General features: G+C 31.8%; 99 protein-coding genes (2 of these 99 only partly in view). 78 read left to right on the top strand and 21 right to left on the bottom strand.

Annotation, left to right across the window (positions count from 1 at the left end):
• The 16 genes from CLU82_RS01025 to CLU82_RS01100 all read right to left on the bottom strand — a co-directional run.
• Positions 1-120 carry the 5' end (the start) of a LacI family DNA-binding transcriptional regulator gene (locus CLU82_RS01025; RefSeq protein WP_100841334.1) on the bottom strand. Its footprint begins 912 nt before the window's first position, so the window shows 120 of its 1032 coding nt (coding positions 1-120); its start codon is at positions 118-120; its stop codon lies beyond the left edge, outside the window.
• A 159-nt stretch (positions 121-279) separates the two neighbouring features.
• Entirely contained in the window at positions 280-789 is a 510-nt protein-coding gene (locus CLU82_RS01030) for a phosphoheptose isomerase (RefSeq protein WP_100841335.1), read from the bottom strand.
• Positions 790-811: 22 nt separating this feature from the next.
• A complete protein-coding gene (locus CLU82_RS01035; RefSeq protein WP_100841336.1) occupies positions 812-1738 on the bottom strand; it encodes an ROK family protein in 927 nt (308 codons plus the stop codon).
• A 201-nt stretch (positions 1739-1939) separates the two neighbouring features.
• Positions 1940-4123 (bottom strand): GH92 family glycosyl hydrolase, encoded by a 2184-nt coding sequence (locus CLU82_RS01040; protein ID WP_100841337.1) that lies wholly within the window; start codon positions 4121-4123, stop codon positions 1940-1942.
• 27 nt (positions 4124-4150) lie between these two features.
• A complete protein-coding gene (locus CLU82_RS01045; protein ID WP_100841338.1) occupies positions 4151-5581 on the bottom strand; it encodes a glycoside hydrolase family 125 protein in 1431 nt (476 codons plus the stop codon).
• A 39-nt stretch (positions 5582-5620) separates the two neighbouring features.
• Positions 5621-7918 carry a GH92 family glycosyl hydrolase gene (locus CLU82_RS01050; RefSeq protein ID WP_100841339.1) on the bottom strand — a complete coding sequence of 766 codons (2298 nt, stop codon included), beginning with the start codon at positions 7916-7918 and terminating at the stop codon, positions 5621-5623.
• Between the two features lie 3 nt (positions 7919-7921).
• Positions 7922-9730, bottom strand: coding sequence for a glycoside hydrolase family 2 protein (locus CLU82_RS01055; protein ID WP_100844890.1), 1809 nt, complete (start codon positions 9728-9730; stop codon positions 7922-7924).
• Positions 9731-9739: 9 nt separating this feature from the next.
• Complete coding sequence (locus CLU82_RS01060; protein WP_100841340.1) at positions 9740-10426, bottom strand: SGNH/GDSL hydrolase family protein; 687 nt, start codon at positions 10424-10426, stop codon at positions 9740-9742.
• Between the two features lie 94 nt (positions 10427-10520).
• Positions 10521-11699, bottom strand: a complete 1179-nt coding sequence (locus CLU82_RS01065; protein WP_100841341.1) for a glycoside hydrolase family 76 protein — start codon at positions 11697-11699, stop codon at positions 10521-10523.
• Between the two features lie 62 nt (positions 11700-11761).
• Positions 11762-12877, bottom strand: a complete 1116-nt coding sequence (locus CLU82_RS01070) for a SusE domain-containing protein (RefSeq protein WP_100841342.1) — start codon at positions 12875-12877, stop codon at positions 11762-11764.
• Between the two features lie 36 nt (positions 12878-12913).
• Positions 12914-14536 carry a RagB/SusD family nutrient uptake outer membrane protein gene (locus tag CLU82_RS01075; RefSeq protein WP_100841343.1) on the bottom strand — a complete coding sequence of 541 codons (1623 nt, stop codon included), beginning with the start codon at positions 14534-14536 and terminating at the stop codon, positions 12914-12916.
• Between the two features lie 11 nt (positions 14537-14547).
• Positions 14548-17676, bottom strand: a complete 3129-nt coding sequence (locus CLU82_RS01080) for a TonB-dependent receptor (RefSeq protein ID WP_100841344.1) — start codon at positions 17674-17676, stop codon at positions 14548-14550.
• A 956-nt stretch (positions 17677-18632) separates the two neighbouring features.
• Positions 18633-20798 carry a TIM-barrel domain-containing protein gene (locus CLU82_RS01085; RefSeq protein ID WP_100841345.1) on the bottom strand — a complete coding sequence of 722 codons (2166 nt, stop codon included), beginning with the start codon at positions 20796-20798 and terminating at the stop codon, positions 18633-18635.
• 150 nt (positions 20799-20948) lie between these two features.
• Positions 20949-22127 (bottom strand): aldose epimerase family protein, encoded by a 1179-nt coding sequence (locus CLU82_RS01090; RefSeq protein ID WP_100841346.1) that lies wholly within the window; start codon positions 22125-22127, stop codon positions 20949-20951.
• Between the two features lie 25 nt (positions 22128-22152).
• Positions 22153-23202, bottom strand: coding sequence for a family 43 glycosylhydrolase (locus CLU82_RS01095; RefSeq protein WP_100841347.1), 1050 nt, complete (start codon positions 23200-23202; stop codon positions 22153-22155).
• Positions 23203-23448: 246 nt separating this feature from the next.
• The gene (locus tag CLU82_RS01100) at positions 23449-24621 is read right to left on the bottom strand and encodes a cellulase family glycosylhydrolase (RefSeq protein WP_100841348.1); all 1173 of its coding nucleotides are present in this window, start codon (positions 24619-24621) and stop codon (positions 23449-23451) included.
• A gap of 551 nt (positions 24622-25172) precedes the next feature.
• Here CLU82_RS01100 and CLU82_RS01105 point away from each other — a divergent pair.
• Entirely contained in the window at positions 25173-29123 is a 3951-nt protein-coding gene (locus tag CLU82_RS01105) for a hybrid sensor histidine kinase/response regulator transcription factor (protein ID WP_100844891.1), read from the top strand.
• 105 nt (positions 29124-29228) lie between these two features.
• Here CLU82_RS01105 and CLU82_RS01110 read toward each other — a convergent pair whose 3' ends face one another.
• Entirely contained in the window at positions 29229-30119 is an 891-nt protein-coding gene (locus CLU82_RS01110; RefSeq protein WP_100841349.1) for a type IX secretion system membrane protein PorP/SprF, read from the bottom strand.
• Between the two features lie 19 nt (positions 30120-30138).
• Positions 30139-35289, bottom strand: a complete 5151-nt coding sequence (locus tag CLU82_RS01115) for a putative Ig domain-containing protein (RefSeq protein ID WP_100841350.1) — start codon at positions 35287-35289, stop codon at positions 30139-30141.
• A gap of 1189 nt (positions 35290-36478) precedes the next feature.
• Here CLU82_RS01115 and CLU82_RS01120 point away from each other — a divergent pair.
• Complete coding sequence (locus tag CLU82_RS01120) at positions 36479-38014, top strand: S10 family peptidase (protein WP_100841351.1); 1536 nt, start codon at positions 36479-36481, stop codon at positions 38012-38014.
• Between the two features lie 170 nt (positions 38015-38184).
• Here the strand turns inward: CLU82_RS01120 and CLU82_RS01125 are convergent, their stop codons facing one another.
• Both CLU82_RS01125 and CLU82_RS01130 read right to left on the bottom strand, forming a co-directional pair.
• Entirely contained in the window at positions 38185-40275 is a 2091-nt protein-coding gene (locus CLU82_RS01125; RefSeq protein ID WP_100841352.1) for a M56 family metallopeptidase, read from the bottom strand.
• Positions 40272-40634 carry a BlaI/MecI/CopY family transcriptional regulator gene (locus tag CLU82_RS01130; protein ID WP_100841353.1) on the bottom strand — a complete coding sequence of 121 codons (363 nt, stop codon included), beginning with the start codon at positions 40632-40634 and terminating at the stop codon, positions 40272-40274. The genes CLU82_RS01125 and CLU82_RS01130 overlap by 4 nt, the downstream gene beginning before the upstream one ends.
• Before the next feature lie 403 nt (positions 40635-41037).
• On the opposite strand from CLU82_RS01130, the gene CLU82_RS20655 reads away from it, so the two are divergent.
• The 5 genes from CLU82_RS20655 to CLU82_RS01150 all read left to right on the top strand — a co-directional run bounded on the left by CLU82_RS20655 (position 41038) and on the right by CLU82_RS01150 (position 44534).
• Positions 41038-41214 carry a hypothetical protein gene (locus CLU82_RS20655; protein ID WP_157813292.1) on the top strand — a complete coding sequence of 59 codons (177 nt, stop codon included), beginning with the start codon at positions 41038-41040 and terminating at the stop codon, positions 41212-41214.
• A gap of 310 nt (positions 41215-41524) precedes the next feature.
• Positions 41525-42364 (top strand): AraC family transcriptional regulator, encoded by an 840-nt coding sequence (locus CLU82_RS01135; protein WP_100841354.1) that lies wholly within the window; start codon positions 41525-41527, stop codon positions 42362-42364.
• Positions 42365-42465: 101 nt separating this feature from the next.
• Entirely contained in the window at positions 42466-43011 is a 546-nt protein-coding gene (locus CLU82_RS01140) for a YbhB/YbcL family Raf kinase inhibitor-like protein (RefSeq protein WP_100841355.1), read from the top strand.
• 281 nt (positions 43012-43292) lie between these two features.
• Positions 43293-43751, top strand: coding sequence for a protease complex subunit PrcB family protein (locus CLU82_RS01145; protein WP_100841356.1), 459 nt, complete (start codon positions 43293-43295; stop codon positions 43749-43751).
• 192 nt (positions 43752-43943) lie between these two features.
• A complete protein-coding gene (locus CLU82_RS01150) occupies positions 43944-44534 on the top strand; it encodes an HD family hydrolase (protein ID WP_100841357.1) in 591 nt (196 codons plus the stop codon).
• Positions 44535-44737: 203 nt separating this feature from the next.
• Here the strand turns inward: CLU82_RS01150 and CLU82_RS01155 are convergent, their stop codons facing one another.
• On the bottom strand, positions 44738-45514 hold the full coding sequence (locus CLU82_RS01155; RefSeq protein ID WP_100841358.1) for a hypothetical protein: 777 nt from the start codon (positions 45512-45514) through the stop codon (positions 44738-44740).
• Positions 45515-45968: 454 nt separating this feature from the next.
• Between CLU82_RS01155 and CLU82_RS01160 the strand changes: the two genes are divergently transcribed.
• From CLU82_RS01160 to CLU82_RS01545, 71 genes are all read left to right on the top strand, one after another.
• On the top strand, positions 45969-46532 hold the full coding sequence (locus CLU82_RS01160; RefSeq protein WP_100841359.1) for a Crp/Fnr family transcriptional regulator: 564 nt from the start codon (positions 45969-45971) through the stop codon (positions 46530-46532).
• Positions 46533-46603: 71 nt separating this feature from the next.
• Positions 46604-46930, top strand: coding sequence for a multidrug efflux SMR transporter (locus CLU82_RS01165; RefSeq protein WP_100841360.1), 327 nt, complete (start codon positions 46604-46606; stop codon positions 46928-46930).
• A gap of 64 nt (positions 46931-46994) precedes the next feature.
• Positions 46995-47519, top strand: a complete 525-nt coding sequence (locus CLU82_RS01170) for a GNAT family N-acetyltransferase (RefSeq protein WP_100841361.1) — start codon at positions 46995-46997, stop codon at positions 47517-47519.
• A 323-nt stretch (positions 47520-47842) separates the two neighbouring features.
• A complete protein-coding gene (locus tag CLU82_RS01175; protein WP_100841362.1) occupies positions 47843-48421 on the top strand; it encodes a TetR/AcrR family transcriptional regulator in 579 nt (192 codons plus the stop codon).
• Between the two features lie 148 nt (positions 48422-48569).
• Complete coding sequence (locus CLU82_RS01180; RefSeq protein ID WP_100841363.1) at positions 48570-49781, top strand: efflux RND transporter periplasmic adaptor subunit; 1212 nt, start codon at positions 48570-48572, stop codon at positions 49779-49781.
• 11 nt (positions 49782-49792) lie between these two features.
• Positions 49793-53023 (top strand): efflux RND transporter permease subunit, encoded by a 3231-nt coding sequence (locus CLU82_RS01185; RefSeq protein ID WP_100841364.1) that lies wholly within the window; start codon positions 49793-49795, stop codon positions 53021-53023.
• 65 nt (positions 53024-53088) lie between these two features.
• Positions 53089-54507 carry a TolC family protein gene (locus CLU82_RS01190; RefSeq protein ID WP_100841365.1) on the top strand — a complete coding sequence of 473 codons (1419 nt, stop codon included), beginning with the start codon at positions 53089-53091 and terminating at the stop codon, positions 54505-54507.
• Between the two features lie 66 nt (positions 54508-54573).
• Positions 54574-55680, top strand: coding sequence for an NADH:flavin oxidoreductase (locus tag CLU82_RS01195; protein WP_100841366.1), 1107 nt, complete (start codon positions 54574-54576; stop codon positions 55678-55680).
• Between the two features lie 434 nt (positions 55681-56114).
• A complete protein-coding gene (locus CLU82_RS01200) occupies positions 56115-56672 on the top strand; it encodes a phosphoglycerate mutase family protein (RefSeq protein WP_157813293.1) in 558 nt (185 codons plus the stop codon).
• Positions 56673-56725: 53 nt separating this feature from the next.
• On the top strand, positions 56726-57241 hold the full coding sequence (locus tag CLU82_RS01205; RefSeq protein WP_100841368.1) for a DinB family protein: 516 nt from the start codon (positions 56726-56728) through the stop codon (positions 57239-57241).
• Positions 57242-57282: 41 nt separating this feature from the next.
• Complete coding sequence (locus CLU82_RS01210; RefSeq protein WP_100841369.1) at positions 57283-57750, top strand: DUF1440 domain-containing protein; 468 nt, start codon at positions 57283-57285, stop codon at positions 57748-57750.
• 131 nt (positions 57751-57881) lie between these two features.
• Positions 57882-58448, top strand: coding sequence for a hypothetical protein (locus tag CLU82_RS01215; protein WP_157813294.1), 567 nt, complete (start codon positions 57882-57884; stop codon positions 58446-58448).
• Positions 58449-58638: 190 nt separating this feature from the next.
• A complete protein-coding gene (locus CLU82_RS01220; RefSeq protein ID WP_100841371.1) occupies positions 58639-59124 on the top strand; it encodes a hypothetical protein in 486 nt (161 codons plus the stop codon).
• Positions 59125-59599: 475 nt separating this feature from the next.
• Positions 59600-59944: a helix-turn-helix domain-containing protein gene (locus CLU82_RS01225; RefSeq protein ID WP_100841372.1), complete on the top strand. Its 345-nt coding sequence runs from the start codon at positions 59600-59602 to the stop codon at positions 59942-59944.
• Positions 59945-60046: 102 nt separating this feature from the next.
• The gene (locus CLU82_RS01230; RefSeq protein WP_100841373.1) at positions 60047-61090 is read left to right on the top strand and encodes a site-specific integrase; all 1044 of its coding nucleotides are present in this window, start codon (positions 60047-60049) and stop codon (positions 61088-61090) included.
• 155 nt (positions 61091-61245) lie between these two features.
• Entirely contained in the window at positions 61246-61635 is a 390-nt protein-coding gene (locus tag CLU82_RS01235; protein ID WP_100841374.1) for a hypothetical protein, read from the top strand.
• Between the two features lie 53 nt (positions 61636-61688).
• A complete protein-coding gene (gene dcm / locus CLU82_RS01240) occupies positions 61689-62909 on the top strand; it encodes a DNA (cytosine-5-)-methyltransferase (RefSeq protein WP_198520170.1) in 1221 nt (406 codons plus the stop codon).
• Positions 62906-64045: a restriction endonuclease gene (locus CLU82_RS01245; protein ID WP_100841375.1), complete on the top strand. Its 1140-nt coding sequence runs from the start codon at positions 62906-62908 to the stop codon at positions 64043-64045. Before dcm ends, CLU82_RS01245 begins: the two co-directional genes overlap by 4 nt.
• A 178-nt stretch (positions 64046-64223) precedes the next feature.
• Positions 64224-64763, top strand: a complete 540-nt coding sequence (locus tag CLU82_RS01250; protein ID WP_100841376.1) for a hypothetical protein — start codon at positions 64224-64226, stop codon at positions 64761-64763.
• 179 nt (positions 64764-64942) lie between these two features.
• Positions 64943-65398 carry a hypothetical protein gene (locus tag CLU82_RS01255; protein WP_100841377.1) on the top strand — a complete coding sequence of 152 codons (456 nt, stop codon included), beginning with the start codon at positions 64943-64945 and terminating at the stop codon, positions 65396-65398.
• A gap of 242 nt (positions 65399-65640) precedes the next feature.
• Positions 65641-66252 carry a hypothetical protein gene (locus CLU82_RS01260; protein WP_100841378.1) on the top strand — a complete coding sequence of 204 codons (612 nt, stop codon included), beginning with the start codon at positions 65641-65643 and terminating at the stop codon, positions 66250-66252.
• Positions 66253-66518: 266 nt separating this feature from the next.
• Complete coding sequence (locus CLU82_RS01265; RefSeq protein ID WP_157813295.1) at positions 66519-67202, top strand: hypothetical protein; 684 nt, start codon at positions 66519-66521, stop codon at positions 67200-67202.
• 715 nt (positions 67203-67917) lie between these two features.
• Positions 67918-68499: a hypothetical protein gene (locus tag CLU82_RS01270; RefSeq protein ID WP_100841380.1), complete on the top strand. Its 582-nt coding sequence runs from the start codon at positions 67918-67920 to the stop codon at positions 68497-68499.
• 1294 nt (positions 68500-69793) lie between these two features.
• Positions 69794-70117 carry a hypothetical protein gene (locus CLU82_RS01285; RefSeq protein ID WP_157813296.1) on the top strand — a complete coding sequence of 108 codons (324 nt, stop codon included), beginning with the start codon at positions 69794-69796 and terminating at the stop codon, positions 70115-70117.
• A gap of 86 nt (positions 70118-70203) precedes the next feature.
• Entirely contained in the window at positions 70204-70377 is a 174-nt protein-coding gene (locus CLU82_RS20810) for a hypothetical protein (RefSeq protein ID WP_198520171.1), read from the top strand.
• 1127 nt (positions 70378-71504) lie between these two features.
• On the top strand, positions 71505-71753 hold the full coding sequence (locus CLU82_RS01290) for a UPF0175 family protein (RefSeq protein ID WP_100841382.1): 249 nt from the start codon (positions 71505-71507) through the stop codon (positions 71751-71753).
• Positions 71746-72228, top strand: a complete 483-nt coding sequence (locus CLU82_RS01295; protein WP_157813297.1) for a DUF3368 domain-containing protein — start codon at positions 71746-71748, stop codon at positions 72226-72228. The genes CLU82_RS01290 and CLU82_RS01295 overlap by 8 nt, the downstream gene beginning before the upstream one ends.
• A gap of 177 nt (positions 72229-72405) precedes the next feature.
• The gene (locus CLU82_RS01300) at positions 72406-73116 is read left to right on the top strand and encodes a hypothetical protein (RefSeq protein WP_100841384.1); all 711 of its coding nucleotides are present in this window, start codon (positions 72406-72408) and stop codon (positions 73114-73116) included.
• Between the two features lie 236 nt (positions 73117-73352).
• Complete coding sequence (locus tag CLU82_RS01305) at positions 73353-73961, top strand: hypothetical protein (protein WP_157813298.1); 609 nt, start codon at positions 73353-73355, stop codon at positions 73959-73961.
• Between the two features lie 2264 nt (positions 73962-76225).
• Entirely contained in the window at positions 76226-76903 is a 678-nt protein-coding gene (locus CLU82_RS01315) for a hypothetical protein (protein ID WP_100841387.1), read from the top strand.
• A 164-nt stretch (positions 76904-77067) separates the two neighbouring features.
• Positions 77068-78156, top strand: coding sequence for a type I restriction enzyme HsdR N-terminal domain-containing protein (locus CLU82_RS01320; protein WP_100841388.1), 1089 nt, complete (start codon positions 77068-77070; stop codon positions 78154-78156).
• A 188-nt stretch (positions 78157-78344) separates the two neighbouring features.
• Positions 78345-78953: a hypothetical protein gene (locus CLU82_RS01325; protein ID WP_100841389.1), complete on the top strand. Its 609-nt coding sequence runs from the start codon at positions 78345-78347 to the stop codon at positions 78951-78953.
• A 232-nt stretch (positions 78954-79185) separates the two neighbouring features.
• On the top strand, positions 79186-80145 hold the full coding sequence (locus CLU82_RS01330; protein ID WP_100841390.1) for a bifunctional helix-turn-helix transcriptional regulator/GNAT family N-acetyltransferase: 960 nt from the start codon (positions 79186-79188) through the stop codon (positions 80143-80145).
• Positions 80146-80149: 4 nt separating this feature from the next.
• Positions 80150-81181 carry a low specificity L-threonine aldolase gene (locus CLU82_RS01335; RefSeq protein ID WP_100841391.1) on the top strand — a complete coding sequence of 344 codons (1032 nt, stop codon included), beginning with the start codon at positions 80150-80152 and terminating at the stop codon, positions 81179-81181.
• A 3-nt stretch (positions 81182-81184) separates the two neighbouring features.
• Entirely contained in the window at positions 81185-81652 is a 468-nt protein-coding gene (locus tag CLU82_RS01340) for a GNAT family N-acetyltransferase (RefSeq protein WP_100841392.1), read from the top strand.
• 1256 nt (positions 81653-82908) lie between these two features.
• Positions 82909-83523, top strand: a complete 615-nt coding sequence (locus CLU82_RS01350; RefSeq protein ID WP_100841393.1) for a hypothetical protein — start codon at positions 82909-82911, stop codon at positions 83521-83523.
• Positions 83524-83869: 346 nt separating this feature from the next.
• Complete coding sequence (locus tag CLU82_RS01355; protein WP_100841394.1) at positions 83870-84226, top strand: hypothetical protein; 357 nt, start codon at positions 83870-83872, stop codon at positions 84224-84226.
• A 732-nt stretch (positions 84227-84958) separates the two neighbouring features.
• The gene (locus tag CLU82_RS01360) at positions 84959-85672 is read left to right on the top strand and encodes an SDR family NAD(P)-dependent oxidoreductase (RefSeq protein WP_100841395.1); all 714 of its coding nucleotides are present in this window, start codon (positions 84959-84961) and stop codon (positions 85670-85672) included.
• Between the two features lie 1241 nt (positions 85673-86913).
• A complete protein-coding gene (locus CLU82_RS01365; protein ID WP_100841396.1) occupies positions 86914-87678 on the top strand; it encodes a hypothetical protein in 765 nt (254 codons plus the stop codon).
• 184 nt (positions 87679-87862) lie between these two features.
• Positions 87863-88648, top strand: a complete 786-nt coding sequence (locus CLU82_RS01370; protein WP_100841397.1) for a DUF4272 domain-containing protein — start codon at positions 87863-87865, stop codon at positions 88646-88648.
• Between the two features lie 174 nt (positions 88649-88822).
• The gene (locus tag CLU82_RS20815) at positions 88823-89515 is read left to right on the top strand and encodes an HNH endonuclease (protein WP_198520172.1); all 693 of its coding nucleotides are present in this window, start codon (positions 88823-88825) and stop codon (positions 89513-89515) included.
• Positions 89516-90212: 697 nt separating this feature from the next.
• Positions 90213-90998 (top strand): DUF4272 domain-containing protein, encoded by a 786-nt coding sequence (locus tag CLU82_RS01380; protein ID WP_100841397.1) that lies wholly within the window; start codon positions 90213-90215, stop codon positions 90996-90998.
• A 692-nt stretch (positions 90999-91690) separates the two neighbouring features.
• Entirely contained in the window at positions 91691-92365 is a 675-nt protein-coding gene (locus tag CLU82_RS01385; RefSeq protein ID WP_100841398.1) for a hypothetical protein, read from the top strand.
• 776 nt (positions 92366-93141) lie between these two features.
• A complete protein-coding gene (fic, locus tag CLU82_RS01390) occupies positions 93142-93699 on the top strand; it encodes a protein adenylyltransferase Fic (protein WP_100841399.1) in 558 nt (185 codons plus the stop codon).
• 192 nt (positions 93700-93891) lie between these two features.
• Positions 93892-94602 (top strand): hypothetical protein, encoded by a 711-nt coding sequence (locus tag CLU82_RS01395; protein ID WP_100841384.1) that lies wholly within the window; start codon positions 93892-93894, stop codon positions 94600-94602.
• A gap of 148 nt (positions 94603-94750) precedes the next feature.
• A complete protein-coding gene (locus CLU82_RS01400; RefSeq protein WP_100841400.1) occupies positions 94751-95455 on the top strand; it encodes a hypothetical protein in 705 nt (234 codons plus the stop codon).
• Positions 95456-95684: 229 nt separating this feature from the next.
• Positions 95685-96293, top strand: a complete 609-nt coding sequence (locus CLU82_RS01405; protein WP_157813298.1) for a hypothetical protein — start codon at positions 95685-95687, stop codon at positions 96291-96293.
• 199 nt (positions 96294-96492) lie between these two features.
• Positions 96493-96936 carry a hypothetical protein gene (locus CLU82_RS01410; protein ID WP_100841401.1) on the top strand — a complete coding sequence of 148 codons (444 nt, stop codon included), beginning with the start codon at positions 96493-96495 and terminating at the stop codon, positions 96934-96936.
• Between the two features lie 174 nt (positions 96937-97110).
• Complete coding sequence (locus tag CLU82_RS01415) at positions 97111-97599, top strand: hypothetical protein (protein WP_100841402.1); 489 nt, start codon at positions 97111-97113, stop codon at positions 97597-97599.
• Positions 97596-97931 (top strand): TIR domain-containing protein, encoded by a 336-nt coding sequence (locus tag CLU82_RS01420; RefSeq protein ID WP_100841403.1) that lies wholly within the window; start codon positions 97596-97598, stop codon positions 97929-97931. Before CLU82_RS01415 ends, CLU82_RS01420 begins: the two co-directional genes overlap by 4 nt.
• A gap of 802 nt (positions 97932-98733) precedes the next feature.
• Entirely contained in the window at positions 98734-98973 is a 240-nt protein-coding gene (locus CLU82_RS01430; RefSeq protein ID WP_100841404.1) for a DUF6364 family protein, read from the top strand.
• Positions 98973-99380, top strand: coding sequence for a PIN domain-containing protein (locus tag CLU82_RS01435; RefSeq protein ID WP_100841405.1), 408 nt, complete (start codon positions 98973-98975; stop codon positions 99378-99380). The genes CLU82_RS01430 and CLU82_RS01435 overlap by 1 nt, the downstream gene beginning before the upstream one ends.
• Before the next feature lie 426 nt (positions 99381-99806).
• The gene (locus CLU82_RS20660; RefSeq protein WP_157813299.1) at positions 99807-100067 is read left to right on the top strand and encodes a hypothetical protein; all 261 of its coding nucleotides are present in this window, start codon (positions 99807-99809) and stop codon (positions 100065-100067) included.
• A gap of 267 nt (positions 100068-100334) precedes the next feature.
• Entirely contained in the window at positions 100335-100673 is a 339-nt protein-coding gene (locus CLU82_RS01445) for a type II toxin-antitoxin system RelE/ParE family toxin (RefSeq protein WP_100841407.1), read from the top strand.
• A gap of 4 nt (positions 100674-100677) precedes the next feature.
• Positions 100678-100989 carry a helix-turn-helix domain-containing protein gene (locus CLU82_RS01450; protein WP_100841408.1) on the top strand — a complete coding sequence of 104 codons (312 nt, stop codon included), beginning with the start codon at positions 100678-100680 and terminating at the stop codon, positions 100987-100989.
• 293 nt (positions 100990-101282) lie between these two features.
• Positions 101283-101450: a hypothetical protein gene (locus CLU82_RS01455; protein WP_157813300.1), complete on the top strand. Its 168-nt coding sequence runs from the start codon at positions 101283-101285 to the stop codon at positions 101448-101450.
• 301 nt (positions 101451-101751) lie between these two features.
• Positions 101752-102246, top strand: coding sequence for a hypothetical protein (locus CLU82_RS01465; RefSeq protein ID WP_157813301.1), 495 nt, complete (start codon positions 101752-101754; stop codon positions 102244-102246).
• Between the two features lie 223 nt (positions 102247-102469).
• Positions 102470-102823: a type II toxin-antitoxin system RelE/ParE family toxin gene (locus CLU82_RS01470; protein ID WP_100841412.1), complete on the top strand. Its 354-nt coding sequence runs from the start codon at positions 102470-102472 to the stop codon at positions 102821-102823.
• Between the two features lie 5 nt (positions 102824-102828).
• Positions 102829-103134: a helix-turn-helix domain-containing protein gene (locus tag CLU82_RS01475; protein WP_100841413.1), complete on the top strand. Its 306-nt coding sequence runs from the start codon at positions 102829-102831 to the stop codon at positions 103132-103134.
• Positions 103135-103499: 365 nt separating this feature from the next.
• On the top strand, positions 103500-103907 hold the full coding sequence (locus CLU82_RS01480) for a hypothetical protein (protein ID WP_100841414.1): 408 nt from the start codon (positions 103500-103502) through the stop codon (positions 103905-103907).
• A gap of 391 nt (positions 103908-104298) precedes the next feature.
• Positions 104299-104901, top strand: a complete 603-nt coding sequence (locus tag CLU82_RS01490; RefSeq protein ID WP_100841416.1) for a hypothetical protein — start codon at positions 104299-104301, stop codon at positions 104899-104901.
• A gap of 1967 nt (positions 104902-106868) precedes the next feature.
• Positions 106869-107399 (top strand): hypothetical protein, encoded by a 531-nt coding sequence (locus CLU82_RS01500; protein WP_100841418.1) that lies wholly within the window; start codon positions 106869-106871, stop codon positions 107397-107399.
• A gap of 2 nt (positions 107400-107401) precedes the next feature.
• On the top strand, positions 107402-107548 hold the full coding sequence (locus CLU82_RS20665; RefSeq protein WP_157813302.1) for a hypothetical protein: 147 nt from the start codon (positions 107402-107404) through the stop codon (positions 107546-107548).
• 184 nt (positions 107549-107732) lie between these two features.
• On the top strand, positions 107733-108602 hold the full coding sequence (locus tag CLU82_RS01505) for a hypothetical protein (RefSeq protein ID WP_100841419.1): 870 nt from the start codon (positions 107733-107735) through the stop codon (positions 108600-108602).
• 165 nt (positions 108603-108767) lie between these two features.
• Positions 108768-109340, top strand: a complete 573-nt coding sequence (locus CLU82_RS01510) for a hypothetical protein (RefSeq protein WP_100841420.1) — start codon at positions 108768-108770, stop codon at positions 109338-109340.
• Positions 109341-109507: 167 nt separating this feature from the next.
• The gene (locus tag CLU82_RS01515; RefSeq protein WP_100841421.1) at positions 109508-110101 is read left to right on the top strand and encodes a hypothetical protein; all 594 of its coding nucleotides are present in this window, start codon (positions 109508-109510) and stop codon (positions 110099-110101) included.
• Positions 110102-110855: 754 nt separating this feature from the next.
• Positions 110856-111257 carry a hypothetical protein gene (locus CLU82_RS01525; protein ID WP_100841423.1) on the top strand — a complete coding sequence of 134 codons (402 nt, stop codon included), beginning with the start codon at positions 110856-110858 and terminating at the stop codon, positions 111255-111257.
• 163 nt (positions 111258-111420) lie between these two features.
• The gene (locus CLU82_RS01530) at positions 111421-111897 is read left to right on the top strand and encodes a hypothetical protein (RefSeq protein ID WP_100841424.1); all 477 of its coding nucleotides are present in this window, start codon (positions 111421-111423) and stop codon (positions 111895-111897) included.
• Between the two features lie 1189 nt (positions 111898-113086).
• Positions 113087-114013 (top strand): hypothetical protein, encoded by a 927-nt coding sequence (locus tag CLU82_RS01535; RefSeq protein ID WP_198520173.1) that lies wholly within the window; start codon positions 113087-113089, stop codon positions 114011-114013.
• Positions 114014-114175: 162 nt separating this feature from the next.
• Entirely contained in the window at positions 114176-114757 is a 582-nt protein-coding gene (locus CLU82_RS01540; protein ID WP_100841425.1) for a DUF3137 domain-containing protein, read from the top strand.
• Positions 114758-114908: 151 nt separating this feature from the next.
• On the top strand, positions 114909-115343 hold the 5' portion of the coding sequence (locus CLU82_RS01545) for a hypothetical protein (RefSeq protein ID WP_100841426.1). Its footprint extends 528 nt past the window's final position; the window shows 435 of its 963 coding nt (coding positions 1-435); it begins with the start codon at positions 114909-114911; the stop codon falls past the right edge of the window.

Below are 115343 nucleotides of genomic sequence, written 5' to 3' on the forward strand. Positions count from 1 at the left end.
AGTAAGAATTTTGGAAATATGTTTCTCTTTTGCTTTACCATTTAAAACAAAAGAAACAGTAGTTACTGAAATATTTAAATGTTCAGCAATATTTTTTATTGAAACAGTTTTCTTTTTCATTAGTTTAGATATAATTTAAAATGTTGTAATAATTTCTTTTATAATTACGACAACAAAAGTACCAAATATAGACAAAGTTATTTGTTGATTCATACCAAAAACTAATCTGTATCAAAATAGTTTGGTACTATTATGTCATAAAATATTTTAAAAAATTATTTATCTTCCAAAATCATCTTGAAGTCGAACTATATCCTCTTCATCTGATGGATTATTAGGATCCGTATGTTGCCATATCTCGGCAACAATTCCCCAAGAATCCAATCCTATCAAACGATGACGTTCTCCTTTATTCATTTGTATAAAACTATCTTTTGGCAGTTCTCTTATTTCACCTTCCACATCAGTATCACTGATTTTTACTCCCACTGGACCTTGAAGCACTTTCCAGATTTCTGCTCTTCTAAAATGATATTGCCATGATAATCTTTTTTCAGGGGCAACAATCAAAATTTTAGGACTTAGTTTATTTGTAATTTGTATATCTGACATTTTAAGATGAGGAAAAAACTGTTCTGCAAATCTACTCGCTTGTGATTCGTCTATAACAAAAAATCCTCCCCAAGGCCTGCTAATGTCTTGTTGAGTCACACTATAATTCTGAGTTTGCAACCATTCTGCTATTTCTTTAAAAATAGTTTCTTTTTCTAAGTAATTTTTATTCTCCATTTAGTTTACAACTTTTCTTTATTTAAAAACTAGGCAAAGTTTCTTTTATTTTTACCCAAAATGAATCGTTAAACATATAACTTGCTCCAATTATACTAGATTCTTCTGTATTCTCTAAAATTATTATTTCAATTTCAATTTCATTACTTCTCAAAATCTTTTGTATCTCAGGCAAAAACAGAGTAAAACATTTCGCAATATTTCCACCTAAAACTAATGTATTTGCTCCAAAATCATTCAAAAAAGGATGCATAAAACAGCTTAAATTGATTGCAAATTCTTTAAAAACTCTTTTTGAAAATTCATCATTTTTATTTGATATTTCTTTAACCCCATCTGTTATCTCGGTCCCACTATACTCTTCATATTTTTTTATAAACCATCTTGTTGAAAAATATTCATCTGCTATTCCATCTAGGAAAATTTTATCCCATAGGCAGCCATTTATGGGAACATTTTTTCCTTTTGTTAATGGTATTATGTTTTCTAAAAAAGAGGCGCCAAAACCAGTTCCTAAAGTTATCGCGACAACTTTTCCCTCATTTTTATCCAATCCATTCATCAGTATGCTTCCTATACCAAATGAAGAAGCATCATTTAAAAAACGAAAACTTATATTTTCTGATGTGATATATTTTGAAAATTCATCTGGAATTAAAACATTATATAATGCTTCAAACTTATCGTTCCCTTCAAACATTGCTCTACCAGTTTCATACTGAAATGGGCCTGGCATAGAAAAAGCAATTTCTATGGTATCATTATACTCACATTCTTCAATTGTTTTATTAATAATCTCTGCCCATTTCGAAAAAATAATTTCTTTAGAAGCTTTATTATCTACAAATCCGCTAAAATAAGTATTAGGAATTATTTTAAAACTTTCATTATCTACTGCAGCGCTACTAACGTGACTACCTCCTACATCAACACCTATTATTAATGCCATTCTTATTGCTTTTATTTTTATTTATTAATTTTTCAAATTTTTATATTTTCCTGCACCTGCTGGAAAAATTCCTAAAGCCTCCAAACAAAACATGAAGACATTGCAGCATCATCTATAGTTAGCAAAAAGACTTTAGGTGGATTTTAATGATTTGTTTTGACCTTGGATTTCACTACCCTATTAAAAACAACCTTAATTATATTACTTTTTAGTTTGAACTTCTATCTTTCCACCATTCTTGAAAAGGTCATGTGGAATAAAGTAGCCATTACTTTTATTACCATTTACTAAAATTTCTTTCAAATTTCTTTCACCATTCGGGTTAGTTATTGTCAACTTTTTACCAGATGGCATCGTCCAATTTACTTCACTAAAAATAGGAACTGTTACTATATATTCAGGGTCTGCAGGTGATAACGGGTAAAGTCCCAGAGCACCAAACACGTACCAAGAAGACATTTCGCCAGCATCATCCATACCTGACATAGCCAATTTTTCTGGGCCAATACCATACATAGTATCAAGAATCTCGTCAATCCTTTTTTGAGATTTTTCAGGTTTATTTACAAAATAATAAGAGAACGGAGCTTCATGGTCCGGCTGGTTACCATGACAATATTGTCCAATAAATCCTGAAATGTTCCAAGCTATATAATCAGGATTCCATGGTTTAGTAAACAGCTCATCCAGTTTTGCTTCAAATGGTTTTGCACCTCCATATAATTCCACAAGCCCAGGCATATCATGAGGTACAAAAAACGATAGTTGCCATGCATTTGCTTCACGGTACATATATTCGTAGTATGGAAACTCTGGGTTAAAAGGTGTTACCCATTTCCCATCTTCAAGCCTTCCCCTCATAAAGGTTGAAGACTTATCAAATACATTAGCATAATTTTTTGCTCTTTTTGACAAATCATTATAATGCTCAGTATCACCCATTTCTTTCGCTAATAATGCCAATGCGTGATCATCATAGGCATATTCAAGGGTTTTGGTAACTCCAGCATTTGCCTTAGTTTCAACCTTTGGATCTTTAATATCTTGTTCTGGCACATAACCTTTAGTTATATATTCGGAGATATGAGGTCTTGTACCTCCTTCTTTATATGCATTATTTAATAATAGTTCATAAGCTTTCTTAACATCAAAATTTCTTATTCCTCTCATATAAGAACCCGCTATAAATGAAGCGGCATGATCACCATGGAAAAATGTTGGAATAAAACCTTTGATTTCTCCTTCGTTGATGATAGAACTGATGATATCGCTTGTAACTTCAGGAGAAAATATGCTTAATAAAACAAGTTTATTTCTATAGTCATCCCATAATGATGGTAGCGTATAGTAACGGTAATTTTCTTTCCTCACTTTACCAGCTTCATCTGTGAACTGTCCGTTTACATCACTTCTAAGCGCAGGCCACAAGAATGATCTGTACAACATGCTGTAAAACATAACATCTTGCTGTTTATTGCCTCCTTTAACCTTAATTTTAGAGAGCAAATTTTCCCAAGTCATACTTCCTTCTTCAAAGACTTTAGCAAAGCTTTTATCCGCTACTTCAGCTTCTAAATTTTCTTTAGCATTATCAATACTCACAAATGATAAAGCTATCTTAACGGTAACAGCTTTAGTATCTCCATCTTTAATATTTACCAATGCATAACCATTGCTCTTCGTCATTTCCTTCACCTCTAACTTATCTATTGGGCTGCTAAGTGTTGCATAAAAATATATTTTTTCGCCACCTGTTCTTTGAAAACCACTAACAACATTAGAACCTTCCTGTTTAATTTGCCAATCATCTACTCGATTGTTAGCATGACCTAAATCAAATAGTACTTTTCTTCCTTTGTTGTTTTTAAAGGTGTATTCGTGAACTCCACAACGCAATGTTGAAGTCAGCTTAACCTGAACAGCATATTCTTTTAAATATACTTCATAGTAAGCTGGACTGCCTTTTTCCTGATCGTGACTAAATGATGATTTGTATGGAAATGAAGCCCCTTCTGGAACTGGCAATAAAGGAATATTACAAAGATTCCAATGTCCTTTATTAGTATGAGTAAAACCTAAAATGCTGGTATCTTCATACTCATATCCTGCTCCGGATCTGTATTTTGTCATTGGACTTAACTGCACCATTGCATTAGGCACCGACGAACCTGGGAAAACCAAACCTGCCCAAACTCGCATATCTGCTGGTGGTGTGTATCCAATTATTTTTGTATCTAATAATGGTGCTGTACCAATAAAAGGATTGACTAAAGCTGTATATTTTCCTTTTGCAAGTCCTCCGCCACTTTCCTGTGCATTAGCGTTAAAGCCAAAAAGTGACACAGAAAGAGCTGCCAGTGCAATATTCTTTCTAAATTTTATCATGGTATAAATAAATTAGTTGCCTGTTTATTATAGTTCAAGGAGCTTTGGATTTTTTTGGTAGGTATCCCATAATAACTCACCAAAAAGGGTATTTGTCCAAGCAAACCAATCTCTTGTATAGTTTTTAGCATCATCTTTATGGAAAGACTCATGCATAAAACCTTTGCCTCCGTGAGAAGCTTTTAGCATTTTGATACATTCTTTAATTTCGTTAGAATCAGATGTTGTGTATGCTCTCATAACAAGAGACATTGGCCATATCATATCCATTCCACAATGCGGTCCACCAATTCCTTCGGCAACTTTACCTTTAAAAAAGAATGGGTTATCCTCAGAAAGAATAAATTTTCTAGTGTTTTGATACACAGAATCCTTAACATCAATTGCATCTAAGTAAGGTAATGCTAGTAAACTTGGTACATTAGAATCGTCCATTAAAAGATGACCACCAAAACCATCAACTTCAAAAGCATAAATATCACCGTATTTAGGATGTTTAACTATTGCGTGCTCTTTAATTGCTCTTTCAACTTCTGCTGCTAAAGCTCTAAGTTCATTTGCTGTAACAGAATCCTTTTTAATTGTTTCCAACATTTCAGCAGCCTGCTTCATACTTACTACTAAAAAGAAGTTAGACGGAATAAGGAATGAGAAAACTGTAGCATCATCACTTGGTCTAAATGCTGAACAAACCAATCCTACAGGTTTAACAGGATAACCGGCACCTCTAAGTGGACGTGTATCGGTTGCGAACTGAGTATTTCTCTGGAAAGTATATGGATTATGTCCTTCTTTTTGTTGCTGATCTCTGAATGTTTTTAGCGTTGCTTGAATTGCTTTTACCCAATTGTCATCAAATGGGGCTGTATCTCCTGTGTTTTTCCAATAGTTATAAGCTAGCCTTATTGGATAACAAAGAGAATCTATTTCATATTTTCTTTCGTGAACACCAGGTTTCATGTCGGTATGATCACTTGTCCATTCTCCTTTTTTATTAGGATCATTGTAAAAAGCATTGGCATACGGATCTTTTAGTACATAATCTGTTTGTCTGTTGATAACACCTGCAATAAGTTTTTTTAGTTTTGCATCCTTACCAACAAAAGCCATATATGGCCAAACCTGAGCAGAACTATCTCTTAACCACATAGCATCAATATCACCAGTAATTACATAAGTATCTGGTCTTCCATTCTTTTGGCCGTGGGTTACTGTAGTATCTAGTGTATTCGGAAAACAGTTATTAAATAACCATCCCAATTCTTTATCCTTTACATTCTTCTGAAATTCAGCAATTGCTTTTTCAATAAGGTCACTTTCAAAATTTCTTTTGCCCTTAGCAACCCTAACTACAGGAAAATCTGCTGTCATTTTGGTTCCTGCGATTATTTCCATAGGATCAATAAAAGCTAAACTACTAAACAATGCAGTGTTTTGGATAAATTTTCTTCTTTGCATAACTTGTATATTTTAAATTTAAGTGGCTAAATTTTTTAATTATTCGTTTGTCAATGAGTAAGGAAGGTCTTCTTTTTTTGTTCCTCTCTCTTTATTAGGTGTATCGCTCATGTCAACATCTATAACAGCACCTTTCATAAGTTCTGTAAAACTCAGGTAGTTCTTCCTATAGTCTTTGCCATTAAACTGCATCGCTTTTATGTATCTGTTACTGTCACTATTTTTAGGTGAATTGATAATAACCTGCTTTCCGTTTTCAAGATTTAGAGTCACCTTTTTAAATAATGGCGCACCTATTACATACTGGTCTGATGCTGGAGTTACTGGATAAAAGCCCATCGCAGAAAACACATACCAAGCAGATGTCTGTCCATTATCCTCATCACCACAATAACCATCCGGATTTGGGTTGTATAATTTATTCATAGTTTCTCTAACCCAATATTGTGCTTTCCATGGCTGTGATCCGTGATTATACAAATAGATCATATGCTGAATTGGCTGGTTTCCGTGAGCATATTGTCCCATATTTGCAACCTGCATTTCTCTCATTTCATGAATGAAACCACCATTAAAACTATTGTTGAAAACTGGAGGCATTGCAAATACACTGTCAAGTTGTTTGGTAAAAATTGCTGCACCTCCCATCAAATCAATAAGACCTTGTACATCATGAAAGACTGACCAACTGTAGTGCCAACTATTCCCTTCGGTAAAACCTTCCCCCCAACGGATTGGGTCAAAAGGTTCCATAAATTTACCATTAGTCATTTTACCTCGCATTAAATTATGCGTTGGATCAAACAGGTTTTTATAGTTCAAGCTGCGTTTTTTATACAAATCAATTTCGCTTTTAGGACGTTTTAAAGCTTTCGCCAATTGATAAATTGTAAAATCATCGTAAGCATATTCTAGTGTACGGGCAGCACTTTCATTAACAACATCATAAGGCACATATCCTAATTTAATGTATTGATCAACACCTGCACGACCTACAGCTTTCATTGGCCCTGCATTGTTAGCACCATGCAAAACAGCCTCATATAGATTTTTGATATCATAATTACTTTGAGTTCCTATTTTTAAATAAGCATCTGCAACTATTGAAGCCGAATTATTACCAACCATAATGTCTCTTAAACCTGGACTTGCCCATTCTGGTAACCATCCGCTTTCTTTATAAGCATTGCTAAGTCCTTCCTGTATTTCTGCATTTGTTTTAGGATACACTAAGTTAAGAAATGGAAAAAGTGAACGGAATGTATCCCAAAAACCAGTATCTGTATACATATATCCAGGCACTATTTCACCATTGTAAGGACTGTAATGAACTGCTTTTCCAGAAGCATCATATTCGTAAAATTTTCTAGGAAAAAGTAGTGAACGGTATAAACAGGAATAGAATGTAGTTGTTTGTGCAGCCGTACCACCTTCAGTTTTTATTTTGCTTAAATTGTCATTCCAAACCGTCTTGCCTTTTGCTTTTAATTGGTCAAAATCATTATTACCAATTTCTTTAAGGTTAATTTCAGCCTGTTCAAAACTAATAAATGAAGAAGCAACCTTTACGTTTACCTTTTCGTTGTCCTTAGTTTTAAAACCAATTACTGCACCTGAATGATCAGCTCTCATCTCAAGAGCAGTACCAAGTACATCACCATTAAAAGTATTAGCAATAGTGAACTCCTTATCAAAAATAATTACAAAATAATTTTTAAAGTTCTTAGGCACACCTCCACTGTTTTTAGTAGTATATCCTATAATCTTTTTTTCCTGCGGGATAATTTTTATGTATGAGCCTTTATCGAAAGCATCTACAACTATATAAGAATCAGCTTTAGGAAATGTAAACCTAAATCTCGCCGCTCTTTCAGTTGGAGTGATTTCAGTAGTCACATCGTGTTCTGCAAGGTAAACACTATAATAATAAGGCGTTACAATTTCTGTTTTGTGCGAAAACCAGCTTTGTCTGTCTTTTTCTTTAAATTTAAGATTACCTGTTACTGGCATGATAGAAAACTGTCCGTAATCATTCATCCATGGTGAAGGTTGATGTGTTTGTTTAAAACCTTTTATTTGAGTAGCTCCGTAAGTATATGCCCATCCATCACCCATGCTACCTGTTTGTGGTGTCCAGAAATTCATTCCCCACGGCATTGCAATTGCAGGGTATGTATTTCCGTTAGAGACATCATAATTAGAATCAGTACCCATCAGTGGGTTAACCCATTCAACAGGAGTTTTACTATCGCTAACGGGAACAGTCTGACCATTACTCGAAATAAAAGCTAATAGAACTACTACTCTAAATCCAAATTTTAATGTATTAATTTTCATAATTTACTTATTAATAGAGTTTATTACCTCTTTGTTGATTTTATTAACTTCAGAAAAATTCATCTTATCCACTTTTCGATCATACGTCATAAAACCATTTACCTCACCTTCAACATCAGTTGTCTGTGTATAGACAGCTGCAGAGAATCCAACTTTAGCAAGCTTTATAAGTTCATCAGCATATTCTTTATATTTTGCAGTAGTTTCATTACTATTTTTAAATTGAGTATACCCCCAATTTTTATCTGTCTGCCATAAATGACCTTCCACTGGAAATCCAATACCTCCATATTCTCCAAGAACAGTTACTCTTCTAGCATCATATAATTTTAAATTGGGTCCTGGATAGTGATGAATATCAAGAATATCTCCTGTCTGGAAATGATTACCTCCACTTGAAGAGTTAACCAATCTACTTGGATCATAATTTTTAGTCCACTCTGTAATCTCAACTGTTTTAAACTGTCCCCATGCTTCATTAAATGGTACCCAAACTACAATACTTGGATAAGAATATAATTCATCCATTATTTCTTTCCATTCTTTTTTATAAGTAGCTTCAGATTGTGCAGTTCTTTTTAGCTCATTGCCATCAAAGTATTTGTGCATCTGCCATATTGGACCTTCATCGCCACTTGGCATATCCTGCCAAACCAAAAAACCCATTTTATCACAATAAGTATACCAGCGAGCAGGCTCAATCTTAACGTGTTTACGAATCATGTTAAAACCTAATTCTTTAGTTTTTACAAGGTCGTATTTCAACGCCTCATCTGTTGGTGCTGTATATAAACCGTCAGGCCACCATCCTTGATCAAGTGGACCAAATTGGAAAAGATCTTTATTATTCAACTGCATTCTTACGATACCATCTGCATCTCTTTTTGAAGATATCTTTCGCATAGCAAAATAACTTTTTACTTCATCAACTACTTTACCATTACTGATAACTTTAATCTTTGTATCATACAAGAAAGGTGAATCTGGTGACCATAACTTAGGATTAGGAATCACGATATCGAGAGCCTGACCTGCAACGGCTTTACAAGACGCAACATTTTTGGATCCATCAAATACAGAAACCTCAACAATATCTCCTGCCGAATTACCCTCTATATCACTTAAGATATTGATTGTATTATGATCAATATCTGGAGTATTTCTGATATTGTTGATGTGTTTTTTACTTACTGGTTCCAACCATACCGTTTGCCAAATACCTGTTACTGGTGTATACCAAATTGACTCTGGGTTTTTAATCTGCTTTCCACGTGGCTGAGTTCCATCGCTCGATGGATCCCAAACTTTTACAACAAGTTTTTGAGATTTTCCGTTTAAGAACGGAGTTATATTAAAACTGAAAGGCGTATATCCTCCAGTGTGAATTCCAATTTTTATATCATTGAGCCATACTTCTGTTTTCCAGTCTACTGCTCCAAAGTGCAATAAAATATCTTTACTCTTCCAATCATTATCTAAGGTAAAAGTGGTTTCGTACCATAACTCTTTTTCTGAGCCAACTGTTTTCATTACCCCCGAAAGGCTTGATTCTACAGCAAATGGCACTAATATCTTACCATCGTAATTTGTTGGTGCTGACTGTCCTGTTGGTTGTATGGAATAATTCCATAAACCATTAAGGTTTTTCCAATTATCACGTTCCATTATTGGTCTCGGATATTCGGGAAGGGTATGATTAGGATCTACCTGCTCAGCCCACTTTGTTTTTATTTTATCACCTTGTGGTTTCCATTGTGCAAAACTTGTAAGCCCTGCAAACAGGAGAAACATAACCATGAATTTATTCTTCATTACCATATTTTATTTTTTGAGAATTTTAGATATTGCTTTCTCAACGATAGGTTCCATAATCATATAACCTTTTTCGTTAGGATGAACTCCGTCGTCACCCAATTCTTTTTTTAAACCAAGTGATTCATTTACCATTGATGAATAATAATCTACAAATGGAATGTTATGTTCTTTAGCATATTTATTTAGTATTGCATTAAGAGTAACAACCTTAGGTCCCGGATCCATTCCTGGTCTCCATGGAAAATCTGATGCTGGAAGTACTGAACAAATAATAACACTTATGCCGTTGGCTCTTGCCAGCTCAGCCATAGAAAAAATATTTCCGGCTGTTTCTTCAACTGTCATTGGTCCAGTATTTTGAGCGATGTCATTTATACCTGCTAGTATAACTACCACAGCTGCTTTAACATTTATAACATCTTGTCTAAAACGCAATAACATTTGTGGTGTGGTCTGTCCACTGATACCTCTGTCTACATAAGGTTTTCCATCAAAAAATGAAGGATGTACTCTCAACCAACCTTCTGTTATAGAATTGCCAATAAAAACAACTCTTTTTTCAGAAGCTTTTGGAATTACTAATGCAGCATTCTCCTTTTCATATCGTTTTAAATTAGCCCAATCTTGTGCATTAGAATAATGCATCGCAAAAAATGTTATAAACAGACTAAAAGTTAATGCTTTATTTCTCATTCTAATTTTATCAAAATTATGACAACATTCAATTTTACAGTATAAAAACCTGCAGACATTTCTGCCTGCAGGAACCAGATTAACTAACCACTAATTAATCTAACAAATTTGCTTTATCAAGTTTAGCAGCAGCTTCAATAAGCATTACACCGCTTAACTGTGTAGTAAGATCAGTAGATCCTGTAGGAGCTTTACTCCAGTTAGATCCACAAAACATGGCAGGTCTTACAATACCATCATTATATAACGTTTGTGCATTAAACTCAAGAAATTTCACGAAGCTTTCGTGATCTGGAGAATTTACAGTAGACAGTTCTATAAGTTCTGTAAAATAACGTACATAGATACCTTTAAACAATCCACCGTCACCTTGACCTTCATCTTTCAATAAACCTTCTGATGTCAATTTAGGACTTGTCATTGAAGACTTAGCTGATTTTAAAGCATCATTTAAATACGATTGATCACCAGTAGCTTTATAAAGCCTTAACCCTGCTCCAATCCATGTTCCAACGTTATAGGTAAAGATCCAGTCTTTGTTTGTAGTCACCACTCCATTGGTTTCAGAAATATTATCCCAAACTAATCCTGTAACAGGATCAACAAGATTCCCTTTTTGCCATGCGTAGATTTTTTTTGCCCATACTAAATCATCAGCATTATGACTGATTTCATATAATCTCAAGGCTACAATAGCTGCTGGAGCATTTGATACCGCATTTTTTTGTTTAGGTGTGTCCTGTTTCCAAGTAATCCCTCCTCCAAAAACGTCATCACTCCAACTTAATTTTATTCTTCCCCAAAGGTAATCAGCAACATCTTTATATTCCTGATCATTAGTAGCTACAAACGCTCTAAGGCTTGAATTAGCTAACCATATCATATCATCATTAAAAACATTATTATAGGTATTTCCATTTTTAACTTTAATACCTTGAAGTAATGCTTTCATTTTTGGCAAATAATTCTCATTATTCGTTCTTAAATAACCGTCTACAAGCACATCAAGCATATGGGCATTTGGCCAGTAATTAAAATTACTATTACCTCCATTATCCTGCACAAATGTTCCATTAGAACCTAAATAAGAATTATAGGTAGCTGTTTGTAATGAATCTGCTGTTGCAGCCCAAGTGTAATCAAATTCAGTACCTCCACTTGTAGATGGGTCTCTTAAAGGAACTGGATCATCTTCGCATGAAGTAACCGTTAACCCCAATCCAAGTATCACAGCTAAAATTAGACTATGACGTATTAAAAGATTTTTTTTCATTTTTATGTGTTTTTAAAACTTCTCTTTAGTTATTATCCACTAAAGAGAAGTTGTTTTTTTATCTATAGAACAGTAAAACTATGAGTGTAAGGCGTAGCAGATGCACTGAAATCAATTACAGCATTTACATTCTTGTTGTCAACTGCTCCATCAAATTTAAAGCTGAAATTCCAACGGTCGCTGTCTGCAAGAACCATATACCAATATGAAGCAGGACTATCAGCATTTGGTCTATTGTTATCTTTATTCACACTTCCAAACCACTCTTCACCACCATCAACAGTAAATTTGAATTTGTAGCGTTCATCTCTACCCCAAGATTCCTGTTTGAATACAATTGGTTTATTATCAGCTTTCCAAATACCTTTTCCTGCATATGTATACTCAAAAAGATATTCAGCAGTGGGTGCAAACCATATTTCAACTTTTTTGATTTCAGTGATAGTAGTAGAGCCAACACTAAAATCAATTTTTATTCTATATATCTTATCAGCACCAGAATAAGTAGTAACTCCGTCTTCTTTTAACTTACCGTCTTCAATAAAATAAGTCTCTGGAGTACCACTTTTTCTTGTAATAAATTTGTACTGACCAGCCTTAAGCTTTGTGTAAATCTCATAAGTAGAAGCGCCTGTTTTTTTGCAAGGTACGGCATCAGCTATAGCGTCTCCTCCTTCAGAACCCGAACCTGTAATAAACAACTGATCTGGCATTGGGAAACCTGCTGGTCTTTTCACTTCAATAATTCCCGAAACAGCTGACTTTTGAATATTAAGACCTTTAGAAGAATATACTGTCCATTTTAGCTTACCAATAGCTTCTCTTTCGATCCCAGCCATTTCAGCAATCTTATTAAGTTGGGTATAAGATAAATTTAAAGTTGGCTGAAAACCTTTTCCATCAGATGGCATTACATATAATGGTTTTGAGAAGTCTCCATTCTCACGATCAAAAATTACATCGTAAAGTACAACTCCGTTATCTTCAGCTTTAGCGCCTTCCCATTCAAAAACAGCAGAGCCACCAGTAGCACCTAGATCAAAAAATTTATTATTTTCAGGAGCATATAATGTCGCTACCGCACTTACGTTTGTGTGGCTTAATGTATCATCATCTTGGCAACCAACTGCCAATACAGATAAAATAATCAGTAATAATTTTGAATATATATTTTTCATCTTAATGAGTTTTTTATTTTATGTTTAATAATAATATTACCAGTTTGGATTTTGAGAAAGATTTGGATTAATCAAACGCTCATCTCTAGGTACTGGCCATAAGTAATGTTTACCAGGATCAAAAGTTCTTAGATTTACTCTTAGGTAACCATTATCTATAGAACTTACTCCGAATTTTGCACCATGCGCCCATCCATTCAATACAGTTTCAGCTATTTTCCATCTTCTGATGTCAAATATTCTTAAGCCTTCCATACCTAATTCTGAACGACGCTCATTCCTGATTACCTCACGAAGTCCGGCCTGATTCAATGAACTGTCAAAACTTAAGGCAGCTCCATCTGTAAATCCTGCACGCTTTCTCAATGCTTTTATTGTTGTTTCCCAAGAAGTTGCATCGAATTGATTTAATTCATTTTTAGCTTCAGCATTCATTAAAAGTATATCAGCGTAACGGAAAAGAATTAAATTTAGACCTGATTGTAATGATGTTGAATGCTGAGGATCAAAATATTTACGGGTATAGTAACCTGTAGAAGTTGCTGAAGATCCAGGTACATACTCATCTGTTTTTGCAGAAGGTGAAGATCCAGGTTTAATGTAAATGGTACGAGTAGTTCCATCTGCGTCTTTCCAATCATATAAGTCGTATACAACAGTACCAGTAAGTCTTGGATCTCTGTTTACATAAGGATCATTTTCATTATATCCTGAACCAGCTTCGTTAATTTTTTTTCCATTAAGCATTAAATAACTATCAACTAATTCCTGTGTTGGAGCCAAAGCATTTAGCCTAGCACCTGCAGATAATGGAGCCATATCAAAGAATTCTCCCCATATTTTAAATTCAGGCACATATTGTAGGCTTAAAATATCTTCGCTATTATATTCATTTTGAGGAAGAAAAACACCTTCATAAGATGGAAAAAGACTGTAAGATCCATAAGTACCCGCTATAATTTCATCTGTAGTTGAAACCACTTCAGCCCAGCGATCTTCATACAAAAGTACTCTTGCCTTTAATGCCATAGCTGCACCAGATGTAATTTTACCTCTTTCTGAAGCATTGTAAGTTTTAGGTAAATCCGTTACTATAGCATTAAGCTCGTCTAAAATAAATTTCACTACTTCTGCATGCGAAGTACGGCTTACACTTAAAGCTTCTTCCAATGAAGGATCTTTCGAAATAAGAGGTATAGCCCCAAACCATGTTGTAAGCTGAAAATGCTGAAAGGCTCTTAGAAAACGTGCTTCAGCTTTCATTCTAGCTATGATTTTAGGATCAGCATCAGGTATACGGTCAATATTTTCAAGTAATAAATTACATGTTTTTATACCAGCATATCTATTTTTCCATTCATCTTTTAACCTAGGTAAAGAAGGATCATATATACCTGCAGCTAATGAGGCAGCGCCTGCATTATCTCCTCTGCCATTATATGCATTATCAGACAAACCTTCATTATAAAAGAAATAACTGCTGTTTTGCATCTGCGAATAAGCCGTATTAAGGAGAGTTTGTACCTTATCTACGCTTGTCCAGTAATTAGAATCGGTAAACTGGTTTTCCGGAGCCAAGTCAAGGTTTTCACAACTTACTGCAAAAAGCAAGAGTAAAAACGGTATCAGCTTCAATTTTTGTACAAATATATTTTTCATGTTCAATTTTATTAAAAGGTGACATCTAATCCTAGTCCATAATAAACCTGCGTAGGATATGCCCTACCACTATTTCCGCCTGAGGGTCTCATACTATTGTCAAATTCCGATAATTCAGGATCTACAAATTTAACTTTAGATAAAGTAAGTAGGTTTTGACCTGTTACATACATTCTGATACTTTTCAGACCAATATCTTTAATTGCAACTTCAGGAAGTGAGTATCCTATCTGTATATTTTTAAGCCTTGCATAAGCACCATCATATAAATACATGTCAGATCCTCTTCTAAAATTATTAGTATTAGACTGTGTACCATTATTAGCTAAACGTGGATACATAGCATCTGGATTTTGAGGAGTCCAGTAATCCAATTGGTGTTCGTACATTGTCATACCATAATTGTAGTGAAAAGGTTCAACAAGCTCACCACGAATCATCATTGTTCTCTTACCTACTCCTTGCAAAAATATGTTAAGATCAAAACCTTTATATGCAATATCATATGTAACTCCAAAAGTATATCTTGGGAAAGGGTTACCAAAAACAAATTTATCATTGTCGTCAATTTTCCCATCTTTATTAAGATCAACGTAACGGTTATCGCCTGGCTGAACAGTTAGTCCAACAGGAACAGCTGCACCTTTTATTTCTTCATAACTTTGGAAATGTCCATCTGTTTTTAAACCAACATAAGAGTTAAAAGGTAATCCTTCGCGAAGCAATACTTGTAACTCTTCTACACCTGTTAGTTTTTCACCACCCTGATAGTCAAGAACCTTATTTTTAGAATCTCCAAAATTAACAGTCAAATTGTGATTAAATAATTTTCCTGCATGTTTATAGGTAGCAGTAATTTCCCACCCTCTATTTCCTACTTTAGCAGCATTAAAATCTGGAAGTGATGTACCATAAACACCAGGTACCTGCGGCGGTACTAGAATATCTGAGGTTACTTTATCAAAATAGTCAAAAGAGAATCCTAAAGCACCTTTAAAAAAATCTGCTTCAAGACCTACGTTAAGGGTAGCAGCATTCTCCCATCGAATATCTGGATTTGCAAAATTATATCTCGTTCCGCTAACTGCTGCATTATCATATCCATAAGCATTCGGAAATGCAAAATAAGTAGTCTTGTACTGGAAGTTAGTTACGTTCTGATTCCCTACAATACCATAAGAAGTCTTAAATTTAAGATTCCCTACAGAATCTCTATAGCCTTCCATAAAATCTTCTTTTGTAAGAGCATAACCTACTGTTGCAGAAGGAAAGAATCCCCAACGATTATCTTCGCTAAATTTAGATGAACCATCATATCTAAAGCTGAATTCAGCAAAGTATTTATTATCATAATCATAACTTGCCCTACCAATTACTGAATTAAGACTATTTTTAGTAGCCTTCTCATTAGAATTATACGATTTTGGATCTATTACCGTTTCACTGTTTGGAGTTCCAAGATCTGGATCTGTATATTTTTTATAAATACCTACTCCTCTTTCTGAATAGTTTTCACCTGTGACACCAAAAAGAGCTCCTACAGTGTGCTTACCGAACGATTTATTAAATTCTATTAAGAATTGTGAATTCAGTTCAAGAATTTTTTTACTTTCATCATTTGTATTCCTATCAGCACCATAAACACCTTGAGGCAAAAAGTTAACCTCTTTCACTCTAGTAAACATACTACTAGACCATAAATGACCACCAAAAATAGCTTTTGCTTTTAAATAGCTAGTCAGTTTTAGTTCTCCTGTTAATGCCCCAAAAACATCATCGTTATCATATTTTCTAAACCCACCCTGCTCTAAAATACCTAAAGAGTTAAACTGCTGAAGAATATCATTAGTAAGATAATTACCGTTTTCGTCTTTCTGTTCGTAGTATAATGGTACTCTAAAAGCATCTACCATTAATGTACCTGTACTTGACGAATGATCTGTAATTTTTTGTTTCGAATACGCTAATATAGAAGTCAGTTTAAATTTACCATACTCATTCGTAAGGTTAATTCTGTAATTGAATCGCTCCATACCTTTCTCTGGCCCAACAAAATTGCTCTTATGATCTAAATATCCTAAAGACACCAAATAAGTAGAATTTTCGTTTCCTCCAGAAACTGATAAATTATAATTTTCTTGAAGAGCAGGTTTTACAATTTCGTCTGCAAACCATTTAGTATCTCCTTTTTCTTTCATCGCAGCAATTTGCGCAGAAGAAAATACAGCACTGGATTCACCCGAATTATAAGCAGCTTCGTTTCTTAACATCGCATTCTCATAACCATGTACTGGCTTTGTAAAATATTTTGGAATATTAAAACCTACCAGACTACTAAACTGTAATTTCATCGGAGACGATTTATTTCCTTTTTTAGTAGTTATAAGTATAACACCATTATTAGCTCTTGATCCATAGATAGCTGCACTACCAGCGTCTTTTAATACCGAAACACTTTCTATATCCGCTGGATTAATTGCGTTAATATCTCCTCCAACTATACCATCAATAACAACCAAGGGACTACTATTATTCAAGGTACTTACCCCCCTAATATTAATATTAACACCAGCACCAGGTTCAGAATTGGTTTGTTGTATAGTTAAACTTGGAGCCTTTCCTTGTAATGCTAAGGTTGTAGTAACACTAGGTCTATCTTTAAAAGCTGCACTATTAATCTGGTCTACCGCACTAATAAGCTTTGCTTTTTTCTGTGTACCATAACCAATAACAACAATTTCTTCTAGATTAGTCGCAGAATCTGTCATTACAATAGTAACGTTTGAACCATCAGTTACTTTTTTCTCTATGGTATTCATTCCAATAAAAGAAAAAACAATTACAGGTTGTGAAGTGGAAACTGGTATTGAAAATTTTCCATCAAAATCTGTTTGAACAGCATTAATAGTTCCCTTCTCAGAAACAGTAACTCCGGGAACAGAAAGCCCCGTTTTATCAATTACTTTTCCTTTAATAATAGCCTTTTGACTAGTGGTAGTATTGTTTTGTGCAATACCATTACTAACGCTAAAAAATAGTAACAATAAAATACCAAGCCCAACATTATTAATGTTTAGCCCTAACCTCTTTATTGTACCTTTCTTTGGCGGCAAAATTTTTAAGTTAATTTTTGTTTTCATTTTTGGTTTGTTTTCATTTTGGGTTGTTATTATTTAAGATAATATTAAGTCGACAGTACAAACATACTAAAACGTTTTAGTAAAAAAAAATAAAATTATACATCTTAAAAATTTTTACATAAATTAATGCATAAAAACTTTTTTAACATTAATTTTATAATAAATCGACAATAAAAAAGCAAAATCAAACTAATTCTTCAATTATTAATAGCTTTCAAAAATATCTAAATATGATTCAGTTAGAATAAAAATTACTTTTATTAAGAAATAGATGTATTACTATATTCTAAATTACAAGCCTATTGCATGTTGCAATTTTTTCAAGTAATTATTTTGCTTTTAATACTATTATGAAAACTTTCTTATCTAGCTTTTTAACTAATAAAATTTATTCCTTTATTGAAGTCAATCATTTATTTTCATAATGATTTAATATACTTATTACTTCTTTAATATCTATAAAAGGCAAATTGTAGAAAGTCTTGGGAAGAAATCAAAAAATAGAAACTTTAGGACCTACAAAAAAATAGATTAGCTCTCAAGTATATTAAGATGATAAAGAAATACAAAACAGATATATATAAAAGATAACGTATTGCTATTCCAAAACAGACAACAATCCAGAAATCAAAAAGCCAGTTCGACTTAATTTTCTATTATATAGTTATTAAACAACGAGGTCTTATATATACAAATACTCTTTAACAACTAATATAAAAACCAAAAAAGCAGTATAAATTGATATATTAATAACTGCAAAAAGACTAAAGATTTTTTTATCATCTTTAGTCTTTCTCGTAAGTTCCATTCTAATTACTTAATGGCTAGCGATATTCTTACCAAAATACAGAATAATAGCCACCAGTATTATATTTGTCCTTTAAATTGAATCTATACCTCCTTCATTTGGATTATCAAAATATTATGTAATCTTAAAAATTACTTTTAAAGTATTATTATTTTAAAGCAATCATAATTCCATCTTTAAGTGTACCAGAACCTACATAAGTTTTACCTCCAAGAAATAAACTTGCATTTATTTTTTTAATTTCATCATTAATATTTCTTTTACCCTCTACATTGGAAATTCTAACAATAACAGTATCATTCTTTTTTTCTGCATTAAAAGTTAAAAGAGAGTAATCCCCTTTCTCAAATCCAAATCCATCTCCTGAATCTATATATAACTTTCCTGTAGCAATACCTTTTGCATCAAGACAAACAAAAAGACTTAATGGATCAAAGGAATTCTCACCTGCCTTCTGGATAATCTTACCAGCAGGAATAATACTTCCTCCCTTAATACTCAATTTTGCCTGATACTTATCCGTTTTCTCACCTTCAACAAGACTTAATTCCTCCCATATACCAGATGGAAGTGCAGGTTCTTTAGCGAATGCAGGCACTACCAAAAGATTTTCTCCTAATAAAAAAACCTGATCTTCAGCTCTTAAAAGAGGATCTTTAGTATCAGCAAAAAATACTGGCGCCATTACTGGAATACCATTTTTCGAAGACTCATAAAATAAGGTGTACAAATACGGTAACAAGCGATAGCGACGTTCTAAAGCAATACGCGATGTTTTTTCTATTGCTTCACCATAAGCCCATGGTTCTTTATTATTTGTTCCAGCACATGCATGTCCACGCGCAAAAGGCATAAAAGCTCCAAAACCAAGCCAATTAGCCCATAATTCTCCACTTGTATCTCCAAGAAAACCTCCTATGTCTGGTCCATTAAAAGGCTGGCCAGATAATCCTAATGTAAGTGACATTGGCACTGATAATTTTAAATGATCCCAGCTTGCAAAGTTATCTCCTGTCCATGTCGCTGCATAACGCTGCCCTCCTAATAAATTTGATCGAGTAAGAAGGAAAGGACGTTTAGTTGGGTTTGTTTTCAAAATCCCGTTATAGGAGGCCTCTACCATTAATCGGCCGTAGGCGTTGTGATATAGTAAGTGAGAACCTTGTGGCAAATTTTCTCCTCCTTTATGAGGTGTATCATATGGCATTGTACCAAGGCGTTTATCTTCTGGAAAATCATTATCATTTACAGCAGGTTCATTCATGTCATTCCAAACACCATCTATACCAGTGTTTAAAAAACCCTTATAGAGTCCTCCCCACCAATTTCTTGTCTTAGGATCCGTAAAATCAGGAAAAACACAGTCGCCAGGCCAAACCTTACCATGATATTCATCTCCATTATTTTTCTTTACCCAAACATCACTTTTTGTACCTGATTTATAAACACTATAATCCTTATCTACTTTTACTCCTGGATCTATCATATAGACAGCCTTAAATCCTTTTTTATGTAAGTTGTCGTTTAAAACTTTAGGATTTGGAAATCTGATGCTGTCAAATGTAAATACTCTGTATCCCTGCATATAATCAATATCCATCCAGATAACGTCGCACGGAATTTTCTTTTCTCTAAAAGTATCAGCGATTTCCATTACACGCTTTTCAGAATCATATGAGAACCTACATTGATGATATCCTAATGCCCAGCGAGGAGGTAATTTGATTGTGCCTGTTAATTCCGAAAGTCCTTTCATTACTTCTTGGGGCGATTTTCTATCAATAATAAAAACTTTAAACAAAGCACCTTCAGAATTATAGATTATTTGATTCGAGTTTGTAATTAGCTCTGCTTTCCATGTACTATCAAAGATAATTCCAAAAGCAGAACCATCTTTACGCACTCCCATTACCCACGGATGTGTTTGATACAATCTTTTTCCCCCTTCTACGCTATATGCACCAGTATCTGTATTCCATAATTTAATAGACTGACCGTTACGTAAAAGCGGACCTGTAACTTCTCCTCCTCCATATAAACTTATATCTCCCTTTAGATTTAAAACAGCACTTGCTTTATTATTTTTGAATATAAATTCAGGAACTAAAGACCAGTCATATGGCACTTTACCCTTAGATTTTGGTTCTGATACTAGTATTAATGACGGGGTTTTATTTTTATCAAACCCTTTAGGTACAAATTCAACAATTCTATTCCCTACTAATGATGTTTTGAGCAATGGAATTTCCTGAGCAATAGATTCAGTAAAGCATACTGAAATTAAAAAGATTGAAAATACGGCTTTCAAATTCATATTAAAAACTTAAATATTATTAAACTATTAAAATTTACTAAAACGATTTAGTAAATAAAACAAATCAATTTGATTTTACAAAATATTATATAAAAAACAAAGTCACTTAAAAAAACATAGGTGTGCTCAGAGAACTAAACACACCCATAATTATTTTGAAAATTTATAAACAGAAACAGTATGATAGACTGCTTTTGGTTCTAAATTAATTGATGGAAAATTAGGTTGATTTGGAGCATCAGGAAAATGCTGCGTTTCTAATGCAAAGGCTGTTCTATAATCATCTTTTGAGCCAGATTTGAATGTGTTTTTTCCTTGCATAAAATTGCCGCTATAAAATTGAAAACCTGGCTCTTCTGTAAAAACATTCATTACAACACCAGATATGTCTCCTGTAACTGATCCAACATGAATCAAACCATTAACTTTTTCATTTTTTAAAACAAAATTATGGTCGTATCCACCACCATTTTCTAATTGAATATTATTCGTTTTGATGCGTTCTCCAATAGTGTGAGGCGTAGTAAAATCAAATGGTGTACCAATAACTGTTTCAATCTTACCTGTCGGAATTAAACCTTTATCAACAGGTGTGTATTCTTTAGCATTGAATTGTACAATATGATTTAAGATAGTGCCACTTCCTTCTCCATTTAAATTAAAAAAAGCATGATTGGTTAAGTTTACTATTGTTGTTTTATCTGTTGTTGCTTCATATTCCATTCTTACTTGGTTATCAGTAGTCACACTATATGTAACTTTTACTTTTAAATTTCCGGGAAACCCCATTTCCATATCAGGAGAAACATAAGTAAAAACTAAAGTTTTATCATTTATTTTTTCTGCATTCCAAACAACATCTTGGTATCCTTTTGTTCCTCCATGCAAAGCATTTTCACCGTTATTAACTGGAATACTATAATTTTTTCCATTCAAATTAAATTTTCCTTTAGCAATTCGATTACCTACACGTCCAATAGTAGCTCCAAAATAAGGCTCAGTTGAGTTTTGATAGTCTTTAATACTCTTAAAACCGACTACTACGTCAACAAATTCGTTGTTTTTATTTTTAACCAATAAACTAATCAATCGACCTCCATAATTGGTAAAAGCGGCTTGAATATTTTCATTTTTTATCCAATATAGCTCCACTTTTTTTCCTTCGATTTCTCCTATAAAATTATTTGAATCAAGAACTGTTGGTTGCATGTTTATATTTTCGCTTAGAGGTTTATTAGATACTTTGACATTATCTTTTTCTTTCTTTTCACAAGAAGTCTGAAGCAACAATCCTAAAAAAAGAATGGTCATTAATTGTGCATTTTTCATTTTTGAATATTTAGATTACAATTTATTACATAGAAGGAATAGTCAAAGGAACTCCTGAAGCAGCTGGCTCACCAATAACAGGATTACCCATTTCATCCCATTTTAACTGTTGCATTCTAGGAGATCTTTTTACACCACATCCATCTCCAGGATTTGAATTTGCATGGTACAAAATCCAATCTTCTTTACCATTTGGTGATTTAAAGAATGAATTATGCCCCGGAGCATAGACTTTCGTTTTATTTGATTGTTCCAGAATTGGTTTATCTGATTTTGCCCATGCCGAAGAATCTAATAAATTATCAGTTCCCGTAAAAGTGAGCAATCCTAAACTATAATTATCAGTCCAACAACCACTTGCTGAAAATACAATAAACACTTTGTCATTATGCGATAGAAATTGAGGCCCTTCGTTTACATTTACTTGTGCTGGATTTTTGTCATCATGCAGTGCGCCATACAATTCCCAAGTATTTGTTGGTTTAGAGATTAAAACTCTGTCACCATCAATTTGAGTTGGAGATTTCATTTTGGCTATATAAATATTTTGTTGCCCATTGGAATCACCTTCCCAACCTGACCAAATCATGTACAATTGTTCCTTATACGTAAAAATATTGCCATCAATAGCCCATTTATCGGTTCGTGGGGCGATTTTTCCTTTAAAAACCCATTCACCTTTCATTGGGTTTTTAGAATCATTTTCTAAAACATACATTCTGTGTGTATCATTAGAACCATTATCTGCTGCAAAATAAACGTACCACTTGTTATTAATAAAATGAAACTCAGGAGCCCAAACTTCGGCAGAATAATCAGTGTTTTTTGGAGCAGTCCAAATGACTTTTTTTTCGGCATTTTTTAAATCTGCTAAATTTTTAGTTTTCCAAAGAACTAATTTGTTTTGCATAGTATGTGTATAATAGTAATATCCATTATAATAAGTACTATAAGGGTCGGGACCATAATCTAAAATAGGATTCGCAAATGTTTGTTGTGCAGATATAGTATTGTTTCCGATACAAAATAGAATCAGTAATAATGTTTGTTTTAGTATGGAATTTTTTATTTTCATATTTTAGATATTTATTATTTTTTGTCACCTTTTTGAGGCATACTCATTTCATCACCCAATTAGTTAATGGATTAAATTTATTTCAATCGTTTGTATGTAACCCAATGCTGAAAAACAGATTTTGCTTAACTTAAAATCAAATTATCGGGACAAGTTATCCCGATAATTTTGAACACATAAACAACTAACCACAGTTATTATGAAAAAAGCATTCTGTTTTTTGTTGCACAAATAGTACATTGTCTTTTATTTAGCATTTACTTTGGATGTAATTTTTTTAATAAAATCAGTTTCTGATTTTTTATATGGTGTTCCATCTGAATTAAATACTTCATGAAACCATACCGGAGGTGCTGATGTATATTTTTTTGTCCAACTATCCCAAGGAAATTTAGTTTGTGTTTTCCCATCTACTAATCCCCAATTGATCATAGCAATTTTGTTTTCCTTACCGATTGGCAGAAAACCTTCAAATGTGCTACCGTTTGGTCTAGCCATATATTCAGTACATAATAATGGTTTTCCGTAGCGTTTTAGCTCATTTATTCTATTTGTAAAATCAGCAGGCTTATCATAACAGTGGAAAGAAATAACATCTGATTGTTCCAATTGTAATCTAAAAATAGGTTTCATTCCTTTTTCAGACCAATCTCCAGCCCAAACTCCTGAAGTTAAAGGTTGAGAAGGATTACTTGAGCGTGCCCATTTGAAAGCTTTTTCTAGGAGTTTGTAAACCAGCTCTTCTTTGTTCACAACTTCTACTTTTTCATAAGCAGGTCTGTTCATGTTATCGGGCTCATTCCAAACATCCCAACCTAAAATACGTTTGTCATTTTTAAAATGCGCAACCGTTTCTTTAATATATTTTTCCAAGCGTGGAGTTTGTGTTTCATCCAAAAGTGCTTTTTGTCCTGGTGACTGTACCCAGCCAGAATTATGTACAAATGGCTGAGGAACTCTTTGTTTTCCAGATACAGGAAACGGATCCCAACAAGAATCAAATAAAACGAATAATGTTTTGATATTGTGTTTATCTGCGATTGTCAAATACTCATCCATTCTTTTATAAAACCCTTCAGCATCATCTTTATGCAATAAATCATGAAGATAAACACGCATCACATTCATTCCTATACCTTCTGCCCAACCTAATTCTTGATCGATTTTTTTAGGATCAAAAGTATCTGCTTGCCACATTTCTAGTTGGTTAATAGCATTACCAGGTGTAAAATTAGCTCCAACTAACCATGGTTGTTCTGCATACCATTCGTTAGCCTTCTCTTTGGACCAGATTGTTCTTTCTGTAGCAGAAGTTTCTGTTGGGGTTTGCTCCGTTTTAACTTCATTTTTGCTTTTATTACAGCTAATTGTTAGCATCGAAAATAAAGCAATAGCTATTAATTTATTTTTATTTTTCATTATAAAATATATTGACAATTAAATTATGGGAATTACTATTGTAAAGACATGCTGAACAGTTTCAAAAATCACAAATCTTTAGATACTTTTTTAATCAAAACTGTCCAATAATAATTTATTTTTCGTGTAGTCAAAGCTTCATTTTTTCATAAGTATTGTAGTCATAGGTTATTTGATAATTTTGATAATTTTGATTTTTTCTAGCTTTAGCTCGAACGATTTAAATAAAATAACTTTTTAGTATTTCATTTTGTATTAGTCAAAATATAAGTAATATTGCAACTGCTCTAAAGATGTTTATTTTCAGACCTGTTAAAATATTTTAGTCATTTTTTATTAATACGATAATTTATATGCCTAAAAAACATCAATTTAATTTTTGACCAAAATAGGATATTGATGACATAATTTTAATCTCATTTTGTCTCACAATTGTGTTAAAATGGTTCAAATCCTCTATAAAAAACTTGTAAAATATGATGTGAGTCAAAATGAATGCATATGACACAAGAGGAGAGGTTATTTTTATAAAAAAATTAATAAACATTAACATGCAAAGAATTTTCAAAATAGTCACATTGGTTTGTCTTTTGTTTTTGTCTACTACAATTTTTAGTCAGCAATACTATTTCAAACATTATAAGGTAGAAAATGGTATGTCAAACAATTCAGTTTTGGCATCAATTCAAGACAAAGATGGTTTTTTATGGTTTGGTACGAAAGATGGTTTGAATCGTTTTGATGGGTATCATTTCAAAACATTTCGAAGTGGATCAAACCCTAAAACATCTTTAGGAATAAGCTATATTCAATCGCTACATGAATTCAAAAATTATATTTGGGTCGGAACAGATAAAGGATTGTACTCGTATGATAAAAAGTTAGAAAAATTTACTTTTTTGAATGAAGCCATTAACAATCGCATCAATGATATTGATAATGATTTGAAAGGTAATTTATGGTTTATTTCTATCGGAACAATGGTCAAATATAATGTTGACACAAAAGAGACCACCATGTTTAATGGTCGAAATTCTTTTTATGCCACTTCTATTACCTGCGATAAAAATGGAGTAATCTGGGCATCATCTTATGATGATTTATATCGTTATTCTGAAGCAACTCAAAGCTTTGATAAAATTAGTGTACAGTTACCTAATAATACCTTTTCAATTTCAGCAATTTATGCATTAGATACTAATTCGATTTTAATTGGCACACGGGATCATGGTGTTTATAAGTATGATGTTTCCAATAAAAAAACTGAGCCTTTTATTAATGGTGCCGAAAAACCAATTTTTGTCCGACAATTTAAAAACAATAGAAATGAATTATGGATTGCCAGCGAATCCGGTGTCTACATTTATAATTTAAAAGATAAAACCATCAAAAATTTGCGTAAAAGCCCAAGTGATCCTTACGCTATTTCAGATAATGCAGCTTATTGTATTACAATTGATAAAGAAAATGGTGTATGGATTGGAACCTATTTTGGGGGAGTAAATTATCATCAAAAACAATACGATCAATTTAAAAAATACTTTCCCCGAAAAGGCGAAAATGCAATCGTAGGAAGTGCTGTTCGTGAAATACACAAGGACAATCAAGGAAATCTTTGGATCGGTACAGAAGATGCTGGAATTAATAAATTTAATCTACAAACAAAGAAATTTACTAGTTTTCAACCCAATGGAACAAAATCAGGACTTTCTTTTTATAATATTCATGCCGTTTTACCAAGGGGAAATAAAATTTGGATAGGAACTTTTGAGCACGGTTTGGATATTTTGGATGCTAATACCGGAAAAGTGGTTAAACATTATGATCATACTTCTAGTAACTTAAAAAGTGATTTTATTGTTACGTTTTATGAAACCCCTGAAAAGAAATTATATGTAGTAACCTCTCTTGGGATCTATTTATATGATGATAAAAATGATAATTTTAAAATTTGTGATGATTTTTCGCAAATTACCCATTATACCTGCATGTTTAAAGATAGTTATGGTAATTTTTGGGCTGGTTCCTATCGTGATGGATTATTTTATTACAATCCTAAAACTAAAGAAAAAGTAGTTTACAAACATGATTATAAAAATGATAAAAGTATAAGTAATGATTTTATAACTTCAATTTTTCAAGATCAACAAAATAATCTGTGGATAGCGACCGAAAATGGTTTAAATTTATTTGATATCCGAAATAAAGAATTCAAAAAATATACTACTAAGGATGGATTTCCCAGCAATGTAATTTATTCTATTTTGCAAGATCCAAAACAGGATTTATTTATTACTACTTCAAAAGGATTAGTCAAATTTAATCCTAAAACAAAGTCAGTTAAAATTTTCACTACAGCAAACGGATTACTGAGTGATCAATTCAATTACAATTCAGCTTTTAAGGATTCCAATGGTGATATGTATTTTGGTAATCTTAATGGTATGATTAGTTTTAATCCCAAAAATTTTAATGCAAATAAATACAATGCTCCAATATTTATTACTGGACTCCAAATAAATAATCAAGATGTAGTAGTAAATGCTGAAAACTCTCCACTAGACGAATCTATTTCGTATATCAAAAAAATCACTTTAAAAAGTGACCAATCTAATTTTAATATTGATTTTGCTTCGTTAAGCTATACAGCACCAGAACTTACAGAATATTGGTATAAATTGGATGGTATCAACGACGACTGGGTTTATTTAAATAAAAACAATAAAGTATTTTTTACTGAGCTTCCATCTGGCGACTATAAATTTAGAGTAAAATCATTAAGTACTAATGGAATTTGGAGTAAAGAAGCTGTTATTGAAATTATAGTTTGGCCTCCATTTTGGGCAAGCAGTTATGCGTTTTTTTGTTATATTTTACTAATTACAGGATGTGTTTATTTGCTTTTACGCAGGTATCATAATATGAATATTAAGGAAAATAACCAAAAAATAGCAAATCTTAATAACGAGAAAGAGAAAGAAATATATAATGCAAAAATTGAATTTTTCACAAATGTGGCACATGAAATTCGAACTCCTTTAACGTTAATAAAAAGTCCTTTAGAAAGTTTATTAAAGCGAACATATGATTCTCCAGAAATTCCTCAGAATTTATCAATCATGGAAAAAAATACTTCTCGCTTATTAAATTTGGTTAATGAATTACTTGATTTTAGAAAGACAGAAATGGAGGGATTAAAGTTGACTTTTGTCGAAACAAACATATCCCTTTTGGTTCGACAATTACATTCTCAATTTACACCTTTAATAGAAGAAAAAAACATCCATCTCGAACTAGAATTGGGTGAAAAAGATATTTATGCTTTTGTTGATGAAGAGGCTATTAGAAAAATTCTAACTAATTTAATTAGTAATGCTTTAAAATATGCAAAAAAAGAAGTGATTATTACTTTATTCAGAGATGAAAGCTCTTTGGAATTTATTGTAAAAAATGATGGGAATTTAATTCCAAAAGGCCTTAAAAGTAAAATTTTCGAACCTTTCTTTAGAATATTGGGTACCGAAAATCAAACTGGAACAGGGATCGGTTTATCACTTGCTCACTCACTCACAGAATTGCATAATGGAACCTTAAAATTGCGATTCTTGGATGAAAACATGAATACTTTTGTTTTACAATTACCTTTACGTCAGCAAAGTGAATTCCATCTGTATAAAGATACTACGGAAACTGAGATAAAAGATAGTAATGAAGAATTTGAAAATGAGATTATAACGAAAGAAATTAAAACACAAATACTTGTTGTTGAGGATAATTTGGAGTTGCTTAATTTTATAAGCAAAGAACTTGGCAAAGAGTATAAAGTTTTTAAAGCTACTAACGGTGAAGAGGCTTTAAAAGTAATTCATAACCAAAGCATACATATTGTTATTAGCGATATTACGATGCCAATTATGGATGGTATCGAATTATGTGATCGTATAAAATCAAATATTGAATCGAGTCATATTCCTGTAATTTTATTAACAGCCTTGAGTGCAATACAATCTCGAATTCAAGGATTGGAATCAGGTGCAGATGCCTACATTTCTAAACCCTTTTCGATGGACTTTATTTTGGCTCAAATAGATAATTTATTATCCAATAGACGCCATGTTATGGAGTATTATGCGAGTTCCCCTTTATCGCATTTAAAAACCATTGCGTATAATAAAACCGACGAAGATTTTATTAAAAAACTAGATGAAATTATAAATCAGAATATGACCGATACAAATCTAAGTGTCGAATCACTAGCTGATATTTTACACATGAGCCGCTCTACTTTATATCGTAAAATAAAAGATATATCTAATCTTAGTCCGAACGAACTCATTAATAATGCCCGTTTGAAAAAAGCAGCAGAGTTATTGCTTTCAGGCAAATACAAAGTTTATGAAATTTCGGAAATAGTAGGATACAAGTCACAATCTAGTTTCAGTAGAAATTTCCAAAAAAGTTTTGCGATGTCACCTTCAGAGTTTATTAATAATGGGCATTAGCAACAGATCCCATAAGCATTATTATATAAATTTTAAATTCATAATAAACAAAAAAGACGCTCAAAATATGAGCGTCTTTTTAAAATACAAGGATTATAAAAAAAATTAAAATTTATATTGTAATAAAAACTCATTTGTGTTCTTAGCACTTGCCAATTCTGCTTTTGTAGTAATTTCATAAGCAAAACCAATACAAAGCTTTTTACTAACAGTAACACTTGCCATTGCTGCAACTGCTCCAGTAGTTCTATACAATCCACCAACTTCGAAAATATCATTTATTGACAGCATAGTATTTATATCAACTGAAACTGGTGCAGCAGTTATAAATCTAGCCATAAAAGAAGGTTTTAAAATTAAGGTTCCAGAAGGATTTAAGTTAAAATCATAACCCGCACTAGCATATAACTGAGGTCTATTGGTACTAACCAATGCATATCCATCCACATTTTTAACATCTTTGAATGAGATAAGTTTTGGCGCAGAAATTGACAAAAAGTATTTTTCATTCTTTAGTAAAGCACCAACTCCAACATTTGGTGTAAAAGAACTTTTTACAGAACCAAAGGCAGGATCTACTCCAACCGAATAAAGTTCTAAACCTGAAGTATTTACTACAAAAGAATTACCACCTGCTTTAATACCAAAATACAAATTGGTTTCTTCATTTAATTTTACCAAATACGATAAATCGATTGCAATTGAAGTTTGTTTTTCAACGAATGTTTTTTCATTAAATACAGAAACTCCAAAACCTAAATTTTTAGCAATAGGAGTCGCAAGAAAACCAGCTTGCGATCGTGGAGAATCCTCAATACCAGTCCACTGCGTCCTAAAAGATAAAGCAGCAACCGTTTGATTATCAACCCCTGCATAAGCGGGATTGATAATAGTCATTTGATTTCTATAAAATGCAAAATTATTTGCATTTTGGGCCATTATAGAACTACTCAACAATAATATTCCAATTGTTAGTAGATAGTATATATTTTTCATGATTTTATGTATTTAAAAATTAATTGGCGATATAAATCCACCCTTGATTATCAATTGAACCATCACCATTTAAATCAATTTGATAAAAATAAGATCCTGCCGCAACAATTTTTCCAGTGTTTTTGTATTCTCCATTCCAATCATTTTGATAATTAGATGAATTATAAACTTCTCCTCCATTTTTGTTGTAAACACTAACTTTAGTAAAAGGATGGCTTTCAATATTTCCAATAATCCAAAAATCGTTTATAGAATCTCCGTTTGGAGAAAATCCTTGTGCAATTTTAAGTACTCCCGAATCATGACCATCATTGCTAACTTGAATAGAAACTATTGCTGTTGTAGAACCAGCAGAATTTGTAGCAGTAACAGTATAATCTGTAGCTGAACTCAATGCTGTTGGTGTTCCCGTAATTACACCTGTTGTTGTATTAAAACTTAATCCCTCTGGCAAAGTTGGATTTATTTCAAAAGTTGGTACAGGGTTTCCAGAAACAGTAGGTGTCACTGTGCTTATAGCTTGATTGATTATAAAAGTTTTAGAACTTCCATAACTCAAATTGGATGGTGCTTCAGTCGTTACTGCTGCATTTACTGAAAAAGTAGCAGTTGTACTACCGGCAGTATAATTAGCATCTGCTGCTTGATTAGCAGTAATAATTGAATCCCCAGCACCTACAATAGTAATCATATTGCCACTCACCGTTGCAACAGCTACATTAGAACTACTATACGTAAAAGCTCCTGTGCTATTACTTATTGGAGAAACAATTTGAAAAGAAGCATCGCCTACTATTTTTTGAGGAATAGTGAATGCGCCAAAAGTAGGAGCAACAGTTGAAGTTGCAGATCTATAGAAGTAGAAATTATCTATATCGATTGTACCTCCAACAGTAGCTGGCTGATCTATCTTAAATTGGTATATATCCGCTATTCCTAAACCAGCAAAAGTGGCCGAAGTCAAATCAATATCAAAACTATTCCATTGGTTAGGAACTAATGTTAAAGTGATTCCTTTATTATCATCAAACGGAGTGTTAGAAATTGGAACAAATCGTATTGAGGCAACATCTGCTGACCAAATATCAAGGTGAATTTTATTAAAATTAGAACCATTAATGTGAGCAGAAGGCACGATTCCTTCGTAATTCAAATTAGAATACTCTAATACCTCATCTCCTCCAAATAATGGTCTTGTCAATACTGTAGTTTGACCCCATCCTGGTCGGAAGTCAGTTCCTGAAACATCAGCATAAGCACCCGAAAATAATGAAATTACATCTCCTGAATTTCTAGCCGGAGGTGTCGGAGCGGCTGGATGAACCGGAGCTGCAACAACTACAATGTTAACTGTCGCTGTTGTTGAACCTGCAGAATTTGTTGCAGTAACTGTATAATCTGTAGTTGCGCTCAATGCTGTTGGTGTTCCTGAGATTGTACCAGTTGTTATGTCTAAATTTAATCCTGCTGGTAAAGTTGGATTTACAGTAAAAGTTGGCGCAGGGTTTCCTGTAACTGTAGGAGTTACTACAGTAATAGCTTCATTAACTATATAAGATTTAGCACCTCCATAAGTCAAATCAGATGGTGAAATAGGTGTTACCAAAGCATCTCTATAAAAATAAAAATTGTCTATATCGATTGTACCTCCAACAATAGCTGGCTGATCTATCTTAAATTGATATATATCCACTATTCCTAAACCAGCAAAAGTGGCCGAAGTCAAATCAATATCAAAACTATTCCATTGGTTAGGAACTAATGTTAAAGTGATTCCTTTATTATCATCAAACGGAGTGTTAGAAATTGGAACAAATCGTATTGAGGCAACATCTGCTGACCAAATATCAAGGTGAATTTTATTAAAATTAGAACCATTAATGTGAGCAGAAGGCACGATTCCTTCGTAATTCAAATTAGAATACTCTAATACCTCATCTCCTCCAAATAATGGTCTTGTCAATACTGTAGTTTGACCCCATCCTGGTCGGAAGTCAGTTCCTGAAACATCAGCATAAGCACCCGAAAATAATGAAATTACATCTCCTGAATTTCTAGCCGGAGGTGTCGGAGCGGCTGGATGAACCGGAGCTGCAACAACTACAATGTTAACTGTCGCTGTTGTTGAACCTGCAGAATTTGTTACAGTAACTGTATAATCTGTAGCTGCGCTCAATGCTGTTGGTGTTCCTGAGATTGTACCAGTTGTTATGTCTAAATTTAATCCTGCTGGTAAAGTTGGATTTACAGTAAAAGTTGGCGCAGGGTTTCCTGTAACTGTAGGAGTTACTACAGTAATAGCTTCATTAATTAAAAAAGATTTAGCACTTCCATAAGTCAAATCAGATGGTGAAATAGGTGTTACTGAAGCATCTCTATAAAAATAAAAATTGTCTATATCGATTGTACCTCCAACTGTAGCTGGTTGATCTATCTTAAATTGGTATATATCCGCTATTCCTAAACCAGCAAAAGTAGCCGAAGTTAAATCAATATCGAAACTATTCCATTGGTTAGGAACTAAGGTTAAAGTGATTCCTTTATTATCATCAAACGGAGTGTTAGAAATTGGAACAAATCGTATTGAGGCAACATCTGCTGACCAAATATCAAGGTGAATTTTATTAAAATTTGAACCATTAATGTGAGCAGAAGGCACGATTCCTTCGTAATTTAAATTAGAATATTCTAATACCTCATCTCCTCCAAATAATGGTCTTGTTAATGCTGTAGATTGACCCCATTCTGGTCGGAAGTCAGTTCCTGAAACATCAGCATAGGCACCAGAAAATAATGAAACCACATCTCCTGAATTTCTAGCTGGAGGTGTTGGAGCGGCTGGGTTAACAGAAGCTGCAACAACAGCAATATTAAGTGTTGCAGTTGTAGAACCAGCAGAATTTGTTGCAGTAACTGTATAATCTGTAGCTGCACTCAATGCTGTTGGAGTTCCTGAGATTGTACCAGTTGTCATATCTAAATTTAATCCTACTGGTAAAGTTGGATTTACAGTAAAAGTTGGCGCAGGATTTCCTGTAACTGTAGGAGTTACCGCAGTAATAGCTTGGTTAATTGTAAAGTTTTGAGCACCTCCATAAGTCAAATCAGATGGTGCGCTTGAAACTGATTCTTTATAGAAATAAACATTGTCAAAATACAAAGAAGCATTATCACTATAAAGAACAACCCATCTTAAATGTGTTAAATCAACACCAGAATAGGTACTTAAATCTAAATCATAAGAATTCCATGCACCTTGCGCTTTTGCAGCTGGAACCTCTAAATCAACAGCGGTCCCGCTAACCTCTTCCAGTTTAACTCTAAATGATGTAAAATCTGGTGAATAGACATCAATATGCATTTTTGTCATTGCAGAAACATCAAGATCTCCTGTACCTGCCTGAATACCTGACAAATTGTGATTTGCATATTTTTTCACAACATTTCCATCATCAAAAGTGACATCAGCTTCTGTAGTTGCTCCCCAACCTGGAAAAAACACTCCTGGTTCATTAGCATAACTATCACTATATAGTGATTTCACATCTGATGAATTTCTAACCAGAGGTGTTGGAACTACTGGAAGTGCAGGAGTCACAACAACTGCTATATTAACATTAACGGCTATAGAACCCACAGAATTTGTTGCAGTAACCACATAATCTGTAGCAACGCTCAATGCTGTTGGTGTTCCCGTAATTTCACCTGTCGCCGAGTTAAAATTTAATCCTGCTGGTAAAGCTGGATTTATGCCAAATGTTGGCACAGGACTTCCTGAAACCGTAGGAGTTACCCCAGTGATAGCTTGATTAATTATAAAAGTTTTTGTTCCTCCATAACTCAAGTTGCTAGGTGCTGTATCTGAAGATGCTTCTCTATAGAAATAGAAATTATCTATATCAATTGTACCTCCAACAGTAGCTGGCTGATCTATCTTAAATTGGAATATATCCGCTATTCCTAAACCGGCAAAAGTAGCCGAAGTCAAATCAATATCAAAACTATTCCATTGATTAGGAACTAATGTTAAAATGATTCCTTTGTTATCATCAAAAGGAGTGTTAGAAATTGGAACAAATCGTAATGAAGCAACATTTGTTGACCAAATATCAATATGAATTTTATTAAAAGTAGAACCGTTAATAGAAGTTGCTGGAGCGATTCCTTCATAATTTAGATTAGAATACTCTAATACTTCATCTCCACTAAATAATGGTTTAGCCAATCCCGTAGATTGTCCCCAGTCTGGTCTAAAGTCAGTTCCTGGAATATCTGTATAAGCACTACTAAACAATGAAACCACATCCCCAGAATTTCTAGCTGTAGGTGTTGGAGCAGCCGGAAGTATTGGAGCCACAACAACAGTAATATTAACTGTTGCAGTTGTAGAGCCTTCAGTATTTGTTGCAGTTACTGTATAATCTGTAGATGTACTCAATGCAGATGGAGTTCCTGAAATCACACCAGTTGTAGAATTAAGGCTCAATCCTGCTGGTAGAGCCGGATTTATTGTAAAAGTTGGTGCAGGATTTCCAGAAACCGTAGGCATTACCGCAGTAATAGCTTGATTTATTATAAAACTTTGAGTACCTCCATAACTTAAATTAGATGGTGCCGTAGGTGTAGATGAAGTAGCTGGTCTGAAGAAATATACATTATCAATATAAACAGTTTCCCCAGGAGGTGTCCAAGTAACAGGGACAATCCATCTTAAATGCGCTAAATCAACAACAGAGGCATAGGTGCTTAAATCTATATCATAAGAATTCCAACCACTTTGTATTCTTGTACCTGGAACATCAAGCTCACGAGCATGGCCACTAGTATCCTCTAATTTAAGCGAAAATGCTGTAAAACCTGGCGAATAAAGGTCAATATGCAATGTTGGCATTGCTGAGACATCAAGATCTCCAGTACCTTCTTGGATACCTGAATAAAGATAACTTGTAAATTTCTTTACAACATTTCCATCATCTAAAGTGATATCGCCAACCATATTTGCTGCCCAGGTTGCGAAAGCTACGCCAGACTCATTGGTATACATATCACCATATAGTGATTTTACATCCCATGCATTTCTTGCTACGGGATTTGCAGGCCCTACAGAAGGGTCTTGCGAATATCCAAATGAAAAAATCAAAAGGAAAATGATTAATGTAATTTTTTTCATAATTAATAAATTATAATGATTGTTATCAAATTAAAGTCAGAGCAATTGCTTGCAAAAAATCTGACCAAACTAAAACCATAAACCCAATATGTACAATTACTTAATACCTATTGTATTAAAAGACTTTAGACATTTATAAAAACAATTTAACATACTGATATACCATTCAATAATCTACCGACATTGTTTTGGGAAACAAAATTTCAATATTTTAGGACTAGCCAAAAAAATCTCCGCCTAGAGTGGAATTAAGAATTATTATTGAATGAACGATCAAAACCATTCAACAGTAACTTTATCAGATGTAATTAGATTTTATAATACGATGTCAACATAGAAATTATCTGATTTTCATCTCATTCGATTCTAAAAACATAGAAGTAATATCAAAAGATCATTCAGTAAATTATAATTTTGGCTATGGAGATACCACCAGAATAATTAGAATTATTGTACTCATAGTAACTAATTCCATTTTTATAATTTGATCCTTGAGTAGATCCATGATTTTATAATTAGCAATTACCAACTGCATAATTAAATTTTAGGAATCATTAGATTATCATAAATTTGAATAGGTATGTAGAAAAAAAACAATGAGGATAGTTACAAAAGATAATAGGTAATTTTAGTTTCATAATTTTTACTATTTGGTTTGATAATTAAATTATTAGGTTAATCCAAAAATACAATGGACTATCAACTAAAAAATAAAACAACGATGTAAAAAACCTCAACACAATAACAATAACATAAAAAAAACACGTTATAATTACACAAAAACCAATTATAACCTTAATTTTTTAAACAAAACATAGTAATATTTCTTAAAATAAAATTCTAAAATCATATTGATGTTGTGGTAATGTATAGTTTTTTTATTCACCCAACTGATTAGTTCTTTAAAAATGCATTTAAAAACTCCTCATCATATGATAAAAAAAGATACATTATGATTTAAAATAATACATTTCTTAACCCATTCAAACTCATTGAATGCTTCTATATTATTTTAATTGTAAAAATCAAAGCTAAAATGGAAACAAAAAACGTCAAAATCTCTTGTGAAAACGATGCAAAAGCAATTGAGATTTTTCATTAATGCTATTGAGTATTTTTGATATTAATTTAAAAAATAATACTTTAGTAGCTATATAATTGCTAAATACTAAACCAGATAAATCATACTATGAAAAAAACATTATTTTTATTACTCTTAGCTGGGCTTATTAATATCTCTTATGCTCAGGAATCAGACTCTAAGCCTAAACAAACAAAAGCTGATGCAAAAGAAGAACATTCAGCTGCTAATCTTGTTTTTAATCCTGATCAAAATATTATTACAGAACATACTACCACTATAAAAGGCCAAAAAGTTTCCTATAAAGCGACGACAGGTACAATGCCTGTATGGGACGAAGACGGAAAAGCAATTGCAGGATTATTTTATACCTATTATGAACGTTCTGATGTTAAAGACCGTGCTTCACGTCCACTGGTAATTTCTTTCAATGGCGGTCCAGGTTCTGCTTCAGTTTGGATGCAAATTGCTTACACAGGTCCTAGCCTATTGAATATAGATGAAGAAGGATATCCTTTACAGCCATACGGAATCAAGGAAAACCCTTATTCTATATTGGATGTTGCCGATATTGTTTTTGTAAATCCAGTTAACACCGCCTACTCCAGAGCAACCAGTAAAGAAATACCAACAGCTAAGTTTTTTGGTATAAATGCTGACATTAAATACTTAGCCGATTGGATTGGGGGATTTGTAACCCGCACGAATCGCTGGGCTTCGCCTAAATATCTTATTGGCGAAAGTTATGGTACAACCCGTGTTTCTGGACTGGCGCTACAATTACAAAATAATCAATGGATGTATCTGAATGGAGTTATATTAGTTTCTCCTACAACATTGGGAATAACGCGCGGAGTAGCTGCTGATGGAGCTCTTAAACTACCTTATTTTGCAGCTACAGCGTGGTATCATAAAATGCTAAGCCCAGACTTACAGAATAAAGATTTAACGGAAATGCTTCCAGAAGTAGAAGATTTTACAATCAATGAACTCCTTCCATCATTAAGTAAAGGTGGCTCACTTGACGAGCAGAAAAGAAAAGAAATAGCCATTAAGATAGCCCGTTATTCTGGTATCTCCGAAAAAGTAGTTATGCAAAATAATCTGGATGTGCCTTATAATTATTTCTGGAAAGAATTGTTGCGTGATAAAGGGTTTACCGTAGGAAGACTCGATTCTCGTTATAAAGGAATTGATCGCAAAGATGCTGGTGGAGAACCTGATTTTAATGCCGAATTAACTTCATGGCTGCATTCTTTCACTCCCGCAATCAATATGTATATTCGTAATGATTTGAATTATAAAACTGACTTCAAATACAATATGTTTGGTTCTGTTTACCCATGGGATAATTCAGGGGATGCAACTGGTGAGAATCTGCGTCAGGCTATGGCACAAAATCCTTATTTAAATGTTATGGTACAATCTGGATATTATGATGGTGCTTGCGACTATTTCAATTCAAAATACAATTTATGGCAAATGGATCCTAGCGGAAAACTAAAAGACAGGATGAGTTGGAAAGGATATCGCAGTGGACACATGATGTATTTAAGAAAAAAAGATTTAGAAACTGCAAATGAAGACATTAGAGAATTCATAAAACATTCAATGCCTAAAGCAGGAGAACCAGCAAAATATTAAGATACTATTTTAAAAAAAACAGAGAAGGATCTGTATCATTCTCATTAAATACAAAACAAAGCCCAAACCGAAAGGAATGGGCTTTATTTTATTTAAATTTTAGTCTTACAACCCGAAATTTATATTAAGATTTAATAATCCTTCTTGATAAAGAAATTATTGTTCCGTTTTTAATTAGCTCCAACAACAGCTTTAAATTCTATATACTTTTCAAGCGTTTTATAATTATGCCCCTTTTCTTTCATCACTTTAATAAAAGAAGGTGTAACTCCCAATGATTTTGCACCAATAATGTCATCTATACTCAAGTCATCAAACCCAAGATCTTTGTATTGCTCTATTAAATCTGGTGTTATATTCTGTGATTTCAAAGCGAACAAATCGTCAAAATTGATATTTTTATACCCTACCTTTCCAAATTCATCGATATATTTTGGAGTAATATTTAGTGATTTCAAAGCAAACAAATCGTCTGGCTTAATGTTTGTATAACCAACCTTTTCAAACTCATCTATATACGCTGGAGTAATATTTAAGGATTTCATAGCCATAAGATCATCGTTCGAAAGATTAGTATACCCCAATTTTCTAAAAGAATCAATAAATGCCTTATCAATATTCATCGATTTAAATCCAATAATATCATCAGCTGATTCATTACTATTTCCTTTCATAGCATCATGATAATCAGCAATATATTTTGCATCAATTCCTTGAGATTTTAATGCAATAATATTATCTGCAGTAATATCTTTGTAGCCAGCCTTGCGTATCTCGTCGATAAAATCTTTGTCGATACCCATTGATTTGAAAGGAATCAAGTCCTCCAATTCAAAATCAGGAATCCCAGCTTGCTTAATAGAAGTAACATAAGCCTCATTAGCATCCAAGGCTGCCAACGGAATCAATTGATCTTTGTCAATATTCTTGTAGCCGTTTTTCTTTAGCATTATTACATACGAAGTTTTCACATTTACCATAAAGAAAACCATAAGATCACTTTCGTCAGAAACTGTAACCCCTTCTTTAGCCATTGCCGTACTGAAATCTTTACTAGCTGTAAACTTATAAGTTCCCATTCCTTTATTGCCTTCAAATTTTCCAACAAAATTCATGGTTCCTGCTTCGCGAGTCAACGTAAATTCACCTTGCTTATCCTTTGGCAGATTATTAAACTCACTCAACTGAAAAGTAGTTGATGAATTATTATCCTCATCGTCGTTTCTAAATTGAACATTAACTGTATTCCCTTTGATAGTAGCAAACCAGCTACCTTCTGTATCCATTCCGTCGTGAATATTCGATTGTTCCTTAGACTCTTTTGATTCATTTGCTCCTAAAGTTTGTCCTTGCGCTACCGGTTGATTAAAAAGGCAGGCAAATAACACCAATAAAGGCAACAGGAAAAAATATTTCCATGTAGTGTGCACACTTGATTTTTTTGAATTCATCATGATGATTCGTTTTTTGATTAATGATTGATTATAATTAGTTGTAAGACTCAATGGAAAATGGGGCGCTGCCACTTTGAGCAGACTAAACTGATAATTCTCTTTTTCTACAGTGTCCTGCTGTAGCATTTTATCATCAGTCAAAAATTCAAGATTACTCTCCAATGCTTTTCGCCATTGCCAGGCAAAAGGATTAAACCATTGAAAAACGAGAACCACCTCGGCAAGCAAGAGATCGATAGTATGCTTTTGCTCAATATGAATTTTTTCATGCTGCAAAATCTGACTATACGTTTCCCACTCATATTTTTCGGGATTGATAAAAATATTATTAGCAAATGAACACGGAGCCTTATCCCCTGTTATTTCGACAATTCGGAACTTCCCATCCTGAATTGCCGATATCGAATACGCTCTATATAATAGTACAACAGCCTGCATCAAAAAGTTAAGTGCAAAGATTACAACACCAAACCAATATAAATACACCAGCCATTGCAGCAACATATCAATATCAAAAGTCTGTTTTGTTTGTTCAACAAAAACTTCCTGAATGGGTGGTGATTGTAACTGTGTGGTTTTAATTTTGTCAACAGTCGCTTTTGCCAAAGGAATATGCTCTACTATGGCATCTTTCCTTAATGATAATTGTTGAGGAACTGGAAGCAAAGGCAAAATAAAAGCCAAAATCATGCAACCAAGCAAAACAAACCTATTCAGGTGAAAGAAAGTTTCCTTCTGCAAAAGCAACTTATAAAATAAAAGGCAAGCAGAAAGCACAAGGGCTGTGTACAAAATATAAGGTATCATACTTTATCTTTTTTAATGATGTTTACAATCTCGTCCAAATCCTTTTCTGTAAGCTTTTGCTCTTTTGCAAAAAAAGCTAGCATTCTAGGATACGAGTTATCAAAATACTGACTAACGATATCCTTTAGTGCAAACTGCTGATACTCTTCCCTGCTGATTAAAGGAAAAAAACAATGCATATTCCCAGTCGTTTCATAATTCAGAAATCCTTTTTCTGCAAGAATTTTTACAATTGTCGCCACACTATTATAATGCGGTTTCGGATCTGGCAACAATGGAATTACATCCCTAATAAAGGCTTTATTCAAATCCCAAAAGACTTGCATAATCTGTTCTTCTCGTTTGGCTAATTTTATCATAGTATAAAAATCTTTCAACAAATATAACTACTAATTAATTAGTAGCAAAACTAATTGATTAATATTTTAACTAATTTTTTAGTACAACTACTAATTCCTTAATAATAAAAGATGAAAAACGCCATTTAGATTAGGCTGCCCCAACAGGCTATCCACTACAAGTCCGCAGCCATCACCCAAAAAAACATAAACCCAAAACGAGCTTCCGTTGGTCGCTGTTTTGGGTTTTGTTTTTTAAGGGTGCTGTCTTTGCGGGCTTTTCGTTACTATCCTTGGCAGAAAACAGAAACAATAGAACCTCATCTTAAATAATTCATCCTTATCATCCTGTTTTTTTTACTTCTATGCCATACCCTCCCTCATTATAACTAAAGTAGCCACATTATAGTAAAAGTAAGAAGCCATGAATGATGTTACTTTCTATTATCTTTCAAAAGAGCTAATTTCATTACATCACAATACAATTATTAAACTTGAAACTTTCCGAAGACCACAATTAGGAGCCAGAAGCTCGTTTGTTGCAGTTAGAAGATCATCGAACGAACTCCGAAGCTTGTGGGAGGCTGTCCGAAGTATGTAATAGACTATCCGAAGCTCGTATTAGGCTGTCCGAAGCATGCAACAGGCTGTCCGAAGCTCGTATCAGGGCATTATTTCTTCAACTAATCCCCTATTTTACTGGGCGGAGTACAAAAACAACCGAAATAAACTAAAAATACAGGTAGTGGTTTGCAATTTTAAATCTCTATATTTGAAATTTAAGAATAATACAGAATAAACCTTGACTCACCTAACCCTTTTAGAACTATACAACAACAAATTATTATAATATAAACGAGTTGCTAGCAATCCAAAAATATCGAAACCTACTTTAATGTAAAATACATAAAATGAAACAATATTTGCTTCCAAAAGACATTGTTGGAAATGAGCAACCCGACAACAAAATTTGCACATTTGACTATTCTACAAATACTCAGAACCTAAAAAATCAAATTACATTGACACAAAATGTGTTTAGTTTTTTGATGGAAGGAAGCAAGGAATTAGTGCATTATGAAAAACAGAATAAAATAGATAACAGTCAATTTTTGTTGATAAAATCAGGAAAGTGCCTGATGACAGAAACTTTATCATTAAACAATCACTATCGAAGTTTCTTGATGTTTTTTGATGATGAAATGTTATATCAATTTATTAAAAAAAATAACATTAAACTAAATCCAAATTCGGCAACACAATCTTTTCTTGTATTCGACTACGATGAATATATCCACCTTTATGTGAACAGTTTAATACAGTTAGACATCCAAAACACCTCATTTAATAAACAGATTTTGTCTACAAAATTTGATGAACTTTTTTTATACCTCATCCATAAAAATGGGACCGATTTTATTTCCAATTTCTTAACTGCTTATAGTACTCACGAAAATCATTTTACAAATATCGTCGAGAATAACAGACTTACAAATCTAAGCATCGAAGAACTGGCGTTTCTTTGCAATACAAGTATTTCTACTTTCAAAAGAGAGTTCAAAAAAATTTATAATGAAACCCCAATAAAATGGTTTCAAGAGAAAAGATTAGAACATGCTGCCTTTTTATTAGAATACAAAAAAATTCGCCCGAGCGATGTCTACGAAGAGATTGGTTACGAAAACCTTTCCTCTTTTATTCAAGCATATAAAAAGAAATTTGGAAAAACACCAAAACAACATTTTGTTTAATTTGAACTTTTAGCAACACTTTTAGAACTTCTACAACAGAAATAAACGCTACAGCCAAATTACTTTTACATTATAATTATTTAATCATAAATCAAATTATAATGAAAAAATTTAGTTTAGTTATCGGTTGCTTATTAATAGCAACAACAACATTTGCCCAAAAAACTTTTACACTTACAAGCAAGGACATTGGTGGTCAAGGTACCAAAAACCAAGAATTTAACGGATTTGGCTGTACTGGAAACAATCAATCGCCAGAACTTTCCTGGACAAATGCACCCGAAGGCACAAAAAGCTTTGCCATTACAGTATATGATCCAGATGCCCCAACAGGAAGTGGCTGGTGGCATTGGGTAGTTTTTGATATACCTGCCAATACAAACGAATTGGTAACAAATGCAGGGAATTTACCAGCGGGTCTTGCTCCAAAAAATGCCATTCAATCGGTTACAAATTATGGTGTTAGTGGTTATGGCGGACCTTGTCCTCCCGAAAAAAATGGTTTACACCAATACATCATTACAGTATATGCACTCAAAACCGAAAAATTAGGTTTAGATGCCAACACAAATCCTGCAATAGTTGGTTATAATTTATGGAACAATACGATTGCAAAAGCCAGTTTGGTATTTTATTATCAACGTTAAAACATATTATGGCACTTGAGTTAAAGGAAATAAATTTTCTCTCAGTCAAAATCCTTTAACTCCAACTGCTACAAAATCAGTTAAATTAATTTGTTGACACCTATTTACAATTCGTTCTGTCAAATTTTAATGAATTACTATTTTTAATTGTATTTTCGTTTATCTGAAAACATTAAGCTTCGAAATCCCTAAACTCTCCTAGTTTCAGAACGCTGGTAACAATTTTAGCGCAACCCTTTTGTATTTTGTTCATCTATAAGAGATAACCTAAAATATAAATTATGAAAGCCAAAATTTTTACTTTACTATTTATTTCAACTATTGCTCTTTTTATAAGTTGTAACAATGATGACAACTCCGATATTCAATCAACAGAAGTTAATTTTACAGAAATTGGAAAAGGAGCATTATTTGGAGATGGCCAGGAAGGAATTTCTCAATCTAATCTAACAATTACAAACACAAATGACTGGAAAAAACTAATTGCTAAAATGAACTCTGTAAACAATGTTAGTAATAATTTTACGGAAACTGAAATCAACTTTAATAAATTTACAATAATTGCTATTTTTCTTGAAATTAAAGGTGGTGGATGGGAAATCGTTACTGAAAATGTGAGTGAAAATCACAATACTATTTCTATATCAACTCTTGAAACTCCATTTTTTACTTCCGTAATAACTCAACCATTTAGCATTATAAAAATTCCAAAAACTAACAAAAAAATAATTGTAAAATAAAAACTATTGCCATTTGGCAAAATTACTTCGTCAGTTCCCTATCGCTTGTGCGGGTTTTAGTCTGAATTTAAAGATGTTTTTATACTTGGAAAATTTGTGTGTAATTAAAAAAACTCGCAACTTTAATCCCTAACTTTATCAAAAATTTAAAGTTGGCAGCAATACCAAGATAACACTTTTAATAAACAAAAAATGCAGACAGACAATTTACTACAGCAAATTAATTTTATCAAAGAAATAGACAAAGTCAAATATATTCAGCGCAAAACAAAACTATTTAATAGTGACAGAAACGAAAATGACGCTGAACATAGTTGGCATTTAGCAATGATGACAATTGTTTTAGCAGAACATTCTGATGTCCCAATTGACATTTTAAAAGTGATGAAAATGGTTTTGATACATGATATTGTTGAAATTGATGCTGGTGACACATTTATTTATGATACTGTAAAAAACCACTCTAATACAGACGAAGAAAGAATAGCTGCAAATCGAATTTTCGGAATGCTACCCAAAGAACAAGCCAATGAATTCATTTCAATTTGGGAAGAATTTGAAAGCGGAGAAACCAATGAAGCAAAATTTGCTAAAACAATGGACAGATTTGAGCCACTGCTTCAAAACGTTTCAAATAATGGAGGAACCTGGAAAGAATTTGATGTGCCTTACAATAAAGTTTACGAAAAAAAGAAAGCAATAAAAGATGGGTCAGGTTTAATCTGGAATTATGCAGAAAATCTAATAAACGAAAGCGTTGAAAAAGGTATTTTAAAAAAATAAAATCATAACAAAATTCATTAAACTACCAAGGAAACAAACTGATGAAGTAATCCACATCAGGAATCAAAATCTGCAATTACTATAAAGTGTACTAAATAATCTTTGGAACATAAATTGCAAATCAATTAAATCAAAAACAAAACAGGCTGTTCCAAAAGAAACAGCCTGTTTTATTTACCATAGTTACACTACCGTTTTACTTACTAATAAGTAAATTTTCTTGTACCCCATAAAACACCATCAACATCATACATTTTTGCTTCAGTTGGAAAACCATTGTCATTGTAAATATATGTAATCGTATAATCATCCGTAGGATATTCTGAAGATGTAAATTTAATTTCATTATTGGTAGAATATTCCCCTCCCTCACTTACATACAATTTATCCAAACCTAATATGTTCTTGAAAAAACTATTTTTATTATCATATTCATGAGTCTCTGATCTATCAATAGTTTCATCTTCATTCAAAGATTCACTTTTTAAAACATTTCCGTTGGAAACAGTTAATCGAGTTGTTCCTCCTTCAATTTCATTTCCATCAGTATCAAAATAATATCCTATTCTTAATATAGTACCATCGTTGTTGTAAGTATATTTATATTTATATTTATTAACGATTGAATTAGAAGTGGAAGATGATGTTGAAAACTCAGTTGCCAATTTATTATCTATATAAGTATATTCAATAATGTCAGTATACTTGCTATCACCATTATCATGTGTATCTATTGTTTTTGTAATTAAATCATCAGTGTACACATACTCTGTTTTACTGTCCCCATCAACAATTTGCACTATCTTATTTCCATTATAAGTAACTGTAGCGATACTATTATCTTCCGAATTATATGCATCAATATAACTAACAGTCTTAGGCAAAATTAATGAATCTGATGATTTGTCTTCATTATCATCACTGGTACAAGAAGTAAAAGCTAAAGTTGCGGCCGCAGCCAAAGTAAAAATTTTTTTCATTTTTAATTTTTTAATAATTAATAGATTTTTTTAAACAAAATATAATTTGTCTTTAATAAATAACAATGAATGCATACCTAAGACTAAAAATATTATGTAGAAAATTTCTCCAAAAATAGCAAACTAATAGTGTAAAAAACTTAAAAAAATTTAGAAAATAATTTATTAATTTTTCTTCTGTTAGTTTATTTATAAATAATAATTAAGTTTAATATCCTTGACAATATAGTTTTACAATCCTTAATTTACATTCAAAACTTACAACTATTACACAATCAACTAAATAATAATTTTATATACTCGTTAATCTATTTGTTCGGTTATAAATCCATGTTGTTAAAAAAACTGATCAAAATATTTTTTAATATTTTCAATAAATAAAAAATCTTATATTAGACTAAAAACTGTTGAATATATATACAGGCTACTTCCAACTTTAAAAGTTACCTTCCCAATGACAATCGACCAAATTCTTGATAACATATATATACTTCCAGAAAATTCAAAATTGGTAATCAAGGATTACATTACTGAAAAAAAACATCCAAAAGGTTATATTTTATTGAATACTAACAAAGTTGAAGACAGTATTTATTTTCTAAAAAAGGGAATTGTTCATGCCTATATTAATTCAATTAATCAAAAGATTACTTTTTGGTTTGGCAAAGAAGGAGACCCAGTTATATCCATGAGAAGTTATGTAGCCAATCAAAAAGGGTATGAAGAAATTGAACTTTTAGAAGACTGTGAACTTTATGAAATAAACACCCAAAACCTACAAGACCTTTACGAGAAAGACATTCACATTGCTAATTGGGGAAGAAAGTTTGCAGAAAAAGAACTTATAAAAACAGAAGAACGTTTAATTTCAAAACAATTCCGAACTGCAACAGAACGCTACAAAGAAATCATTAGAGACAATCCCGATTTACTTCAAAGAGTGCAACTAGGATATATTGCTTCTTATCTTGGCATAACGCAAGTTACTTTAAGTAGAATAAGAGCGGATATCAAATAAATTTCATTTTTTATCATTTGTAAAATACTTACTCCATTTCATTTCCGACCTTTGCATAAAATATAAAAGAAATGAATTGGATTATTTTAATTATTGCAGGATTATTTGAAGTAGCGTTTGCGTATTGTTTAGGAAAAGCCAAAGACTCAACAGGAAATGAAATGTATCTTTGGTATGCTGGATTTTTGCTTGCTCTTTGCATAAGTATGACACTTTTAATCAAAGCTACTCAAACATTACCAATTGGTACGGCTTATGCTGTTTGGACTGGTATTGGAGCAGTTGGAACTGTATTGGTTGGCATTTTAGTTTTTAAAGAACCAGCTACTTTTTTACGTTTATTTTTTCTTTTTACATTAATAGGTTCTATTGTAGGACTAAAAGCGGTTGCTCATTAAAAAACAACTTTATAACTGAAAATCATAGAAAACCACAATTAGAAAATTTATAAAAACAAAAAAAATGGAAAACATCAAAATAATAAAAGTAACGCCCAACGAAATTAGCGAATTACAAAAAATTAGTAAACAGACATTTTCGGAAACATTTGCCTCTTCCAATTCGGAAGAAAATATGACTCAATATCTAGAAGAAGGGTTGTCTATTGAGAAACTAACATCGGAACTGAACGACAAAAATGCTGAATTCTATTTTGCAACATTAGACAATGCTATAATTGGTTACCTCAAACTAAATTTCGGAGATTCTCAAACTGAACTTAAAGATGATAAAGCTTTAGAAATTGAAAGAATCTATGTTATAAAAGATTTTCATGGAAAAAAAGTAGGCCAAATTCTATACGACAAAGCAATTGAACTAGCCAAACACCAAAATGCCGATTATGTCTGGTTAGGCGTTTGGGAAGAAAATCAAAGAGCAATTAGTTTTTACAAGAAAAATGGCTTTATTGAGTTTGACAAGCACATTTTTAAATTAGGCGATGATGAGCAAACCGACATTATGATGAAACTAAAATTAAATAATTAATACTGAATACTATTAATCTTCAGCTTAATTTTTGGGACTGCTACAAAATCTTATAAAAAACTAAATTTCCAGGATAGAACCGATGGCAGCGATATCCTTTTTCTGGTCCATTTTGCCAGAAAAAGATTTAGCGAAGAGCAGGATTAAAGTTTGTTAACAACTAAGAGGTTCTGCTTCTGAAATTTTAAAAATAATATAAAAACCTGTAAATCAATATCTTAATACTGTTATTATTCTATTTTAAAAAAAAATCAAAAAAAATATCAATTCTGAAACGCTTGTTTCAAAAATAGTTTTACATTTGCAAAATAAAATTAAATCTAATGGCTCGCTGTGTAGAATTTAACGAGGTTGAAAAAATTGAAAAAGCAATGAATGTCTTTTGGGAAAAAGGATATAATGCTACTTCAATGCAAGATCTTGTGGATGCCATGCAGATTAACCGAAGTAGTTTATACAACACCATTGGCGACAAGCATCAATTATTCATGAAATGTATTTGCAATTATTTTGATAATGCAATGTGTGAATTAAAAGAAAAAGTAGCCAAGGAAACATCAGCCAAAGCAGCACTCATTAAAGTTATCACTGATAAAGCGGATTGGATTGTATCCTGTGAAAAAGGATGTTTGGGAATGAAAACGACATTCGAAATTGCTCCTGATGATAACGCAGTCCGAAATCAGATGAGTAAACAAAATGATATTTTCATCGAATTTATGGCTACAATAGTTCAAAAAGCTATGGATGATGGAGAAATGGACAATTCAGAAGATGCTGAATTAATGGCTGAATATATTGCAACTTCCTTTACAGGCTGGAAGCAATCATACATCGTTAATCAAAACCCAATCAAAATCAAAAAAATGTCAGAATTTCTGATTAAAAATATATTTAAATAGCTTCTATTTTTTTATCTAATTCTGGAACGTTTATTTCAGATATAATTGCCAATACGCATATCTTTTTTTTAAATTACAGCTTTGATTCTGAAACGTTTATTCCAGAATTAACAATAACTGAAACACTAACCATTAAATTAAAAACATCATGAATTCTGAAACGATTATTCCAGAAACAGCAATACGTAAGACCAATTTAAATCCAAAATCAACTATGAAAAAAATAACCATTTTAAGCTTAGTGGCTGCATTTTTAATCAGCTGTGCAGATAAAACACAAGCGCCCGCTGCAGCGCCCGCTCCTCTCCTGCCCGTTATGGCAATAAAAACTGAAAACACAACTACTGAAGATGAATATCCTGCTGCTATACAAGGAACTGTAGATGTGGAAATCCGTCCCCAAGTTAGCGGAAATTTAGATCGCGTTTTAGTAGACGAAGGTGCTTATGTTACCAAAGGGCAGTCATTATTCAAAATAAACGAACGTCCTTTCCGTGAGCAATTGAATACTGCTTTAGCCAGTCTTCATGCTGCCGAAGCGGCTTATATCAACGCTCAATTAGAAGTAGACAAATTGACTCCTTTAGTTCAAAACAAAGTGGTTTCAGATTATCAATTGAAATCGGCTAAGGCTTCTCAAAAAATTGCTGCTGCTAATATCGAGCAAGCCAAAGCAATTGCAGCATCAGCAAAAATCAATTTAGGATATACCAATATCACAGCCCCAGTGAATGGTTATATCGGAAGACTCCCTAAAAAACAAGGAAGTTTAGTTTCTGCAACAGATGTTGAAGCTTTAACTACACTTTCAGATGTTAACGAAGTATATGCTTATTTCTCTTTGGGTGAAACCGATTTCATCAAATTCAAATCACAATATGCAGGAAACAGCATTGGTGACAAAATCAAAAACCTCCCTCCCGTTACTTTATTATTAGCTGATAATAGCGCTTATCCGCAAACAGGGAAAATCGATATGGTCGATGGACAGTTTGATAAAACTACTGGTGCTATTACAGTTAGAGCCAAATTCTCCAACCCAAATAAAACGTTACGTTCTGGAAACACAGGAAAAGTTCGTTTAGGATTAGAGCATGACGATGCGATTTTGGTTCCACAATCGGCTACTATCGAAATGCAGGATAAAATTTTTGTCTTTACTGTAAGCAAAGAAAACAAGGTTACCAAAATGCCTATCAATGTTATCGGAAAAAGCGGTACTAACTATCTTATCAAAGACGGCGTAAAATCGGGTGATCAAATTGTATTAAGCGGTATCGATAAACTTCAGGAAGGACAACTAATTCAGCCTGAAAAAACAGCTGATACTAAACTTGCTCAAATAATTAACAAAAAATAATTTTTACGAAGATGTTCAAAATATTTATACAAAGACCCGTACTGGCAACCGTTATCTCCATTTTACTGGTGATATTAGGTGTACTGGGACTCACAAAATTGCCTTTACAACAGTTTCCTGATATTGCGCCTCCCTCGGTTTTGGTCACGGCAGTTTATCCAGGAGCGAATGCAGAAACCGTTTTACGTTCTGTCGCACCATCACTGGAAGAATCTATAAATGGTGTTGAGAATATGACTTATATGAGCTCAACAGCTAGTAATGATGGTACGTTAGCAATCACCGTTTTCTTTAAATTGGGTACAGATGCTGATCAAGCTGCGGTTAACGTTCAAAACAGAGTCGCACAAGCTACAAGTCAATTGCCTGCGGAAGTGGTACAGCAAGGTGTCATCACAGCCAAACAACAAAACAGTTTTATTATGGCAATTGGTATGTATACCGATAATGAGTCAAAATACGATCAGACATTTGTTGCCAATTATGCTCAAATCAATATTATTCCTGAAATCAAACGTATTCCTGGAGTCGGTTCAGCTAGTATTTTTGGAGGTGTAAAAGATTACTCTATGCGTGTTTGGTTAAATCCAACACAAATGTCAACACATAATGTGACGCCAAATGAAGTGATGGCAGCCATTCAGGACAAAAGTTTGGAAGCTGCTCCTGGTAAATTTGGAGAAAGAAGTAAAGAAGTTTTCGAATATGTAATCAAATACAAAGGGAAACTAACCAAACCAGAAGATTATCAAAACATTGCAATTCGTTCGAATGCAGATGGTTCTGTACTTCGTTTAAAAGATGTCGCGAGAGTTGAACTTGGTGCGTACTCCTACAACAGTTTAACCCGTTTGAACGGTAAAAAAGGAGTTGTAATTGGTATTATTCAGTTGGCGGGTTCTAACTCAAATGATATTCAGATTGCGATTAACAAATTGATGGTTAAAGCTTCTAAAGATTTTCCTTCTGGAATAAAACACAATATCTTTTATAGTACAAAAGTATCTCTAGATCAATCAATTGAACAAGTAGAACACACTTTAATTGAAGCTTTTATATTGGTATTTATTGTTGTGTTTCTTTTCCTTCAGGATTTTAGATCAACTTTAATTCCAGCCATTGCAGTTCCAGTAGCCATTTTAGGAACGTTCTTCTTTATGCAGTTATTCGGATTCTCGATAAATCTTTTAACTCTTTTCGCATTAATCTTAGCGATTGGTATTGTGGTCGATGATGCAATTGTCGTCGTCGAAGCGGTACACGCCAAAATGGAACACAAACATCTGTCTCCAAAAGTAGCCACACACGAAGCGATGCACGAAATCACAGGTGCAATTATCTCGATTACATTGGTAATGGCTGCTGTATTCTTACCTGTTGGTTTTATGGAAGGATCTACTGGGGTTTTCTATCGTCAGTTTGCTTTCACGATGGCCATTGCAATTGTAATTTCAGCAGTTAATGCTTTGACTTTAAGTCCTGCCCTTGCCGCTTTATTCTTAAAGGATAACCATGCTGCTCACAATGGAGAAAAACCATACCTTAAACAAGGTTTTAAACAAAAATTCTTTAACGGATTTAATAATAGTTTTGAGAATTTAACCAATCGCTACGTTGGTGGATTAAAATTCTTAATTCGTAACAAATGGGTTAGTTTAGGAGGTTTGGCTTTAATTACTATTGCCACAATTGTAATGGTAAAAACGACTCCATCAGGATTTATTCCAACAGAAGATCAAGGTTTTATTGCGATTGCAGTGAATACTCCTTCGGGAACTTCATTAGACGGAACTCAAAAAGTAATGACAAAAGCTGAGAATACTTTAAGAGGTTTGAAATCATCGCGATTTGTAACCGCGATTTCAGGTTTCAACTTATTGACAAACTCTACAAGCCCATCATCAGCAGTTGTTTTCGTATTGCTTAAACCAAATGAAGAACGTGGCGATATCAAAAATATCGACGAAATCATGAATCAGGTTCGTGGTAAATTAGGAGCGATTTCAGATGGTAGTTTCTTCGTATTTAGTTTCCCAACTGTACCTGGATTTAGTAATGTTGAAGCTTTAGATTTAGTGTTACAAGATAAAACAGGCGGTAAACTGGATAAGTTTAGTGGAATTTCACAAAACTTCATTGGTGAATTAATGAAACGTCCTGAAATTGCTGTAGCCTTTACCTCTTTCAAAGCTGATTATCCTCAATTACAGTTGGATATTAATGATACAAAAGCGGATCAATTGGGTGTCAAAGTAAAAGACATTCTGCAAACAATGCAGGCCTATTTTGGTAGTGCACAAGCATCAGACTTTAATCGTTTCGGAAAATATTACAGAGTGGTCGTTCAAGCGGATATTGCCGACAGAGCAGATCCATCCGCTATTGACCGTGTATTTGTAAAAAACAAAAATGGCGAAATGGTTCCGATAAATACTTTGGTAAAACTAACTCGTATTTATGGTTCTGAAACCGCTTCGAGATACAATTTGTTTAATTCTATTTCGGTGAATGCAATTCCGAAACCTGGATTTAGTTCTGGAGATGCCATCAAAGCAATTGAAGAAGTTGCGGCACAACAATTGCCAGCTGGTTACAGTTATGAATTTTCAGGACAAACCCGCGAAGAAATTTCTTCTGGAGGACAATCGGCAACTATTTTCCTATTGTGTCTGATATTCATTTACTTCCTGCTTGCAGCACAGTACGAAAGTTACATTTTGCCTTTGGCGGTAATTTTCTCAATCCCTGCCGGAATCTTTGGAGTATTTGTTGCCATTGGATTAACAGGAATCGAAAATAACATTTATGTACAAGTTGCCTTAGTAATGCTTATCGGATTGCTCGCCAAAAATGCGATTCTAATTGTAGAGTTTGCAGTCCAAAAAAGAAAATCTGGTCAGGCGTTAGTTAAAGCTTCGATAGATGCTGCGAAGCTTCGTTTACGACCAATTATAATGACATCATTGGCTTTTGTTGTTGGATTAATTCCGATGATGAGTACCAAAGGACCATCAGCTCAGGGTAACCACTCTATTAGTATTGGTGCCGCCGGAGGAATGGTTTCGGGAGTAATTCTAGGGTTGTTAATCATCCCGGTTTTATTCATCGTATTCCAATATTTACAAGAAAAAGTTACCGGAAAACCAGTAGCTGTAACCAATAACCACGAAAATAAAAATGGAAAATTATATCACAACAATTCTGATGACAATAATCATCAGCCTAGCATACATAGCGTATAAAGTGTCAAGAGATCTTGAAACAAAAAAAGATACGTGTCCAGAATCTTAATTACAATAAAGTAAAAATGAAAAAGTATATAACCAAAACCGTGATAATCACTATTCTGATTACCACAATAATATCCTGTACTGTTTCCAAGGATATTGAAACACCAAAAGATGCCTTTCCTGAGAATTTCAGGAATGCATCGGTTTCAAAAGACACGACTAGTATTGGTGATCTGGAGTGGAAAAATTTCTTTACAGAAAAAGATATGATCCAACTAATCGATAGTGCTGTAGTGAGAAATAACGATTTACAAATAGCAACAAAAAACATCGAAATTGCGCAATATCGATTCACACAATCGAAATGGAACAATGTACCGCAAGCTAATCTATTGGTAACCGCAAGTACGAGCAATCCTTCGGATAATAGTTTTACTGGAAGGAGTCTGAATCAGGCTTTAGGTCAAAATCACATTGAAGATTATTCAGCTGGAGTTTCACTTTCGTGGGAAGCTGATATTTGGGGAAAAATCAAAAACCAGAAAAAAGGAGCTTTTGCTAATTATCTTCAATCAGAAGAAGTAAAAAAAGCATTGCAAACTACTGTTGTGGCTAATGTTTCAAAAGGATATTACAATCTTTTGATGCTAGATGCACAGTTAGAAATCGCTAAGAAAAATGTACAGTTAATTGACAGTACCACTACTATCATTAAATTAAAATTTGATGCAGGTCAGGTAACTTCATTAGCGATTCAACAATCCGAAGCGCAGAAATTAAATGCTGCTCAGTTAGTTCCTTTATTAGAACAAAACATTTCGATTCAGGAAAATGCTTTGAGTGTATTGACAGGTTCGTTCCCAGATTCTAAAAAAAGGAGCATAGTTCTTAGTGACATTGATGTAAAAAATAATGCCGCTGTTGGAATTCCATCTTCAATAGTAAGCAGAAGACCTGATGTAAAAAGTGCTGAATTAGCTTTAAAAACTGCAAATGCAAATGTTGGAATAACAAAAGCAGATTTATATCCAGCTTTAAAAATTACAGCTCAAGGCGGATTAAATTCGTTTGAAAGTAGTAATTGGTTCACTATTCCTGCTTCCTTGTTTGGAACAGCTCTTGGAGGTTTAACACAACCATTATTGAATAATAAAAAATTGAAAACGCAATATAATATCGCTGTAGCGGAAAGAGAAAAAGCAGTTATCAATTTCAGACAATCAGTTTTAGTAGCAGTTACCGAAGTATCTAATGCTTTAGTAACTGTAGAAAAACTGGAGCAACAGCAATTTTTCCTTCAGGAACGTGTTAAAACATTAAACCAAGCCATTAAAAATTCGAAAATGTTATTCAAAAATGGAATGGCAGAATATTTGGAAGTTTTGTCTGCACAAGCGAATTTATTGCAAAGCGAATTAGAACTTGCTGATATAAAAAGACAACAATTATCTGCTAATACCGAGTTATACCGTGCATTGGGCGGTGGTTGGAAATAATAATTCCAAATTGGTATTACTCCTTGTTAGAACACTAAAAAAATAGAATCTAAATTATAAATAGATATGAGTACAAATAATTTATTTACGCCCTTCAACTTGAAGACGTTAAATCTTAAAAACAGAATTGTGATGGCGCCTATGACGCGTTCCTTTTCTCCAAATGGAGTACCAACTGATGCAGTAGCTGCTTATTACCAAAAAAGAGCTGAAGGCGAAGTTGGTCTGATATTATCTGAAGGAACTGTTATTGACAGACCGTCATCATCTAATGATGCTAATGTCCCTCACTTTTATGGAAATGAAGCACTAAAAGGATGGAAAAACGTAATAGATGGCGTTCATTCTGCTGGTGGTCAAATGGGGCCGCAAATCTGGCATATGGGAATTATGGATAATCATCATTCGGGCTGGGTTCCTCCAGTTCCTTTTGAAGGGCCATCAGGATTAAACCGTCCAGGTTTCAATAACGGTAACACTATGTCTGAAAAAGACATTGAAAATACCATTATTGCTTTCGGAAAAGCAGCGGCCGATGCTAAACGATTAGGCTTTGATACTATCGAAATTCACGGTGCTCATGGGTATTTAATTGACCAATTCTTTAACCCTGAAACCAATTTACGTACTGATATTTACGGAGGAAAAACAATAAAGGAACGCAATAAATTTGCAATTGAAGTGGTGAAAGAAATCAGAAAACAAGTAGGAAATGATTTTGCAATTATCATGCGTTTTTCTCAATTTAAACCTTCTGATTACAATTATAAATTGGCAAAAAATCCACAAGAATTAGATGCTTGGCTTACACCTCTTGTTGATGCAGGTGTCGATATTTTGCATTGTTCACAACGTCGTTTTTGGGAACCTGAATTTGAACGTTCTGATTTGAATTTTGCAGGATGGGCTAAAAAAGTAACAGGAGCGCCAACGATTACTGTTGGTTCGGTTGGACTTTCAGGAGATTTCTTTAGTGCTTTTGCGGGCGAAAGTTCTCAACCTACCTCTTTGGATGAACTAACAAGACGTTTCGATAGAGGTGATTTTGATTTAGTTGCCGTTGGAAGACCTTTACTATCTGACCCAAATTGGGCTGCAAAAATAAAAGCTGGACAAACGGAGCAACTTGTAGGATTCAGCAAAGAAGCTTTAGGTGAATTGATTCTAGAATAAATTTATAAACAGAAACAATTATCTGCGAATAGCGCGTTATATCACGTATTTGCAGAGATTGGAAACAATACCCTTTTTATTTAATTTGATTGACGCTGTAAGACTTTGGTTTTGCAGCGTTTTTTCGTTCTGTTTCATTTTCAGAGTTATGAAATACTAAGACAAACAGTATATCCTTTTGTTTTTTTGTTTTCACTATAAAAAATATTTTTATACAATTCAATTATACTTTTAGATAACTTAACTATACTTTTACAAGATAAAAACTAAGCACCCGAATATTAGTCGTAATACACAACAGAGTCATATTCTTTTTATTTTAAAACATTTATGACGTTCTATTTCATTTAATTATTGGTCTTTAAGATTATCGAGTAACTGAACTAAATTATATAATGCCAGACCTCAAAAAGTTAATCATCAAAACAAATAAAATGAATAAATTTTTTATACTATTTTTTCTCTGTTTAGTATATGCCTACCCTCAATCCAAACAGGGAGAAATATCGCAAAGTAAACACGCTAATTCTGCCGTGAAAAGCAAAACAACTACATTTATACTTATACGGCATGCTGAAAAAGAAAGCAATGGTGATAATCCAAATCTAAGTGGCGATGGAATCTCGAGAGCAGAAGAGTTACGACATGTTTTGAATACTGTACCAATAAGTGCTATTTATTCTACTCCGTATAATCGCACCCGCCAAACTGTACAATCTCTTGCGTTTGAAAGGGGTATTCCAATTACAGAATATGCTGCGAAAAATCCAGCCAAACAATTGATTGACGAAGTTCTTGCTTCCTATATTGGAAAAACGGTGGTTATTGTTGGGCATTCTAATACTGTTCCAGAAATTATAAAAACACTCACTAACGGTTTCAACAAGATTACTATAAGTGAGTCTCAATATGACAATATGTTTATTATTACTTGCCAAGATAAACTTGATCCCATTTTTATGCAGTTAAAATATGGAAAAAGCACACAATAGATAATCAAAATAAATTGCTGAATTTAATCGTCGAATTTTAAATTTACAACACAATGGAAACAACAGCAAATCTTAAACAAAATATTACCGAAATATTTAAGGAATTAGATGAAAAACTTTCTTCTTTTTCAGAAAGCCAAATAAACAAAAAACCTTTTGAAGGGAGCTGGACAGCGGGTCAGCTTGCACAACATCTTATTTTAGGATGTTCCGGTTTAAGTAAACTATGTGATGGTAAAACAGAAAAAACGGACCGTGATCCCAGTGAAAAAATTGACGTTATAAAATCGGTATTTTTAAATTTTGATACAAAAATGCAGTCTCCAGAATTCTTATACACTGAGGATAAAGAATATAACCAAATTTTATTACTTTTAGCATTGCAAAAAATTGAACAAGAGTTACTGCACATTTCAAACAATTACGATTTAACTTTAACCTGTCTTGATTTTGTGATTCCATCTTTTGGAAAACTCACAATTTACGAATGGATATATTTTGATCTTATCCATATTCAAAGACACCTAAAGCAATTAAATACAATTTTTGAGAAAGTAACACAACATTGATTTGCAAAATAATTTCGATAACAAACTTAAAACCATAGTATATGAAATCTAAAGTGGGTGCTATTTTTTTATCAGGTTTAATTGCTGGTACAATGGATATTTTGGCAGCAACAATAACCTACACTGTTATTTTGCAAAAAACTACAGCAATTAAACTTTTACAATCTATTGCCAGTGGTATTTTTAAAAAAGAAGCCTATACAAGCGGTCCACAAATGGCTTGGTACGGCTTGGGTCTTCATTACCTAATTGCAACCACTTTTGCCTTATTCTATTTTCTAATTTACCCTTACGTTCCACTTTTTAGAAAGAATGCTTTACTTTCTGGAATTCTATACGGAATTTTCGTTGGCGTAGTAATGAATCTAATTGTACTACCAATAGTATTTCCTGCTTTACCACCCAGAAGCCTTGATTTTGCGTTGGTACTAGCAATAGTTATTTTAATATTTTGTATAGGGCTTCCAATTGCTTTTATAGCTAAGAAATACTATTCTTTAAATCAATAATTTTATAAGCTCCCCCTACTCAAATCTTTTGAAGAATTTCATTTAACAAAGAATAATCAGTTTCAAATTCCCAAACCTTTTCAAGTTTTAGGATGCTAGTTATCATACCCCAAAACCATGTCAATAGAGCTATGTTTAAACTTTCAATACTATTTTGTTTTATATCGTTTTTAAGCTTTTCGCAAAAAGCGGTAAAACTGGAGTTTTCAATCTCAGAAATAGATAGTTTAAGTAAACAGGAAAGCTGTTTTCAAATATTTGATTATGGAGGCAGAATTCAAGCTAAAAAAGAGTATGCTAATGACAAAACAGAAACTGTTGGAGATGGTTATTCTGGTTGGAAAATAAATGCCCATTTTATAGACAGCTTAAATTATAATCGGTTATCCCAAAAAGAACAAAAACATTATAATGACGAGAAAACGTGCAGATTGATAAGAGCGGATTACTCAAGCTCTATTGCTTTTGAAGACGGAAGCTCAGAAAAAGAGAAACTACTTTTTTATTTCAGTAATAATGAGCTTTTTTATATTAAATATCAAACCAACTCTTTAGATAAAAATAAAATTCAAAGGTCGAATGATCTTAATTTCTTTTTCTCTGAAATTGAAAATAAATTATCCGATAATGAATCCTTAAAACAATATCTGATTGATAAAAAATCTGAGATCATGAAGGTGTGGTTTAAAACAAAATGATATGACAGCAAGCAGGTTTAGTACAATTTAATGTTTAAAGAGTTATATATAACTTGAAAAAAGCATCCCACACAAACTTTTGCATATTTTATTATTTTAAAAAATACAACAAAAATTCTTATAAAAAATATTTTTTTAATTATAGTTTTTCCTACATTTGAATAATGACTAATTATAAAAACTAAATTAAATGAGTAATTTAAATCCAAACAGACTGAACTTAATCTACCCAGTCGCTGACATGACCCTGATGAAAACAAATGCTAATGCTACAATTGCTAAAATTCCAGTTTTGGCGACTCTTACCGAAGAGGAACGTGCTAGTGGTGGCGATATTAATGTTGATAACAAAATTTTTGTAGACGATACCCTAAACGAGCTAATTACTAATGGAGCTACTCTTATGCCAGCTTGGTTTAATATTCCTAACTTGAGTAATGATGTTACTTTCTTTAATCAATCGGAAGAACTGATTTCGTTGTATTCGAATATCATTGTTAGACTAAAAGATGCACAACGTATTGCGGGCAGAGAAGCACTTGTTAACGCTAGAAAAGCTTACGAGCAATACAAATCGGCAGCCGATGCTGGAGTATCTGGAGCACAGGCGAGTTATGACAAATTAAAAATTAGATTTGACAAGAGTCCAGGTGCCCCTGCTCAGCAAATTCAGTAAACAATATTAATTTCCAAATCCTGAAAAGAGGCTGTCCATTATTGGATAGCCTTTTTTTTTGTGCTTTATATTTAAAGGTAAAATCGCAAACAAGAATTCTTTTATTCATTATCAAAACGTCAAAAACACAAAACTATAGTACTCGTACATAACACTTTGAGCTTTGTATTTAATTTATATATTTTATATATAACATATATACTTTTTATATAAAACATTTATACGTTTTGTATCAATCATTTATACTTTTTATATAAAACATTTATATTTTTTGTATCAATCAATTATACTTTTTATATAAAACATTTATACGTTTTGTATCAATCATTTATACTTTTTGTATAAAACATTTATACGTTTTGTATTAATCATTTATACATTTTATATAAAACATTTATACGTTTTGTATAATTATTATATATGTTTTGTATAAAAAAAACCTATTTTTGCAAAACTTAATTATAAGTTACAAACTATGACAACAATAAAAACTGGTGAATTACTCACTGCATACTGTACTCGAAAGCGCATTTATAAAAGTGCATTAGCTCGAAAAACTGGTATAGACTACCAATCGCTTATAAAATATCTAAAATCGGAAACCTTACGACTAGATATCTTACTAAAACTTTCGGAGGGTTTGAGTCATAATTTTATAATGGACATCGCAGTTCAGCTGCCAGCAAACTATACTACTGATGCGCCGATAGACCAGACAGCAGCCAACAAAATCGAAGCTTTGGAAAGAAAAATAGAATTGCTGGAAGCTGAAAAACAAGTTTTAATTCAGCTGTTTGGAGGAAAAGTCGGAAACCTATAATAGGGTTAAATTAATCTAATCCTTTATTTTATTTGTAAGTAAAAGTGTTGTTTATTTTTACAGAAAATTCATATATTTACTTTTGACATTAAATCAGAAAATATGAATTGGTCCGCAAAAATTGTACATCATGACAACAAAGAACGCATAGCTGTTTATTTTGAAAAGAATATTCAACTAATAGAACGCATTAAACAATTTGAGGATGCAAGATGGAGCCAGACCCTAAAAGCATGGCACATTCCTAACACAGAAGAAAATCGAATACGATTTAAAATCATACCTCTCTCCCACTCTATTCCTTCGGCCGAAGGAATAGAGAATATCGAGAAATTTAAACAATGGCTACGTTCCAAACGATATAGCGAAAACACGCTTGGCACGTATAGCGAAGCCTTAAAATCCTTTTTAGTTTTTTATAGAGAAAAACCTGTGGCTCAGATTACAAATGAGGATGTTATCATCTATAATAATGAGTATATTATAAAGAACAATCTTTCGGCCTCTTATCAAAACCAAATCGTAAATGCGATAAAATTATTCTTTGCAACCGTCCTTGAAACCAAAATTGAGATCGATAAACTGCATCGTCCCAAACGAATTAAAGTTTTACCAAATGTATTGAGCAAAGAGGAAGTCAAAACGCTACTGAATGCTCATAGCAATATTAAACACAAAACAATGCTATCCCTTATTTACAGCTGTGGCTTGCGATGTGGTGAATTATTAGCTTTACAGCCTGTACATATCGATTCCAAACGAAACATTGTATTGCTTAAAAACTCGAAGGGTAAAAAAGATCGAATAGCACCACTAAGTCCTAAAATACTCGAAATGCTTCGTGATTATTACACCTTATATAAACCAACGGTCTTTTTGTTTGAAGGGCGGCAAAAAGGAGTAGCTTATGATGCACGCAGCTTACAAAATGTTTTAAAGTCTGCTTTGCAAAAAGCTGGAATTACTAAGCCTGCAACCCTACATTGGTTACGCCATAGTTATGCCACCCATTTATTAGAAAGCGGCACCGATTTAAGGTATATTCAAGAATTATTAGGTCATAATAGTAGCAAAACTACCGAAATATATACTCATGTAAGTACGAAAAGTATTCAACAAATTAAAAGCCCATTTGATGATTTGTAAAACTATTTTTATTATTTTCACAAAAAAATAATACGACATTGAATTGCGCCAATCTACCCTAATTTGGGTGTATATACGCCATTTAATGGCGGGTATATATAAGTTACCTGATATGCGACCGCAGAGTCGGAGAAAAACAACTAAATATACAAATTATGCCAAATACAGGAGATTTATTTATCACAACATTACTTCAGGCTCATTTAGAATGGGGAGAATATAGACATACAAATAGCCGAGGTATTATAATTGGAGAAGGTTATTTACAAATACCTGCTAATGTTGCGTATGAATTTGAAATCACAAATAACCATTCTGCAATAAGATCAGCTGAATATGACTTTAGTACCTCTGATGGTTATATTGTCAATGAAAAATTATTAGCAGCTGGAAATCAACATAGAGTTGAATATGCAAAACAATTTCAAGGTTCGGGAAATTTAAAATTATTAGGCAATTGGTTCAGTCATATTGATGCACAAGTCGGTGACCAAATTCAAATTAGATTTATCAGTCCAACTGAAATACTTTTGACAAGATTATAATTTATTTATTAGAATTAATATCCTAAATTGCAGCTTAATTTTAGATAAAGTAAATGAACGTATTAGAAAAAATAAGTATTAAAGAATTTGATGGTAAAAACTATCAGGTAAAACTTGTTGAGCCATACGATAAAGCACTAATTACACACTATTTACACAATTATCATAACGGAGTTTCAAAGCATTATAAAAAAGATGCAGTGAAAATTTTAAACAACTTTGTTGAATACAAACAAGTTGAAGAAAAAATAAATATTGTCGCAGAAGACGCTTTGCAACAACTTCTTTTTGAAGTTGAAAACGTTCCGTTTCCAACTCCAAAAAATTACACTTTTAAATTTATTGACCTTTTTGCAGGAATTGGCGGTTTTCGTTTAGCAATGCAAAATGTTGGTGGAAAATGTGTGTTTACAAGCGAATGGGAAACATCAGCTCAAAAAACTTACAGAGAAAATTTTGGCGAAATTCCATTTGGAGATATTACAAAAGAACGTGTTAAAAATTACATTCCGCAAGAATTTGATGTATTATGTGCAGGTTTTCCTTGTCAAGCCTTTTCAATTGCAGGAAATAGAAAAGGATTTGCTGATACAAGAGGGACATTGTTTTTTGACATTGAGCAGATTATAGAAAAGCACAAACCAAAAGTTGTATTTTTAGAAAATGTGAAAAATTTAGTTTCTCACGATAATGGAAATACGTTTAAAACAATTATTTCAGTTTTAGAAGATAAATTAGGTTACAAAGTTTTTACTAAAATTTTGAACTCAATGACACACGCAAATATTCCACAAAATCGTGAAAGAATTTTCATTGTAGCATTTGACCCAAATCAAGTTGAAAATTTTGCTAATTTCCAATTTCCTTCGGAAATTAAATTAACAAAAACTATTCACGATATTTTAGAAAAAGGCAAGCAAGCAGATAATTTATATTACAAAGAAGACCACGCATATTATCCAGAACTTGAAAAAGCGATGACTTCAAAAGACACAGTTTATCAATGGCGTAGAGTTTACGCAAGGGAAAACAAAAGTAATGTTTGTCCAACTTTAACGGCAAATATGGGAACAGGCGGCCACAATGTACCGCTTATAAAAGACGATTTTGGAATTAGAAAATTAACTCCAAAAGAATGTTTTCTATTTCAAGGTTATCCCGAAAATTACATTTTGCCAAACTTGGCAAATAGTAAACTTTATATGCAAGCAGGGAATTCTGTAACTACAACATTAATTGAGAGAATTAGCGACGAAATCATAAGAGTTTTATGAAATCGTTTGCAGAAATAGACATTGAAAAAAACGGAAATTATTTGAAACTGCTTTCAGCAGTTTCAAAGCTTTCGGGTTTATTCAGTGAAAGTGCTGTACCTTTCATAAATTATCGTGTTGCCGAAAATATATTTTGCAGAAGTTTCGATGCGGGCAATTTATCTCGTTCAGATACAGCTTTTGACGCAAATTATAATTCTGTTGGTGTTGGTTTGAAAACTTTTGTTTGTAATAGCAATTCCAGTACAGAAAAGGTAGCAGAATTTAACTCATTATCAAGAACTTTACGAGATTTTAAAGGTAAAGAATTAGCGCTAAAGCTTGGAGAATTCAGAAACGATAGAATAAATTTAGCAAATCGTGTGTACGATATTCAAGATTCACTTTATCATATTGTTGCGAGAAAAGAAAAAGAATTATTACTTTATGAAACGGATTACAACATCATAGATGTTGCTAATATTCATTCGGTTAAAGATAATAAAGCAAGTTTACAATTTGAAGACGGAAATAATTTATATACTTTCAATTATTCAAAAAGTACACTTTTTAGAAAATTTATAATTCCTCAAAATGCTTTTCGTTTACCAATTGATATAATTGAAGATCCGTATTCTTTGCTTCTTGAATTGTTTGAGGAGAATAAGAATTTAAAAACTGCAACTGACAAACTTGTTAAAGGCGAAAATTATGTGATTTTGCCTCTTTATGGAATTCAGAAAGGAGAAAAATTTATTTTTGAAAGAAGCGGTTTAAATCAATGGAATGCGAATGGAAGAAAAAGAGATTTTGGAGAAATTTATATTCCAATTCCTGCGGAATTGCACAGAAAATATCCAAATTTCTTTCCAAAACGTGACCAAGATTTTAACTTACAAATTCCAACGGGAGAAATATTTACCGCAAAAGTGTGTCAAGAAAACTCAAAAGCTTTGATGACTAACCCAAATAAAGCTTTGTCTGATTGGTTATTACGTAGAGTTTTACAACTTGCAGAAGGCGAATTGGCGACAATAGAAAAACTTGATAAATTAGGTTTTGATAGTGTTATAATTATGAAAGACGAAAACGGAGATTTCAAAATTGACATTATGAAAACTAATACTTACACAGAATTCAACACCGAAGCCGCATAAAAGCACATCAGGTAACACACGCTACAAGCAATTTGGGTATTAGGCATAATTTGAAGTTGGTCTTGTGTCAGAAAGATTTGGCAAATCCGAATAATGGGCTTAATTTAATCCCAAACTGCTTGTAGCGCGAGAACGTTAGCAGTAATGATGCCTCAGAAGAATATGAAAAACATAATTTATGAATAAAAAAACTAAAAAATGGTTAATTATTATAAGCTGTTTAGTCTCATTAATTTTTGCATTTTTTAATTTAAATAAGATAATTAAAATAATAGATTTTACTTCAATCAATGTACAAACTGAAAATGGAATTGATGCTGAAAAAGTGAAAATTTATCAAAGTTTTTATTCAATAAATAGAAAAAACGACAGTGAATTATTTGAGAACAAACACGCAAAATTAGTGTTTGAAGGAAATGATAACGGAAAAATTAAAACTGAATATGGCGAAAATTGTTTTCTTGTAATTTATGAAAATAAATACTATTTCCAATTTACTCAAATTTGCACAAATGATAATGATTATAAAAAATACAATCTGAAATTATCTAAGAATAAAAATAACAGAATATTATTAAACGCGGATATAGAACCAGGAATGAAATTTGAAAGGGAAATGAATCTGATTAGCGAGTCGAAAAATCTTAGATGTAATGGAGTAATAAATGAAGATAATGGAATATTTAATGGAATTGAACTAAGAAAAAATAGTGAATAAAATCACTACTGCTAACAGCCGTTACAAGAGATTTGGGCAATTGGCTGAATTTAAAAATGGTTTTGTACTTGGAAAATTTGTGCATAATGGAAAAATCTCGCATCTTTAATCCCAAACCTCTTGTAGCGCCAGGACGTTAGCGGATAGTTGACCGCAGAGCACGTTTAATAACAATTAATATGAAGAAAACTTTTATAATATTATTTTGCTTTATTTTTTCAAATTTTATTCAAAGTCAAAATTTGAATATAAAATTTGTTGAACAAATTACTAAAGTATCATTTCTCGATATTGATAATGTAATGACTGAAGGTTATGGTTTCATAAAAGTAAGCGATGAGGATAATGGTAATAAAAAAAAATATGCAAAAATTCCAGATAATAACGATGATAATGCAATCTTTATTACTTTATTCAAACCTAAAAATGAACCTTTAAATTCTCTATCCATTTTTCTTGCAAAAAATTATAATATTCAGAAAATAAAAAGAGATTTAATGGAAAATGACTTTTTATATTTGGGGGAAAATAAAAATGGCTTTTGGCAATATCAAAAAGAAAATATTGTTTGTTTAGTTTCTAAAGAACCAAATGATATTGGAGCTAATCAAATTCTAATACTTTATAAAGAATAATACAACAATAAATATTTTGAAACTTTGAACATTTAAATAATTTTATTAATCAATAAACATTGATAAAACAACCATCCGCTAACAGCCGTTACAAGAGATTTGGGCATTTGGCTGAATTTAAATATAGTTTTGTACTTGGAAAATTTGTTCATAATGGAAAAAACTCGCATCTTTAATCCCAAACCTCTTGTAGCGCCAGGACGTTGTAGGCTATTTTCGCTCAGCAGAAACTAAAAATTGAAATGAAAAATATCGTAATTTTATTGGTTTGCTTAGTTTTTCCGAAAATATTATTGGGTCAAACTTGTTTACACAAAAATTTATCTAAAGAATTTAACTTTGAAATAAAACTTCGAAAAATAAAAATTCCTAACGAAATTATTGATAGTAATTCTGTGAAAGTTATTGTCTATAACAAAATCTCAAATGAGAAACAGGAATTTAATTTTGGCTCGAGTTTCCTTTTTGCAAAGACTTTTGTCAATTGTAAAGCGGTAAGGTCTTATTCAACTGGAATTAATAAAAATGCTGAAATTGTTGATAATGAATTTGGAGATTTAGTCATTGCAGATTTTAATTTTGACAATAGAGAAGATTTTGCTATTAAAAATGATTCTGGAGGAAATGGAGGTCCAACGTATAATTTTTACATTCAAGGCAATAATAAAAAATTTACTTTAGATAAATTTCTAACAAATAAAATGGAATTTTTTCCAACAAAATTTATAGCAAAAAATAAAAAAATAATAACTTACGTTCACGCAAGTGCTTATCAATTATCCGAAAACACGTTTGAATATAATGTGAAAACAAAAAAATGGAAATTAAAAGTATCGAGACTAGTAACGTACTAAAAAAAACAGCCTACAACAGCCGTTACAAGATATTTGGGTATTTGGCTGAATTTAAAGATGGTTTTGTACTTGGAAAATTTGTGCATAATGGAAAAAACTCGCATCTTTAATCCCAAACATCTTGTAGCGCCAGGACGTTAGTAGCTATTATGAAAAAAACCGACATACAGAAAGAAATATTGTCAATGATTGCATTACTTATAATCAATATAGTAATGTTTTTTTTGTTATTACTTTTTGGAATTTTATTAGACAAAATACCAAAAATGGAAAATTGGAAAATAAAATTAATATCTTATTTTTCTATTGTTGCTCTAACATATTTTTTACAGAAAAAGTTTAAAATTTTTCAAATCCTTTTTCAAATATTAATTTTACCATTTTCAATTTTCTTTGTCGTTTTTGCTATTGGAATTCCATTTCTTATATTACAAATGCATTTACTAATTTATTTCGCTCTATGTTTTTTTATTCCCTCAGTTTTTTTTCAGCTTTATGAATATTTACAATATCCGCCAATAAACATACAACTGAAAGTATATGTAATATTAAGTTTTAGTGTAATCTGCTCAGTCGTATTTCAGAAACAAATTAAATATATAGTTCATACTTTTTCTCCTGCGCGTTTAAAAACTTCTGAAAAGCTTAGACCGTATAAAATTGGGGAACTTTCAGATTATTTATTATCAGAAAGCAATATAAAGTTTTTAGTTTTTATAATTTATTTCGTAATTATTGTTTGTGTGAATTTTTACAATTTTCAAAACTTAAGTTACTATGATTCAGAAAAAATTGACAAAGCTGTTTTACAGTCTTTTGTAACATATATAGCGTTTGACAGAATAATTTCAAACTTAAAACAAGTTGAATTTAAACCATCAGAAATGGTAAAGAAAATGAAAAACTCGATATTTAATAAAATGGAACAACTTGACAACATAAATAAATAACAGCTACTAACAGCCGTTACAAGAGATTTGGGTATTTGGCTGAATTTGAAGATGGTTTTGTACTTGGAAAATTTGTGCATAATGGAAAAAACTCGCATCTTTAATCCCAAACCTCTTGTAGCGCCAAGACGTTATGCGTAATTGGCAGTAGACTACGGAGTTGCTTACACAATAAATTTTCGGGATATTTTTTTTGAGATTTTAGAAGAATAAAGCATTTAGGCTTCAAGTCTTTCGATTGGGAATCGTAGAAAGTTCACTTTCAATACGTTTGACAACGTACAAGACTTGGCTAAGTTATTAAAAATAAATGAGAAAGTCAATACTTACAAAAAGCATTTAATTTTACTAACTTAAAAATCTCAAAAAAAACAGAGCCCAAAAACCCCTATTATTAACTTCGCCTAGCAGGCTTGCTAAGCGCAATAAATAATTGGTTTCATTGATTTGGTTTGTGGTGAAAGAAAAGATAAGAGTCGTCTATCCAACTCCGTTACAGGACAATAATTATAAATATAGTAACTACGCATAACAGCGGTTTTGCGAAATGCCTTCCGCTTCTTTGGATAAAATAGTACAAATTAAAAAATTTGGCTATTTTAGCATCAATTAGTGAAGCGGCGAAGAGAAGGCACTTCGCAAAGCCGCGTAACGTTGGGCGCAAGTTTCACGCAGATGAGTAAAAAATAATCGGATATAACTTAAATACTTTATAATGAAAAAAATTTCAACATTATTAATTTGTTCTCTAATTACAATCTCTTGCTCAAAAAATAAAGAGGAAGAAATGCTTCACGAATACCAAAAAGAAAAAGTAACTAAAATTAATTTCAATATAGATGACTTAGATTTTGATATAAAATCATTAACTAAATTGAATGACATAAAAGCAAAAGATAGTATGACTTATTTTAAAAATAAGCTTACAGATTACTACAAAGTAGCTAATTCTGAAAAAGATACTCTATCCTTTAATTATGTTATTACTGAACTTGATAATCTTGCAAACTCATATCAAGAATTAATCTTATTAAGAGCAAAAGCTGGAAAATCATATTTAAACTATGAAGATAAGGAAAACAGAAATAAAGCGATAAAAGAAAAAGTATATGTTGAAAGCTGGAAAGATCAGTACGAAAAATATGAAAAACAACCTGAATTAGTTTTAAGCACTAAATATAAAGCAAACTATACTATTCTAAATCCAATGCTAAATAATGCAAAACAAACATTTGAAAAATATTTTTATACTAATTCCAACCAAACTAAATTTATAATAGAAGAAGATATTAAATAGAAAAACCAGCGCCCAACAGCCGTTACTCGAGATTTGGGCATTTGGCTGAATTTAAAAATGGTTTTGTATTTGGAAAATTTGTGCATAATGGAAAAAATACGCATTTTTAATCCCAAACCTCGAGTAGCGCCAAGACGTTAGGCGACAGCTACAATGAAAAAAAATCCGCTGAAAAACAACATTTTAAAGAAGGATTTTAGATTTGGTTAGAATCGAAAAGCAGAAACGTGAAAGTTGGAATCGAAATGTGGAAAACTTGAAAAACAGAAACTTGAAAGTTGGAATCGAAAAGCAGAAACGTGAAAAGTAGAAACGTGAAAGTTGGAATCGAAATGTGGAAACTTGAAAAGCAGAAACTTGAAAGTTGGAATCGAAAAGCAGAAACGTGAAAGTTGGAACCGAAATGTGGAAACTTGAAAAGCAGAAACGTGAAAGTTGGAATCTAAAAATAGAAGCGCATAAAGTTCACAGTGGAAATTAAAATTTCCGTTAAAAATAGCCGTCGCCTAACAGCCGTTTGTCGTGATTGGGGCATTAGTGGAATTATCGTTTTTATTCATATATTCGTTCAGCCGAAAATACTCGACTTCGAAATCCCCAACCACGACAAGCGCCAGAACGTTAGGCGACAGCTACAATGAAAAAAAATCCGCTGAAAAACAAGATTTTAAAGAAGGATTTTAGATTTGGTTAGAATCGAAAAACAGAAACTTGAAAGTTGGTATCGAAAAGTAGAAACGTGAAAGTTGGAATCGAAATGTGGAAACTTGAAAAACAGAAACTTGAAAGTTGGAATCGAAAAGCAGAAACGTGAAAAGTAGAAACGTGAAAGTTGGAATCGAAATGTGGAAACTTGAAAAACAGAAACTTGAAAGTTGGAATCGAAATGTGGAAAATTGAAAAACAGAAAGTTGAAAGTTGAAATCGAAATGTGGAAACTTGAAAGTTGGAATCTAAAATAGAAGCGCATAAAGTTCACAGTGGAAATTAAAATTTCCGTTAAATAGCCGTCGCCTAACAGCCGTTTGTCGTGATTGGGGCATTAGTGGAATTATCGTTTTTATTCATATATTCGTTCAGCCGAAAATACTCGGCTTCGAAATCCCCAACCACGACAAGCGCCAGAACGTTACTGGAGACTTGTGCCGAAATTACGCAGATAAAAACAATTAGAAAATAAGCATTTCTTTCCGCAGAAATTTCACAAAGCAGAAGCGTGAAAGTTGGAATTTACCAATTTGACAATTCTAATACAAACTCAAGAATCCAACAAAATTTAAAAAGCAAAAATATTATGAAAATACTTTTTTATCCTTTCTTAATTACTTTAATTCCAATCTTTATTGCACTTTTTCTAAAATTCCTTAAAGATAAATTTTTCCCAAAGTTTCCGGTATTAATCATATCAATAATCATAGGTTTAATTGGTATTATAACTACATTTTCTGCGATGATAATGAGTATTAATGCCATCCATTCAAAATGTGCAAATGGTGCTGTTATTTTTTTACCATTAGGTTTGGGAGCAACAGCTTTTGGAATTTTATTAAATGTGAAAAATAATTTATTTAATAAAAAAACAATTCCTAACACTTTTTACAACGATAAAACCAATTAAAAATAAACATTTGTTTCCGCAAAAAGTTTACAAACAGAAACGTTAAAGTTGGATTTTGAAAAGCAGAAACTAAAAAAGTTGGGAACTTGAAAATTGGAATTAGCCAACAAAAGCGTGAAAAATTTGCGGTTAAAATCATAATTTCGTCAAAACAAGCCTCCAGTAACAGCCGTTACAAGAGATTTGGGCATTTGGCTAAATTTAAAAATGGTTTTGTACTTGGAAAATTTGTGCATAATGGAAAAAACTCGCATCTTTAATCCCAAACATCTTGTAGCGCCAGGACGTTACTGGAGACTTGTGCCGAAATTACGCAGGTAAAAACAATTTGAAAATAAGCATTTGTTTCCGCAGAAAATTTACAAAGCAGAAGCGTGAAAGTTGGAACTTGCCAACAGAAACTTGAAAAACAGAAATGTGAAAAACATTGCGCCGAAAGCTGCAAACCGAAAAGCAAAAGCGTGAAAATTGGAATCTGCCAACAGAAACTGTAAAGTCGGAATATTTTTTTTGCGCAGAATTATAATTAAAAAGTAAATATTTGAAAAATAATAAGTTGAAAATTGCAAACTAAAGCAGAAACGTGAAAGTTGGAATCTGCCAACAGAAGCGTGAAAAGTGTATGGTTCAATTGCAATTTCGACAAAACAAGCCTCCAGTAACAGCCGTTTGGCGAGATTGGGGTTTTAGGCTTAATTTGAAGTTGGTTTTGTATCTGGAACATTTGTGCATAATGGAAAAATTACGCACCTTTATTCCCCAACCTCGCCAAGCGCCAGAACGTTAGGCGACAGCTACAATGAAAAAAAATCCGCTGAAAAACAACATTTTAAAGAAGGATTTTAGATTTGGTTAGAATCGAAAAGCAGAAACTTGAAAGTTGGAATCGAAAAGTAGAAACTTGAAAAGCAGAAGCGTGAAAGTTAGAATCGAAATGTGGAAACTTGAAAAGCAGAAACTTGAAAGTTGGAATGGAAATGCAGAAACTTGAAAAGTAGAAACTTGAAAGTTGGAATGGAAATGCAGAAACTTGAAAAGTAGAAACGTGAAAGTTGAAATCGAAATATGGAAACTTGAAACGCAGAAACGTGAAAGTTGGAATCTAAAAATAGAAGCGTGAAAAGTTCACGGTGGAAATTAAAATTTCCGTTAAAAATAGCCGTCGCCTAACAGCCGTTACAAGAGATTTGGGCATTTGGCTGAATTTAAAAATGGTTTTGTATTTGGAAAATTTGTGCATAATGGAAAAAACTCGCATCTTTAATCCCAAACCTCTTGTAGCGCCAGAACGTTAGGCGACAGCAGTCCAAAAAATCCGAGAATTAACGACCATAAAGCTAAATCAACAGAAAATTTTAGTAAATTTGAAATATTAAATTAAAAAAAGATGGCACAAATCATATCTATAGAATATCCTGACTCTTTAGCAAACTCAATGAGAATGAGTAAAAGCGAATTTGGAAGAGAAATTAAAATTTCTGGTCTTGTAAAGCTTTTCGAATTGGGGAAAATTTCGTCTGGAACTGCCTCAAAAGTTTTACAATTGTCTCGAATTGAGTTTTTAGAATTATTAGCAAAATATAGTGTTGGCTTTTTGAATGTTGAAGATTTAAATGAAGATTTTCAAAATGCTTAAAGTTGTTTCAAATACCACACCTATTATTTCACTTTTAAAGATTGGAAAACTCCAAATCTTTAAAGATTTGTATGGAGAAATTTGTATTCCTCAAGAAGTATTTAACGAAATTGAAGCGGGAAAAAATAAAGAATATTATGCCGATTTATCTAAAATTGAATGGATTAAAATCGAAAAAATAAGTAATGAAAAGTCTTTGTCATATTTTTTAGATTTAGATAAAGGAGAAGCCGAAGCTATTGTTTTAGCCACTGAAAAAGAAGCTGATTTAATAATTCTTGATGAATCTTTAGGAAGATTTCACGCTAAACATACTGGATTAAAAGTTACTGGAACAATTGGAATACTTTTAAAAGCTAAACAACTTGGACATATAGCAGAACTAAAGCCTTTACTTTTTGAACTAAGAACAAAAAACGTTTGGTTAAGTGATAGTTTTATTGAAAATGCGCTGAAACTTGCTAACGAAAAATAGACGTGGTAAATCTGCCGTCGCCTAACAGCCGTTACAAGAGATTTGGGCATTTGGCTGAATTTAAAGTTGGTTTTGTATTTGGAAAATTTGTTCATAATGGAAAAAACTCGCATCTTTAATCCCAAACCTCTTGTAGCGCCAGGACGTTAGCAGTAATACGCCAAAAAAACCGAAAAATTGAGTACAAAAAAGGAAATAGAAAGACATCATCTAACAAGTTTTATCTCAAATGAAAAACTCAAACTTTTAGTTTACGGAATTGAAGATTCTGAAACACCTGATTTTATTGTTAACATTGATAAAAAATTAATTTCAATTGAACATACGAGATTAATAAATCCACATCTACAAAAAGTTGAACAATATCGAGAACGCATAATAAAAAATGCTCGGATTAGATTTGAGGAAAAATATTCAGCAAAATTGTATTTGCTCGTGACTTTTAATAATATCATTCTTAAATCTGGAAAAGTAGCGGAAGAAAAATATACAACCGAAGTTTTTACATTAATAGAAAATATATATTTGTGTAATAAAGACTATGAATTTACAATCCATTCCAAAAACCGAAAAGCAAAAGTATCCGAATTAATTGAAAGCTTTTCTGTCGACAATACTCGGAATTTTAGTAATTGGCAACATTTTGGTGCTTATTTGGTAGATTGGGTAGATATGGAATGGCTAAAAGATGTAATTGAAAAAAAAGAAAACAATATTGAACGATACCAAAAACAATTTTATGAAAATTGGCTATTACTCGTATCTGACTTTGGAACAAAAGCTTCATCTCATCGATTTGATAGAATTGATTATTCTGGAATTAAAACAAAATTTGACAAAATTTATTTATATAGTTTTAGAGCAGACAAAATTGAAATCGTAAAATAAGTACTACTGCTAACAGCCGTTACAATATACTTGGGCATTTGGCTGAATTTAAAGATGGTTTTGTATTTGGAAAATTTGTGCATAATGGAAAAAACTCGCATCTTTAACCCCAAGCATCTTGTAGCGCCAGGACGTTATGCGATATTTTACCGAAAATGAAGATATTTACTCGAAAAATAAGAAAGAAACATATTGAACAATTCGCATTTAAAATTGCTGAATTGTTGGAATCTGAATTGCCTAATTTAAAAGAAGTAATAAATCTTTCAAAAATATATGGAATCAGTTTTACATACAATCCAAAAGGAATCTATATTTCTCGTGGTTATTCGCCAAAAAACTTTGAAATTATAAATAGAAAGCACAAAATAAATTTTAATTTAACTGGGATTTCTGTCTTTAATAGAAAAGAAAAAATATTTAAACCTATCAAATTATATTATCAATCAAATGGTTTAACTAAAATTGAAGTTGACGAACCTGAATATTTGCATAAAATATTTGATTTAAATAGAATTCAAAAAGAATCAATTGAACTTGAATTTATAAAAGTGGAAAATCCTGACCGAAAGATTGCGGAAAAAGCACTTAAATCTTTGTCAAAGGAACAAATTCAACTTTTGGAATTAGATTATACTTTTGAAATTGAATTCGATGAAAAGTTATATTATACAATTTTAGATATGGAAGATGGAAATTACATTGCCGTTGATAAAGTTGGAAAAATATACAGATTAAATCACGACCATAAACAAAGAGTTAAATTATTAGCAGAAAATGCAAATGTTTTTTTTGAACTTTACAATGGCGAAAAAAATGAATTGGAAAAAATAATGAGTGAATAAAAAAACATCGCATAACAGCCGTTACAATATACTTGGGCATTTGGCTGAATTTAAAGATGGTTTTGTATTTGGAAAATTTGTGCATAATGGAAAAAACTCGCATCTTTAACCCCAAGCATCTTGTAGCGCCAGGACGTTAGCGGTAAGTTGCGCCGAAATTACGCAGGCAAAAACAATTTGGAAAATTACCTTTTGTTTCCGCAGAAAATTAAAAAGCAGAAGCGCGAAAGTTGGAATTTAAAAAGCAAAAAATTGAAAATTGAAATCTGAAAAACTAACGTTTGAAAAATTGATGTTTAACAATTGAAACTGAAAATTGGAATCTGAAAGCAGAAGCGTAAAAGTTGGAATTGTCCACAGAAACTTGAAAAATTGAACGCAGAAATTATAAACCGAAAATAGAAATTTAAAAATAAAACTTTGAAAAGTGAAAGCTGAAAAGCAGAAACTTGAAAATTGGAATTGCCAAAAGAAGCGTGAAAAGTTTTCGGTAAAATTCATAATTTCGGTCAAACAACCTACCGCTAACAGCCGTTTGGCGAGATTGGGGTTTTAGACTTAATTTGAAGTTGGTTTTGTATTTGGAAAATTTGTCTATAATGGAAAAATTACGCATCTTTATTCCCCAACCTCGCCAAGCGCCGGAACGTTATATGATAGTTATGGTCGAAAATACGCAGACGGAAATCATTAGAAAATACGCATTTCTTTGCGCAGAGAATTGAAAAGCGAGCGCCGAAAAATTTAAGATTTTTAAAGTTGATGTTTAACTGTGAAAACTTGAAAATTGAAATCTGCTAAAAGAAACGTGAAAGTTGGATTTTGACAATTGAAAACTGAAAATTGGAATGTGAAAAGCAGAAACGTGAAAGTCGGAATTGATAATTGAAACTTGAAAAGTTGAACGCAGAATTCACAAGCTGAAAAAGAAATTTAATAACCAAAATATTGAAAATTGCGAACTGAAAGTAGAAACGTGAAAGTTGGAATTTGCCAACAGAAGAGTGAAAAAGTTTACGGTTAAATTCGCATTTTCGACAAAAATAACCATCATATAACAGCCGTTACAAGAGATTTGGGCATTTGGCTGAATTTAAAGATAGTTTTGTACTTGTAAAATTTGTGCATAATGGAAAAAACTCGCATCTTTAATCCCAAACCTCTTGTAGCGCCAAGACGTTAGGCGACAGCTACAATGAAAAAAAATCCGCTGAAAAACAACATTTTAAAGAAGGATTTTAGATTTGGTTAGAATCGAAAAGCAGAAACTTGAAAGTTGGAATCGAAAAGTAGAAACTTGAAAAGCAGAAGCGTGAAAGTTAGAATCGAAATGTGGAAACTTGAAAAGCAGAAACTTGAAAGTTGGAATGGAAATGCAGAAACTTGAAAAGTAGAAACTTGAAAGTTGGAATGGAAATGCAGAAACTTGAAAAGTAGAAACGTGAAAGTTGAAATCGAAATATGGAAACTTGAAACGCAGAAACGTGAAAGTTGGAATCTAAAAATAGAAGCGTGAAAAGTTCACGGTGGAAATTAAAATTTCCGTTAAAAATAGCCGTCGCCTAACAGCCGTTACAAGAGATTTGGGCATTTGGCTGAATTTAAAAATGGTTTTGTATTTGGAAAATTTGTGCATAATGGAAAAAACTCGCATCTTTAATCCCAAACCTCTTGTAGCGCCAGAACGTTATGCGTAATTGGCAGTAGACTACGGAGTTGCTTACACAATAAATTTTCGGGATATTTTTTTTGAGATTTTAGAAGAATAAAGCATTTAGGCTTCAAGTCTTTCGATTGGGAATCGTAGAAAGTTCACTTTCAATACGTTTGACAACGTACAAGACTTGGCTAAGTTATTAAAAATAAATGAGAAAGTCAATACTTACAAAAAGCATTTAATTTTACTAACTTAAAAATCTCAAAAAAAACAGAGCCCAAAAACCCCTATTATTAACTTCGCCTAGCAGGCTTGCTAAGCGCAATAAATAATTGGTTTCATTGATTTGGTTTGTGGTGAAAGAAAAGATAAGAGTCGTCTATCCAACTCCGTTACAGGACAATAATTATAAATATAGTAACTACGCATAACAGCGGTTTTGCGAAATGCCTTCCGCTTCTTTGGATAAAATAGTACAAATTAAAAAATTTGGCTATTTTAGCATCAATTAGTGAAGCGGCGAAGAGAAGGCACTTCGCAAAGCCGCGTAACGTTAGTGGCTATAATGCCAAAAATGAGGAGAATTTAGAGAATATAAAACAGAAAAATGGATTGGAGATTTAACGGTATATGGTTTGAGCAATTAGATCAAGACAAATTCTTTGTGAAAGACTGTAAAGAAAATATAATAAGGTCTGAAAATCAAAATTTTGAAAATTCTGAATATGCTATCATTTGGCACTTAAAAGAAAAGACGAACTCATTTGACAATTTAACAAATTCAGACAAATTACTTTATCTTGAACTAAATTGGGCTAACATTAAGAACTTTGGCGGAATTGAACGGTTTAAAAATCTAAAAAGACTTGAACTTCATTACTGTGTGAAACTTGAAAACGATTTTGAATTGAGTCGACTTTCAAATAGTTTAGAATTTTTACATATCAACCAATCAAAAAAATTCAAATTTACTGAGGAATTGCTTCAATTCAAAAAACTCAAAGTTCTTTGTTTAAATACTTGCGGACCAATAGACAACCTTGATTTTTTAAAGAACTTTCCAAATCTTATAGATTTTCGTTTTGTCAATACAAACATTTTAGATGGAAATTTGAAACCAATACTTGAGCATCCGACAATTAGAACGGTTGGATATTTAGACAAAAAACATTACAACTATAAGTCTGAAAAACTTAAAATAGAACTCGAAAACAAATTCGAAAATGAATATAAAACAGTAACTTATAAAGGTCAATATTCGACATATCGATATGATTATGAATAAAATTACAGCCACTAACAGCCGTTACAAGAGATTTGGGCATTTGGCTGAATTTAAAAATGGTTTTGTATTTGGGAAATTTGTACATAATGGAAAAAACTCGCATCTTTAATCCCAAACCTCTTGTAGCGCCAGGACGTTAGCAGATAGCTTTAAAAAAAATCAGAATGAATCAAGAAAAATGGAATGAAATATGCTTTTTATTATCCGAAAATATACGAGATGGAATAAGCGAAAATGATTTTGAACAAAATGTAATACAAGCTTTAAGAGTTTTGGATTGGAAAGAATATTCAGGAGATTTACAAATTCGTCCCTCCTTTCCTATCGGAGCATCTAATAGAATAACACCAGATATTGTTATTAATTCCAATGAAAAAAGAAACTTATTTGTTATTGAAATCAAACAACCAAATTTACCGCTGAATACTAAATTTCAACAACAGTTATTTTCTTATATGCGTCAACTAAAACTTAAATACGGCGTTTTGGTTGGTAAGGTAATTCAAATATTCTATGATGGAGACTTAACAGAACACGAAGAACCAGTTTTACTCGAAACTATTGATTTTGAAAGAGATAGTCAAAAAGGACAGAAATTTGTTGAACTCTTCAATAAATCGAATTTTAGTTATAATTTATTAGACACATTTACAGAAAATTCACTTAACAAAATCAACAGAAGAAACGAGCAAAAAATATTATCTCAAAAAATATTATCACCAGAATACGAATTAAAAGTTTTGCAATTAATTAAACAAGATTTTTTATCTGAATATGATGGAGAAATAATTGATAATGTACTCCAAACATTATCCGTAAATATTTCAACGAAAAACTACACTGAAATTGAAACAATAAAAATTAAAGATAACACATCAGAACAATCTCAAATTAAAAACGAAAGAGACAAAACAAAATATATCATCAATGAAACAGGATTAAAACTACCTAAAAATAAATTTGTTTTAGAATTTGTTAGAACATATATAAAAGAAAAACCAATGGATTTTAACAGCCTTAAAAATATTTTTAGGGATGAATATCAAGGTTCAACCGGAGTAATTAATCAACTTGATTTTGTAGAAACAAAATTTGCAAATAAATCAAATAAAAGACATTTTACAGGAAGCGAAAATATTTTGATAAGTAGTGATAATATTAAGTTTGTAGTTTCTACGGAATGGGGAAAGGGAAATATTGACAATATTGTTAATTTGGCGAGGAAAGAAGGCTTTAAAATTGATGAAGTGTAAAAACTAAAACAAAACGTGAAAAAGCCATCTGCTAACAGCCGTTACAAGAGATTTGGGCATTAGGCTGAATTTAGAAATGGTTTTGTACTTGGAAAATTTGTGTATAATGGAAAAAACTCGCATCTTTAATCCCAAACCTCTTGTAGCGCCAGGACGTTAGTTGCAATATTACCGCGAAAATCGAAAAAATGGAATATAATTACATATTAGAAAAATCAAATAAAAAAGAGAATTCAAATTTAAAAACAATAATCTTAACTGCTGTAATTACAACATTTTTAACAGCTATAACTCAATTTTTTTTAGAAAAAAATCACTTATCTAACGAGCAAGATTATTGGAAAAAAAGATATAATATTGAACAAGTAAAAGATGTAAACAATGTTAGATTTAATCTTATAAAAGAAATAAGCGAAGGTATTCTTCAATTAGAATTTCAAGCTAAAGAAATAAAAATTCAGAATGCATTTGTGAAATATTCAAATTCAAAAGAAGAGATAGAAAAGTTATCCAAACTAACTATAAATTATCAGAAAGATTTATACAGAATAACTTCAAAAATGGAAATTGCTTCTATATATTTTGATAAAGATGTTGACAAATTATTATCAAACCTTGGAAATGCTTTAACAGAGAATTACGAACATAATTACATTAAAAGTTCAATACAAGGACCACATTTGCCAGAATTTGATTTAGACTTTAATACAATTGAAAAACTTCCAAAAATTAAAAAACAAGCATTTGAAGAAATGCTGAAAAATATGCAAAAAGATTTAGACGAAAACAGTAAATAAATACTGCAACTAACAGCCGTTACAAGATACTTGGGCATTTGGCTGAATTTAAAGATGGTTTTGTACTTGAAAAATTTGTGCATAATGGAAAAAACTCGCATCTTTAATCCCAAGCATCTTGTAGCGCCAGGACGTTACCTGCCATTTTAAAAACCAAGATAAAACATACAAAATTTGTATTTATGAAACAACTTTCATACTTTTGCGAAAGGACTTTTATAAATTAAATACAATGACAGACAAAATAATCAAACTTGGATACCTTGCAGGTGCGACAAGGTTTAGAAGAATAAGTGAGAAACTTTACGTTGACGGAGATAAAATATACAAAGAAAACAATATTGACTTTAAAGCGAGTTGGTTCTCTGTATTCTACATTTTAGCCACCGCAGAAAACCCAAAAACTGTTTTAGAACTTTCGGACGAAATTGGTTTCACTCACATTACGATAAAAAATGTAGTTCGTGAATTGGAAACAAACGGACTTGTAATTATTGAAATTCATCCAACAGATAAGCGTTCGAAACACATTACACTTTCTAAAAAAGGGCAGGAATTATTTGAACAATTGCAAAAAGTATGGCTTCCTTTTGCCGACACTTTAAAAAATTTACTTGATAGTGGACATCCAGATTTTTTAAATATCATCAATCGTATTGATAAGGAAATTTCTAAAAATCCTATTCACGAAAAGATGAAAACAATTGATTTGTCGCAACAAATTCAAGTGTTAGATTACAAACCATCTTTCAAACATCATTTCATCGAATTGGTTGAACCTTGGTTATCGGGTGTTTTGAACGGAACATTAGAAAAAGAAGATGAGTTTACGGTTTATAATCCAGACCAAGCTTATGTTTTAAACGGCGGTTTTGTATTTTTTGCAATGCAAGGTGATATCTGTTTGGGAACTGTTGCTCTAAAACGTTTAGACGAAAATACCTTTGAATTTGCTAAACTTTTCATCAATCCCGAAGCGAGAAAATTAGGCATTGCCACCAAATTAATTGAAAGATGCATTTCCCGTTGCAAAGAAAACCGAGCAACAGAATTATGGTTACAAACTACAATGCGAATGCCTGAAGCTCACAAATTATACTACAAATTTGGTTTTGTAGACCGTGAAGCACCAATACAAATGGATGTTTTACAACGAACTGAAAAAATAATGGTAATGAATTTAATAGATTAGAAAAATGTACAATTTTAAAAATGATTATTCTGTTGGAGCACATCCTAACATTTTAAATAAATTAATAGAAACTAATCTTGTCCCTCAATTAGGTTATGGAGACGACGAATATAATACAGAAGCGAAGCAAATTTTAAAGAAAAAAATTAGCAATCCAAAAGCAGAAATTTTCTTTTTATCGGGTGGAACTCAAACCAATTTGATTGCAATTTCTTTTTTATTACGTGTTCACGAAGCTGTAATTAGTGCAAAAACAGGACATATTTCAGCCAACGAAACTGGAGCAATTGAAGCAACCGGACATAAAGTAATTGCTGTAGAAACGAGCAATGGAAAACTAAAACCAGCCGACATACAAACTACTTTAGACGAATATGGATTGAAACCACACGTTGTAAAACCTAGATTAGTTTATATTTCCAACTCTACAGAAATTGGTACGATTTATACAAAAACGGAATTGGAAAGTCTTTATATTTTTTGCCAACAACATAACTTACTACTTTATTTAGATGGTGCAAGATTAGGACACGCTTTAATGGCTGAAAATAGCGATTTAAGTTTGTCTGATATTTCAAAATTGACAGACGTATTTTATATTGGAGCTACAAAAAATGGTGCGCTATTGGGTGAAGCAATCGTTTTTAACAAACCAGAAATGGCAACAGAATTTGAGTTTTCATTAAAACAAAAAGGTGCAATGTTGGCAAAAGGACGACTATTGGCTATTCAGTTTTTGGAACTTTTTAAAGATGATTTATATTTTTCTTTGGCAAAACACGCAAACGAAATGGCAATGAAAATAGCAAATGCAATAAGTGAAAATGGATTTTCGTTTTTAACAAATTCGACTACAAACCAAATTTTCCCAATTTTACCAAATGAAATTATTGACGAATTGAGCAAGAAATATTTATTTTATGTTTGGAAAAAAGTTGACGAAAACCAATCAGCAATAAGACTAATCACTTCTTGGGCGACAAATGAAAATGAAGTAAACGAATTTATAAAAGACATCAACCAAACGAATAATTAGAAAATGAGCCAAAATAAAATTGAAATTATTGCTTTTTCTAATGCTTTAAAAGAGCATATCAAAACGCTAAATTACGAATGGCTAGAAAAATATTTTAAGGTAGAAAAAAGTGATGCAATTTCGCTTGCCAATCCAAAAGAACAAATTATTGACAAAGGTGGATTTATTTTCTACGCAAAATTAAACGACGAAATTGTAGGAACTTCTTCTTTGTTAAAAATGTCGGAAACGGTTTTTGAATTAGGAAAAATGGCAGTTTCAGAAAAAGCACAAGGATATAAAATAGGCACACTTTTGTTAGAATACTGTTTAAATTTCGCAAAAGAAAACGGAATAAAAACCGTTATACTTTACTCAAACACACAATTATTATCGGCAATTCATCTATACGAAAAATTTGGTTTCAAAGAAATTGAATTGGAAAACGGTTTGTACGAAAGAGCGAATATCAAGATGGAAAAACAGCTTTAAAAAAACGGCAGGTAACAGCCGTTACAAGAGATTTGGGCATTTGGCTGAATTTAAAAATGGTTTTGTACTTGGAAAATTTGTGCATAATGGAAAAAACTCGCATCTTTAATCCCAAACCTCTTGTAGCGCCAGGACGTTATGCGATAGCTACAATGGAAAAAAAATACGCTGAAAAACAACATTTAAAGAAGAATTTTAGATATAAAATTAACGGTTTTTGAATTCAGATTTTGTTGCAATTGAAATGTGAAAACTTGAAAGTTGGAATCGAAATACGGAAACTTGAAAAGCAGAAACGTGAAAGTTGGAATCGAAATGCAGAAACTTGAAAAGCAGAAACTTGAAAGTTGGAATCGAAATACAAAAACTTGAAAAGCAGAAACTTGAAAGTTGAAATCGAAATACAGAAACTTGAAAAGCAGAAACTTGAAAGTTGAAATCGAAATACAGAAACTTGAAAAGTAGAAACTTGAAAGTTGGAATGTGAAAATAAGAATGTGAAAAGTTCACGGTGGAAATTAAAATTTCCGTTAAAATAGCCATCGCATAACAGCCGTTACAAGAGATTTGGGCATTTGGCTGAATTTAAAAATGGTTTTGTATTTGGAAAATTTGTGCATAATGGAAAAAATACGCATATTTAATCCCAAACCTCTTGTAGCGCCAAGACGTTATGCGTAATTGGCAGTAGACTACGGAGTTGCTTACACAATAAATTTTCGGGATATTTTTTTTGAGATTTTAGAAGAATAAAGCATTTAGGCTTCAAGTCTTTCGATTGGGAATCGTAGAAAGTTCACTTTCAATACGTTTGACAACGTACAAGACTTGGCTAAGTTATTAAAAATAAATGAGAAAGTCAATACTTACAAAAAGCATTTAATTTTACTAACTTAAAAATCTCAAAAAAAACAGAGCCCAAAAACCCCTATTATTAACTTCGCCTAGCAGGCTTGCTAAGCGCAATAAATAATTGGTTTCATTGATTTGGTTTGTGGTGAAAGAAAAGATAAGAGTCGTCTATCCAACTCCGTTACAGGACAATAATTATAAATATAGTAACTACGCATAACAGCGGTTTTGCGAAATGCCTTCCGCTTCTTTGGATAAAATAGTACAAATTAAAAAATTTGGCTATTTTAGCATCAATTAGTGAAGCGGCGAAGAGAAGGCACTTCGCAAAGCCGCGTAACGTTAGTGGCAAGGCTACCGCAGAATCAGAAATTTAACCAAAAAACAAACCGAAACTAAAATAAATGAATATAATATCTATCGTAATCTGCGTACTAATTTTAGCAATTGCAATTTTTGCTCTTTATAGATTTATAATAGTAAAAAGACAAAACAACAAACTAAATAAAGAACGCTTTGAAAGAATTAAAGAACTTTATGAAAAACTTGAAAGTGGACAAGAATTGTCAAAACAAACTGTTAAACCATACGCTGAAAACTTACTCACGAGAGAAACTACATTTAAACTTTTAGAAGAGCATAATAAAATAAATTTATTTCCTGAAGAATATTTAACAATCATAAAAGGAGCTGAAAGCAGTTTGGCAAATTGGTTAGAATTCCCAACCGAACTTGATGCTTGTCCTGATGAAATTGAACATATTAAAAGAGTTACATTTGATTTTGACGGAGAAAATAATTTAGTTCATTATGAAGTTTTTAAGTACAATGTGAATGAACCACATTGGGCTTCAAAAGACGGATGGTGTTTAGGAGTTGTTGGACCATATTTTGACGATAGTAAACCTTATGATTTTGCACAATCAACATTTAGTCGAGTTGACAGCAAATTTGAAAAAATAACTGCTGAAGAAGAGGCAAAATGGGTTCACGAAAATATTTCAATGCGAAGACGATAAAAAGCCCAGCCACTAACAGCCGTTACAATATACTTGGGCATAAGGCTGAATTTAAAGATGGTTTTGTATTTGGAAAATTTGTGCATAATGGAAAAAACTCGCATCTTTAACCCCAAGCATCTTGTAGCGCCAGGACGTTACAGGCAAGTTGTGCCGAAAATACGCTGATGAAAACAATTAGAAAATACGAATTTGTTTCCGCAGAAAATTTCAAAGCAGAAACTTAACAATTGGAATTCATAAAGTGGAAGCGTGAAAGTTGAAATACATAAAGTGGAAGTTGAAATTTTACACTAAAAATTGAAAATTGAAGCGTGATTTTTTTTGCGCAGAAAGCATATTAAAAATGAAAACATATAAATCAAAATTTTTAATCGTTTTAGCAGGTCTTCTAAGTTTTTCCTGTATGAATATTGATTGTGTTAAATTGTCTGAAAGCTACAAGGTTGTTGAATGTTTAATAATTGTTTCAGACTTACCCGATAATAAATCTGTATATAATTTCGAAATAAATGGAAGAAGTTTGAAAACAGGAAAAGATACAGTCTATGAAGAAGAAAACAGATGGTTTTGTAAATATTATAAAGAAATTGAAAAAGGAGATACTATTATTAAAAAGAAGGGGGAATTAATTTTTAATATCCATAAAAAAGATACAATTCTCAAATTTAATTGGGAGTGCGAGGGAAAAATTTACAATTAAAAACATAATTTCGGATAAACAACCAGCCTGTAACAGCCGTTTGTCGTGATTGGGGTTTTAGTGGAATCAACGTTTTTATTCATATATTCGTTTAGCCGAAAATACTCGGCTTCGAAATCCCCAACCACGACAAGCGCCAGAACGTTATGCGTAATTGGCAGTAGACTACGGAGTTGCTTACACAATAAATTTTCGGGATATTTTTTTTGAGATTTTAGAAGAATAAAGCATTTAGGCTTCAAGTCTTTCGATTGGGAATCGTAGAAAGTTCACTTTCAATACGTTTGACAACGTACAAGACTTGGCTAAGTTATTAAAAATAAATGAGAAAGTCAATACTTACAAAAAGCATTTAATTTTACTAACTTAAAAATCTCAAAAAAAACAGAGCCCAAAAACCCCTATTATTAACTTCGCCTAGCAGGCTTGCTAAGCGCAATAAATAATTGGTTTCATTGATTTGGTTTGTGGTGAAAGAAAAGATAAGAGTCGTCTATCCAACTCCGTTACAGGACAATAATTATAAATATAGTAACTACGCATAACAGCGGTTTTGCGAAATGCCTTCCGCTTCTTTGGATAAAATAGTACAAATTAAAAAATTTGGCTATTTTAGCATCAATTAGTGAAGCGGCGAAGAGAAGGCACTTCGCAAAGCCGCGTAACGTTGGTGGCAATATTACCGCACGAGAAAATTAAACGTGACAATTAACATTTAGTCAAAAAAAAACAATGAATCTAAAAAATAAAACAATTTTAATAACAGGTGCTGATGGTGGTATTGGAACTGCATTAATAGAAGAATTAACAACCAAAAACATACATAAAATTTACGCAACAGGCTTAAATTTAGAAATTCTTAAATTAAAATTTGGGAAATTTGGAGATAAAGTTGTGCCACTTGAACTCGACATAACTAATTCTGAAAGTATAAAAAATTGTGCTTCAAAATGTTCTGATACAGAAATACTCATCAATAATGCGGGTGTAGAATATAAAATACCATTTCTTGAAGACAAAGCAGTACAATCTGCTTTATTCGAAATGAAAGTAAATTATATTGGCGTAATTGAAATGATTAACAACTTTCTCCCGAATCTTAAAAAACAACAAAATGCAAATATTGTCAATATCCTTTCAATAGGAAGTTTAGTTGTTATAAAAAGATTAGGAACATATTGTGCATCGAAAACTGCTACACATATTTTGACGGAAACAATTAGAGAGGAACTTTCAGAAATAGGAATTAAAGTTACGGCGGTTTATATGGGATATGTAAACACTCGAATGACCCCCGAAGAAACTAAAACAACAAAATCTGAACCAAAAGACATTGCTAAAGAAATCTGTATTGGAATCGAAAATGGAGAAGAAAGAATTTATCCAGACCAAGTAACTAAAAATTTCATAAACGAAAATCCAATTAAAACTACATATTTTGATTAGCAAAACCGTAAAAAATACTGCCACCAACAGCCGTTACAAGAGATTTGGGCATTTGGCTGAATTTAAAAATGGTTTTGTACTTGGAAAATTTGTGCATAATGGAAAAAACTCGCATCTTTAATCCCAAACCTCTTGTAGCGCCAGGACGTTATGCGTAATTGGCAGTAGACTACGGAGTTGCTTACACAATAAATTTTCGGGATATTTTTTTTGAGATTTTAGAAGAATAAAGCATTTAGGCTTCAAGTCTTTCGATTGGGAATCGTAGAAAGTTCACTTTCAATACGTTTGACAACGTACAAGACTTGGCTAAGTTATTAAAAATAAATGAGAAAGTCAATACTTACAAAAAGCATTTAATTTTACTAACTTAAAAATCTCAAAAAAAACAGAGCCCAAAAACCCCTATTATTAACTTCGCCTAGCAGGCTTGCTAAGCGCAATAAATAATTGGTTTCATTGATTTGGTTTGTGGTGAAAGAAAAGATAAGAGTCGTCTATCCAACTCCGTTACAGGACAATAATTATAAATATAGTAACTACGCATAACAGCGGTTTTGCGAAATGCCTTCCGCTTCTTTGGATAAAATAGTACAAATTAAAAAATTTGGCTATTTTAGCATCAATTAGTGAAGCGGCGAAGAGAAGGCACTTCGCAAAGCCGCGTAACGTTATGCGTAATTGGCAGTAGACTACGGAGTTGCTTACACAATAAATTTTCGGGATATTTTTTTTGAGATTTTAGAAGAATAAAGCATTTAGGCTTCAAGTCTTTCGATTGGGAATCGTAGAAAGTTCACTTTCAATACGTTTGACAACGTACAAGACTTGGCTAAGTTATTAAAAATAAATGAGAAAGTCAATACTTACAAAAAGCATTTAATTTTACTAACTTAAAAATCTCAAAAAAAACAGAGCCCAAAAACCCCTATTATTAACTTCGCCTAGCAGGCTTGCTAAGCGCAATAAATAATTGGTTTCATTGATTTGGTTTGTGGTGAAAGAAAAGATAAGAGTCGTCTATCCAACTCCGTTACAGGACAATAATTATAAATATAGTAACTACGCATAACAGCGGTTTTGCGAAATGCCTTCCGCTTCTTTGGATAAAATAGTACAAATTAAAAAATTTGGCTATTTTAGCATCAATTAGTGAAGCGGCGAAGAGAAGGCACTTCGCAAAGCCGCGTAACGTTATAAGCTATTTTAAAAAACGGAAACTACTAACAACAACCAAAATTATGAACAACAGATTTTATATTGACACTTACGGAAATGATGATGATGCATATGACAAGGCTTATAAATTTGCATTGAAACTTGCTAAAGAAGACAATAATATTAAAAATATAATCTTTTTAGTTGCTTCAAAAAATAATACGGGATGGTTAGACAGATTATATGGAGACTCAGCAGTTAAACAATTATTCAAAGGAATTAAAAAGGGAAATCTACTCTTAAAAATTGAAACGATTAGAACTTACTCAAAATCATATTCTAATGCAACTGATATCGTAATTGCTTGTGGGTTAAATTCAAAAGAAATATTCAATGTTGAGGATTATCGAAATGTTGAATATATTATTGCAATTCCGTGGCTTAAAGAACTTACCCAAAGTTGGATAACAACTAAAAACCCAAGTGTTTTAAATGTTTCTGAAGATGACATAATTGAAGAAACCGAGAATGAAAATCCAAAACCAAGTCTAATTATTCAAGAAGCTTTTCGAGAATTAACCAATACTATTAATACTTCAACAGGAATATCTCATCATATGGATAATGCAAGGGCAAAAACTTGTGTGAAAACTTTACATAAATATGAACCTGAATTGAACTCAGATTTAATCTGTTCATATTTAGTAAATGAACTTGGTTGGGAAGTTAGACATTCAAATGACGTAAGAAAGCTCATTGATACGATGAATAATGGAAAATATTTTATGGGTGGAGATAAAACCGGATTACAGAATCATTACAAAAGATGGAAAAATAATATTGCTTAAAAAAACAGCTTATAACAGCCGTTACAAGATATTTGGGCATTTGGCTGAATTTAAAAATGGTTTTGTACTTGGAAAATTTGTGCATAATGGAAAAAACTCGCATCTTTAATCCCAAACATCTTGTAGCGCCAGGACGTTACCTGCAAGCGTAAAAAAATCGTACTTAAAAGAAATTGAAAGTAAAATGAAACGAATAAAAACAATTTTGACAATGGGATTTTTTGCAACACTTTTTGCTTGTGGACAGAACAAATCAAATAATTCTGTTCCAGACAATATGGAAACATCACCAATAACAAAACCCGTAGAAAATATAACGGCTACAAAAGACCAAATTGAAAGAAGAGCTAAGTCTGAAGAACTTTGTAAGTTAAAAAATATTCCAATCTATAAAAATCCTAACTCCTTATTTGTTGAACCAGAAGACAAAGTAACAATTAGAACAAAAGATGAAATTGTCGACAGAGCATTGGCTCTTTGTTATTTAGGTTTGAAAAGTGAAGGACTTGAACAAAGTCAATTAGACAAAATGGATAAAGATTATAACATTACAGCAAAGCTAACTGAAAATGAAAAACTTTACGCAACAAGTAAGTTTCCATCCGAACAACAAAAAATTGATGCAAATTGGAGATATGAAAGTTTACATATTATGCTTTGGGCTTTGGGATATATTGACAAATTAAACTTTCCTGACCAAATGTGTAATGTCGGTGATGATGTTAAGATAATTTATGAACTTAAAGAGCAAAAATTTAGACTGAATGCGAAAATGCGAACTAAAAAAGAAATACTTGACCAAGCAGATTTGATATTAAGATTAAATTGGGCGTGTGTAAATGCAAGAATTAAAAACGAAAATTCTCCAAGTGGACTAAATAGTAGTGTTGTCTATGAAAGACATTACTCTTTGAATTGGCTAATTGAATTTATGAACCAAGATTGGGACAAAGTAACAACTGACACATAACACGTAAAACGCCAGCAGGTAACAGCCGTTTGTCGTGATTGGGGCTTTAGTGGAATTATCATTTTTATTCATATATTCGTTTAGCCGAAAATACTCAGCTTCGAAATCCCCAACCACGACAAGCGCCAGAACGTTAGTAGCAAGCACTCGAAAAATGCGAAAAAACTGAATAAAATGAATCAAGAACAGTATTTTGAAATTAGTAAAACTAATAATCTACCTTTAAGATGTCCAATTTTAAATTATTGTTCAAGAAGAGCATATACAATATATTTCAATTCAGATTACGGAAAATCTGACCCAGAAAATAATGTCGTTAAAGCTCTACAAAAAGATGGAACTTTATCATCAGACTTTGAAAAAAACAAAATAGAATTACAAGGCGAAGGTCCAACTTGGATTGGCGGTAACAATAATTTTTATTTTAAAGATATGTGCCCTGAAGTAAATCTATTTGATAGTAGTAATTCGCTTTTTCAAAATACAGCTTGTGTTGAAGGCGATTATGATAGTTATAGAGAAAAAGACAAGAAAAGAGTAATTAAATGTCAGCACTTTTCAATATGTCCAGAGTTTAATAAATTTATGTTTGAAAAAAGTCAAACTATTAAATCCAATAGTAAAAAAAGACGACCAGCAATTCCCCAAAAAACAAAAGCACTTTTACAAAAAGAGATAAAATCAAAATGCCCAATTTGTCCAAGCGAAGATGTTGAACATTTTCAAATTCATCACATTGATGAAAATCCTGAAAATAATAATTTTGAAAACTTATTAATGCTCTGCCCTACTTGTCATTCCAAAATAACAAAAAAAGATATTAGCGAAGAAGAAGTGATTGAATACAAAGATAATCTACGTATATAAGCCAGCTACTAACAGCCGTTACAAGAGATTTGGGCATTTGGCTGAATTTAAAGATGGTTTTGTACTTGGAAAATTTGTGCATAATGGAAAAAATACGCATCTTTAATCCCAAACCTCTTGTAGCGCCAGGACGTTATATGCCAGTTCTGCCGAAATTACGCAGGTAAAAATAATTTAAAAATAATCATTTGTTTACGCCGAAAATTTGAAAAGCAGAAACGTAAAAGTTGGAATCTGTCAAACGAAATTTGAAAATTGAAAGCGTGAAAAGCAGAAACGTGAAAGTTGGATTTTTGACAATTGAAAACTGAAAATTGGAATGTGAAAAGCAGAAACGTGAAAGTCGGAATTGCTAATTGAAACTTGAAAAGTTGGCGCAGAATATATAAACAGAAAAAAGAATTTTAAAAATAAAAACGTTGAAAATTGCTAACCAAAAATAGAAGCGTGAAAATTGGAATTTGCCAACAGAAGCGTGAAAAGTTTACGGTTAAAATCATAATTTCGACAAAAAGAACCGGCATATAACAGCCGTTACAAGAGATTTGGGCATTTGGCTGAATTTAAAAATGGTTTTGTATTTGGAAAATTTGTGCATAATGGAAAAATCTCGCATCTTTAACCCCAAACCTCTTGTAGCGCCAGGACGTTACCTGCAAGCGTAAAAAAATCGTACTTAAAAGAAATTGAAAGTAAAATGAAACGAATAAAAACAATTTTGACAATGGGATTTTTTGCAACACTTTTTGCTTGTGGACAGAACAAATCAAATAATTCTGTTCCAGACAATATGGAAACATCACCAATAACAAAACCCGTAGAAAATATAACGGCTACAAAAGACCAAATTGAAAGAAGAGCTAAGTCTGAAGAACTTTGTAAGTTAAAAAATATTCCAATCTATAAAAATCCTAACTCCTTATTTGTTGAACCAGAAGACAAAGTAACAATTAGAACAAAAGATGAAATTGTCGACAGAGCATTGGCTCTTTGTTATTTAGGTTTGAAAAGTGAAGGACTTGAACAAAGTCAATTAGACAAAATGGATAAAGATTATAACATTACAGCAAAGCTAACTGAAAATGAAAAACTTTACGCAACAAGTAAGTTTCCATCCGAACAACAAAAAATTGATGCAAATTGGAGATATGAAAGTTTACATATTATGCTTTGGGCTTTGGGATATATTGACAAATTAAACTTTCCTGACCAAATGTGTAATGTCGGTGATGATGTTAAGATAATTTATGAACTTAAAGAGCAAAAATTTAGACTGAATGCGAAAATGCGAACTAAAAAAGAAATACTTGACCAAGCAGATTTGATATTAAGATTAAATTGGGCGTGTGTAAATGCAAGAATTAAAAACGAAAATTCTCCAAGTGGACTAAATAGTAGTGTTGTCTATGAAAGACATTACTCTTTGAATTGGCTAATTGAATTTATGAACCAAGATTGGGACAAAGTAACAACTGACACATAACACGTAAAACGCCAGCAGGTAACAGCCGTTTGTCGTGATTGGGGCTTTAGTGGAATTATCATTTTTATTCATATATTCGTTTAGCCGAAAATACTCAGCTTCGAAATCCCCAACCACGACAAGCGCCAGAACGTTATATGCCAGTTCTGCCGAAATTACGCAGGTAAAAATAATTTAAAAATAATCATTTGTTTACGCCGAAAATTTGAAAAGCAGAAACGTAAAAGTTGGAATCTGTCAAACGAAATTTGAAAATTGAAAGCGTGAAAAGCAGAAACGTGAAAGTTGGATTTTTGACAATTGAAAACTGAAAATTGGAATGTGAAAAGCAGAAACGTGAAAGTCGGAATTGCTAATTGAAACTTGAAAAGTTGGCGCAGAATATATAAACAGAAAAAAGAATTTTAAAAATAAAAACGTTGAAAATTGCTAACCAAAAATAGAAGCGTGAAAATTGGAATTTGCCAACAGAAGCGTGAAAAGTTTACGGTTAAAATCATAATTTCGACAAAAAGAACCGGCATATAACAGCCGTTACAAGAGATTTGGGCATTTGGCTGAATTTAAAAATGGTTTTGTATTTGGAAAATTTGTGCATAATGGAAAAATCTCGCATCTTTAACCCCAAACCTCTTGTAGCGCCAGGACGTTAGTGGCTATTTTGCGCCAGAACCGGAGAATTAAAAAAGATAATGGATAAAGAAGCTGAAATAAATAATTTTCTTTTAAGTAATTCAGAAGAAAATATTAACGATTATTCAAATAAACTATATGATAACATAAAAGAGTTAAATCATAAAGAAGAAAAGCTCGGACTATGGTTTGTTATTTTAATCTTTATATATTTACTTGTTGGAAGTTCGAGTATGAAAGAAATTAACCTCGGATTTATTACAATCAGCGATATTTCCACAATTTCTAAACTTCTCCCACTACTTCTTATTTATATCTTTTTCAATACTTTTTTAATAACTTCTCACAAGAACAATTTAATGTTTGCTTTAAATCTCATTTCAGAAAACCGATTTAACCAAATACCGATTGAGAATAATCAAAAATTTATAGGAAGGAACTTTATAGTGAATTTATTTTTCCCTTATTCATTTTCAAACGCAATTTTAAATACATTTTCAAATACAATTACAGGAAAACCTAAAATATCAGAAACTTTCATTGGATTTTTACTCCTATTACCCACTCTTTTATTAGCTATACTACCATATTTGACATTAATTTTAATGTTAGTAGATTCATATAAGAAATACACAAATGATTTATTAGGTTGGATTTGTTTTTTAGCATCGGTTTGGGGATTTTCTTTATTGCTATTTTATATTTGGATTAGTTTAAAAAATGAACGTAAATAAAAAAAACAGCCACTAAGCCGTTACAAGAGATTTGGGCATTAGGCTAAATTTAAAGATGGTTTTGTATTTGGAAAACTTGTGCACAATGGAAAAAACTCGCATCTTTAATCCCAAACATCTTGTAGCGCCAGGACGTTAGGAGGCATTGCTCCGTGAACGATAAACAAACAGCTTTAATTCAGATATTTAGCAACTAAAATATTTAACTGACGCAGAAATTGAGAAGCCGAAAATCGAAATATAACTCGATGTTAAATTGTTGCGGAAAAGCAAAAGTTATTCACTTTTTGGACAATCGAAGTGGACTTTTATTGTCGATTTTTTTTGAGGTTTATTTGGAAATTATTGAAGTTTGATTTGCTGAAATTAATCGGAATGGACAATTGAAAGCTGGAAAAACTTTGTGTAATTAGAATCGACAATTGGAAGGCGGAAAAGCTTTGTGCAATTGGAATCGATAATTGGAATCGAGTTTCTGGCGTGCTTGTCGTTCGTGTCACAACGCCACCTAACAGCCGTTACAAGAGATTTGGGCATTCGGCTGAATTTAAAAATGGTTTTGTACTTGTAAAATTTGTGCATAATGGAAAAAACTCGCATCTTTAACCCCAAGCATCTTGTAGCGCCAGGACGTTACCAGCAAGCGCCGATTAGAACGAAATTGGAACAGAAAAAGAGATAATAAAAACTTGAAAAATCAATCTTTTTTAAAGTAATTCACAAACATTTAAAGTATTTTTGACAGAGAAATTTACAGATAAATAAATCTAAATTATATGAAAAATGTTGATAAAAATAGTTTAGAAAATGCCTATCGTTTGTTTGATTCAAATGATATTGATAAAATAGAAATTGGTACAACCAAAGGTTTGAAACAAATTCATAACTATTTGTTTAGTGGATTATATGATTTTGCTGGAAAAGTGCGTACTCTAAATATATCAAAAGGTGGTTTTAGATTTGCCAACGCTTTATATCTAAACGAAATTTTAGTTAAAATTGAACAAATGCCTGAAACCAGTTTTGAAGAAATTATTGCTAAATATGTAGAAATGAATATTGCTCATCCTTTTATGGAAGGCAACGGAAGAACAATGCGTATTTGGTTGGATATGATTTTAAAAGCCAGACTTATAAAAATGGTTAATTGGCAATTAGTAGATAAATCACTTTATTTACAAGCTATGGAAAGAAGTCCAATTAACGATTTGGAATTGAGAACTTTATTGCAAAGTAATTTAACCGAAGAAGTAAATAATAGAGAAGTTATTTTTAAAGGAATTGAGCAATCTTATTATTATGAAGGATATACGAAAGAGGACGATGATGAATAATCCACTCACATACTCCATTTAAAAGATGCCAGCTGGTAACAGCCGTTACAAGAGATTTGGGCATTTGGCTGAATTTGAAGATAGTTTTGTACTTGGAAAATTTGTGTTTAATGGAAAAAATTACGCATCTTTAATCCCAAACCTCTTGTAGCGCCAGGACGTTAGCAGTAATACGCCAAAAAAACCGAAAAATTGAGTACAAAAAAGGAAATAGAAAGACATCATCTAACAAGTTTTATCTCAAATGAAAAACTCAAACTTTTAGTTTACGGAATTGAAGATTCTGAAACACCTGATTTTATTGTTAACATTGATAAAAAATTAATTTCAATTGAACATACGAGATTAATAAATCCACATCTACAAAAAGTTGAACAATATCGAGAACGCATAATAAAAAATGCTCGGATTAGATTTGAGGAAAAATATTCAGCAAAATTGTATTTGCTCGTGACTTTTAATAATATCATTCTTAAATCTGGAAAAGTAGCGGAAGAAAAATATACAACCGAAGTTTTTACATTAATAGAAAATATATATTTGTGTAATAAAGACTATGAATTTACAATCCATTCCAAAAACCGAAAAGCAAAAGTATCCGAATTAATTGAAAGCTTTTCTGTCGACAATACTCGGAATTTTAGTAATTGGCAACATTTTGGTGCTTATTTGGTAGATTGGGTAGATATGGAATGGCTAAAAGATGTAATTGAAAAAAAAGAAAACAATATTGAACGATACCAAAAACAATTTTATGAAAATTGGCTATTACTCGTATCTGACTTTGGAACAAAAGCTTCATCTCATCGATTTGATAGAATTGATTATTCTGGAATTAAAACAAAATTTGACAAAATTTATTTATATAGTTTTAGAGCAGACAAAATTGAAATCGTAAAATAAGTACTACTGCTAACAGCCGTTACAATATACTTGGGCATTTGGCTGAATTTAAAGATGGTTTTGTATTTGGAAAATTTGTGCATAATGGAAAAAACTCGCATCTTTAACCCCAAGCATCTTGTAGCGCCAGGACGTTAGCCGACATATTATGAAAAAACTGCTAAAAACATCATTTTTACTATCATTTTTAATTCTTTTTACAAATTGTGAAAAGAAAGTAGATAAAGTAGATTATGTAGAATTTGAAAAAAAAGTGTTGACGGAAATATTTCCAAAAATAGTTGACTCAATTTGTGTAGATAGTAGAAAAATGGACCCTCCGCCTAAATTTGGAGTTGAAACTTGGGATAAGGGAAATATCATAAAAGTTGACACTTTAAAAGCCACAAACAAAGAAAGAATCGCTTATCATAATTGGAAAAATGAGCAAAAAAGAGTTGATAATGACAGCTCAAAAATAACAATTGGTTTTGATCAGTATTTACTGACTTATAATGGAGAAAGATTAGATAGTGAATCAAAATTATTAAATTCAAATTACAGTACTTTTAAATTTGAGTATTCAAAAATTAAATTAAACAGAAAATTTAAAATAAAAAGTATATCTGAATTTCCAAAAGCAGAAATTCTATTAAAACATCATAAAGTTTTATTATATGAACAAAAATATAATTTTGTGTTTTCAGGTTTCCTTGAAATTTCAAGAATAAAATTTGATAAAAACAAAAAAAGTGGAGTTTTAGAAGGTAGTTTTAGTTATTGCGGTATGTGCGGAAGAGGTTATCGAATTTATATTATGAAAATTAACGGAAAGTGGGAAATTAGAAAATTGGAAGACACTTGGATATCGTGAAAAATACGTCGGCTAACAGCCGTTTGTCGTGATTGGGGCTTTAGTGGAATCAACGTTTTTATTCACATATTTGTTCAGCCGAAAACACTCGGCTTCGAAATCCCCAACCACGACAAGCGCCAGAACGTTATGCGATATTTTACCGAAAATGAAGATATTTACTCGAAAAATAAGAAAGAAACATATTGAACAATTCGCATTTAAAATTGCTGAATTGTTGGAATCTGAATTGCCTAATTTAAAAGAAGTAATAAATCTTTCAAAAATATATGGAATCAGTTTTACATACAATCCAAAAGGAATCTATATTTCTCGTGGTTATTCGCCAAAAAACTTTGAAATTATAAATAGAAAGCACAAAATAAATTTTAATTTAACTGGGATTTCTGTCTTTAATAGAAAAGAAAAAATATTTAAACCTATCAAATTATATTATCAATCAAATGGTTTAACTAAAATTGAAGTTGACGAACCTGAATATTTGCATAAAATATTTGATTTAAATAGAATTCAAAAAGAATCAATTGAACTTGAATTTATAAAAGTGGAAAATCCTGACCGAAAGATTGCGGAAAAAGCACTTAAATCTTTGTCAAAGGAACAAATTCAACTTTTGGAATTAGATTATACTTTTGAAATTGAATTCGATGAAAAGTTATATTATACAATTTTAGATATGGAAGATGGAAATTACATTGCCGTTGATAAAGTTGGAAAAATATACAGATTAAATCACGACCATAAACAAAGAGTTAAATTATTAGCAGAAAATGCAAATGTTTTTTTTGAACTTTACAATGGCGAAAAAAATGAATTGGAAAAAATAATGAGTGAATAAAAAAACATCGCATAACAGCCGTTACAATATACTTGGGCATTTGGCTGAATTTAAAGATGGTTTTGTATTTGGAAAATTTGTGCATAATGGAAAAAACTCGCATCTTTAACCCCAAGCATCTTGTAGCGCCAGGACGTTAGCGGTAATACGCCCGAAAAGCTGGAGATTTTAAACATCTAAAGATTTTTTTAAGTCATAAATGGAAAGCATAAATTTTATAAAATCAACACTTAAATTTTCAATACTGGGGTTTTTTATCCCCGGATTTACAGCAATTTTTCTACTTGGAATTCAAATGTTATTAAGTGCTTGTGGAATAGAATGCACAATAGCGTGGAAAATAATTTGGACTATAACAACAATTTTAGGAATAAGCTTGCCTTTTATTTTTGCCAATTACATTACAAATATTACTGATGAAAAGTTAAAAAGCTTAAAGTCAAAATTTAGAATATTTAATTTCGTAGAATATGTTTGTATTCAATCAAGCCTTGGATGCTATTTTTCAAGTAGTAATACATTATGCTATGTAAGTGATGGACAAAATGGACTTGAATTAGTCTTCACTGCGTGGTTAGCATTACCAATTTTAGTAATATTAAGTTTTGTATTTAAAGAAACAATTAGCTATGCCGAAGAATAACTGAATAGAAAGTACTACCGCTAACAGCCGTTTGTCGTGATTGGGGTTTTAGTGGAATTATCGTTTTTATTCATATATTCGTTTAGCCGAAAATACTCAGCTTCGAAATCCCCAACCACTACAAGCGCCAGAACGTTGGTGGCAAGGCTACCGCAGAAAAAAACTAATAGAAAAATGACACCTAAAATAGAATATAAAAAATCAATTGAAGACGAAATAGATTGGAAAATAATCGACCAATTACATACAGCGACTTTAAATTTTTCAACGACAAGTTTAGAGTTAAAAAAAATATTACTCGTTTTGATTGGTATTGCAGTTCCTTCGTTAATAAAATTAGCAGGAGACAAACTTGACACTTCATTATTTATTACAATTTTTTTACTTGCTTTGACATTTTGGTTTCTAGATAGTTTTACATATTTCTATCAAGAAAAATTAAGAGAAAAAATGGATAGTCATTTTAATGATATTAAGAACCGAAATAAAGAAACATTAATATTGACAGAAATAAAGAGTGACAATTTTACATTGGAAAATAGCAGAACAAGTTCAGATAGAGTAAAACGTTCTTTAATAAATCCATCTGTTAGACTTTATATGTTTGTAATTGGACTAAATGCTATTGCTTTTATTTTATACTTAACAGAAATAATTAAATGAACATTTTTGTAAGTTACACAACGCGAAATAATGAAGTGACAAAAAACTCTTTGATTAATTTTTCAAATAAAATAAATTCATTTGGTAAAATTTTCGTTGACCTAATAGACAATAATTCAGTTGATAAACAAGCGAGAATTATTAATGAATTGGAAACAACACATTTATTAATATTGATTAAATCACAAAGCACATTAAATTCGGATTGGGTTAAATTTGAATTAGACTGTGCTGAAAAATTAAACATACCTGTAATAGAATTTGACATAACAGAAATTGATGCTTTAAGTCAAAAAGAAATAGAGATAAAAATTAATACATATTGTAAATAAAAGCCCAGCCACCAACAGCCGTTACAAGAGATTTGGGCATTTGGCTGAATTTAAAAATGGTTTTGTACTTGGGAAATTTGTGCATAATGGAAAAAACTCGCATCTTTAATCCCAAACCTCTTGTAGCGCCAGGACGTTATGTGACAGCTATGAAAAAATCGTAAACACAACATTTAAAGTGTTTTAAAATGATTATTAAAGCTGAAATCTGAAGGTTGAAATGGAAATACAAAAACTTGAAAAGTAGAAGCGTGAAAATTGGAATCGAAATGTGGAAACTTGAAAAGCAAAAACTTGAAAGTTGGAATCGAAATGCGGAAACTTGAAAAGTAGAATCGCGAAAGTTGGAATCGAAAAGCAGAAACTTGAAAGTTGGAATCGAAAAGCAGAAACTTGAAAGTTGGAATCGAAATGCGGAAATTTGAAAAGTAGAAGCGTGAAAATTGGAATCGAAATGTGGAAACTTGAAAAGCAGAAACTTGAAAGTTGGAATCAAAATGCGAAAACTTGAAAAGTAGAAACGTGAAGGTTGGAATCTAAAAATAGAAGCGTAAAAGTTCACGGTGGAAATTAAAATTTCCGCTAAAATAGCCGTCACATAACAGCCGTTTGTCGTGATTGGGGTTTTAGTGGAATTAGCATATTTATTCATATATTCGTTAAGCCGAAAATACTCGGCTTCGAAATCCCCAACCACGACAAGCGCCAGAACGTTACTGGAAATCGCAAAAAAAATCTCGTTTATCAAAAATACTACGTGATAATTTATTACTTTTACACGTGTAACGTAAAATGTTTAATTATGAACACGAAACTGACATTAAATCTTGATAAGGAAATAATACACGAAGCTAAAACATATGCTAAAAGTCATAGTGTAAGTTTATCTAAACTTATAGAAAACTATCTTAATTCTCTAACGAGAGCGTCAAAAAAGAAGTCAACAGTTAGTCCTTTAGTTGAAAGTTTGACCGGAATAATTCCAAGTGATTATGATGAAAGAAATGATTACAGAAATTATATTGACCAAAAATATTCATAATGGAAAATATTTTCGTAGATACAAATGTAGTTATTGACCTTTTAGCTAAACGCGAACCTTTTTACAAAGAAGCACAAGATTTATTTACTCTTAGCGACAAAAAAGAAGTTCAACTTTTCATTTCTTCACTAACTTTTGCAAACGCATATTATTCAATTGTCAGACATCATAAAGAGGTCGATGCAAAAAAATATTTATCCAAATTTAAAGTATTAGTAACCATTCTTTCTTTAGAAGATAAAGCGATCGAATTAGCTTTGGCTTCAGATTTTAAAGATTTCGAAGATGGATTACAATACTTTATAGCAATGGACAATGAAGCTGATATAATAATTACTCGAAATAAAAAAGATTTTACGAATTCTAAAATTCCTGTAATGACTGCGGAGGAATATCTGAGTAAATAAAGCGACTTCCAGTAACAGCCGTTACAAGAGATTTGGGCATTTGGCTGAATTTAAAAATGGTTTTGTACTTGGAAGATTTGTGCATAATGGAAAAAATACGCATCTTTAATCCCAAACCTCTTGTAGCGCCAGGACGTTAGTAGCCAGTTACGGTCGAAAATACGCAGACGTAAAACATAAGAAATTTAGCAATTCTTTGCGCCGAAAATTGAAAAACGAGCGCCGAAAATTTGAGATTTTTAAAGTTGATGTTTAATAGTGAAAACTGATAAATTGGAACTGAAATACAGAAACGTGAAAGTTGGATTTTGACAATTGAAAACTGAAAATTGGAATGTGAAAAGTAGAAACTTGAAAATTGGAATCTGAAAAATAGAACCGTGAAATTTAGCAAAAATGCTCATAAATAGAATAAATTGGAACTTTATGAAATTTAATAATTCAAATAAATTGGTTTTAAGTTTTCTTTTAGTAATAGCATCCGTGTTTTTATCATATTGGGCAATAGTTTTTTGGATGTTTAATAATTGGACTTTACACGAAGGACAATCAAGTTTAAATAGAGCATCAATAATTTCAACATTAATTGCAATATTCATATTTGTTGTTACGATTGCTTCAATCTTTTTCTTCATCAAAAATCTTTTAAAAACGATTAATAATAAAAAATGGAAAACCGAAACTTGAAAAGTTTGCGGTTAAATTCGCATTTTCGACAAAAATAACCGGCTACTAACAGCCGTTACAAGAGATTTGGGCATTTGGCTGAATTTAGAGATGGTTTTGTATTTGGAAAAATAGTTTTTAATGGAAAAAATACGCATTTTTAACCCCAAACCTCGTGTAGCGCCAAGACGTTGTGCGACAGCAACGCGCAGCACCGAAAAAAGCGACAACATTTGTTTCTTAAAAAGGAAACTTATATCTTTACAGAAAATTTAAGATTAGTAAAAAATGGATTATAAATTCAAAGTTGAATTTCTTGAACCCGTTGTAGAGTTTTTAGAAAGTTTAGATCAGAAATCCAGAGAAAAAGTACTTTATAATATTTGGAAATCGAGAAGTGTAAACGATAATGAATTATTCAAAAAACTCGATGACGAAATTTGGGAATTCAGAACTTTATACAATAAACAATATTTAAGATTGTTTGCTTTTTGGGACAAATCCAATAAACAAGACACTATTGTGATTTCAACTCACGGAATTATAAAGAAAACAGACAAAACTCCAAAAGTAGAAATTGAAAGAGCAAAATCATTAAGAGTAAAATATTTTAACGAAAAAAAATAAAATTATGAAAACATATAGTTTAGATGAAGTAACAGATAAATTCGTTGGAAAAAAAGGAACACAAAATAGAGACAGTTTTGAAAACGAATTGAAAATCGATTTAATTGGTCAAACAATTAAACAAATTCGTAAAGAAAGAAACCTAACTCAAGAACAATTGGGAGAATTAGTTGGCGTTAAAAAAGCTCAAATTTCAAAAATTGAAAATAGCTTAACTGACGCAAGATTCGATACAATTATAAAAGTATTTCGTGCTTTAAATGCAAAAATAAATTTCAATGTTGAGTTGTTAAATTCGAATATAGCAATGCACTAAAATTGCCGATCGCACAACAGCCGTTACAAGAGATTTGGGCATTTGGCTGAATTTAAATATGGTTTTGTATTTGGAAAATTTGTGCATAATGGAAAAAACTCGCATCTTTAATCCCAAACCTCTTGTAGCGCCAGGACGTTACAGGAGAGTTTACGCCAATTCGTGCCGAATTGACGCTTACATTTTTAATCTAAAAAAAAGCAGAAAGGGAGAAAACAGAATGCCGAATTTTGAAAATTGAAAACCGCCAAACTTGCGCAGATATTTTGAATGGAAAATTTAATGACAAGCTTATGAAAGATGTTTTTTTGGGATTTTTATTTATAATAGTTGGAATCTTTTTATTGGCTTTTACTTATAAAAATCCAGCTGTTCAAATAAAAAGTGCTGATTTAAAAGGCTATTTAGGTGGGATTGGTTTTATTATATTAGGTGTTTTAACTGTTTTGGGTTTAATTTAATATCTACTGAAAAGCGAAACCTTATCTCCCAAATTAAGACTTATAATCGAAATGTAATTCTGAAGCCAAACTATCGAACTAAAACTTAAAAATGGAAAGTGGAAAGTGGAAAATCGAAACTTTGTCGACAACAAACCCTCCTGTAACAGCCGTTACAAGAGATTTGGGCATTTGGCTGAATTTAAAGATGGTTTTGTACTTGAGAAATTTGTGCATAATGGAAAAAATACGCATCTTTAATCCCAAACCTCTTGTAGCGCCAGGACGTTAGTGGCAAGCGCCCGTGAAAGGCGAAAAACATATGAAAAAATTAATTTTACTTGCAAATATTTTCTTTATTTCCATAATAACTTATGGACAAACAACTGAATTAATAAACGATGCTAAAAAGTTAAAAATTGTAAATATTGTGAAAATTATTGACAGTATTGGAAAAGAAAAAAAAGAAGGAATAGTTGAAGGTGTTATCAAATATTCGCACGGAAAAAATAGAACTTTTGGTTGGGATGCTTATTATTTGACTGATGAAAATACTAAAAATCCTTTAAGAATTAGATATGGAGAAACTAAACCAAATGAAATTGAAAGTTTAAATCTTTACTATCAAAATGGAACATTAATATTTGGAGAACTAAAATCTATCACAATTGACAAAAAATCGAAACCAATCAAAGAAATAACTAAAAAATATTATTTCGAAAACAGCGAGATTATAAGTCCCGAAGATATAACAGATTCTAACATAGATTATATTTTGGAAAAAGAAAAAATGCTTACGAAAAACATATATAAATAAAAGCCAGCCACTAACAGCCGTTACAAGAGATTTGGGCATTTGGCTGAATTTAAAAATGGTTTTGTATTTGGGAAATTTGTGCATAATGGAAAAATTACGCATCTTTAATCCCAAACCTCTTGTAGCGCCAAGACGTTGGTGGAAATGCCAAAAAAAATCGCAAAAACAGAAAAATCTCTATTAAAAAATTGCAAAATGTTATCTAATTGAATAACTTTGTCAAATGGATAGAAAATTTATTAGAGATATTATTTATTACGAAGATTATTATCTTGATTTTTTTAATGCTCAAAAAGAAGACGTTAAGAAAAAATTCAATTATACTTTACAGTTAATTTCTACTCAAGATAGAATTCCTGAAAAATTTTTTAAACACATAACAAATTCTGATGGAATATTTGAAGTCAGAGTTGAAGTTGGTTCTGACATTTTCAGAGTTTTTAGTTTCTTTGATAAAGGAAATTTAGTCGTTTTAGTAAATGGTTTTCAGAAGAAAACACAGAAAACTCCAAAAGCAGAAATCAAATTGGCAGAAAAATTGAAAAAGGAATATTTAGAAGATAAATATAAAAAGTAAAGATTATGAAAGCAGAAAATAAAAAAATAACATCATTTGCTCAACATTTAGATGAACAATATGGAGAAACTGGAACTGAAACTCGCCAAAAATACGAAGATGAATATGATAATTTTGAACTTGGTGTTTTAATTCAAGAAATGCGAAAAGAACGTGGATTGACTCAAGAGCAATTAGCGTTAAAATGTGGCACAACAAAAAATTATATTTCTAAAATAGAAAATAATGCAAGTGACATTCGCCTTTCTACTCTGATGAGAATAATTAGACAAGGATTAGGCGGACACTTAAAATTGAGTTTAACGGCATAAATAAAGGCACTATCCACCAACAGCCGTTACAAGAGATTTGGGCATTTGGCTGAATTTAAAAATGGTTTTGTACTTGGAAAATTTGTGCATAATGGAAAAAACTCGCATCTTTAATCCCAAACCTCTTGTAGCGCCAGGACGTTACTGGAGACTTGTGCCGAAATTACGCAGGTAAAAATAATTTAAAAATAAACATTTGTTTCCGCAGAAAGTTTACAAAGCAGAAACGTGAAATTTGGAATTTGCCAACAGAAACGTGAAAAGTTTACGGTTAAATTGTAATTTAGACAAAACAAGTTTCCAATAACTGCGGTAATTTTTGAATCACGATTCCAGCAAATTTCATTTGACTAAACTTTAATTATATGAACGCAAGACATTATAGAATAGAATATAACTTATCAGCCTTAGATTTTCCAGCCATTGAAGGTCCTGGCGAATCAAAAATTGATTTCGGAACTGAATCTCCATTTATCTTAAACAATAAATTGCAACTGAAAATTACTAAAAAGTATATCCTTGTTGAATTTTATAACAGCAAAGAACACGAAATTCTCACTGCGATATCTGTTTACGAAATACCGATAAGTGAAATTAAAACTAGAGAAAACATATATGAATTTTATAATGATGCTACCTTAGGTTTAAGTGAGGCTTATGAGTTTGCAAAAACGAACTTACCACTTCCGGATATTAATTTTCCTAGTTTGCCTATCGAAGTTTACCAAAAAGAAATTGATAGAGTTTTCTATGTATTAAACACTCTTAATTAACCTATAATTATTATTAAAACTACAGATAACACAGAAGCGTGAAAAGTTTATGTTTCAATTACAATTTCGACAAAACAAGCCTCCAGTAACAGCCGTTACAAGAGATTTGGGCATTTGGCTGAATTTAAAGATGGTTTTGTATTTGGAAAATTTGTGCATAATGGAAAAATCTCGCATCTTTAATCCCAAACCTCTTGTAGCGCCAGGACGTTATGCAACATTATCTAAGAACGTATGGATACATGAGAATATTAGAGGGAAGATTGGCTCAGACTGATACCAAAATTGTTTGTAGCGTGTGTTATGAAAATTTGTGCCTAAAAAGGGTTTTTAATATTTTTTATTAGAGGAATTGTAGTACTTTCGGGTTTTTAATAAGAAGCTATTTAAAATGAAAAGAATAATTCTTCTATCCATAATATCGTTTATCATTTTTTCTTCTTGTAGTAGTTCCGGTTACTACCAAAGAGAATTATCGCCTGAAAACACTGGAATTGATTTTTCAAATGGCAAATGGCTTTTAGGAAATATTGATGTTGATTACGAAATTAAAGACAAATTGACGGAAATGATCGTTAAAGACTTTTCGAAGCATCTCAATGGTCGGTTTGCTAATGCGTTGAACGATAAGTCACTCCTAATCGCGCGTCAGACTCCAGTGAATCCAAGTAAATCTTTGATTGAAGAATTAAAAAAAGGGACGAATTATGACTATTTTATTAATGTTAAATGCACTAATGAGAAAAGCAATGATTTACATTCTTTAAAAGGTGAATATGTCGACAGGTTCACGGTCGACAATTACTATTATGGGAGCAAGGTAAATAATGCCATTGTCCAGCTTGAAATTTACGATTTAAATCGCGGACTAATCATTTACTCCCAAAAAGTACGGGGTTCGTTGGGTAGTGGATTAACTACATCAAAAGCAGAAAAAAAACTTTTTATTGGTTGTTATAAAAAGATTATGAAACATATCAACAAAGCATCATAATGTAAATCTCTAAGCGAGAATTCGTATGTGAAATTGGTAGCGAAATAAAAATTGGAATTAGCAACATTATTAAACTCAATGAAAGGAATTTTGTTAGGCAATATAAACGTCGCATAACAGCCGTTACAAGAGATTTGGGCATTTGGCTTAATTTAAAAATGGTTTTGTACTTGGAAAATTTGTGCATAATGGAAAAAACTCGCATCTTTAATCCCAAACCTCTTGTAGCGCCAAGACGTTACTGGAGACTTGTGCCGAAATTACGCAGATAAAAACAATTTGAAAATAAGCATTTGTTTCCGCAGAAAGTTTAAAATGCAGAAGCGTGAAAGTTGAAACTTGCCAGCAGAAACGTGAAAAACAGAAATGTGAAAAGCATTGCACCGAAAGTTGCTAACCTAAAAGTAAAAGCGTGAAAATTGGAATTTGCCAACAGAAACTTGAAAGTCGGAATCTTTTTTTGCGCAGAATTATAAATTGAAAAGTAAATAACTAAAAATAATACGTTAAAAATTGCAAACTAAAGCAGAAACGTGAAAGTTGGAATCTGCCAACAGAAGCGTGAAAAGTTTACGGTTCAATTGCAATTTCGACAAAACAAGCCTCCAGTAACAGCCGTTTGGCGAGATTGGGGTTTTAGGCTTAATTTGAAGTTGGTTTTGTATTTGGAGGATTTGTGTATAATGAAAAAATTACGCATCTTTATTCCCCAACCTCGCCAAGCGCCAGGACGTTAGGAGGCATTGCTCCGTGAACGATAAACAAACAGCTTTAATTCAGATATTTAGCAACTAAAATATTTAACTGACGCAGAAATTGAGAAGCCGAAAATCGAAATATAACTCGATGTTAAATTGTTGCGGAAAAGCAAAAGTTATTCACTTTTTGGACAATCGAAGTGGACTTTTATTGTCGATTTTTTTTGAGGTTTATTTGGAAATTATTGAAGTTTGATTTGCTGAAATTAATCGGAATGGACAATTGAAAGCTGGAAAAACTTTGTGTAATTAGAATCGACAATTGGAAGGCGGAAAAGCTTTGTGCAATTGGAATCGATAATTGGAATCGAGTTTCTGGCGTGCTTGTCGTTCGTGTCACAACGCCACCTAACAGCCGTTACAAGAGATTTGGGTATTTGGCTGAATTTAAAGATGGTTTTGTACTTGGAAAATTTGTGCATAATGGAAAAAACTCGCATCTTTAATCCCAAACCTCTTGTAGCGCCAAGACGTTGGCAGTAATAATGAAAAAAAAATGCAGAAAACACTACTCTACTTTGAAAAAGTAAAACTTTGGGAAATAGGTATAATGGTCTTTTACGTTCTTCTTTCTGTGGAATTCTGTTTCTTTTTAAGATTTGCAAAAAGTGAAATACAAAATCAAAGTCTTTATTTTTATGCATTCTTTACTCAATTATTTCTTTACCATATGTTTTACAAATCAATGCGGAATATGAACGTTTATATTTATTGTTTATTTATTGGTATTTTACATCTTTGTCTTTATCAATTATTAAAAGAAAATGCCTCAATAATAAACTTAAACAATAATAAAATTATTAGTCTTCGAAATACAATCATTTTAATTCTAATATTTCAATTTTTAAGATATATAAGCTTAAGAACTCAAAAACAAGAATTAGTAAGTATTGGTAAAAACAAAAGAGACCTTTTTGATGGAAGAAAAACTACAAAAATAGATTCAATATTATATGTAATTTACATAGCTACAACATTTATATTATTGTGTTTTGGTTGATAAATAAAATTACTACTGCCAACAGCCGTTTGTCGTGATTGGGGTTTTAGTGGAATTACCGCTTTTATTCATATATTCGTTTAGCCGAAAATACTCTGCTTCGAAATCCCCAACCACGACAAGCGCCAGAACGTTGGTGGATATACGCCCGCAAAAATCGGAAAACCGTAATATTTTCAAAATTAGAATATATTCAGTAAATTAGCTGAATGGATAAAGAAGCTGAAATAGGATTAGATTTTGTAATTGACAAGTTAACAAACTCAATAGAAAACGTGATTACTGGAGACAGTTTTCAGACTGAAATTTCTATTCTTCAAAACTCTGACTTAAAATCTGTAACAAAGAAAAATGGTTGGCTTTTTAATTGGAATGAAGAGTTTAAAAATCCTGTTAGAGATGTTTATAAACTTACAATTTCTGGAAATTCTAAAATTATTCAAGGTGTTGTTAGTTTAGAAGTTAAATCTGATCACGTCTATATGCATCTTGTTGAAAATGCGCCATTCAACAAAGGACAAACGAAAGTTTATGCTGGCGTAGCAGGTAATTTAGTTGCTTATGCTTGTAAATTATCTTTTCAACGTGGACACGATGGAAATGTTTCTTTTCTTTCAAAATCACAATTAGTTGAACATTATGAAAAAACGCTTGGAGCATTTCATTTTGGCGGTAGAATTATGATAATTGAAACAAAATCAGCATTGAAATTAATCAATAAATATTTTCAAAATAAATAGTTATGAAAACGAAAAAAACAGATTTAGAAATTGATACAATTGGTGGAATTGGTTCTCTAACATTAGCTGAAGAAAAAGCATTAAGTGATTTTTTTCAAAAGAAAAAACCAACAAAAAAGAAAGCTGAAAAGAAGAAACTGAATACCTAAATAGATGTACATCCACCAACAGCCGTTACAAGAGATTTGGTTATTTGGCTGAATTTAAAAATGGTTTTGTACTTGGAAAATTTGTGCATAATGGAAAAAACTCGCATCTTTAATCCCAAACCTCTTGTAGCGCCAGGACGTTGTGTGCTATTTTACCACCAAGACAATAACAAACTGAGATAAAATGACCAAAATAAAAGAAGAAAGTAGCCCCATATGTGGAATTGTGATGCCAATATCGGCAATTGATGGATGTACAGAAAGTCATTGGAATGACGTTATGGAAATTATTAATGATTGTATTGAAGAAGCAGGATTTGAACCAAATATTGTAAGTAATGCTGATGATATTGGAGTAATTCAAAAAAGAATAATTCAAAATCTTTATGATAATCCAGTAGTTGTTTGTGACGTTAGTGGAAAAAATCCAAATGTAATGTTTGAACTAGGCTTACGTTTAGCATTTGACAAACCAACAATAATTATAAAAGATGACCAAACATCATACTCTTTTGATACATCACCAATTGAACACATAGAATACCCAAGAGATTTGAGATTTAATAAAATCGCAGATTTTAAAATAAAATTAATAGATAAAATAATTAAAACTCACCACAAATCTATTGAAGATCCACATTACAGTACATTCTTAAAACATTTTGGCGAATTTAAAGTTGCTAAAATTGATAAAAAAGAAGTCTCTCAACAAGAATACATAATGGACGAGATAAAAAGTTTAAGACGATTAATTTTAAATACTAGTAATACTAATAAAAGAATTCCTTTACAAAGATATTATGAAGAAGAAACAGACTTTGATAAAAAATTAAATGTTTGTTGTGGTAAAGCAACTTTAGAAAAACTAACAGAACAGTTGAGTATAGTTTTAAATTTGCCGAATGTTGAAAGCGCTAAAATTGAAAGTATAAGTGAAGATCATCATCACCTAGATTTAATCTTAGGAGAACAGGCAGATAAAGATTTTATAAGAACACAAGTAAGGAAGTTAACAAGAGTTCCAAATAATAGAAAAACTATACAAAAAAAATAAAAACAGCACACAACAGCCGTTACAAGAGATTTGGGCATTTGGCTGAATTTAAAAATGGTTTTGTACTTGGGAAATTTGTGCATAATGGAAAAACTCGCATCTTTAATCCCAAACCTCTTGTAGCGCCAGGACGTTAGCAGTAATTGTAAAAAACGTAAATAAATTATGACAGAAAAGTTTACTTTAAGAGATATTCTTGTTTATACACTTTTAGGATTAATTGTTTTATTTTTTTCTTATTTGTATTACCCTTGTAAAATAACCTGTATTGTTAAAGACTCTAAAGATTATTCGGATTTGACAGTTTTACTATTAATTCCTATTTGTTATTTAATAGGACATATTCTGATGAGTTTAGATGATTTGATTTTCAATGGTTTTTTATTACGCTTATTTCCAAAAAGCAATCCATTAAAAAATAAATGGTGGAAATTTTACAATTTTTTATTTTTTGGCTATAGAAATATTGGTATAAGAAACAAAGAGGAAATAACAAATGAAATATTTCTAAAGACTTGTGACAAATTAATTCAAGAAAATAAATATGAAAAAGCTGAATATTACCAAGTAATGAGTGATTTGTTTAAAGGCATTTTTCTAATCATATTTTTAAGTATTGTTTTTGACTTTCTTCAATGGAAGTTTGAATTATGGAAACTTATACTGATTTCCTTGATTTGGTATAGAGCTAAAATGTTTTCAGCTTATTATGTTAGAATGATAAAAAGAAATATATAAAACAACTACTGCTAACAGCCGTTACAATATACTTGGGCATTTGGCTGAATTTAAAGATGGTTTTGTACTTGGAAAATTGTACATAATGGAAAAAACTCGCCTCTTTAACCCCAAGCATCTTGTAGCGCCAGGACGTTGTGCGTAATATTGCCCAAAAAACGAAAAAAATGAAGAGATTTTTTGCAATAAGTTTACTAATATTATTAACAAGTTGTTCTCATTATTTGGTGAATAATGAAGGATTTATTCGACCACCAAAAAACTATAAATTTAGTTATCAAAAAAGATCTGCAAAACTAACTGACAATAAAATAATAGACACAACTGTAATATATTATTTGACAAACAGCAATTATTATAGAGATAGTAATGAATATAAAAACAATGATGGATACATCAGGTTTTACTCAAACGGACAATTTAAAATACAAGGAACAAAAACATTTCCGAAAATAGAAGATATAAATAATGTTAATTACGGAGTTGTTGGCTATTTTAAAATTAAAGGAAATGTTATTAAACTGCAAATTTACACAGATATTGATGCAGGTTCAGACCAATTAGAATTCGGAATTATTGATGAGAATAGTGATTTGATTTTATTAAATGAAAACCCAAGAACAGACTTTTGCCTTGGTTATTCTGAAAAATCAATCAGAAAAAAAATTAATGAAGTTTCCATTTTTAGAGCAAACCTTAATCCGAAAATTTATAAAAAAATAAAAATAGAAGGAATGACATACAACCAACCCAATTGGTAATAAAAAATACTACGCACAACAGCCGTTACAAGAGATTTGGGCATTTGGCTAAATTTAAAAATGGTTTTGTACTTGGAAAATTTGTGCATAATGGAAAAAACTCGCATCTTTAATCCCAAACCTCTTGTAGCGCCAAGACGTTATATGCCAGTTCTGCCGAAATTACGCAGGTAAAAATAATTTAAAAATAATCATTTGTTTACGCCGAAAATTTGAAAAGCAGAAACGTAAAAGTTGGAATCTGTCAAACGAAATTTGAAAATTGAAAGCGTGAAAAGCAGAAACGTGAAAGTTGGATTTTTGACAATTGAAAACTGAAAATTGGAATGTGAAAAGCAGAAACGTGAAAGTCGGAATTGCTAATTGAAACTTGAAAAGTTGGCGCAGAATATATAAACAGAAAAAAGAATTTTAAAAATAAAAACGTTGAAAATTGCTAACCAAAAATAGAAGCGTGAAAATTGGAATTTGCCAACAGAAGCGTGAAAAGTTTACGGTTAAAATCATAATTTCGACAAAAAGAACCGGCATATAACAGCCGTTACAAGAGATTTGGGCATTTGGCTGAATTTAAAAATGGTTTTGTATTTGGAAAATTTGTGCATAATGGAAAAATCTCGCATCTTTAACCCCAAACCTCTTGTAGCGCCAGGACGTTTTAGCAGTTATGTTGAAAAAAATCGGGAGAATTGAAGAATCTAACACAATTTTACAACCACTTTTTTTAAATTGAAGTTTAAATAAAACGTAATTTATGAACATACAAATTAGAATTGTTTTAATTATTTTCCTTGCAAATTTCCTTACAAGTTGTGACCCTATTCACAATATTAAATTTATTAATAAATCAAATTCTGAAGTAAAAATTAAAATAAATTTAGATTCAAAAAATGAAAACTATGATTTAGAACAAAATGCAATTGGAGATTCAATCGTTTTAAATATAAAAAAAGATAGCGTAAAATATATAGAATTTGGAATTGGAGTTTGGGATGAAAAAGAAATTATTGAACTTACGAAATCAATGAAAAGTATTGAAGTTGAAACTAAAGATATTAAGACTATTTATAAATCTAAAAATGCAATGAATGAAATTTTAAATGATAACGTTAATGGAATAGTCTTGAAAAAAAACATTGAAATAGAAATTAAATAAAAACACAACTGCTAACAGCCGTTACAAGAGATTTGGACATTTGGCTGAATTTAAATATGGTTTTGTACTTGAAAAATTTGTGCATAATGGAAAAAACTCGCATCTTTAATCCCAAACCTCTTGTAGCGCCAAGACGTTGTGCGTCATTTAAAAAAACGGAACATTGAAAATAAATATTGAAGTTTCAGAATTTATTCCTTTGAAGGATTTTGAATTAGGATGGAGATGGGAAAGAAATCATAATTCTGAAATTTCTGAATTGGAAAAAAGCCAAATTCAGCCCGTTTCTGAATCTGAATCCAAACGGTTAAATAAGATTATTAAATACTTCGAAATTGAACAGAACTTAATAGAAAAATATACTCAAACAGATTGGATAAGCGCAAATGCAGAAAACAATTTGAAAGTAGAAAGATTTAGAAGTAAACTACAATTATTACTTGAACCTTGGAATGAAGAAATAATAGTAACTTGGAAAAACAATATTACATTGAAAACTTCAAAATCAATTTTCTTAAAATATTGGACTGATTTTTTGTATCCAAGCTCAGATGACGTTACAATACTTTCCGAAGAAACTAATTGGATAATCTTTTACCGACATTTTGAAGTTGCAAACATTTGGACTAAAAAAAAATAAACGAACGCACAACAGCCGTTTGTCGTGATTGGGGTTTTAGTGGAATCAACGTTATTATTCATATATTCGTTAAGCCGAAAATACTCGGCTTCGAAATCCCCAACCACGACAAGCGCCAAGACGTTATATGATAGTTATGGTCGAAAATACGCAGACGGAAATCATTAGAAAATACGCATTTCTTTGCGCAGAGAATTGAAAAGCGAGCGCCGAAAAATTTAAGATTTTTAAAGTTGATGTTTAACTGTGAAAACTTGAAAATTGAAATCTGCTAAAAGAAACGTGAAAGTTGGATTTTGACAATTGAAAACTGAAAATTGGAATGTGAAAAGCAGAAACGTGAAAGTCGGAATTGATAATTGAAACTTGAAAAGTTGAACGCAGAATTCACAAGCTGAAAAAGAAATTTAATAACCAAAATATTGAAAATTGCGAACTGAAAGTAGAAACGTGAAAGTTGGAATTTGCCAACAGAAGAGTGAAAAAGTTTACGGTTAAATTCGCATTTTCGACAAAAATAACCATCATATAACAGCCGTTACAAGAGATTTGGGCATTTGGCTGAATTTAAAGATAGTTTTGTACTTGTAAAATTTGTGCATAATGGAAAAAACTCGCATCTTTAATCCCAAACCTCTTGTAGCGCCAAGACGTTAGGAGGCATTGCTCCGTTAACGATAAACAAACAGCTTTAATTCAGATATTTAGAAACTAAAATATTTAACTGACGCAGAAATTGAGAAGCCGAAAATCGAAATATAACTCGATGTTAAATTGTTGCGGAAAAGCAAAAGTTATTCACTTTTTGGACAATCGAAGTGGACTTTTATTGTCGATTTTTTTTGAGGTTTATTTGGAAATTATTGAAGTTTGATTTGCTGAAATTAATCGGAATGGACAATTGAAAGCTGGAAAAACTTTGTGTAATTAGAATCGACAATTGGAAGGCGGAAAAGCTTTGTGCAATTGGAATCGATAATTGGAATCGAGTTTCTGGCGTGCTTGTCGTTCGTGTCACAACGCCACCTAACAGCCGTTACACGAGATTTGGGTATTTGGCTGAATTTGAAGATGGTTTTGTATTTGTAAAATTTGTGTATAATGGAAAAAATACGCATCTTTAATCCCAAACCTCGCGTAGCGCCAAGACGTTAGGCGACACTTTGAAAAAAAACGAAAGAGACTCACAATGCTAAATTGGTTTAAAAGATATAAATATTCTAATTATCGAGAAACTCTTCTCGATGCTTTCCCTCAGAATTTAAGAGAAGACGTTGAAAATGTATTGGATATTTTACCATTTGATATAAATAGCATAAAACTTTGTGACGGAAAAATTCATAAAGTTTCAACCTTAATTCATTCTGATTTCGAAAATTTCCAACTCGATGGAGAAAATTTGAAAATACCAAATAGAGTTTATTTTAATGAACCTGAATTAGAAGAAGAAAACAAACTAACTGAAAAACAAAAAACTATTCTCAATTGTATTTATCTACGACACCACAACGGATATTTAAGACAAAATCGGTTGGAGAGAATAAAAACTAACGAATATTGGATTACTCCTTTCATTTTCCAAATATTGGGAGAATACGTATTTGAAATATTAGAAGTAATAGACAAAGAACTTGATAATAATAAGTTAGATAATTATAAAAAATTTGCAATCGAAAACCCAAAATTTTTCCAAAAGACAGAAAGCCGAATAATAAGTTATTGGAACGAATATTATAGACGTCAATTTCCAAAGCTCAAGTCTTATATTGGCAGACTAATTTTAGACCAGATAAACGCAAAATCTATTGGTAAAAATCAAGACGAAATAATTGAAATAGGAATTGACGATAATGAAAGATTATTTTTAAAACCGAAAAAGGAAAGTTTTTCATTAATTTACAGAACCGCAACAGAAATTAATTGGAATGAAAAAGAATTTTTCCTTTATTCGCCAAAACCAAGAGAATGGAATTACTATGATTGGTTCTTACATATAATAAATATTGTCGAAAAGGAATGTAACTGCAAATTGATTCTAACAGATCGAACAATTTGGACAAATGTTCCTACTGAATTAAAGAAACAAATAATTCAAAAGAAAAAAGCGATCGCCTAACAGCCGTTACAAGATACTTGGGGATTTGGCTGAAGTTGAAGATGGTTTTGTATTTGGAAAATTAGTGTTTAATGGAAAAAACTCGCATCTTTAACCCCAAGCATCTTGTAGCGCCAGGACGTTAGCAGTAAGCATAAAAAAAATCGTAAACCGAAAGTAAAAGTGATAAACAAAAAGTCAAATATTTGGGAAGAATTCGCAAAGGAAACTAACGGAAAATTTATTGAGGAATTTTCTTGGCACTCGGCGAAAACTGAAATTGAATATAACGGTTTGAAAATTATTTTTGACAATTATACTTTATGGTCAGGGAAATTTAGCACGGAAATGACAAGAATAATAGTTCCTTATAATTCTTTTGAGAATTTTAAGTTTGAAATTTGTCGAAGCGGAATTATACGAAATATTGAAAAACTATTTGGAGCGCAGGATGTGAAAATTGGAAGAGAAGAATTTGACAAAAAGTTCATAATTAAAACCAATAATGAACATAAAATCAAAACAATACTTCAGAATAAGAAAATCAGAAACTTAATAGAAATACAAAAAAATATAAATATTCAAATATCTGACGAAAAAGGAATTTGGGAAGGAAAACTTCCTGAAAACCAATTTGAATTGTGTTTTTACGATGATGGAGAAATTAAAGATATTGAAAGGTTGAAATCTTTACTGAATCTAATCAAAGAATTTATTGACGAACTTACTGAATTAAAAATAATAAATAAAAAAGCCTACTGCTAACAGCCGTTTGTCGTGATTGGGGCTTTAGTGGAATTAACGTTTTTATTCAAATATTCGTTCAGCCGAAAATACTCGGCTTCGAAATCCCCAACCACGACAAGCGCCAGGACGTTAGTGGTAATTTTAAAAAAACTGAATCTAATCACAAAATATGTTTCAAATATTTAACACTCTTACTGAGAATATTAAAGATCGAGTTAAAAATCCATTCTTTGCGACCTTAATTGGAGTTTGGCTGGTAAGAAATTGGGAACTAGTTTATAGCATTTTTAACTTCGATAATGATTGCCAACTTTTAGATAAAGTTAACTTCGTAAAAGATTTTTATAGGCCGAAAAATTTTTGGAATGAATTAGGAACAAACGTTGGAATTGCATTTGGGCTGATGCTTATCGGTTATATGCTAATAATAATAACACGAATTATTGTTAATCAAGTAGAATATAAAATTATTCCTTTTCTTAATGACAAAGCTTCTAACGGATTAGCCGTAAAACAGACACTCTATGAACAAGTAAAGAAAGAAAGATTTGAATTACGTAATGATTTAGAAATTGTAAATAAAAAATTAATCGAAACCGAAGTT

Source organism: Flavobacterium sp. 5 (assembly GCF_002813295.1).
Taxonomy (GTDB): Bacteria; Bacteroidota; Bacteroidia; order Flavobacteriales; family Flavobacteriaceae; genus Flavobacterium.

Coding starts and splice junctions, on each gene's coding strand:
- CLU82_RS01125 (WP_100841352.1), bottom strand. CDS start 40,275: ATGATACCTTATATTTTGTACACAGCCCTTGTGCTTTCTGCTTGCCTT.
- CLU82_RS01480 (WP_100841414.1), top strand. CDS start 103,500: ATGAACGCAAGACATTATAGAATAGAATATAACTTATCAGCCTTAGAT.
- CLU82_RS01475 (WP_100841413.1), top strand. CDS start 102,829: ATGAAAGCAGAAAATAAAAAAATAACATCATTTGCTCAACATTTAGAT.
- CLU82_RS01225 (WP_100841372.1), top strand. CDS start 59,600: ATGACAACAATAAAAACTGGTGAATTACTCACTGCATACTGTACTCGA.
- CLU82_RS01040 (WP_100841337.1), bottom strand. CDS start 4,123: ATGATAAAATTTAGAAAGAATATTGCACTGGCAGCTCTTTCTGTGTCA.
- CLU82_RS01110 (WP_100841349.1), bottom strand. CDS start 30,119: ATGAAAAATATATACTATCTACTAACAATTGGAATATTATTGTTGAGT.
- CLU82_RS01490 (WP_100841416.1), top strand. CDS start 104,299: ATGAAAAGAATAATTCTTCTATCCATAATATCGTTTATCATTTTTTCT.
- CLU82_RS01235 (WP_100841374.1), top strand. CDS start 61,246: ATGCCAAATACAGGAGATTTATTTATCACAACATTACTTCAGGCTCAT.
- CLU82_RS01080 (WP_100841344.1), bottom strand. CDS start 17,676: ATGAAAACAAAAATTAACTTAAAAATTTTGCCGCCAAAGAAAGGTACA.
- CLU82_RS01415 (WP_100841402.1), top strand. CDS start 97,111: ATGACACCTAAAATAGAATATAAAAAATCAATTGAAGACGAAATAGAT.
- CLU82_RS20665 (WP_157813302.1), top strand. CDS start 107,402: ATGAAAACGAAAAAAACAGATTTAGAAATTGATACAATTGGTGGAATT.
- CLU82_RS01420 (WP_100841403.1), top strand. CDS start 97,596: ATGAACATTTTTGTAAGTTACACAACGCGAAATAATGAAGTGACAAAA.
- CLU82_RS01430 (WP_100841404.1), top strand. CDS start 98,734: ATGAACACGAAACTGACATTAAATCTTGATAAGGAAATAATACACGAA.
- CLU82_RS01455 (WP_157813300.1), top strand. CDS start 101,283: ATGAAAGATGTTTTTTTGGGATTTTTATTTATAATAGTTGGAATCTTT.
- CLU82_RS01140 (WP_100841355.1), top strand. CDS start 42,466: ATGAAAAAATTTAGTTTAGTTATCGGTTGCTTATTAATAGCAACAACA.
- CLU82_RS01340 (WP_100841392.1), top strand. CDS start 81,185: ATGAGCCAAAATAAAATTGAAATTATTGCTTTTTCTAATGCTTTAAAA.
- CLU82_RS01265 (WP_157813295.1), top strand. CDS start 66,519: ATGGAAAATTGGAAAATAAAATTAATATCTTATTTTTCTATTGTTGCT.
- CLU82_RS20660 (WP_157813299.1), top strand. CDS start 99,807: ATGAAATTTAATAATTCAAATAAATTGGTTTTAAGTTTTCTTTTAGTA.
- CLU82_RS01260 (WP_100841378.1), top strand. CDS start 65,641: ATGAAAAATATCGTAATTTTATTGGTTTGCTTAGTTTTTCCGAAAATA.
- CLU82_RS01045 (WP_100841338.1), bottom strand. CDS start 5,581: ATGCAAAGAAGAAAATTTATCCAAAACACTGCATTGTTTAGTAGTTTA.
- CLU82_RS01215 (WP_157813294.1), top strand. CDS start 57,882: ATGTTTAAACTTTCAATACTATTTTGTTTTATATCGTTTTTAAGCTTT.
- CLU82_RS01155 (WP_100841358.1), bottom strand. CDS start 45,514: ATGAAAAAAATTTTTACTTTGGCTGCGGCCGCAACTTTAGCTTTTACT.
- dcm (WP_198520170.1), top strand. CDS start 61,689: ATGAACGTATTAGAAAAAATAAGTATTAAAGAATTTGATGGTAAAAAC.
- CLU82_RS01050 (WP_100841339.1), bottom strand. CDS start 7,918: ATGAAAATTAATACATTAAAATTTGGATTTAGAGTAGTAGTTCTATTA.
- CLU82_RS01190 (WP_100841365.1), top strand. CDS start 53,089: ATGAAAAAGTATATAACCAAAACCGTGATAATCACTATTCTGATTACC.
- CLU82_RS01055 (WP_100844890.1), bottom strand. CDS start 9,730: ATGAAGAATAAATTCATGGTTATGTTTCTCCTGTTTGCAGGGCTTACA.
- CLU82_RS01360 (WP_100841395.1), top strand. CDS start 84,959: ATGAATCTAAAAAATAAAACAATTTTAATAACAGGTGCTGATGGTGGT.
- CLU82_RS01065 (WP_100841341.1), bottom strand. CDS start 11,699: ATGAAAAAAAATCTTTTAATACGTCATAGTCTAATTTTAGCTGTGATA.
- CLU82_RS01120 (WP_100841351.1), top strand. CDS start 36,479: ATGAAAAAAACATTATTTTTATTACTCTTAGCTGGGCTTATTAATATC.
- CLU82_RS01365 (WP_100841396.1), top strand. CDS start 86,914: ATGAACAACAGATTTTATATTGACACTTACGGAAATGATGATGATGCA.
- CLU82_RS20655 (WP_157813292.1), top strand. CDS start 41,038: ATGAATGATGTTACTTTCTATTATCTTTCAAAAGAGCTAATTTCATTA.
- CLU82_RS01285 (WP_157813296.1), top strand. CDS start 69,794: ATGAAAATACTTTTTTATCCTTTCTTAATTACTTTAATTCCAATCTTT.
- CLU82_RS01180 (WP_100841363.1), top strand. CDS start 48,570: ATGAATTCTGAAACGATTATTCCAGAAACAGCAATACGTAAGACCAAT.
- CLU82_RS01195 (WP_100841366.1), top strand. CDS start 54,574: ATGAGTACAAATAATTTATTTACGCCCTTCAACTTGAAGACGTTAAAT.
- CLU82_RS01250 (WP_100841376.1), top strand. CDS start 64,224: ATGAATAAAAAAACTAAAAAATGGTTAATTATTATAAGCTGTTTAGTC.
- CLU82_RS01205 (WP_100841368.1), top strand. CDS start 56,726: ATGGAAACAACAGCAAATCTTAAACAAAATATTACCGAAATATTTAAG.
- CLU82_RS01030 (WP_100841335.1), bottom strand. CDS start 789: ATGGAGAATAAAAATTACTTAGAAAAAGAAACTATTTTTAAAGAAATA.
- CLU82_RS01410 (WP_100841401.1), top strand. CDS start 96,493: ATGGAAAGCATAAATTTTATAAAATCAACACTTAAATTTTCAATACTG.
- CLU82_RS01315 (WP_100841387.1), top strand. CDS start 76,226: ATGGATTGGAGATTTAACGGTATATGGTTTGAGCAATTAGATCAAGAC.
- CLU82_RS01500 (WP_100841418.1), top strand. CDS start 106,869: ATGGATAAAGAAGCTGAAATAGGATTAGATTTTGTAATTGACAAGTTA.
- CLU82_RS01245 (WP_100841375.1), top strand. CDS start 62,906: ATGAAATCGTTTGCAGAAATAGACATTGAAAAAAACGGAAATTATTTG.
- CLU82_RS01325 (WP_100841389.1), top strand. CDS start 78,345: ATGGAATATAATTACATATTAGAAAAATCAAATAAAAAAGAGAATTCA.
- CLU82_RS01435 (WP_100841405.1), top strand. CDS start 98,973: ATGGAAAATATTTTCGTAGATACAAATGTAGTTATTGACCTTTTAGCT.
- CLU82_RS01150 (WP_100841357.1), top strand. CDS start 43,944: ATGCAGACAGACAATTTACTACAGCAAATTAATTTTATCAAAGAAATA.
- CLU82_RS01350 (WP_100841393.1), top strand. CDS start 82,909: ATGAATATAATATCTATCGTAATCTGCGTACTAATTTTAGCAATTGCA.
- CLU82_RS01535 (WP_198520173.1), top strand. CDS start 113,087: ATGCTAAATTGGTTTAAAAGATATAAATATTCTAATTATCGAGAAACT.
- CLU82_RS01290 (WP_100841382.1), top strand. CDS start 71,505: ATGGCACAAATCATATCTATAGAATATCCTGACTCTTTAGCAAACTCA.
- CLU82_RS01160 (WP_100841359.1), top strand. CDS start 45,969: ATGACAATCGACCAAATTCTTGATAACATATATATACTTCCAGAAAAT.
- CLU82_RS01220 (WP_100841371.1), top strand. CDS start 58,639: ATGAGTAATTTAAATCCAAACAGACTGAACTTAATCTACCCAGTCGCT.
- CLU82_RS01505 (WP_100841419.1), top strand. CDS start 107,733: ATGACCAAAATAAAAGAAGAAAGTAGCCCCATATGTGGAATTGTGATG.
- CLU82_RS01200 (WP_157813293.1), top strand. CDS start 56,115: ATGAATAAATTTTTTATACTATTTTTTCTCTGTTTAGTATATGCCTAC.
- CLU82_RS01130 (WP_100841353.1), bottom strand. CDS start 40,634: ATGATAAAATTAGCCAAACGAGAAGAACAGATTATGCAAGTCTTTTGG.
- CLU82_RS01335 (WP_100841391.1), top strand. CDS start 80,150: ATGTACAATTTTAAAAATGATTATTCTGTTGGAGCACATCCTAACATT.
- CLU82_RS01085 (WP_100841345.1), bottom strand. CDS start 20,798: ATGAATTTGAAAGCCGTATTTTCAATCTTTTTAATTTCAGTATGCTTT.
- CLU82_RS01230 (WP_100841373.1), top strand. CDS start 60,047: ATGAATTGGTCCGCAAAAATTGTACATCATGACAACAAAGAACGCATA.
- CLU82_RS01035 (WP_100841336.1), bottom strand. CDS start 1,738: ATGGCATTAATAATAGGTGTTGATGTAGGAGGTAGTCACGTTAGTAGC.
- CLU82_RS01450 (WP_100841408.1), top strand. CDS start 100,678: ATGAAAACATATAGTTTAGATGAAGTAACAGATAAATTCGTTGGAAAA.
- CLU82_RS01515 (WP_100841421.1), top strand. CDS start 109,508: ATGAAGAGATTTTTTGCAATAAGTTTACTAATATTATTAACAAGTTGT.
- CLU82_RS01070 (WP_100841342.1), bottom strand. CDS start 12,877: ATGAAAAATATATATTCAAAATTATTACTGATTATTTTATCTGTATTG.
- CLU82_RS01090 (WP_100841346.1), bottom strand. CDS start 22,127: ATGAAAAATGCACAATTAATGACCATTCTTTTTTTAGGATTGTTGCTT.
- CLU82_RS01295 (WP_157813297.1), top strand. CDS start 71,746: ATGCTTAAAGTTGTTTCAAATACCACACCTATTATTTCACTTTTAAAG.
- CLU82_RS01075 (WP_100841343.1), bottom strand. CDS start 14,536: ATGAAAAATATATTTGTACAAAAATTGAAGCTGATACCGTTTTTACTC.
- CLU82_RS01525 (WP_100841423.1), top strand. CDS start 110,856: ATGAACATACAAATTAGAATTGTTTTAATTATTTTCCTTGCAAATTTC.
- CLU82_RS01355 (WP_100841394.1), top strand. CDS start 83,870: ATGAAAACATATAAATCAAAATTTTTAATCGTTTTAGCAGGTCTTCTA.
- CLU82_RS01165 (WP_100841360.1), top strand. CDS start 46,604: ATGAATTGGATTATTTTAATTATTGCAGGATTATTTGAAGTAGCGTTT.
- CLU82_RS01185 (WP_100841364.1), top strand. CDS start 49,793: ATGTTCAAAATATTTATACAAAGACCCGTACTGGCAACCGTTATCTCC.
- CLU82_RS01145 (WP_100841356.1), top strand. CDS start 43,293: ATGAAAGCCAAAATTTTTACTTTACTATTTATTTCAACTATTGCTCTT.
- CLU82_RS01175 (WP_100841362.1), top strand. CDS start 47,843: ATGGCTCGCTGTGTAGAATTTAACGAGGTTGAAAAAATTGAAAAAGCA.
- CLU82_RS01100 (WP_100841348.1), bottom strand. CDS start 24,621: ATGAAAAATAAAAATAAATTAATAGCTATTGCTTTATTTTCGATGCTA.
- CLU82_RS01445 (WP_100841407.1), top strand. CDS start 100,335: ATGGATTATAAATTCAAAGTTGAATTTCTTGAACCCGTTGTAGAGTTT.
- CLU82_RS01380 (WP_100841397.1), top strand. CDS start 90,213: ATGAAACGAATAAAAACAATTTTGACAATGGGATTTTTTGCAACACTT.
- CLU82_RS01385 (WP_100841398.1), top strand. CDS start 91,691: ATGGATAAAGAAGCTGAAATAAATAATTTTCTTTTAAGTAATTCAGAA.
- CLU82_RS01135 (WP_100841354.1), top strand. CDS start 41,525: ATGAAACAATATTTGCTTCCAAAAGACATTGTTGGAAATGAGCAACCC.
- CLU82_RS01320 (WP_100841388.1), top strand. CDS start 77,068: ATGAATCAAGAAAAATGGAATGAAATATGCTTTTTATTATCCGAAAAT.
- CLU82_RS01255 (WP_100841377.1), top strand. CDS start 64,943: ATGAAGAAAACTTTTATAATATTATTTTGCTTTATTTTTTCAAATTTT.
- CLU82_RS01370 (WP_100841397.1), top strand. CDS start 87,863: ATGAAACGAATAAAAACAATTTTGACAATGGGATTTTTTGCAACACTT.
- CLU82_RS01060 (WP_100841340.1), bottom strand. CDS start 10,426: ATGAGAAATAAAGCATTAACTTTTAGTCTGTTTATAACATTTTTTGCG.
- CLU82_RS01510 (WP_100841420.1), top strand. CDS start 108,768: ATGACAGAAAAGTTTACTTTAAGAGATATTCTTGTTTATACACTTTTA.
- CLU82_RS01400 (WP_100841400.1), top strand. CDS start 94,751: ATGAAAAAACTGCTAAAAACATCATTTTTACTATCATTTTTAATTCTT.
- CLU82_RS01105 (WP_100844891.1), top strand. CDS start 25,173: ATGCAAAGAATTTTCAAAATAGTCACATTGGTTTGTCTTTTGTTTTTG.
- CLU82_RS01170 (WP_100841361.1), top strand. CDS start 46,995: ATGGAAAACATCAAAATAATAAAAGTAACGCCCAACGAAATTAGCGAA.
- CLU82_RS01330 (WP_100841390.1), top strand. CDS start 79,186: ATGACAGACAAAATAATCAAACTTGGATACCTTGCAGGTGCGACAAGG.
- CLU82_RS01465 (WP_157813301.1), top strand. CDS start 101,752: ATGAAAAAATTAATTTTACTTGCAAATATTTTCTTTATTTCCATAATA.
- fic (WP_100841399.1), top strand. CDS start 93,142: ATGAAAAATGTTGATAAAAATAGTTTAGAAAATGCCTATCGTTTGTTT.
- CLU82_RS20815 (WP_198520172.1), top strand. CDS start 88,823: ATGAATCAAGAACAGTATTTTGAAATTAGTAAAACTAATAATCTACCT.
- CLU82_RS01095 (WP_100841347.1), bottom strand. CDS start 23,202: ATGAAAATAAAAAATTCCATACTAAAACAAACATTATTACTGATTCTA.
- CLU82_RS01115 (WP_100841350.1), bottom strand. CDS start 35,289: ATGAAAAAAATTACATTAATCATTTTCCTTTTGATTTTTTCATTTGGA.
- CLU82_RS01270 (WP_100841380.1), top strand. CDS start 67,918: ATGAAAAAAATTTCAACATTATTAATTTGTTCTCTAATTACAATCTCT.
- CLU82_RS01210 (WP_100841369.1), top strand. CDS start 57,283: ATGAAATCTAAAGTGGGTGCTATTTTTTTATCAGGTTTAATTGCTGGT.
- CLU82_RS01470 (WP_100841412.1), top strand. CDS start 102,470: ATGGATAGAAAATTTATTAGAGATATTATTTATTACGAAGATTATTAT.